This window comes from Pseudobutyrivibrio sp. OR37, from assembly GCF_900113655.1.
Taxonomy (GTDB): domain Bacteria; phylum Bacillota; class Clostridia; order Lachnospirales; family Lachnospiraceae; genus Pseudobutyrivibrio.
The window spans coordinates 1-115,343 of the sequence record NZ_FOQF01000004.1 but is presented as its reverse complement, the minus strand read 5'-3'; the positions used below and the strand labels follow the sequence as shown (position 1 = coordinate 115,343).

107 protein-coding genes and 1 pseudogene (1 of these 108 running past the window's edge) are annotated in these 115,343 nt (G+C 38.7%); 97 read left to right on the top strand and 11 right to left on the bottom strand.

All coding sequences use genetic code 11. The features are described from left to right. A protein-coding gene (locus tag BM097_RS03380) for a GGDEF domain-containing protein (protein ID WP_090545917.1) crosses the window boundary here: on the top strand, window positions 1-791 show its 3' end. Its footprint begins 805 nt before the window's first position; 791 of the gene's 1,596 nt are visible here — the last part of the coding sequence; its start codon lies off the left edge, out of view; it ends in the stop codon at window positions 789-791. Here the strand turns inward: BM097_RS03380 and BM097_RS03375 are convergent. Beyond that, window positions 788-1,048 carry a hypothetical protein gene (locus tag BM097_RS03375; protein WP_090545915.1) on the bottom strand — a complete coding sequence of 87 codons (261 nt, stop codon included), beginning with the start codon at window positions 1,046-1,048 and terminating at the stop codon, window positions 788-790. The genes BM097_RS03380 and BM097_RS03375 overlap by 4 nt on opposite strands. A gap of 97 nt (window positions 1,049-1,145) precedes the next feature. Here BM097_RS03375 and BM097_RS03370 point away from each other — a divergent pair, with 97 nt between their 5' ends. The 6 genes from BM097_RS03370 to BM097_RS03345 all read left to right on the top strand — a co-directional run bounded on the left by BM097_RS03370 (window position 1,146) and on the right by BM097_RS03345 (window position 8,591). After that, on the top strand, window positions 1,146-2,162 hold the full coding sequence (locus tag BM097_RS03370) for a phosphatidylinositol-specific phospholipase C domain-containing protein (protein ID WP_177197352.1): 1,017 nt from the start codon (window positions 1,146-1,148) through the stop codon (window positions 2,160-2,162). A gap of 29 nt (window positions 2,163-2,191) precedes the next feature. Continuing rightward, on the top strand, window positions 2,192-2,440 hold the full coding sequence (locus BM097_RS03365; protein ID WP_090545912.1) for a hypothetical protein: 249 nt from the start codon (window positions 2,192-2,194) through the stop codon (window positions 2,438-2,440). Window positions 2,441-2,602: 162 nt separating this feature from the next. Beyond that, window positions 2,603-4,627, top strand: coding sequence for a methyl-accepting chemotaxis protein (locus tag BM097_RS03360; RefSeq protein ID WP_242944649.1), 2,025 nt, complete (start codon window positions 2,603-2,605; stop codon window positions 4,625-4,627). Continuing rightward, window positions 4,617-5,618: a substrate-binding domain-containing protein gene (locus BM097_RS03355; protein ID WP_090545907.1), complete on the top strand. Its 1,002-nt coding sequence runs from the start codon at window positions 4,617-4,619 to the stop codon at window positions 5,616-5,618. Before BM097_RS03360 ends, BM097_RS03355 begins: the two co-directional genes overlap by 11 nt. 316 nt (window positions 5,619-5,934) lie before the next feature. Further along, window positions 5,935-6,834 (top strand): nucleoside/nucleotide kinase family protein, encoded by a 900-nt coding sequence (locus BM097_RS03350; RefSeq protein ID WP_090545905.1) that lies wholly within the window; start codon window positions 5,935-5,937, stop codon window positions 6,832-6,834. 116 nt (window positions 6,835-6,950) lie between these two features. Further along, window positions 6,951-8,591, top strand: coding sequence for an alpha-amylase family protein (locus BM097_RS03345; protein ID WP_090545902.1), 1,641 nt, complete (start codon window positions 6,951-6,953; stop codon window positions 8,589-8,591). Window positions 8,592-8,717: 126 nt separating this feature from the next. Here BM097_RS03345 and BM097_RS03340 read toward each other — a convergent pair whose 3' ends face one another. After that, window positions 8,718-9,167 (bottom strand): CYTH domain-containing protein, encoded by a 450-nt coding sequence (locus BM097_RS03340; RefSeq protein WP_090545900.1) that lies wholly within the window; start codon window positions 9,165-9,167, stop codon window positions 8,718-8,720. A gap of 148 nt (window positions 9,168-9,315) precedes the next feature. Here BM097_RS03340 and BM097_RS03335 point away from each other — a divergent pair, with 148 nt between their 5' ends. The 3 genes from BM097_RS03335 (at window position 9,316) to BM097_RS03325 (ending at window position 13,160) form a co-directional block, all read left to right on the top strand. Further along, window positions 9,316-12,258 (top strand): P-loop NTPase fold protein, encoded by a 2,943-nt coding sequence (locus tag BM097_RS03335; RefSeq protein ID WP_090545898.1) that lies wholly within the window; start codon window positions 9,316-9,318, stop codon window positions 12,256-12,258. 113 nt (window positions 12,259-12,371) lie between these two features. After that, on the top strand, window positions 12,372-12,929 hold the full coding sequence (gene efp / locus BM097_RS03330) for an elongation factor P (RefSeq protein ID WP_028235667.1): 558 nt from the start codon (window positions 12,372-12,374) through the stop codon (window positions 12,927-12,929). Window positions 12,930-12,959: 30 nt separating this feature from the next. Further along, complete coding sequence (locus BM097_RS03325) at window positions 12,960-13,160, top strand: hypothetical protein (RefSeq protein ID WP_090545896.1); 201 nt, start codon at window positions 12,960-12,962, stop codon at window positions 13,158-13,160. Window positions 13,161-13,290: 130 nt separating this feature from the next. Here BM097_RS03325 and bioB read toward each other — a convergent pair whose 3' ends face one another. Continuing rightward, complete coding sequence (bioB, locus tag BM097_RS03320) at window positions 13,291-14,247, bottom strand: biotin synthase BioB (protein ID WP_090545894.1); 957 nt, start codon at window positions 14,245-14,247, stop codon at window positions 13,291-13,293. A 151-nt stretch (window positions 14,248-14,398) separates the two neighbouring features. Between bioB and BM097_RS03315 the strand changes: the two genes are divergently transcribed. The 3 genes from BM097_RS03315 (at window position 14,399) to BM097_RS03305 (ending at window position 17,315) form a co-directional block, all read left to right on the top strand. Continuing rightward, a complete protein-coding gene (locus BM097_RS03315) occupies window positions 14,399-14,962 on the top strand; it encodes a biotin transporter BioY (RefSeq protein WP_090545892.1) in 564 nt (187 codons plus the stop codon). A gap of 151 nt (window positions 14,963-15,113) precedes the next feature. Further along, on the top strand, window positions 15,114-16,271 hold the full coding sequence (locus BM097_RS03310) for an FprA family A-type flavoprotein (protein ID WP_090545890.1): 1,158 nt from the start codon (window positions 15,114-15,116) through the stop codon (window positions 16,269-16,271). 84 nt (window positions 16,272-16,355) lie between these two features. Further along, on the top strand, window positions 16,356-17,315 hold the full coding sequence (locus BM097_RS03305; RefSeq protein WP_090545888.1) for an L-lactate dehydrogenase: 960 nt from the start codon (window positions 16,356-16,358) through the stop codon (window positions 17,313-17,315). A gap of 82 nt (window positions 17,316-17,397) precedes the next feature. Here BM097_RS03305 and BM097_RS03300 read toward each other — a convergent pair whose 3' ends face one another. Beyond that, entirely contained in the window at window positions 17,398-18,708 is a 1,311-nt protein-coding gene (locus BM097_RS03300; protein ID WP_090545886.1) for an HD-GYP domain-containing protein, read from the bottom strand. 289 nt (window positions 18,709-18,997) lie between these two features. Here BM097_RS03300 and BM097_RS03295 point away from each other — a divergent pair, with 289 nt between their 5' ends. From BM097_RS03295 to BM097_RS03235, 13 genes are all read left to right on the top strand, one after another. Then, window positions 18,998-19,222, top strand: coding sequence for an acyl carrier protein (locus BM097_RS03295; RefSeq protein ID WP_090545884.1), 225 nt, complete (start codon window positions 18,998-19,000; stop codon window positions 19,220-19,222). Window positions 19,223-19,224: 2 nt separating this feature from the next. Further along, window positions 19,225-19,686: an acetyl-CoA carboxylase biotin carboxyl carrier protein gene (gene accB / locus BM097_RS03290; RefSeq protein ID WP_090545882.1), complete on the top strand. Its 462-nt coding sequence runs from the start codon at window positions 19,225-19,227 to the stop codon at window positions 19,684-19,686. Window positions 19,687-19,688: 2 nt separating this feature from the next. Further along, window positions 19,689-21,071 carry an acetyl-CoA carboxylase biotin carboxylase subunit gene (accC, locus tag BM097_RS03285; protein WP_090545880.1) on the top strand — a complete coding sequence of 461 codons (1,383 nt, stop codon included), beginning with the start codon at window positions 19,689-19,691 and terminating at the stop codon, window positions 21,069-21,071. Then, window positions 21,071-21,859, top strand: coding sequence for an acetyl-CoA carboxylase carboxyltransferase subunit beta (locus BM097_RS03280; RefSeq protein ID WP_090545878.1), 789 nt, complete (start codon window positions 21,071-21,073; stop codon window positions 21,857-21,859). Before accC ends, BM097_RS03280 begins: the two co-directional genes overlap by 1 nt. Before the next feature lie 2 nt (window positions 21,860-21,861). After that, window positions 21,862-22,665 carry an acetyl-CoA carboxylase carboxyl transferase subunit alpha gene (gene accA, locus BM097_RS03275; RefSeq protein ID WP_090545875.1) on the top strand — a complete coding sequence of 268 codons (804 nt, stop codon included), beginning with the start codon at window positions 21,862-21,864 and terminating at the stop codon, window positions 22,663-22,665. Beyond that, window positions 22,666-23,595, top strand: a complete 930-nt coding sequence (locus tag BM097_RS03270) for a beta-ketoacyl-ACP synthase III (RefSeq protein WP_090545873.1) — start codon at window positions 22,666-22,668, stop codon at window positions 23,593-23,595. It abuts the gene before it with no gap. 13 nt (window positions 23,596-23,608) lie between these two features. Beyond that, window positions 23,609-24,544, top strand: a complete 936-nt coding sequence (locus tag BM097_RS03265; protein WP_090545871.1) for a nitronate monooxygenase — start codon at window positions 23,609-23,611, stop codon at window positions 24,542-24,544. Window positions 24,545-24,621: 77 nt separating this feature from the next. After that, window positions 24,622-25,575, top strand: a complete 954-nt coding sequence (gene fabD, locus BM097_RS03260) for an ACP S-malonyltransferase (RefSeq protein WP_330389541.1) — start codon at window positions 24,622-24,624, stop codon at window positions 25,573-25,575. Then, on the top strand, window positions 25,572-26,297 hold the full coding sequence (fabG, locus tag BM097_RS03255) for a 3-oxoacyl-[acyl-carrier-protein] reductase (protein WP_090545867.1): 726 nt from the start codon (window positions 25,572-25,574) through the stop codon (window positions 26,295-26,297). The genes fabD and fabG overlap by 4 nt, the downstream gene beginning before the upstream one ends. A 1-nt stretch (window position 26,298) precedes the next feature. Then, window positions 26,299-27,549, top strand: coding sequence for a beta-ketoacyl-ACP synthase II (fabF, locus tag BM097_RS03250; RefSeq protein WP_090545865.1), 1,251 nt, complete (start codon window positions 26,299-26,301; stop codon window positions 27,547-27,549). After that, the gene (gene fabZ / locus BM097_RS03245; protein WP_090545863.1) at window positions 27,540-27,968 is read left to right on the top strand and encodes a 3-hydroxyacyl-ACP dehydratase FabZ; all 429 of its coding nucleotides are present in this window, start codon (window positions 27,540-27,542) and stop codon (window positions 27,966-27,968) included. The genes fabF and fabZ overlap by 10 nt, the downstream gene beginning before the upstream one ends. Before the next feature lie 53 nt (window positions 27,969-28,021). Next, entirely contained in the window at window positions 28,022-28,483 is a 462-nt protein-coding gene (locus tag BM097_RS03240; protein WP_090545861.1) for a MarR family winged helix-turn-helix transcriptional regulator, read from the top strand. Window positions 28,484-28,557: 74 nt separating this feature from the next. Next, complete coding sequence (locus tag BM097_RS03235) at window positions 28,558-29,319, top strand: hypothetical protein (RefSeq protein WP_090545859.1); 762 nt, start codon at window positions 28,558-28,560, stop codon at window positions 29,317-29,319. Window positions 29,320-29,559: 240 nt separating this feature from the next. Here the strand turns inward: BM097_RS03235 and BM097_RS03230 are convergent, their stop codons facing one another. Next, window positions 29,560-30,783, bottom strand: a complete 1,224-nt coding sequence (locus tag BM097_RS03230) for a DUF4317 domain-containing protein (RefSeq protein WP_090545857.1) — start codon at window positions 30,781-30,783, stop codon at window positions 29,560-29,562. Between the two features lie 706 nt (window positions 30,784-31,489). On the opposite strand from BM097_RS03230, the gene asnS reads away from it, so the two are divergent. The 9 genes from asnS to BM097_RS16870 all read left to right on the top strand — a co-directional run bounded on the left by asnS (window position 31,490) and on the right by BM097_RS16870 (window position 41,584). Further along, window positions 31,490-32,890: an asparagine--tRNA ligase gene (gene asnS, locus BM097_RS03225; RefSeq protein ID WP_028242696.1), complete on the top strand. Its 1,401-nt coding sequence runs from the start codon at window positions 31,490-31,492 to the stop codon at window positions 32,888-32,890. A gap of 406 nt (window positions 32,891-33,296) precedes the next feature. Continuing rightward, the gene (gene asnA, locus BM097_RS03220) at window positions 33,297-34,307 is read left to right on the top strand and encodes an aspartate--ammonia ligase (RefSeq protein WP_090545855.1); all 1,011 of its coding nucleotides are present in this window, start codon (window positions 33,297-33,299) and stop codon (window positions 34,305-34,307) included. A 222-nt stretch (window positions 34,308-34,529) separates the two neighbouring features. Next, window positions 34,530-34,817, top strand: coding sequence for a YerC/YecD family TrpR-related protein (locus BM097_RS03215; protein ID WP_090545852.1), 288 nt, complete (start codon window positions 34,530-34,532; stop codon window positions 34,815-34,817). A 113-nt stretch (window positions 34,818-34,930) separates the two neighbouring features. Beyond that, window positions 34,931-35,560, top strand: coding sequence for a DUF1836 domain-containing protein (locus BM097_RS03210; protein ID WP_090545850.1), 630 nt, complete (start codon window positions 34,931-34,933; stop codon window positions 35,558-35,560). 75 nt (window positions 35,561-35,635) lie between these two features. After that, window positions 35,636-37,957 (top strand): ATP-dependent helicase, encoded by a 2,322-nt coding sequence (locus BM097_RS03205; protein ID WP_090545847.1) that lies wholly within the window; start codon window positions 35,636-35,638, stop codon window positions 37,955-37,957. Between the two features lie 110 nt (window positions 37,958-38,067). After that, the gene (gene rlmD / locus BM097_RS03200; RefSeq protein ID WP_090545845.1) at window positions 38,068-39,738 is read left to right on the top strand and encodes a 23S rRNA (uracil(1939)-C(5))-methyltransferase RlmD; all 1,671 of its coding nucleotides are present in this window, start codon (window positions 38,068-38,070) and stop codon (window positions 39,736-39,738) included. A gap of 221 nt (window positions 39,739-39,959) precedes the next feature. Beyond that, window positions 39,960-40,250: a CD3324 family protein gene (locus BM097_RS03195; protein ID WP_090528405.1), complete on the top strand. Its 291-nt coding sequence runs from the start codon at window positions 39,960-39,962 to the stop codon at window positions 40,248-40,250. After that, window positions 40,234-40,542, top strand: a complete 309-nt coding sequence (locus BM097_RS17020) for a DUF1062 domain-containing protein (protein ID WP_090528408.1) — start codon at window positions 40,234-40,236, stop codon at window positions 40,540-40,542. Before BM097_RS03195 ends, BM097_RS17020 begins: the two co-directional genes overlap by 17 nt. A gap of 46 nt (window positions 40,543-40,588) precedes the next feature. Beyond that, window positions 40,589-41,584 (top strand): GNAT family N-acetyltransferase, encoded by a 996-nt coding sequence (locus tag BM097_RS16870; RefSeq protein WP_090545843.1) that lies wholly within the window; start codon window positions 40,589-40,591, stop codon window positions 41,582-41,584. A 121-nt stretch (window positions 41,585-41,705) separates the two neighbouring features. On the opposite strand, the gene BM097_RS03180 is transcribed toward BM097_RS16870, so the two are convergent. Further along, window positions 41,706-42,518 carry a helix-turn-helix domain-containing protein gene (locus tag BM097_RS03180; RefSeq protein ID WP_090545841.1) on the bottom strand — a complete coding sequence of 271 codons (813 nt, stop codon included), beginning with the start codon at window positions 42,516-42,518 and terminating at the stop codon, window positions 41,706-41,708. 213 nt (window positions 42,519-42,731) lie between these two features. On the opposite strand from BM097_RS03180, the gene BM097_RS03175 reads away from it, so the two are divergent. The 29 genes and pseudogenes from BM097_RS03175 (at window position 42,732) to BM097_RS03040 (ending at window position 68,994) form a co-directional block, all read left to right on the top strand. Beyond that, window positions 42,732-43,082 carry a plasmid mobilization protein gene (locus BM097_RS03175; protein ID WP_026528705.1) on the top strand — a complete coding sequence of 117 codons (351 nt, stop codon included), beginning with the start codon at window positions 42,732-42,734 and terminating at the stop codon, window positions 43,080-43,082. A 164-nt stretch (window positions 43,083-43,246) separates the two neighbouring features. Continuing rightward, entirely contained in the window at window positions 43,247-43,441 is a 195-nt protein-coding gene (locus BM097_RS03170; protein ID WP_090545839.1) for a hypothetical protein, read from the top strand. Between the two features lie 86 nt (window positions 43,442-43,527). Next, window positions 43,528-43,890 (top strand): helix-turn-helix domain-containing protein, encoded by a 363-nt coding sequence (locus BM097_RS03165; RefSeq protein ID WP_090545836.1) that lies wholly within the window; start codon window positions 43,528-43,530, stop codon window positions 43,888-43,890. A 57-nt stretch (window positions 43,891-43,947) separates the two neighbouring features. Continuing rightward, a complete protein-coding gene (locus BM097_RS03160) occupies window positions 43,948-44,979 on the top strand; it encodes a virulence RhuM family protein (protein WP_207646235.1) in 1,032 nt (343 codons plus the stop codon). Continuing rightward, window positions 44,966-46,645 (top strand): recombinase family protein, encoded by a 1,680-nt coding sequence (locus BM097_RS03155; RefSeq protein WP_090545834.1) that lies wholly within the window; start codon window positions 44,966-44,968, stop codon window positions 46,643-46,645. The genes BM097_RS03160 and BM097_RS03155 overlap by 14 nt, the downstream gene beginning before the upstream one ends. Before the next feature lie 121 nt (window positions 46,646-46,766). Then, window positions 46,767-46,877, top strand: a pseudogene (locus BM097_RS17015) (helix-turn-helix domain-containing protein); the annotation flags it as partial. Further along, window positions 46,878-47,093: a hypothetical protein gene (locus BM097_RS03150; protein WP_242944648.1), complete on the top strand. Its 216-nt coding sequence runs from the start codon at window positions 46,878-46,880 to the stop codon at window positions 47,091-47,093. It begins immediately after the preceding pseudogene. A gap of 38 nt (window positions 47,094-47,131) precedes the next feature. Continuing rightward, window positions 47,132-47,422, top strand: coding sequence for a hypothetical protein (locus tag BM097_RS03145; protein ID WP_177197351.1), 291 nt, complete (start codon window positions 47,132-47,134; stop codon window positions 47,420-47,422). A 108-nt stretch (window positions 47,423-47,530) separates the two neighbouring features. Beyond that, on the top strand, window positions 47,531-47,884 hold the full coding sequence (locus tag BM097_RS03140; RefSeq protein ID WP_242944647.1) for a GNAT family N-acetyltransferase: 354 nt from the start codon (window positions 47,531-47,533) through the stop codon (window positions 47,882-47,884). A 384-nt stretch (window positions 47,885-48,268) separates the two neighbouring features. Then, on the top strand, window positions 48,269-49,525 hold the full coding sequence (locus BM097_RS03135) for a Glu/Leu/Phe/Val family dehydrogenase (RefSeq protein WP_090545829.1): 1,257 nt from the start codon (window positions 48,269-48,271) through the stop codon (window positions 49,523-49,525). A 103-nt stretch (window positions 49,526-49,628) separates the two neighbouring features. Further along, entirely contained in the window at window positions 49,629-50,096 is a 468-nt protein-coding gene (locus BM097_RS03130; RefSeq protein WP_090545827.1) for an Lrp/AsnC family transcriptional regulator, read from the top strand. A gap of 138 nt (window positions 50,097-50,234) precedes the next feature. Beyond that, the gene (gene prdC / locus BM097_RS03125; protein ID WP_090545825.1) at window positions 50,235-51,533 is read left to right on the top strand and encodes a proline reductase-associated electron transfer protein PrdC; all 1,299 of its coding nucleotides are present in this window, start codon (window positions 50,235-50,237) and stop codon (window positions 51,531-51,533) included. 13 nt (window positions 51,534-51,546) lie between these two features. Then, entirely contained in the window at window positions 51,547-53,325 is a 1,779-nt protein-coding gene (gene prdA / locus BM097_RS03120; protein ID WP_090545824.1) for a D-proline reductase (dithiol) proprotein PrdA, read from the top strand. Beyond that, window positions 53,325-53,768, top strand: a complete 444-nt coding sequence (locus BM097_RS03115; protein ID WP_090545822.1) for a CBO2463/CBO2479 domain-containing protein — start codon at window positions 53,325-53,327, stop codon at window positions 53,766-53,768. Before prdA ends, BM097_RS03115 begins: the two co-directional genes overlap by 1 nt. A 14-nt stretch (window positions 53,769-53,782) precedes the next feature. Beyond that, the gene (prdB, locus tag BM097_RS03110) at window positions 53,783-54,505 is read left to right on the top strand and encodes a D-proline reductase (dithiol) protein PrdB (protein ID WP_090545820.1); all 723 of its coding nucleotides are present in this window, start codon (window positions 53,783-53,785) and stop codon (window positions 54,503-54,505) included. Between the two features lie 130 nt (window positions 54,506-54,635). Further along, window positions 54,636-56,291: a peptide ABC transporter substrate-binding protein gene (locus BM097_RS03105; protein WP_090545818.1), complete on the top strand. Its 1,656-nt coding sequence runs from the start codon at window positions 54,636-54,638 to the stop codon at window positions 56,289-56,291. An 11-nt stretch (window positions 56,292-56,302) separates the two neighbouring features. Continuing rightward, on the top strand, window positions 56,303-57,223 hold the full coding sequence (locus BM097_RS03100; protein WP_090545816.1) for an ABC transporter permease: 921 nt from the start codon (window positions 56,303-56,305) through the stop codon (window positions 57,221-57,223). 9 nt (window positions 57,224-57,232) lie between these two features. After that, a complete protein-coding gene (locus tag BM097_RS03095) occupies window positions 57,233-58,165 on the top strand; it encodes an ABC transporter permease (RefSeq protein ID WP_090545813.1) in 933 nt (310 codons plus the stop codon). 11 nt (window positions 58,166-58,176) lie between these two features. Beyond that, window positions 58,177-59,190, top strand: a complete 1,014-nt coding sequence (locus BM097_RS03090) for an ABC transporter ATP-binding protein (protein ID WP_090545811.1) — start codon at window positions 58,177-58,179, stop codon at window positions 59,188-59,190. 2 nt (window positions 59,191-59,192) lie between these two features. Then, window positions 59,193-60,164 (top strand): ABC transporter ATP-binding protein, encoded by a 972-nt coding sequence (locus BM097_RS03085; RefSeq protein WP_090545809.1) that lies wholly within the window; start codon window positions 59,193-59,195, stop codon window positions 60,162-60,164. Window positions 60,165-60,173: 9 nt separating this feature from the next. Next, window positions 60,174-61,253: a M24 family metallopeptidase gene (locus tag BM097_RS03080; RefSeq protein WP_090545807.1), complete on the top strand. Its 1,080-nt coding sequence runs from the start codon at window positions 60,174-60,176 to the stop codon at window positions 61,251-61,253. 14 nt (window positions 61,254-61,267) lie between these two features. Further along, window positions 61,268-62,359: a M24 family metallopeptidase gene (locus tag BM097_RS03075; RefSeq protein ID WP_090545805.1), complete on the top strand. Its 1,092-nt coding sequence runs from the start codon at window positions 61,268-61,270 to the stop codon at window positions 62,357-62,359. Then, window positions 62,356-63,180 (top strand): glycyl-radical enzyme activating protein, encoded by an 825-nt coding sequence (locus BM097_RS03070; protein ID WP_090545803.1) that lies wholly within the window; start codon window positions 62,356-62,358, stop codon window positions 63,178-63,180. The genes BM097_RS03075 and BM097_RS03070 overlap by 4 nt, the downstream gene beginning before the upstream one ends. A gap of 13 nt (window positions 63,181-63,193) precedes the next feature. Continuing rightward, the gene (hypD, locus tag BM097_RS03065; protein WP_090545801.1) at window positions 63,194-65,569 is read left to right on the top strand and encodes a trans-4-hydroxy-L-proline dehydratase; all 2,376 of its coding nucleotides are present in this window, start codon (window positions 63,194-63,196) and stop codon (window positions 65,567-65,569) included. Window positions 65,570-65,597: 28 nt separating this feature from the next. Then, complete coding sequence (ppnP, locus tag BM097_RS03060; RefSeq protein WP_090545799.1) at window positions 65,598-65,909, top strand: pyrimidine/purine nucleoside phosphorylase; 312 nt, start codon at window positions 65,598-65,600, stop codon at window positions 65,907-65,909. 149 nt (window positions 65,910-66,058) lie between these two features. Continuing rightward, a complete protein-coding gene (locus tag BM097_RS03055; protein WP_090545797.1) occupies window positions 66,059-66,706 on the top strand; it encodes an amino acid ABC transporter permease in 648 nt (215 codons plus the stop codon). 4 nt (window positions 66,707-66,710) lie between these two features. Beyond that, window positions 66,711-67,451 carry an amino acid ABC transporter ATP-binding protein gene (locus BM097_RS03050; RefSeq protein WP_330389539.1) on the top strand — a complete coding sequence of 247 codons (741 nt, stop codon included), beginning with the start codon at window positions 66,711-66,713 and terminating at the stop codon, window positions 67,449-67,451. 18 nt (window positions 67,452-67,469) lie between these two features. Next, a complete protein-coding gene (locus BM097_RS03045; RefSeq protein WP_090545795.1) occupies window positions 67,470-68,066 on the top strand; it encodes a cytidylate kinase-like family protein in 597 nt (198 codons plus the stop codon). Window positions 68,067-68,118: 52 nt separating this feature from the next. After that, window positions 68,119-68,994 (top strand): ABC transporter substrate-binding protein, encoded by an 876-nt coding sequence (locus BM097_RS03040; RefSeq protein WP_090545792.1) that lies wholly within the window; start codon window positions 68,119-68,121, stop codon window positions 68,992-68,994. 91 nt (window positions 68,995-69,085) lie between these two features. Here BM097_RS03040 and BM097_RS03035 read toward each other — a convergent pair whose 3' ends face one another. Further along, window positions 69,086-69,955, bottom strand: a complete 870-nt coding sequence (locus BM097_RS03035; RefSeq protein ID WP_090545790.1) for a LysR family transcriptional regulator — start codon at window positions 69,953-69,955, stop codon at window positions 69,086-69,088. A 251-nt stretch (window positions 69,956-70,206) separates the two neighbouring features. Here BM097_RS03035 and BM097_RS17010 point away from each other — a divergent pair, with 251 nt between their 5' ends. The 16 genes from BM097_RS17010 (at window position 70,207) to BM097_RS02955 (ending at window position 89,941) form a co-directional block, all read left to right on the top strand. Beyond that, complete coding sequence (locus BM097_RS17010; RefSeq protein WP_090545788.1) at window positions 70,207-71,826, top strand: proline racemase family protein; 1,620 nt, start codon at window positions 70,207-70,209, stop codon at window positions 71,824-71,826. A gap of 14 nt (window positions 71,827-71,840) precedes the next feature. Then, window positions 71,841-72,635, top strand: coding sequence for a pyrroline-5-carboxylate reductase (gene proC, locus BM097_RS03025; RefSeq protein WP_090545786.1), 795 nt, complete (start codon window positions 71,841-71,843; stop codon window positions 72,633-72,635). Window positions 72,636-72,664: 29 nt separating this feature from the next. Then, entirely contained in the window at window positions 72,665-73,882 is a 1,218-nt protein-coding gene (locus BM097_RS03020; RefSeq protein ID WP_090545784.1) for an aspartate aminotransferase family protein, read from the top strand. 13 nt (window positions 73,883-73,895) lie between these two features. Beyond that, window positions 73,896-75,044: an iron-containing alcohol dehydrogenase gene (locus BM097_RS03015; RefSeq protein WP_090545782.1), complete on the top strand. Its 1,149-nt coding sequence runs from the start codon at window positions 73,896-73,898 to the stop codon at window positions 75,042-75,044. A gap of 113 nt (window positions 75,045-75,157) precedes the next feature. Next, a complete protein-coding gene (locus BM097_RS03010) occupies window positions 75,158-77,728 on the top strand; it encodes a PEP/pyruvate-binding domain-containing protein (protein WP_090545780.1) in 2,571 nt (856 codons plus the stop codon). Window positions 77,729-77,956: 228 nt separating this feature from the next. Further along, window positions 77,957-78,667, top strand: coding sequence for a lantibiotic protection ABC transporter ATP-binding protein (locus BM097_RS03005; protein WP_090545777.1), 711 nt, complete (start codon window positions 77,957-77,959; stop codon window positions 78,665-78,667). 50 nt (window positions 78,668-78,717) lie between these two features. Then, entirely contained in the window at window positions 78,718-79,449 is a 732-nt protein-coding gene (locus BM097_RS03000; RefSeq protein WP_090545775.1) for a lantibiotic immunity ABC transporter MutE/EpiE family permease subunit, read from the top strand. A 2-nt stretch (window positions 79,450-79,451) separates the two neighbouring features. Then, window positions 79,452-80,195 (top strand): lantibiotic immunity ABC transporter MutG family permease subunit, encoded by a 744-nt coding sequence (locus BM097_RS02995; RefSeq protein ID WP_090545773.1) that lies wholly within the window; start codon window positions 79,452-79,454, stop codon window positions 80,193-80,195. Between the two features lie 37 nt (window positions 80,196-80,232). After that, entirely contained in the window at window positions 80,233-80,895 is a 663-nt protein-coding gene (locus tag BM097_RS02990; RefSeq protein ID WP_090545771.1) for a response regulator transcription factor, read from the top strand. Beyond that, window positions 80,883-82,289, top strand: a complete 1,407-nt coding sequence (locus BM097_RS02985) for a HAMP domain-containing sensor histidine kinase (RefSeq protein WP_090545769.1) — start codon at window positions 80,883-80,885, stop codon at window positions 82,287-82,289. Before BM097_RS02990 ends, BM097_RS02985 begins: the two co-directional genes overlap by 13 nt. 88 nt (window positions 82,290-82,377) lie before the next feature. Further along, complete coding sequence (locus BM097_RS02980; RefSeq protein WP_177197350.1) at window positions 82,378-83,508, top strand: aldo/keto reductase; 1,131 nt, start codon at window positions 82,378-82,380, stop codon at window positions 83,506-83,508. Window positions 83,509-83,880: 372 nt separating this feature from the next. Beyond that, window positions 83,881-85,098, top strand: coding sequence for an ROK family transcriptional regulator (locus tag BM097_RS02975; protein WP_090545767.1), 1,218 nt, complete (start codon window positions 83,881-83,883; stop codon window positions 85,096-85,098). A gap of 31 nt (window positions 85,099-85,129) precedes the next feature. Continuing rightward, window positions 85,130-86,665, top strand: a complete 1,536-nt coding sequence (gene mmsA / locus BM097_RS02970) for a multiple monosaccharide ABC transporter ATP-binding protein (protein WP_090545765.1) — start codon at window positions 85,130-85,132, stop codon at window positions 86,663-86,665. Between the two features lie 29 nt (window positions 86,666-86,694). Further along, the gene (locus BM097_RS02965; protein WP_090545764.1) at window positions 86,695-87,897 is read left to right on the top strand and encodes a sugar ABC transporter permease; all 1,203 of its coding nucleotides are present in this window, start codon (window positions 86,695-86,697) and stop codon (window positions 87,895-87,897) included. Between the two features lie 22 nt (window positions 87,898-87,919). Then, window positions 87,920-89,062, top strand: coding sequence for a substrate-binding domain-containing protein (locus tag BM097_RS02960; RefSeq protein WP_090545762.1), 1,143 nt, complete (start codon window positions 87,920-87,922; stop codon window positions 89,060-89,062). Between the two features lie 78 nt (window positions 89,063-89,140). Then, window positions 89,141-89,941: an HAD family hydrolase gene (locus BM097_RS02955; protein WP_090545760.1), complete on the top strand. Its 801-nt coding sequence runs from the start codon at window positions 89,141-89,143 to the stop codon at window positions 89,939-89,941. Between the two features lie 32 nt (window positions 89,942-89,973). Here the strand turns inward: BM097_RS02955 and BM097_RS02950 are convergent, their stop codons facing one another. Then, window positions 89,974-92,610, bottom strand: coding sequence for an ATP-binding protein (locus tag BM097_RS02950; RefSeq protein WP_177197349.1), 2,637 nt, complete (start codon window positions 92,608-92,610; stop codon window positions 89,974-89,976). A 96-nt stretch (window positions 92,611-92,706) separates the two neighbouring features. On the opposite strand from BM097_RS02950, the gene BM097_RS02945 reads away from it, so the two are divergent. From BM097_RS02945 to BM097_RS02935, 3 genes are all read left to right on the top strand, one after another. Beyond that, window positions 92,707-93,420, top strand: a complete 714-nt coding sequence (locus tag BM097_RS02945; RefSeq protein WP_090545756.1) for a LytR/AlgR family response regulator transcription factor — start codon at window positions 92,707-92,709, stop codon at window positions 93,418-93,420. Between the two features lie 126 nt (window positions 93,421-93,546). Continuing rightward, the gene (locus tag BM097_RS02940) at window positions 93,547-95,928 is read left to right on the top strand and encodes a hypothetical protein (RefSeq protein ID WP_090545754.1); all 2,382 of its coding nucleotides are present in this window, start codon (window positions 93,547-93,549) and stop codon (window positions 95,926-95,928) included. A gap of 246 nt (window positions 95,929-96,174) precedes the next feature. After that, the gene (locus BM097_RS02935) at window positions 96,175-98,115 is read left to right on the top strand and encodes a hypothetical protein (RefSeq protein WP_090545752.1); all 1,941 of its coding nucleotides are present in this window, start codon (window positions 96,175-96,177) and stop codon (window positions 98,113-98,115) included. Window positions 98,116-98,322: 207 nt separating this feature from the next. Here the strand turns inward: BM097_RS02935 and mscL are convergent, their stop codons facing one another. Beyond that, entirely contained in the window at window positions 98,323-98,766 is a 444-nt protein-coding gene (gene mscL / locus BM097_RS02930; protein WP_090545751.1) for a large conductance mechanosensitive channel protein MscL, read from the bottom strand. Window positions 98,767-98,900: 134 nt separating this feature from the next. On the opposite strand from mscL, the gene BM097_RS02925 reads away from it, so the two are divergent. From BM097_RS02925 to BM097_RS02860, 14 genes are all read left to right on the top strand, one after another. Then, a complete protein-coding gene (locus BM097_RS02925; protein ID WP_090545749.1) occupies window positions 98,901-100,184 on the top strand; it encodes an SseB family protein in 1,284 nt (427 codons plus the stop codon). Between the two features lie 34 nt (window positions 100,185-100,218). After that, window positions 100,219-101,550: an MFS transporter gene (locus BM097_RS02920; protein ID WP_090545747.1), complete on the top strand. Its 1,332-nt coding sequence runs from the start codon at window positions 100,219-100,221 to the stop codon at window positions 101,548-101,550. 95 nt (window positions 101,551-101,645) lie between these two features. Then, window positions 101,646-102,386 carry a glycerophosphodiester phosphodiesterase gene (locus tag BM097_RS02915; protein ID WP_090545745.1) on the top strand — a complete coding sequence of 247 codons (741 nt, stop codon included), beginning with the start codon at window positions 101,646-101,648 and terminating at the stop codon, window positions 102,384-102,386. A gap of 2 nt (window positions 102,387-102,388) precedes the next feature. Continuing rightward, entirely contained in the window at window positions 102,389-103,363 is a 975-nt protein-coding gene (locus BM097_RS02910; protein WP_090545743.1) for an alpha/beta fold hydrolase, read from the top strand. Window positions 103,364-103,372: 9 nt separating this feature from the next. After that, window positions 103,373-104,875, top strand: coding sequence for an ATP-dependent Clp protease ATP-binding subunit ClpX (gene clpX, locus BM097_RS02905; RefSeq protein WP_090545740.1), 1,503 nt, complete (start codon window positions 103,373-103,375; stop codon window positions 104,873-104,875). A gap of 171 nt (window positions 104,876-105,046) precedes the next feature. Then, window positions 105,047-105,250: a cold-shock protein gene (locus BM097_RS02900; protein ID WP_028235478.1), complete on the top strand. Its 204-nt coding sequence runs from the start codon at window positions 105,047-105,049 to the stop codon at window positions 105,248-105,250. A 165-nt stretch (window positions 105,251-105,415) separates the two neighbouring features. Continuing rightward, a complete protein-coding gene (locus BM097_RS02895; protein WP_090545738.1) occupies window positions 105,416-106,579 on the top strand; it encodes a transglutaminase domain-containing protein in 1,164 nt (387 codons plus the stop codon). A 123-nt stretch (window positions 106,580-106,702) separates the two neighbouring features. Beyond that, window positions 106,703-107,539: a DegV family protein gene (locus BM097_RS02890; protein ID WP_090545736.1), complete on the top strand. Its 837-nt coding sequence runs from the start codon at window positions 106,703-106,705 to the stop codon at window positions 107,537-107,539. Between the two features lie 9 nt (window positions 107,540-107,548). Next, the gene (locus BM097_RS02885) at window positions 107,549-108,751 is read left to right on the top strand and encodes a bifunctional folylpolyglutamate synthase/dihydrofolate synthase (protein ID WP_090545734.1); all 1,203 of its coding nucleotides are present in this window, start codon (window positions 107,549-107,551) and stop codon (window positions 108,749-108,751) included. Further along, window positions 108,748-109,218, top strand: a complete 471-nt coding sequence (locus tag BM097_RS02880) for a J domain-containing protein (RefSeq protein WP_090545731.1) — start codon at window positions 108,748-108,750, stop codon at window positions 109,216-109,218. Before BM097_RS02885 ends, BM097_RS02880 begins: the two co-directional genes overlap by 4 nt. Beyond that, the gene (locus tag BM097_RS02875; RefSeq protein ID WP_177197348.1) at window positions 109,202-110,524 is read left to right on the top strand and encodes an MATE family efflux transporter; all 1,323 of its coding nucleotides are present in this window, start codon (window positions 109,202-109,204) and stop codon (window positions 110,522-110,524) included. Before BM097_RS02880 ends, BM097_RS02875 begins: the two co-directional genes overlap by 17 nt. Before the next feature lie 102 nt (window positions 110,525-110,626). Beyond that, window positions 110,627-110,989 carry a hypothetical protein gene (locus BM097_RS02870; protein ID WP_090545726.1) on the top strand — a complete coding sequence of 121 codons (363 nt, stop codon included), beginning with the start codon at window positions 110,627-110,629 and terminating at the stop codon, window positions 110,987-110,989. A gap of 119 nt (window positions 110,990-111,108) precedes the next feature. Further along, window positions 111,109-112,458, top strand: coding sequence for an MATE family efflux transporter (locus BM097_RS02865; RefSeq protein WP_090545723.1), 1,350 nt, complete (start codon window positions 111,109-111,111; stop codon window positions 112,456-112,458). Between the two features lie 25 nt (window positions 112,459-112,483). Further along, a complete protein-coding gene (locus BM097_RS02860; protein WP_090545721.1) occupies window positions 112,484-112,879 on the top strand; it encodes a DUF3237 family protein in 396 nt (131 codons plus the stop codon). 11 nt (window positions 112,880-112,890) lie between these two features. Here the strand turns inward: BM097_RS02860 and BM097_RS02855 are convergent, their stop codons facing one another. Both BM097_RS02855 and BM097_RS02850 read right to left on the bottom strand, forming a co-directional pair. Beyond that, window positions 112,891-113,541 (bottom strand): potassium channel family protein, encoded by a 651-nt coding sequence (locus tag BM097_RS02855; protein ID WP_090545719.1) that lies wholly within the window; start codon window positions 113,539-113,541, stop codon window positions 112,891-112,893. Between the two features lie 11 nt (window positions 113,542-113,552). After that, window positions 113,553-114,917 (bottom strand): TrkH family potassium uptake protein, encoded by a 1,365-nt coding sequence (locus BM097_RS02850; protein ID WP_090545717.1) that lies wholly within the window; start codon window positions 114,915-114,917, stop codon window positions 113,553-113,555. Between the last annotated feature and the right edge of the window lie 426 nt (window positions 114,918-115,343).

Genomic DNA, 115,343 nt, shown 5'->3' with positions numbered 1-115,343 from the left:
ATTTCCTTAAGATTAGGGAATACAGGCAGACACTTGTGTTTGTCCAGATTTTGCTATTTGTTTCTGGTCTCTATCTGGTTGTTGGAATGATTTTCCAGATTATCAGAAATCAAAAAACAAAGCAGAATGAAATATGCGTTGTGGGCTTGTCCTTATTCCTATTAGCATGCATTGTAGATTTTAAAGAATACTATACACATTTAGGAGATGCAGATAAAATCGGACGTTACGTCTTCTTTATATTTGTATTTATTCTTGGAAGAGATTTGATCAATGATGCCAATGTCATTATTGAAAAAGGACGCAGAGCAAAACAGTTAGAGGCCTTTGCCCTTACTGATAGTATGACAGGTCTTTTTAATCGAAATGCTTTCGAAAGTCATGCAAAGGTGGGCAGCACTTTAGATGGCCTAGTTGCTGTAGTGGCAGATGCAAATGGTTTAAAGAAATGTAATGATACCTACGGCCATGAAGCTGGAGATGAATACATTACCACAGTTGCACAAATCTTTGGTGATGTTTATGGCGAATACGGAAATTGCTATAGAACAGGTGGAGATGAGTTCTGCTGTATTATTCCAGCAGGAGAGCATATAAATCTTGAACGCTTGAAAAAGCAGTTTGATGCTAAAATCCTTAAAGCAAATATGGATTACAGATATGAATACGATATAGGTGTGGCACTTGGATATGCCTGCTATGACGCCGATAAGGATACAGATTTTAAAGCATTAGTAAAGCGCGCCGATTCATATATGTATGAAAACAAACGCGCTTCAAAATCCTCTTAGAGCTCTGTAGCGTTCATCCAGTCCACCAGCTGCTGAAGTCCTTCTTCAGTAAATGGCGCAGTGTTTGAAATCTTTTGCTCCTCAGGAGTGTTTTCCGAGCTGTAAGGGCCTGGCCACATTGTGGCTTTAAAAACAGGCTCTTCGGCCCCTTCTTCAACAAACTTTTCAATTTTATAACATTTGTTTTTATCGCTCCCTGTAAATGAGGGAGCTTTTTTATAATATCCTATTGATAATAATCTTTTTCGTTCAATCATAATCTATATTTTAAAGAAACTAAAAGACTTTGTCACTAAAGAATGCTAAAATAATAATAAATAATCGAGAATAATTTTAAGAAATGGGGGCATGCATATGGAGAAGGGACGGATTTTTAGAATAACCTGCGGAGCAATGATTGCAATCATAATAGTAATTTTGATTGCCTTGTTTGTCAGTGATGATAATACTGAAGCTGATTTTGCGATTGATATGGATGCACCATATTCCGATACATCTAACTGGATGCAGTATATAGATGATGAGGTATATCTATCACAGATCACAATACCAGGCACCCATGATTCTGCCGCCTCAAATGTAATGCTAGGATACGTTATGAGATGTCAGGATAATGATATAATTACTCAGCTGGAAGACGGCTATAGATACCTGGATTTAAGAGTTGCAATAGACGATATAAAAAGCGATGGAAAGCTAAAGCTGGTTCATAATTTTGCCAACTGCCACAAGGATGGCAATCTATTTTCAGATTATCTTTATTTCGATGATGTAACTAAGGATTTATACACATTCTTACAGCAACATCCAACAGAAACAGTAATAGTTAATATTAAGATAGAAGACAATAATCATTCTGTCAGTGATATCCAAAAGCTTCTACAAAAGGAACTCAAATCTAACAAAGACTACTGGTACACCCAAGATGAAATTCCAACACTTGCAGAGGCAAGAGGACGAGCTGTTCTAATGACCAGGTTTGAGGATGAAATGGGTACTGGCATTACCGGTCTTAACATGAGCTGGGCTGAGCAGAATAATAGAGTACCTTCTGACATCCCTTACGAGCTATATGTGTACGACAATTGCAGACTATGGGTTCAGGACCGATACAAATATTCTGTGGAGGATAAATACAACGCTGTTGTAGATGGCTTAGAAAATTGCGAAGCTGATGAAAATACTTGGTTTTTTAATTTTACAAGTACCAGCGGTGATGGTAAAATAGGTCATCCAAGGGGTTACGCCAAGACACTAAATGAATTACTAATGGAATATAAACTTAAGCCAGAAACCAGCTATGGAATAATAATCGTAGATTTTGGTAATGCCAATCTGGCAAGACATATTTATTACACAAATTATCGCTAGAATATAAAAAAACAAGGAGGACAGCATATATGGAGAGACAAGAAGAGCAGGAGATTAATCCAATCCTTTTAGAGTTTTTAGACACCGACTCCTTTGAGGAAAAATACAAAATTCTGGTGGCAACACCTGTAATGGATTTTGATAATCTATTAATTGACAATATGGCTTCATCCATCGATGTGGTAATTGAAGACGGAGACATTGATACAAGAGTACAGGATTTAAAGGTTTGTGTCAGAACAAGAGCTAAATACGAAACCACACGTTTCCGCAGATAGTATTGAAACCTATCAAGCAGTCTAGTTTATCTAGGCTGCTTTTTTGTTAAAAAATGAGACAAAAATTAACGAAGGGGTGAATTGTAACACTTAATACACAAATTAGTGTTAAAATTCAGACAATGCATGGTGTACGTGCTATATATTGCGATGGAGGATGCTATGGCAAAACAAGTAAAAGAGAAAAAGGAAAAAGTAATGAAGATTAAGGACAAGCTTCTATTACTAATCATTCCAGCTGTTATTGTTATGATAATCGTGCTGGTAGTGATATCTTCGATTCTGTCTAAAAATAGGATGCAGGAGATGGCACAGGCAAACCTGGAAAGTTCTATTGGAAATCAGGCAGATAACATTAGTTCGTGGCTAAGTGAAAATTTAGAGAATTTTGCCGCAGTCAAAAAGGGAATAGAAGGTATGCAGCCTGATGACGAAGTTTTGGTACAGTACCTGACTTCTTATGTGGGTTCTAATACTAATTCTCCTAATGGTGTATATGTGGCTTCTAATACTGGGGCGGTTTTCTGTGGAAATGGCGCAGATATTTCTATATCTAATCCAACAGAGCAGCAATGGTTTAAGGAAGGCCTGTCACGTGTAAATATGGCCTATGGTAGACCATATAAAAATGCTGATGGTCAGTATGTAATTTCTGCATCGGGAATTATTAAAAGCAATGGTGATGATATAAGGGTTGCAGCAGCAGATGTTACATTGGATCAGATTACTATCATCGTTAATTCTGGTGTAAAGATGAAAAATGCCAGCTCATTTTTGGTGGATACAGATGATATGATGATTCTTGCCCACAGAGATGATAGCCTGGTATCAACCACAATTAGTGATAGCAGTAATGATCCTATTATCAAGGGTGCATATAAGAAGATTTCAGCAGGTGATTATGCAACCGGGGAAATCAGCGGATATACAGTAGCTTTTAGTGAAATATCAGGAACAAACTGGGTGCTTGTTTCTTATATTGCTGATAGCATTATTCTTGCGGATATACAAAAGCTTGGTCTTATTCTTTTTGGTGTTGGTGCCATTGCAGTTGTATTGATTACTATTATGATTAGCGTAATCATCGGACGTGTTGTAAGACCAATCGCATCTATTACCCAGAATATTTCAGCAATGAGCGATGGTGATTTTACTATCGAGGTTGCTAAGGAATCTAACGATGAAATCGGTGTTATGGGTGAACAGGTTGGCAGGTTCGTTGTGCTTATGCGTAAGATGCTTTCAAGCATCAGTGATGAGTCTGATAAGCTAAAGCAGGAATCTGATAACAGTGATAGAGTAAGTAAGGATATGTTTGATGCTTCTCAGTCACAGGAAAATGCAATGGTTAATCTGAAGAATACAGTTGATGAGCTAGCCCTTGCAGTTAATGAGATTGCAGAAAATGCTACTACTCTTGCTATGGTTGTTTCTGATACAAGAGAGAATTCTAATCAGGCTAACGAAAGCATGAAGGAAACTGTTGAAATCAGTAAGCAGGGACGTGCTGATATGGAGCAGCTTTCAATTGCCATGGAAGGAATCAAAAACAGCAACGATGCCTTGGTTGATTCTATTAACCAGGTTGGTAAGGCATCTGAAGAGATTACAAAGATTGTTGGACTTATTGCAGAGATTGCCGATGAGACAAATCTTCTTTCACTTAATGCATCTATTGAGGCAGCCCGTGCTGGTGAGGCAGGAAAGGGCTTTGCGGTAGTTGCTACAGAGATTGGTAAGCTGGCTCAGACATCAGCAGATAGTGCCGATAATATTGCAAGTCTTATCAATGATGTAGGCAAGGCCATTGATTCTGTTGTTGCCCAGGCAGAAAACAGTGCAAGAAACATTGAAGCTAATAGCGAATTAATTGGTACGGCAGTTGAAACATTTGATAAGATTTATAAGAATATTGAAAAGTCAAATGAGCTTCTTGATCTGATGATTCAGGATGTACAGAAGGTTGATGAGGTATCTACTAACGTAGCTGCTATTTCTGAGGAGCAGGCGGCTAGTGCAGATGAAATCCTTGAGACCTCTAAGCACATGGTAGAACAGGCTCAGTCCATTACCTCAAGCAGTCAGGATGTGGCGGACAATTCTCACGAGCTGGCAAATACATCCCAGACTCTTACAGATTATGTACAGCAGTTTAAGATTGTGAAGGAGGACGATTATGAGAGCTAATAACAAAATGAAAAAGCTGGTAGTGCTTCTTTTGACAATCGTTATGGCAACAGGCCTGATGCTAACAGGCTGCGGTAGCAGCAGTGGCGGCGGTTCTGGTTCTGGCAAGGGTGTTAAGGTATTCTATACAGCACCACCAGATGATGATTTTAAGCTTTTGTTAAAAGAATCTCTTCAGGAGAATGCAGCAACAGAGGGTGTTACATTTGATATTGGAGAGGGCTGCAATACAGTTAATGACCAGGTAAATCAGATAAAGGACGCTGTAAGTAGCGGATATAATGCAATTATTTGTCTGCCAGTTGATAGAAGTACTGCACTTCAGCTTGAGGTTGCAGCAGGCGATGTTCCTATTATCTATGTAAATGGTGCACCTGATAAGGAGTTCCTGGAGAAGGATAAATATATGGTAGTCAGCAGCTACGAGCAGGATGCAGGCACCTATCAGGCTGAATATGTTTGGAACGCTCTTGGTAAACCAAGCAGCATAAATGTCGTAATGCTCCGTGGTCCACTGACACATAACGCTGCTATTGCACGTTCCGTATCAGTGTACAAATACTTTAAAGAAAACGGAGTTCAGGTGAATACTGTATTTGATGATAGTGCGGAATGGGATGAAAATAAAGCAAAGGATATGATGGCAATCGTTGAAAAGACAAAGCAGCCATTTGATGCAGTGTTCTGTAACAATGATTCCATGGCAGTTGGCGCAGCAGATTACTTGGCAAGCCACGGCTACGACCTAAGCAAGATCCCTGTAGTAGGTGTTGATGCCACAGTAGGCGGTTGCCAGTCAATTGTCGATGGCAAAATGCAGTTTACAGTATACCAGTCAGCCTCAGGCCAAGGCGCTATGGCTATCAAATGCGTAAAAGCCCTTGTAACCAAAGGCACCGCTGCCGGCCTTGAAGGACTCACTGATGACGGTATCTACATCTGGGTTCCATTCGAAAAGGTTGACGCATCTAACGCTAAGGATTATATGTAAGTCATAGATGAGCTTTGTGGTTAACAAGCTAGAAATAGTTGGCGAGCGCGAGCAGGAGGGCCCCATGTAGTTAAGGAGGGACCCTTTAGGGAGGTTCCCTTGACTGCAATGGGAGGTGGCCTGCGGGAGCATGAAACACTAGGATGCTTGTTAACAAACAAAGCGGACTAAATTACTAATATGTTTTGTATAATTGGACAGTTTTTTCGGTAATTTACATAAAAAAAAGAAATTGCATTTTGTAATTTCTTTTTTTTATGTATAATTATTTGCGTGTTGTTTATGTTTATCTATAGTGATTAGGAGGATTATTATTATGGCTATTGATCTTAAACAATACAGAGACATTCCACATGGCGATATGCCAGGTGACAAGGTAGAAATAGGAGAGGAACACGTAAAGAAGGCACTTGTAATCATGGATTCACTTATGGATCAGCTTGATGCAGTCCTTGACAAGGATGGCAGAGCAGTCATCACAGTTTGTGGCGGTTCGGGAGTAGGTAAGTCTGAGACCGCATCTCTTATCAGTTACATGCTGAATGAGCAGGGCATTGGTGCTTACACCATGTCTGGCGACAACTATCCTAGACGTATTCCAATGTACAACGATGCAGAGCGACTTCGCATTTTCCGCACTGAAGGTGTGAAAGGCTTAGTTAAAGCAGGCGAAGGCAGCATGGAGCACTTCGATATCTTGCGTAAATGGCAGGATGAGGAGACAGATGCTGACAAGGCTCATGTAGCTGAATGCCCATGGGCAGCAGCTTATATTGAAGCTGGTCGCAAAGGATTAGAAGGATACCTTGGCACAAAGAATGAAATTGATTTCGATGAAGTGTCTAGTATTGTAAAGGCTTTCAAGTCAGGCCAGAATAAAATCTACCTTAAGAGAATGGGAAGAACCAGTTCTGAACTTTGGTATGAACAGATTGATTTTACAAACATTCAAGTTCTAGTAATTGAATGGACACATGGTAACAGCGACAACTATGATGGAGTGGATATTCCAATCCTTCTTAACAGTACACCAGAGGAGACTTTGGCTCATCGTAAGGCTAGAAACCGCGATGGCAAGACTGATAGCGCATTCACCATGCTTGTACTTGAGCTTGAACAAAACCTTTTAAAGTCACAGGCCCACAAAGCAAAAATTATTCTTTCTAAAGCAGGTGAACTCCTTTCGTACGCCCAGTACGAGGAGCTTATGAAGTAAGTTAAAATATTTAGATGAGCCTGGTATACAGCAAACTGTCATTGTGTTGGCAAGCGCTAGCATGTAATACTTGGAGCAGTTTGCTGAATAGCAGGCGGATTTTATGGAGGAATAAAATGAACGGACCTATGTTGAATGCTTACCCAGATTCAATGGGCGGCACATTAGATGATATTGTAAAGGTTTTGAGCAAGGAGGATTTAAAGGACGTATTCGAGTCTTTTTACATCTTACCTAGCATTTTTAATACAGATTTAGATAGAGGATTCTCGGTAATTGACTACGGCATTAATGAAGAATTAGGTAGCCGTCAGGCAATCGAAGATATCAAGTCTATGGACATTGATCTTAAGCTTGATTTCATCCTTAATCATGCATCTGTATTATCTAAAGAGTTTCAGGACATTATTAAGAATGGAGAGAATTCTAAGTATAAGGATTTCTTCATCAACTGGAACAAATTCTGGGAAGGCTGCGGCGAGATGACCGAAAATGGTTACATCCAGCCAGATGAAAAATATATCAAAGATATGTTCTTCAGAAAGCCAGGCCTACCAATTCTTATGGTACGTTTCCCAGATGGAAGAAATGTCCCATATTGGAATACTTTCTATCAGGAGGTTCGCTACAAGACAATTGAAGCGGAAGATCTTATGGAAAAGATGGACATCCAGTATGTGGCAGCAACTAGATTAGCTGATGTTGTTAATGCTCAGATTAAAGAGGGCAAGGCAGTAGCTGATTTAGAGCTTGGTAAATATGAAAGCTACCGTGATGCTGTAGTGGATTTACTTGAGAGCAATCGCAGATATTTAGGTCAGATGGACTTAAATATTAAGTCACCACTTGTTTGGGAATTCTACGAGAACACTCTTAAGACATTATCATCATACGGTGCTAAAATCGTTAGATTGGATGCATTTGCTTATGCACCAAAGGAGCCAGGCGAGAAAAACTTTTTGAACGACCCAGGAACATGGGATTTACTTCAGAAGGTTAGAGAGCTTGCAGATAAAAATGGAGTTACATTACTTCCAGAGATTCACGCAAGCTACGGCGAGAAGATTTATGAGCTTGTAGCAAGTAAGGGTTACATGACCTACGATTTCTTCCTGCCAGGCTTACTAATTCATGCAATCGAAAACCATGATAGCTCACTTCTTGTTAATTGGGCTAAGGAATTGGTGGAAAAGGATATTAAAGTGGTTAACATGCTTGGTTGCCACGATGGTATTCCTCTTTTGGATTTGAAGGGACTATTGCCTGAGTCTGAAATTCAAAAGCTCATCGATACCTTAGTTGCGCGTGGTGGATTCGTTAAGGATCTACACGGAGCAAAGAACATGTACTATCAGGTAAATGCTACATACTATAGTGCACTTGGTGAGGATGATAAGAAGATGCTCTTTGCTAGAGCAATTCAGATGTTCATGCCAGGTAAGCCACAGGTATGGTACCTTGATTTGTTTGCAGGAAAGAATGACCACGAAGCTGTAGCACGTGCTGGAGCAGGTGGACATAAGGAAATCAATAGAACAAATCTTTCTCTAGAACAAATCGACGAAGGTCTTAATAAGGACGTTGTAAAGAAGCAGCTTGAGTTGCTTCGCCTTAGAAAGACACATCCTGCATTTGGATTTGACAGTGAGCTTTCTATCAATACCGAAGGTTCAGTTACAACCTTTACATGGAGTAAGGGAGCTGACACCATCACTCTTAAGGCTGATTTTGCAAGCCTTGAATACGAGATTATTTAATACTAAGTAGAGCCACTAGTTACGCTCTCAAGCCTTGGATATTGCTACGCTACGCATGGAAAGCTTAGCTTTAGCAACACCAAGAGCTTGATAGCTACTAGTGGCTCTTATTATACTTAGATATTTTTATTTCAACGGGTTGCCAAATATCATTTCAGAGTTGTGGTAGCGACGGTCGTCTGTTACATCCTCACCAAACCATTCAGGTGGTGTGAAGCTATTGGCCTCTTCTACAGATGGAAATTCTACTTCCGCCATAATCAGCCCATCCATATGCCCAGCAAATACATCTAATTCGATAGTATATGGGGCAAGAGGAATCAGGTATCGGCGCTTGGTAATAAGATAGCCATCAATCTTTTCAGCCAGATGGTTGTAAGCCTCTTCTGTAAGAGCAGCTTCTATTTCTTCATGGGCAAGTAGACCGCTTCCCTTGTAAGTAAGGATGTACTTGTCATTCTTTTTTCGGATTCTAACAACAGGGTGAGTGCAAAGGTATCCCTGTTCAATTTCTACATAATCATATTTCCCCAAATCGGGTAATTCTTTTATTAAAAATTTTCTTTCGATTTCCATAGCTTTACCTCATAAAATATAAATATATAGCAATTATATGTTTTTTATTATGTTACGGCAATAAAAGATATGATACATTATTTATACAGGTGTTGAATAAACAACTACTACATGCAGATAGAAAAAAGATTAAAAAGGGAGAAAAAATATGGATTTTACAAAGTTTGCATACTTAAAAGAGCCAATTTATTTGGCGGTACTTATTGCATTTGTGTGCTTGGAGCAGAGTATAGTGTTTTTTGCTACTACTGTTAGCATTGGTAAATGTGAATTCGATTGCCCTAAAGAAAAATTGCTAAAAAAAATAATAGACTTTATACCTGTGATGGGAGGCGCTGCCCTTACAATCTTTGGAGTATGTAAGTATTGCGAGATTCATACTAAAGCTATTATTAAAGGTGATGTTTCAGATTATTTATGGGTAATGGTTATAGTAGCAATACTATTTGGATATTTTATATGTTTGGGATTATTCAAATATAAAACAAATAGATTAGTTTTGGAGAAAATAGCAGGTAAATCTCTAATAGTGATTTCAATTGCCTGGTTTTCATTTTGCATTATTGGGAGAAAATCTTTTGCGAAGAAATGGGATTGGGTCTTCTATATAATTCTGTTTATGGCGTTGATTTTAAGATTCTTGATAAATCAGTTAAAGTATATTTCTGTCTACGAAGACAATGAAATTGGGGAATCTGATTTGCCTGTGGAAGAATATGAGGATTTGATTAAATCAAGGCAATTTTTGGTAGATAATATATTGGCAGATATAGCTTCAAGAAAAGGAGACGAGCCATTTGCCTTATTGTTAGATGGTCCATGGGGATCAGGTAAGACTTCTGTTGTAAGAAGCATGGCAAAAAAAGCTCAGAAGGAATCTAATAAGGATGATAGAGGAAAGCTAAAATTTGTGTATATAAATGTGGGGTATGGATTAAAACCAAAGACTGCATTCGAAGATGTTTCTAATCAGATAAATAAAGTATTTGAAGAAGAAGGCTTCTGTAATTTAAACAATACAAGTATAGAAAAATATTTCGAAAAGATGTGTAAATTTTCATCAATAATCAAAGATGAGAAAATAGGGGAAATATATGAATTATTTAAGCGCGAAGATAAATCAAAAGAAGAATTGAAGGACGAACTAAATGATTTGCTAGATACCTTTAGAAGTGAAACAAATTCAAAGATTGTAATAGTTATCGATGATTTGGAGAGATGTCCAAAGGATAATGTTATGGGGGTATTAGCCCTTTTGCATGAAACGTTTTCACTTCATAACTGTATTACATTGCTTGTTTGTGCTTATGATAAATTGTATGAAACTATTGGTAAAGATAGTGCAATATTGGATAAGTATATAGATTTAACATATAAAATGCCTCTAGTAACGGATAGGGATATTTATGAGAAGATAATTCTAAAAATTGATGCTAAAGCGGAAGGCAAGTGGGATTTTATAAATACATTTGAAGGTAATTTGATTAACGATAATTTATCAGACCCAGTAGATTATATAGAATCTAAATTGAGAATATATATAAATAGCTTGACTAATCCAAGGACAGCAAAACGCTTATGGAAAAATGGTATTATGGTCGGGGAAAAAATCCTAACAATAACAAACAATAAAAATTATGAATTTGACGGTATTCGTGAGGATAGAGTCAGCGCTGCATATGGGTTGATAAAAACTATTTTTCAGGAAATATATAATGGAATATTTGAAAATGGGCTGGATATTTATAAATCAAGGTATGAAGGTGTTAGTGAAGATGAAAATAAAGCGGTTTTAGATGCATTATTTAAAGAATTAAATAAAACAGAGTGCGAAGCTTTAGACTGGATGATATCATTAGATGAAAATTTAGATCTTGGGGAAAATGTAGATTATGCAAAAAATGCAAAAGGTAAATGGGAAGGAGAAAGAAGTCTAAATAATATCGATGAGTACATCAACTACCTCCCTTCTGACAATAAGATATTAGACGAATTAGTAGAATGGATTAAAGATAATATAGAACTACTTACCGAAGGAAGATTTACAAGATTACGACAGACATATTTTCGATTAATTGATTATTCAGAGGATTGGGGTAAAGTCACTGAGACAATGCTTGATTTGGCAGATGAAAAAATATCTGTTTTGGAAAGTAAAAAAAGCGAGAGTAATAATCCGAAAGTGCTTGAGGAGCTAAATGATTGGAAACAAAAAAGAGACGAATTTATTAATGCGGTAGGTAGAAAATGTTTAGCACAACTTGCTGATTATCTTTGGTTATTGTTTAAAGCATATGGGAATAGTATTCCGATAGAAGCAAACTTAACAAGTATTAATAGTTTAGATTCTTTTGCACAATTCTTATTAAAAATAGATTTATTAAAATTGGATGAACTGAAGAAATATTTAGATGAAAAAAAGAAAGATGACAAAAATTTTATAGGGAAAATGATGTTGAATAATCCAACCTATTTAAATATTGCTATATATTCTGGTGTTATAGTAGATTTCTTTGAAGAAAAAATAAAAAATGAACAAAGAAAAGAAATCAGTAAGGAGTTATTTTCGATTTACATCGGTTCTAATATAATTGTTGGGATAATAGCAACGCTGGACTCTTCAAAACGCAATTCAACACAGAAATTAGAAGAAAAATATACATTAATGGATAGATTACGATATGGAAGTATAAAACACAGTCAGGAAGTAAGTGTTGAAGATTTGTATAATTTTGGGAAATACATAAAAGATAATGGAGAGGAGGATATTACTCCATATTGTTCTACACTATTAAAGATTATTAGTGATAAAATTTCATTGATAGAACAAAATATTAAAAATCCTAAAATTTCCCGAGATGATTTCTTACTATTTATTGTAGCTGCAAAAAGAATTTATAAAAAGTGCAAAGATATTAATACAGAAAATCAAAATAAGATTAAAAGATTTTATGAATATTGTGACATCCCGATAAGATTAGAATATTTACACAGGAACATTGATAAAATATATCCAAAAATCGAGGAATCTGAAGCTATACAAAGCACGGAACCAGACCAGGAAGAAACTGATAATAGTAAAACAAGTTAATAAAACCTTGATAATTTGTCAAGACTAATGTAAAATACTGTATACAAGTGTGGCAATTTGCCAAATGATTTAGGTTAGAAGGCTCAGAGGAGTCATTAAAGGAGGATTTTATAATGATTACAGCCGGTGATTTTAGAAACGGTATGACAATCGAGATGGACAATCAGGTTTATCAGGTTATCGAATTCCAGCACGTAAAGCCAGGTAAGGGTGCAGCTTTCGTTCGTACAAAGCTTAAGAACATCAAGAACGGTGGTGTTACAGAAACATCTTTCCGTCCTACAGAGAAGTTCCCAGCAGCTCGTATCGATCGTAAGGATATGCAGTACCTCTACAATGATGGTGAGCTTTACAACTTCATGGATGTTGAGACATACGATCAGGTAGCTCTTACAGCTGATCAGATTGGTGATGCTCTTAAGTTTGTTAAGGAGAACGAAATCGTTAAGATGCTTTCACACAACGGTTCTATCTTCTCTGTTGAGCCACCTATGTTCGTAGAGCTTCAGATTACAGATACAGAGCCAGGTTTCAAGGGTGATACAGCTACAGGTGCTACAAAGCCAGCTACAGTTGAAACAGGCGCAGTTGTTTACGTTCCACTTTTCGTTGAGAACGGCGAAACAATCAAGATTGATACAAGAACAGGAGAGTACTTATCACGTGTTTAATCTTTTAGATTAAAACTGATAATATTTGATATGGATTACAGAGAATACCCGCTTTCAGAGCTTTTAAAAAACAGAAAAATATTTGCTGTATTTGATGAAGAGTTTCAAAAAGGCACTTGGCTTGATGCTACAGCCTTACTCGGAAGCGAAAGCACAATCAATCAGCTTTATCGTGATGGCACAGTACCTCGCGAAACGCTTGATAAGATTGTAGAAAGACTCTCTAGATAATTGTACATAAAAAGAGTGGCAAACAATTTGTTGCCACTCTTTCTTTATATCTTTGTATTAATCTTTAATGTCCATCCATTAAGCTGAGTGTCTGAATCAGCACAGATATTGATATTTGCATTGTATCTTATTACGCTAATTTGTATCCTAAATTTCTGATATTTTTTAAATCCTCTTCCATAGAAACACCTTTGACTGTAAGCATGTTTCCGGTGATAGTGGCGTTGCAGCCGCCGGTGAAGCATTTCATGCCGGAATCTTCTAATACGTCACGTCCAGCGGCGAATCTGATAAATGATTTTGGGAGAATGAATTTAAAGATTGCGATTATTCGGCGAAGCTCATCCTCATCAAGCATTTCACGGCCTTCCATAGGTGTACCCTTGATTGGCTTAAGCATGTTGATAGGGATGGATTCAGGCTGGATTTCTGTTAGAGCAAATGCCATGTCGATTCTATCTTCCCAGCTTTCGCCTACGCCGAAGACGCCACCACTGCATAGCTCTAAGCCAGCCTCGTGTACCATTTTCATTAATTTGATTTTGTCATCTGTAGTGTGAGTACTACAGAGATTTTTAAAGAATTCAGGACTGCTTTCTATGTTGTTGTGGACACGCTTAAGGCCTGCCTCTTTTAGTAATTCCAAATCCTCTTTATCGATAAGACCGAGTGAAACGCATGGCTTAAGATTTGTGTCCTTTACAATGCGTCGGATATTTTCTGCAATCTGGTTGATTTCAGCCTTAGTAAGGCGTCTGCCAGAGGATACCTGGCAGTATCTGGCTACACCCAGGCCATCATATCTTTTTGCATCGGCAGATACATAGTCAGCATCTCTTACGGCAAAGGTTTCTATGTTGGCAGATGAACAGCTAGACTGAGCGCAGAATTTGCAGTTTTCGGAACAGCGACCTCCCTTTACGCTAAGGATTGCGCACATATCAAATTCGTCACCATTGAAGTGCTTTCGAAGTCTATCAGCTTCAGCACAAAGCTCTTCAAGGGGAGCATCAACAAGAGATAGTGCTTCTTCTTTAGTGATACATTCCCCGCCTATAATTTTGTTTGTTAGTTCTTTGATTTCCATAGTATTATTCTCCATTTACAAAAGATTGTTTCTTATATAATCTTAATCGAAATGGAAATTATGTCAACCTAAATTAGTAATAAGGTTGACAATCTGAAAACGATTTATTATTCTATATATGCTAAAAATTTAATGCACAGGAGAAAATATAATGGATAACACTTTTAATCAAACAAATTCAAAGCAGTTGCTTTCTACAAAGCGTATGGTAATTTGCGCATTGTTTGCAGCCATTCTTTGCGTATCTGCTTATTTAAGCATCCCAACACCACTTCCAATGGCTCCAAAGATTACACTTATGAACTTCGTAGTTTTCTTGATTGCGTTGCTGTTTCCAGTGACAGAGTCTTTCTTAATTGGTTTAGTGTGGTTTTTACTTGGTGCCGTGGGGCTTCCAGTATTCATCGGTGGTGGTAGTGGAATAGGATATCTTATCGCTCCATATGGTGCATACACATGGGCATTTGTAGTAGTATTTATTGTCCTTCCTCTTATTCGTGGTAGGAAGTACAACAGAATATGGTACACAATTTGTGCTATAATCGGCGTGCTTATTATAGATGTAATTGGAATGTTATACCTACAGCATTCAATGAGCTACGATTTTAAAACAGCATTTTTAACAGGATTCATACCATTCATTCCACTTGATTTAGTTAAGGCAGTGGTTGCTGCACAAATCATACCAGCCTTCAAAAAGATTATGGAAGTTTAGTTTTTAGAATGTAATTTAGACCAGCAAATGTGCTGGCTGACAGATTGAAAAGCCTTGGCAATTGCGCCAGGGCTTTTTCACAAATTTTTAATAGTGTATACATGCAGTATTTGGTAAGATAGAGATAGAGTGAGTAAGGAGGATATGTTTAATGGAAATTATGATTTCTGATTCAGTTAGATATATAGGTTGTAATGACAAGAACATAGATTTGTTTGAGAGTCAGTATCCCGTACCAAATGGGGTTTCCTATAATTCTTATGTAATCATTGATGAAAAGATAGCTGTTATGGATACAGCGGATCCAAGGGTTACCGACCAATGGCTTGAGAATCTTGAGGCAGAGCTTAAAGGACGTACTCCAGATTATTTGGTGGTATCTCATATGGAGCCAGACCATGCAGGCTCCATCAGAACTTTCTTGGAAAAGTATCCTAAGACAATAGTTGTTGGAAATGCTAAAACCTTTCCTATGATGGCGCAATTCATGGATGCTGGTCTTTTCGAAAATAGAAAGCATGTTGTGGCTGAGGGCGATACATTAGCTTTAGGTGAGCATGAGCTTACTTTTATTATGGCACCAATGGTTCATTGGCCAGAGGTTATGGTTGAATATGAATCGACAGAGAAGATTCTATTTTCAGCTGATGGCTTTGGAAAGTTTGGCACACTTGATGTGGACGAACCATGGATAGATGAAGCCCGTAGATATTATCTTAACATTGTTGGTAAGTATGGCGCTTCAGTTCAGGCATTGTTGAAAAAAGCTGCCACACTTGATATAGAAAAAATTTGTCCATTGCACGGACCAATTTTGACAGAGAATTTAGGTTATTATATTAATCTTTATGATACATGGAGCAGCTATAAGCCAGAGGAGGAAGGAGTACTTATCGTATCAGCATCAATCCATGGCAATACAAAAAGAGCAGCATTAAGGCTCAATGAAAAGCTGCAGCAGGCAGGTGTAAAAACACATTTTATCGATATTACAAGGGATAGCATGTCTGAGGCTGTTGCACAGGCATTCTATTGGGATAAGATGGTATGCCTTGCAGCTACCTATGATGGCGGTTTATTCCCACCAATGCAGGATTTCCTACATCATCTAACAGCAAAGGCATACCAAAATCGTAAGGTAGCCTTCGTAGAAAATGGCACATGGGCACCACAAGCTGCAAAATGTATGAAGGCAATTTTAGAGCCAATGAAGAATTTGGAGTTCGTCGAGCCAGTGGTAACTATCAAATCCACATTAAGTGCTGAAAACGATTCCCAATTAGACACCTTAGTTGACGCAATAAAATAAAATTTTTATTGAAATATATTAATTTAGCAAGTATAGTATTATGATGAGCGAGTTTTTTCAACTTGCAGGCCAAGGAGGTGTAATATGGCAGTAGAAGTAAATCCAAGAAAAGTAGCGATAATCGGTGCAGGTTTTGTAGGTTCTGCAACTGCATTCGCATTATCACAAAGTAGTATGTTTTCAGAAATGGTTCTTATTGATGCAGACCATGAGAAAGCAGAGGGTGAGGCAATGGACATTAGCCATGGTACCCCATTTACAAAGCCAATCAAAATCTATGCAGGCGACTACGACGACATTGCAGATGCAGCAATCGTTGTAGTAACAGCAGGTGCTGGTCAAAAGCCAGGTGAAACAAGATTAGACCTAGTTCATAAGAACGTAGGTATCTTTAAATCAATCATTCCAGAGATTGCAAAACGAGATTTCGGAGGAATTCTTCTTATCGTTGCAAACCCTGTTGATATTCTTACACTTACAGCACTTAAGCTTTCAGGACTTCCAGAAAATCGCGTTATCGGTTCTGGTACAGTACTTGATTCAGCTAGACTTAAGACAGAGCTTGGAGAGCATTTAGGAATCGATAGCCGTTCAGTTCATGCGTTTATTATTGGTGAGCATGGCGATAGCGAAATCGCAGCATTCTCAAGTGCTAACGTATCAGGTATCCCAGTAAATGATTTCTGCGAGATGAGAGGTCATTTCAATCATGATGAATCAGAGAAGCGTATTGCAGATCGTGTAAAGAATGCAGCCTATGAAATTATTAAGAGAAAGCATGCCACATACTATGGTGTTGCTGTTGCTGTAAAACGTATATGCGAAGTAATCGTCCGTGATGAAAGATCAATCCTTTCAGTTTCATCAATGATGCATGGCGAGTATGGCATCGATGGCATCTGCCTTTCAATGCCAGCAATTGTAGGTGCTTATGGTCTTGAAACAAAGGTTCCAATTTCCCTTGATGATGACGAAATCAAGGCTCTTCAGGAATCAGCAAGAACACTTAAAGAGGTAATCGATACAATCGACTTTACAGTATAATAAAATCATAATTAAAAGGGCTTTCAAATACACTCAAAGTGTAGAGAAAGCCCTTTTTGTATTTTGAATTTTAAAATGTAAATTAGTCCAAATAGATATTTTTAATTTCTTTAATTTCATCGAAGCATCTAATGAAGGCATCAACAACAGTAGGAGAGAATTGCTTGCCGCGCTGGTTGAGGATTTCAGTTCTTGCAGCCTCTAAGGACCATGCTTCTTTATAAGATCTTGTACTGGTAAGTGCATCAAATACATCCGCCACAGAAACAATCTGAGCATAAATAGATATATTTCCGCCCTTTAATCCCTGAGGATAACCAGTTCCATCCCATTTTTCATGATGCTCAAGGGCTATAATTCTGGCCATTTCCATAATCTCGCCATCTGAATTCGACATGATATCCCATCCATACTGAGCATGCTGTTGCATAATCTTGTATTCTTCATCCGTAAGCTTTTCTGTCTTTTCGATGATGTCAGAGCTAATCAAAAGCTTGCCCAAATCATGCATCATTGCAGCAATTTTTATGGTTTCCACCTCTTTATAGGAAAGATTTAAGGACTGGGCAATCAATCTACTGTATTCTGCAACTCTGCGAACATGCTGGCCTGTCTCTCCAGATTTCGCCTCGGAAATTTCTGTCAGCTTAACAATTATATTTTCCTGACTGGTTTGCAGCTTTTTAAAGTAAAGTATTTTACTGTCATATTCTTTAGCTACGGCAATGGCTATTCGCTCGTAGCCAAGAGCAAATAGACTGCTAATGATAGCTACAGAATAAAGCCAAAATACGGATTGCATATTAAGCACTTCAGTTCCTAGTTCTGGGAAAAGGAAATACGAAGCATACAGTAAATCTAGTACATAAAAAAGTCCTACCAGGTAAATAAAGACATTCTTCCAATTGACTGCATCAGTCTTGTAAAGAAACGGCATATCTTTCCTGAGACTTAAGAAGACGATGGCCTGAAGAATAAAGAAAACGATTACATAGCCTGCGTATGAAACGGAAACAATTAAGGCTAATCTTTCGATGCAAACAAACTGCATGTAAATAGTGGCACCTAAATACTGATCCATACCTGTACAATAGGTGAAAATCATGCCACCAATGAAGATAAATAGGGCATCAAAAGTAATGTTTAATACTATAAAAATAAGACTATTTTTGTCGTTGAATTTTAAGGTGAGGATTAGATATTGATAAATTCGGATAACAATTTGCTCACCAATAATAGAAACAAAGGAGGGAGAAATAAAAATGCCTGAAACAAACCGTTCAAGAAGATATTTTTTCTGCCCACCATAATAAGCCATAAATATTAAGTTTAGAATAACAAACCAAGCCCCGGAAATCAGTTTAGGCCAGTATAGTGTTAAAAGCTCTGTCATAAAAAAATCCTTTTAGTTCGCCCACATTATAACTCTATAATACTGTTTACCACGAAATTATGTCTAAATTATTATGAATGTGTTCAAATTTTATAAAAATATTAAGAACAGTAATGAAATCGATGGTTTTTCGGATTTTTTCAGAAAATTAAAACTATAATTGAGAAAATTTATCTAAAAATATTTATCAAGAATATTGACATTATAAAAATAATGTTTATTATATTAGATTGTTAGATAAAAGTATTTAGCTAACTAGATTTAGATAAAAAGACAAAGGAGATTAATCATGTTTGAAATTGTAAAAGAAGTAATCATCGACACACTTAGCTGTGCAGCAGAAAAGGTAACTATGGAGGCAAATCTTTTTGATGATTTGGGTGCTGATTCTTTAGATGCAGTGGAGCTTTCCCTTGCAGTTGAGGAAAAGACAGGTATCACAATCGAAGAAGAGGCAATGGAAAATATTAAAACAGTTGCAGACATTGTAAATTATCTTGAGGCACATAAATAATCATGGAATTAAAAGAAATTAAAGAGCTTTTTAAAGCTTTTGATGAAAGCGGAAGCTCATATTTCGCACTAGAACAGGATGGTGTGAAAATAAAATTAAAAAAGCCATCAGACACATCGGTTGTAACCCAGACTGTGGCAGCTCCTGTAGTAACACCTTCAGTAGCACCAGTTGAATCAGCTTCAGCAAATACAGCTTCTGAACAAAAGCCACAGGAGGAGCTTGAAGGCACACAGGTGCTTGCTCCTTTAGTAGGTGTTTTTTATGCAGCACCAACACCTGAAGCAAGTGCTTACGTCCAGGTGGGAGATAGTGTAAAGGAAGGTCAGATTCTTTGTCTGATTGAGGCCATGAAGATGATGAGTGAAATCACTGCTCCAAAGGATGGCGTAATCAAAAAAATCTATGTAAAGAATCAGGATGTAGTAGGATTTGAAGATCCACTGTTTCTCATAGGAGATTAGTAATGTTTAAGAGAATATTGATAGCTAATCGTGGTGAGATAGCAGTTAGAATCATCAGAGCCTGCATGGAAATGAATATTGAAGCAGTCGCTATCTATTCTACGGCAGATAAGGATTCTCTACATGTAAAGCTCGCCACAAAAAGCATTTGTATCGGACCAGCCAGGGCAGCAGATAGTTATCTGAATATGGATGCCATCATTACAGCTGCTCAGGTCACTGGCTGCGACGCACTTCATCCCGGCTTTGGATTCCTTTCGGAAAATTCGGATTTTGTAAGAAAGTGTAGGGAAGCTGGAATAGTTTTTATAGGTCCTACACCGGAGGCCATGGATGCACTGGGAAATAAAGCCGCTGCAAGAAAAATGATGATGAAAGCCGGCGTGCCAGTGGTTCCAGGTTCAGATGGTCCCGTGAAGGATTATAAGGAGCTTGAGAAAATCGCCAAAAAGATTGGTTACCCTGTACTTATCAAGGCTTCTGCTGGCGGTGGTGGAAGAGGAATGCGCCGTGTCTATCAGAAGGAGGATTTGAAAAAATTATACGAGGAGGCCAAGGCCGAAACTATGGCCTGCTTCAACGATGATGAGATGTACGTTGAAAAGCTGGTTCTCAATCCTAGACATATCGAATTTCAAATTCTGGCAGACGAGCATGGCAATGTGATTCATTTAGGAGAGCGCGATTGTTCAATTCAGAGAAAGAATCAAAAGCTGATAGAAGAAAGTCCTTGTATGTTTATAAAGGATGACCTTAGAAAGGCTATGGGAAAGGCTGCTGTTGCAGCAGCAAAGGCAGCAGGCTACACCAATGCAGGAACAGTTGAGTTTGTTCTGGATGAAAAAAATCATTACTATTTCATCGAAATGAACACCCGAATCCAGGTGGAGCATGGTGTAACAGAAGCTGTTACAGGAATCGATTTGATTAAGCAGCAGATTAGAATAGCCTTCCATGAGCCCCTGAAGCTGAAGCAAAAGGATGTAAGCCTAAGAGGGCATGCCATGGAGTGTCGAATCAATGCAGAGGACCCAGCCAAGGGTTTTATGGCAAATACAGGTAAGATTTCATTTTTGAATATTCCTGGTGGCCCTGGTGTGAGGGTAGACACACTTTTGTATAACGGATATGAAACCAGTCCATTTTATGACTCCATGATGGCAAAAATCATCGTACACGCCCCTACCAGATTAGAGGCAATTCGTAGAATGCGAAGGGCACTTCTGGAGCTGGTTACAGAAGGAATCACCACTAATGGAGATTTTGATTATCTGCTATTGCATCATCCAGATTTCGTAAAGGGAAATTATAACGTCAGCTTTATCGAAAATCATTTGGAAGAGCTTCTATCCTGGGATAAGGCAGTAGCTGATGAGGAAGAATAATGACAAATGTAGTCGACAAAAGAAAGAATAAATTTAATAGATATAAGGACCTGCGAGAAAATCCAGGGGAGTTGCTTTCACCTGCTATAAAGCCTGTAAAGGAATATGATGCCTTGGACAGAATAGCTGATATAGCAGATGAAGGCACCTTTACACCTTTCCAGTTTGATTTTCCAGAGACAAACCCACTGGACTTTGAGGGATATGTGGAAAAGAAGGAAGAATTGCGAAAGGAATGTGGAAGTCACGATGCTATTATCGCAGGTGAGTGCAAGATTGATGGATGGCCTTGTGTAATGGCAGTGATGAACAAAAAGTTTATGATGGCTTCAATGGGAATGGAGCTTGGCGAAATTTTTTGCAGAGCCTGCGAATATGCTGGTGAGAAGCATCTTCCTTTTATCGTTTTCACAGCCAGTGGAGGAGCTAGAATGCAGGAAGGAATATTAAGCCTTATGCAGATGGCAAAGACCAGCGCCGTGGTAAAACGGTTTAAGGATGAAGGGGGCCTGTACATCACCGTACTTACTCATCCTACAACAGGCGGCGTCAGTGCAAGCTTTGCTACATTAGGAGATATCACCTTGGCAGAGCCAAAGGCTTTGATTGGATTTGCAGGGCCACGTGTTATTGAGCAAACAATCGGTCAGAAGCTACCAGAAGGCTTCCAGCGAGCAGAATTTTTGCAGGAGCATGGCTTCGTGGATGAGATTGTGAGACGAGAAAACATGAAAGAGGAACTAGGCAAGCTTTTGCGTTTGCATAGCAATATATATTTACGGAGGTGAATATGAGTGCTATAGAAAAAGTCCTGATTGCAAGAGATAAGGACAGACCAAAGATAAATGATTATATAGATGCTCTTTTTACCGATTTCTTTGAACAAAAGGGCGATTTTCTAGGCAAAGAGGATGGAAGCATTTACGGCGGAATCGCTTTATTCCACGGACGACCAGTGACAGTGCTTGGTCATAGAAAAGGCAGAACCGTAGAGGAAAACATGGCGTGCAATTTCGGAATGCCAGGGCCGGAGGGCTATAGAAAAGCACTTCGAATCATGAAGCAGGCTGAAAAATTTAGAAGACCGATTATTACATTTGTAGATACCCCAGGGGCTTATCCGGGACTGGAGGCAGAAATGTACGGTCAGGCTCAGGCAATTGCAGCAAATCTAGCAGAAATGAGCGCTCTAAAGGTGCCAGTGATTTCGATTGTGACAGGTGAAGGCTCAAGCGGTGGCGCCCTTGGAATTGCCGTGGCTAATAAGGTATTTATGTTGGAAAACGCTATATATTCAGTGCTATCTCCTGAAGGCTTTGCCTCTATTCTATGGCATGACAGCACAAGACGTGACGAGGCGGCTCAGGTGATGAAGCTTACAGCCCAGGATTTGTATGAATTTGGGGTAATCGACGGAATCATCAGTGAAAAGGCGGATTTGATGTCAGCAATCGATAGAAAGCTAAAAAGTGCTTTAAAGGAGCTTGATATGCTATCAGCCGATGAGCTTGCTGTTAATAGATACGAGAAATTTAGATACTTCGACGAGGCAAGATTAAATGCTTCGTCTGCAAAGGAAATGGAAGTAGTATAAATGACAGGATTAAGAATACTTGCAACGGGAAAGGCCGTGCCGGTGAAGAAAGTTACAAATGATGATATGGCGCGGATTGTTGATACAAGTGATGAATGGATTAAGCAAAGAACAGGCATGAGCGTAAGGCATCATGTAAGTGGCGAGGAGAATCACACAGGGCTGGCAGAGCAGGCTGCAAGAAAAGCCATAGAAAAATCAGGTATTGATAAGGCAGAAATTGATGCTGTGGTGGTTTGCACAGTTTCCTCAGATTACTATTCCCCATCAACAGCCTGTCTAATCCAGGGGAGATTGGGATTAAGGAAAGACATCATAGCTTTTGATTTAGGTGCAGGCTGTTCAGGATTTGTATTTGGCTTAGAAACCATCCGTGCTCTTATGATGGCAAGAAATGCTAAGTATGGATTAATAATAGGTGCCGAGGTTTTATCGAAAAAAATGGATATGACCGATAGAAGCACCTGTGTATTGTTTGGAGATGGGGCAGCTGCAGCAGTGGTGGAGCTTGCGGATAACCAGTTTACATCGGTAATCGGTGTGGATGGTGATGAAGAAATGATTAACATCAAAACACCAAACGGATACATCCACATGGATGGACAGGGTACCTATAAATTTGCAGTAGCAACAGTACCAAAGGTGATTGAGGAAGTGGTAGCAAAATCAGGCTTTAGCTATGACGAAATTGATCATTATGTGCTGCACCAGGCCAATCTTCGAATAATCGAATCCATAGCTAAAAAGATAAAGCAGCCTATGGATAAATTCGTTGTAAACATCGAAAAATACGGCAACACCTCAGCTGCCAGCGTAGGCTTGGCTTTGGACGAGGCTCTAGAAGAAGGACGAATACACCCAGGCGACAAAGTACTTCTATGTGCCTTCGGTGCAGGCCGCACCTGGGGCGCCGTGGTGCTGGAAATGTAAAGTAGAGGTATATATGAAACTTAGAGATTTGACAGGAACTAAATATAGTGTGATCCAGGGGGGAATGGCGAACATAGCTACAGGTGAATTCGCCGCAGCCTGTTCTAATGCAGGCGCCCTTGGCTTAGTGGCAAGCGGAGGTATGGATGCCGAAAGCTTGCGAGAACAAATAAGAATATGTAAGAGCAAGACTGATAAGCCTTTTGGTGTGAATCTGATGCTTATGAATCCTGATGTGGATAATATTGCCAGAATGCTTGTAGAGGAAAAGGTTCAGTTTATTACAACAGGTGCCGGCAACCCAGGCAAATACATGAAGGCTTGGAAGGAAATGGGAGCCAAGGTGTTTCCAGTGGTTGCATCAGTTGCTTTAGCAAAAATTATGGTAAGAGCCGGTGCCGATGCTGTCATTGCAGAAGGTGGAGAATCAGGCGGTCATGTAGGAGATATGACAACAATGACATTGCTTCCACAGGTGGTAGCTGCCGTAGATGTACCTGTTATTGCAGCAGGTGGTATTGCCAGTGGCGAGCAGATGGCAGCAGCTATGATGTTAGGTGCCTGCGGAGTTCAGGTGGGAACCAGCCTGCTGGTGTCTGAAGAATGTCCAATCCATGAAAACTACAAGCAGACTCTTATCAAATCAAAGGATAACGCCACTACAGTAACAGGCCGTTCCCAAGGTGCACCAGTACGTATCATAAAAAATGAAATGGCACGTGAATATCTAAAGCTGGAGGCAGAGGGAGCAGATAGAGAGCAACTGGAAAAAATCACATTAGGTGGGTTGCGCCGTGCAGTATGTGATGGCGACATGATCCGCGGCTCAGTTATGTCCGGCCAAGTATGCGGCCAGCTCACCGCCATCCGTCCCGTAGCAGAAATCCTGGAGAAAATGGTAGCAGGCGCTAAGACGTGTCTATCTAAAGCCGCGTCGATTGAACTGTAGTGTCTAAATAGCAGCATAATGCATAGACAATATATAGGCTATGGATTATGCTGCGAGAGAAAAACTAGGAGAATATTATGTTAGGAATTGTATACGCTGGCCAGGGTACACAGCGAGTTGGAATGGGCCAGGATTTTTATGAGAAATATGAAAGCTTTAGGCAGACCATAGATAATGCCACAGGGATAGTAAGTAAAGTGACAGACATGGATGTTGCAAAGCTGTGCTTTGAAGGTCCAGCGGAGGTGCTGTCTCAGACAAAGTATACTCAGCCTGCTATGGTAGCCTTCGCAATCGGAGTAACAAAGCTGTTGAGGGAAGCAGGAATTAATGCAGATTATACCTGTGGACTTAGCCTTGGGGAATATTCGGCTCTTTTTGAGGCAGGCACATTGGATGAAAAAGCAGTTTTAGAGCTTATCGCAAAAAGAGGTAAGTACATGACAGAAGCTTCCGAGGGCTTGGATGTAAAAATGGCTGCTGTAATGGGAGCAGATAGAGAGACAGTTTTTGAGTGCTGCGATAAGGCTAATGCAGAGCTTAAGGGAGAGAAGATTGTTCAGGCAGCAAACTTCAATTGTCCAGGTCAGATAGTAATATCTGGTGATGCTTTGGCGGTAGATAAGGCAAGTGCATATCTGAAGGAGGCAGGAGCAAAAAGGATTGTTCCACTTAAGGTAAGCGGTCCTTTCCATACATCTCTTATGAAGCCAGCAGGCGATAAGCTGGCAGAGGAATTTAAAAACATTTCCTTTAAGGAGGAGAAGTCTAAGGTTGTTTTCAATTGCGTAGGTAGAGAAAAGAAGGAAGAGGAATCTATCTCAAAGCTTTTGGAAAAGCAGGTGCAGTCATCTGTTTATTTAGAGGATTCCATTAAATACATGGTAAATGCAGGGGTGGATACTATTATAGAAATCGGCCCAGGAAAAGCAATCAGCAAGTTTATAAATAAGACTGTAAACGATGTGAAGGTGTACTCAATCGATTCGGTTGAAGACTTCGAAAATACGATAAAGGAGTTAGGGGCATGAGCGTAGCACTAGTTACAGGCGGAAGCCGAGGGATTGGAAGAGTAATAGCCGAAAAGCTTGCAGAGGCTGGTTTCAATATCGCTATCTGCTATTCAGGAAATGAAGCTGCAGCAGAAGAAACAGTAAAGCTTTGTAAGAGCCATGGTGGAGATGCAATCTGCATTAAATGCGATGTTAGTAATGAAGCTGAAGTAGCCCAAATGTTTGCAGCAGTAAAAGAAAAACTAGGCCCAGTAGAGGTGCTTGTTAATAATGCAGGTGTTACAAAGGATGGCTTGCTCATTAGAATGAGCGAGCAGGATTTTGATAAGGTTATTGATATTAATCTTAAGGGAACCTTTCTTTGCACTAAGGCAGCCATAAAGGATATGATGAAAAATCGTCATGGAAGCATTATCAACATCACATCAATTGTAGGTGTTAATGGTAACGCTGGACAGGCTAATTATGCAGCAAGCAAAGCAGGAATTATCGGATTTACAAAGTCAGTTTCAAGAGAATATGGCAGCAAGGGAATTATCGTAAATGCGATAGCACCTGGCTTCATTCAAACAGCCATGACAGATGAACTTCCAGAAAATGTTAAGAGTGAGTATCTTAAGAAAATTCCTCTAAACCGATTTGGACAGCCAGAGGATGTGGCAAATGTTGTGGAGTTTTTGGCATCTGAAAAAGCCTCTTATATCACTGGTCAGGTGATTGAGGTAACCGGAGGAATGTAAGATGAAAAGAAGAGTAGTAATCACAGGAATGGGCACTGTTAATCCACTTGGAAACAGTGTGGAGGATACATGGAAGGCAGTACAGGCTGGCAAATGTGGAATAGGTCCCATTACCCATTTTGACACTAGTGATTTAAAGGTAAAGCTGGCAGGCGAGGTAAAGGGCTTTGATGCAGCAGAAGCGTTAGGCCCAAAGGAGGCCAGAAGGATGGATGTGTATACTCAGTATGCATGTGCAGCAGCCAAGGAGGCCTTTGCGGATTCTGCGCTTGATATGGAAAAGGAAGATGCAGATAGAGTAGGCTGTATTGTTTCGTCGGGAATCGGTGGACTTTCGACTATCGCTGAAGAGCATGGCAAGGGAGAGGAAAAGGGCTATGGAAAGATTTCCCCTTACTTTATCCCAATGTCTATTAGCAATATGGCAGCAGGGCAGATTGCCATTATGTATGGCCTGAAGGGAATGTGCACTTGCGTGGTGACAGCCTGCGCAAGCTCAAATAATGCTATCGGAGATGCCTTCCATAGAATCAGAGATGGCTATGAGGATGTAATGGTGTGCGGTGGAGCAGAGGGAGTAGTTATGCCTCTTGCCATTGGTGGCTTTCAGTCTATGAAGGCGCTGTGCACCAGCGAAGATCCTAACAGAGCTTCTATTCCATTTGATAAGGAAAGACATGGCTTTGTAATGGGTGAAGGTGCAGGCATTCTTATAATAGAAGAATTGGAACACGCCAAAGCACGTGGTGCAAAGATTTATGCAGAGGTTGTAGGCTATGGCTCAAACTGTGATGCTTACCACATCACTGCACCAAATCCAGAAGGCGAAGGTGGTGCTAAATGTATGGCACTTGCAGTAAAGGATGCTGGCCTTGAGATGAAGGATGTAGATTACATCAATGCTCATGGAACATCAACAAGCCTTAATGATGCCGGTGAAACTCTTGCAATCAAAAAGGCTTTTGGGGACCATGCTTATCAGCTTATGGTAAGCTCTACCAAATCTATGACAGGACATTTGCTTGGTGCAGCAGGAGCAGTAGAGGGAATTATCACATCCCTTGCACTTCGAGATGGCTTCGTGCCAGCCACTATCAACTACAAGGAAAAGGACGAGGCCTGTGACCTAGACATCGTCCCAAACACGGGCCGTAAGGCTGATATCAAGGTGGCACTTTCCAATGCCCTCGGCTTCGGCGGCCACAACGCATCAATCGTACTTCGTAAATATGAGGAGACTATATGCAGTTAAGTAATTCAGAGATTCAAGAGATTTTGCCACATCGCTATCCTTTTCTATTAGTAGATAAGATAGTGGAATGTGAGCCAGGAAAATATGCCAAGGGCATCAAATGCGTCAGCGCAAACGAAATGCATTTTATGGGACACTTCCCAGGTCATCCTGTTATGCCAGGTGTACTTATAATAGAAGCATTAGCTCAGGTGGGAGCAGTTGCTCTATTGACAGAGGAGGAGAATAAAGGTAAGCTTGCGTTCTTTGGCGGAATTAAAAATGCGAGGTTTAAAAGACAAGTCGAACCGGGCGATGTTTTAAACCTCGAATGCACTCTAACAGCAAGGAAGGGGCCGGTAGGCTTTGGTGAGGCTATTGCCACAATTGATGAAAAAATTGTCGCTAAAGCCGAAATTTCCTTTGCCATTGGGGAATAAATTGAGTATGATATTCTGTAGGAAATAAAGTTAAAGAAAGTTAGGAGTTAAAAATGTTAGAAAAAAATCTTACAGAGGTTTATACCAAGTTTAAAATTCACTTTTATCAAGAGATGTTTAACAAGCTACACTCTAGAGAAACATCACTTACTATAGTTGAATTATTCTGCGTAGAAATTATCTACTGCTTAAATAATCCTACTGTTAAAGAGTTTGCAGATTTTATTGGTATTTCATCACCAAACGCAGCTTACAAGGTTGCATGTTTGATTGAAAAGGGATATATCCAGAAGGTACAGTCTCAGACAGATAGAAGAGAGTTCCACTTACATGTAACAGATAAATATCTTGATTACCTAAATCTTTCAACAGGCTATGTTAGCACAGTTGCTGAACGTGCGCAGGAACACTTTTCAGAAGAAGAGGTTGCAACACTTAATCATATCTTAGAGGATATGTCAAATGAGCTTATGAATGAGGTAGCTATTCCTCACCTTGATGAGTTAGATAAATAATTAAGTAATAATTGATAATTCGGCACCATGCATTGTGATGATGTATGGTGCTTTTTAGTGTGAGGACTTAGTAAATGAGACATAATAAAGTTAAAATAGTATGGAGTATAGTTTCAATTCTTCTATTAGTATTGGTAGCTAGTTTAGTATATATAAGCATTAGTGATACTATGGAGCAAAAACAAATTGTGGAAGATGGAGAAGCGTTAGGCTTTGATTTTGAAGCTCATGAGGATAAACCTCATGAATCCACAAAAGAATTTGAAAAGGCAGTTGATGAGCAGGATGCATTAAATAATGATGATTCAAAGAATGCAGATGAAATAGAGGATGCTCAATCAGAGAATGTTATAGAAAATAAATCTGACGCTTATTATGATAGCTCACAAACAAATGCTAAAAGTGAATCTGAGGTTTCTTATGTAAATTCAGAAATAAATAAGGAAAGTGGCGCAAGTGATTCATTTGGTCCTATAACCAAGGAAGAATATGACACTTTCAAGAAAACTTGTAATGATACAATAGATACAAATAAGATGCAGAACATAAAAGAACTCATGACCAAGGACTATACAGGAACTTGGTATGATCCAGAAAATGGAGAGGCTATTAGATTGTCATCGGAAGGTGCTTATGTATATATTCCTTATTTAGATTATTATGGGGATACCTTGTATCAATGGGAATTAATAGACCGTTCAGCACAGGGGGCTTGCCCAATGCTACAAATCTACTTGTGGGGTCCAGATACACCAGGGTTAGCCTATTATGTAGCAGGCTATAATGAGAAATATTTCTATGGTAAGCTCCAGGGCTATATATTTTACAAGCAATAAAATAGGGATATAATATCATTTTTGGCATATAAGTGGAAAAAATGATATTTTGAAATCCACTTAGCTTTTTTTCGAGAGTGATAAGTGGATTTTATAAATAAGAAAATAACACTTAAAAATAGTGCTATTAATGAGTAATAATACATTATCTTAGAAGAATAAGCTTTCCCGCGCTGAATAAAGTAAAAGGCTAGGTGCACTCAGATGCACTTAGCCTTTTACTTTATTCAATATTGCTTTTTATATCTGCTCTCCATTAAGCACAAATGTCTCATCTGGCTCAATTGGAACACATACACACTTCTTGCCATCTACGTAAGCGGTAGTAACATTAGCGGCCTTGCTTTCTGAAACCTTAACAACGATGTCAGGAACCTTGCCGTCAGCTGTTTCGCCAGTAGCTTCTTTAAGTTGCTTTGTAAGGTCTACTACACGTTCCTTAAGAACATTTTTTTCAACTCTTATTTCATTATTTTTAAGAGCCTTCTCATCTAAGATTTCCTCAGCAAGTGGAAGCTGCTCTTCAAAATAGTTTTCGAAATTAGCCTGAATCTTTTCAACCTTCATATCTGAAAGTCCAGAATCAGTAAGGATATTTGCAACATCCTGTGGCTCAAGAATGATTGGTTCCTCAGGTCCTAAGCGCTCTGCCTCTACAGTGATGAAATCTGAAAGGTTCTGCTGAATATCAAGCTTTGTCTCAAGAGTTTCTTCTGTCTCTTCGCCAAGTGCCTGGTTAAGCATGTTGTTGAAGGCGTTCTTCTTTTGAGTGGTTGTCTTTCTAGTGCCGCAGCCAATGCAGTTTTCCCAGAATTCTACATGAGGCTCCTTGGTGTTTTTAGTGTATGCCAGGCATGCATGTAAATCAGTAGAACGCTCTGTAAATGCAGGGAAGGTAAATGCAGTGTCAACAGGTCCTACCACCCAATCTCTATCTCTTGCACCAATACGGTTTTCCTGCTCACGATAACCAAGTGCTGCCTTTGAAAGCTGAACAGGGCAGATGGCACAGATGATGTATTCATATACCTCCTCTGATTCATCTAAGGCTAAATTATCGCTGGTTTTCATAGGAACATCGTAGGTATCATGGAAAAGCACGATAAGATAGTTTCCTACATAATCATATGATTCGATAATACGGTTGTAATATTCTATAAGAAGCTTTTCGTCTTTAAGACCTGTTTCGCGAAGCTGCATCAACAAATCATGACCACTGCCTTCTATTTCAGATTCAGGATCAAATGGAAGCTCTAGTAAGTTGTTGCCGATTGTTCCAGATAATGCCTTATTTGCAATCTCCAGATATTTGTGGAATTCCTCGTCCTCAAGATTAAGGAAAGTCTCCTTGAATGTGAGCACGATTTCCTTGTTGGCATCTACATAGCAGCCAACCATCTTGTCAAAATTCACGGAATCCTTTTTAAAACGTCGTTTTATCTCGTTTACTTCTTTTTTATTCATGTTAATATGTCACCCCTAATTTTTTCTTACCTATTTAATTATACAAATGCTAAAAATCTTCGCAAGGGAATTTCACTATGGAGTTTTGGATGGAGTTAAGTGTCAGAAGATGATTTGAAAATAAACTTAACAGAAATTGTCCAAGAAGTTAAGTGTATATACCATAATAGATTTTTCACTTAAAAATGCAAAATGCTGTTAAGTGAATCTAGAAAAAAATTTTAAAAACTTAACAGAGTTAAGTGTGAAATAGCAAAAAATCATTTTCACTTATATAAATCTGAGGAGTCGGGAGAATTTGTTAAGTGAAGAAATGAAAATCTCCAAATAAACTTAAGAATACCTAAAAATATTTACTCTAACTTAAGTTTATTTTGAAAAATTTTTCTCACACTTAACCCCATTTCCGATTTTTAAGTGAGAATATGAGAATGCAGAAAAAACTTAACTATTGCCATGAAACGCTTGACATTAAAAACGTAAATAACTATACTTTACTCAAATAAAGAAAAGGAGACAATCATGGCATTCACATCTATGCTTAATAATCTCAATAACAATAATAATAATTCCGTGAATAATAATCAGGGGATTTAATTTTATTGCGTTGATGAGATTTGATGGTTGTTTCAAATAAGTTAGAATTAGAGAGCCTCATCAAGCACTGCTTGGTGGGGCTTTTTTTATGAATGAAAAGGAGAAAATTATGAGCGTTAAAACAACAGACATAAGAACTCTTTCTAGAAACTTCAAGGAATACGGTGACAAGGAAGTTACAGTTTCTGGTTGGGTTCGCAACATGCGTGATTCAAAGACATTCGGTTTCTTAGTACTTGCAGATGGTACATTTTTCAACCCAGTGCAGGTAGTTTTCAACCAGGATAAGATTGATAACTTCGACGAAGTTCGTCACTTAAACGTAGGTGCAGCAGTATACGTAACAGGTACTGTAGTGCTTACACCAGAGGCAAAGCAGCCATTCGAAATCCAGGCTACAAAGGTTGTAGTTGAAGGAAAGTCTACACCAGATTATCCAATCCAGCCTAAGAGACACACAATGGAATACCTTCGTACACAGACACATCTTCGTGCACGTACAAACACATTCCAGGCTGTATTTAGAGTTCGTTCTCTTTGTGCATACGCTATTCACAAGTTCTTCCAGGAGCGTGATTTCGTATACGTACACACTCCACTTATCACAGGAAGTGACTGCGAGGGTGCAGGTGAGATGTTCCAGGTTACAACAATGGACCTTAACAACATCCCTAAGACAGAGGATGGCAAGGTTGATTTCTCACAGGATTTCTTCGGACATGCTACAAACCTTACAGTATCAGGTCAGTTAAACGGTGAGACATACGCTCAGGCCTTCAAGAACATTTACACATTCGGTCCTACATTCCGCGCAGAGAACTCTAACACAACTCGTCATGCAGCAGAGTTCTGGATGATCGAGCCAGAGATTTCTTTCGCTGATCTTGAGGATGATATGGAACTTGCTGAAGACATGATTAAGTTCGTTATCAACTACGTTCTTGAGCATGCTCCAGAGGAGATGGAATTCTTCAACAACTTCATCGACAAGGGACTTCTTGATAGATTACATCACGTTGCTACTTCTGATTTCGGACGAATCACATACACAGATGCTGTTGCAGAGCTCGAGAAGCACAACGATGAATTTGATTACAAGGTATCTTGGGGCTGTGATCTTCAGACAGAGCACGAAAGATACTTAACAGAAAAGATTTTTGGTAAGCCTGTATTCGTTACAGACTATCCAAAGGAAATCAAGGCTTTCTATATGAAGCTTAACGATGACGGCAAGACAGTAGCTGCTATGGATTGCCTCGTTCCTGGTATCGGAGAAATCATCGGTGGCTCACAGCGTGAGGATGACTACGATGTACTTCTCAAGAGAATGCAGGAATGCGGCCTCAAGGAAGAGGACTACCAGTTCTACCTTGACCTTCGTAAATACGGTAGCAGCCGCCACGCAGGCTTTGGACTCGGCTTCGAACGCTGCGTAATGTACCTCACAGGAATGGGTAACATCCGCGACGTAATCCCATTCCCACGTACCGTAGGTAACTGCGACTTGTAATCAAATTCGCATGTAGTATGTAAATAATACGGCGACTGCCTGGTGTTCCGTGCTCCCGCAGGCCATCTCCCATTGGAGTCAAGGGAACCTCCCTAAAGGGTCCCTCCTTAACTCCATGGGGGTCTTCGTTCCACTTCGGTCGTTGCTAACCAAAGGTCCACTGGACCTTTAGCAACCTCCTGCTCGCGCTTGCCTAGGTTATGTAGTCGCCTCGTTTCTTTAGATGAGTAATCTGCGGCAAAATCTATACATGTCTTTTTAGAGACCTTAAAGTGCCGTCCCTACTTAGATGGTGCGTTAGCAGCATCTTACGTAGGGCAACGAGCACGACATGAGCGAAAGCGTGTCTCGAAAAGATATGTAGAGATTTTGCCGCAGATTACGGATTAAGACGTAGGAGGAGAATATGAGCAAGATATACATTCCAGAGGGTTACAAATCTGCTTTGGATTTGAAGGAGACCCAGATTGCGATTAAGAAGGTGAAGGATTTCTTTCAGGCACAGCTTACAGCGGAGCTTAATCTTCATCGTGTAACTGCACCACTTTTTGTAGAGCCAAGTTCAGGTCTTAATGACAATTTGAATGGTGTTGAGCGTCCAGTTGCTTTCGGTGTAAAGGAGCAGGGCGATAAAGAAGTAGAAGTTGTTCATTCACTTGCTAAATGGAAGAGAATGGCCCTAGGCAGATATCACTTCAATGTAGGCGAAGGTCTTTACACTGATATGAACGCAATCCGCCGTGACGAGGATACTGATAATATCCATTCCATTTATGTTGATCAGTGGGACTGGGAATGTATTATCAACAAGGCTGATAGAAATGAAGAGACTCTTAAGAAGTATGTAAAGAGCGTTTATGCGGCTCTTCGTGTAACAGAAAAATACATAGCAAATGCTTATGATTATGTGCAGTGCATTTTACCAGAGGAGATTCATTTTATCACTTCTCAGGAATTAGAGGATAGATGGCCAGACCTTGATGCACATCAGCGTGAGTACGAGGCTGCTAAAGAATTCGGCGCAATCTTTCTTATGAAGATTGGTGATTTGCTTAAGTCTGGTGAGAGACATGATGGTCGCGCTCCAGATTATGATGACTGGCAGTTAAATGGTGATATCATCGTTTACTATCCAGTGGATGATATTTCACTTGAGCTTTCATCTATGGGAATCAGAGTAGATGAGGATAGTCTTGCAGCTCAGCTTAAGAAGGCAGGCTGTGAGGACAGGGCAGCCCTTCCATTCCAGAAGGCAATCCTTGAAAAGAAGCTTCCATATACTATTGGCGGTGGTATTGGACAGAGCAGAATCTGTATGTTCTTCCTTCGTAAGTGCCATATCGGAGAGGTTCAGTGTTCATTCTGGCCTGAGGAAGATATAGCTTATGCCAGTGAAAAAGGCGTGACAATACTATAAAATTTTTCACTTTACTTTTCTAATACTTTAGCGTAAACTAGTCGATGGCCCTTTTTGAGGGCCATTTTCTTGTGTGTTTTTTTGTTATGGTTCTTTACTTTAAAACTTTAATGTGCTAAACTGAATTTAAGAAGAGCAAAGGTTGTATAATTCTGCGATTCTTTAGATTATAAAGATCCATTAGTTATCGTATAAATGAGGAATTAATAGGAGTATTTGATAATGAATAAGAAACTTGAAACAGCAGAAATGGATGAGCTTTTAAGAGCTATTCTTAGCCTCGAAACCGTAGAAGAGGCCTATGAATTTTTTGAGGATTTGTGTACCGTTAATGAGATGGTAGCAATGAAGCAGCGCTTTGAAGTTGCTAAGATGCTCCGAGAAGAGCGCACATACCAGGATATTGCTGATGAAACAGGGGCTAGCTCTGCAACCATCAGTCGTGTTAACCGCGCCCTCAATTACGGTAATGATGGTTATGACATGGTGCTTAAAAGAATCAATCAATAACTATTTATTTAATTCGTATGATATGTGTGATAAAATGTAAGATGTGGTTTTTGAGACTACATCTTATTTTTTTGAGTAATTTAACATTCTAAATTAGGTAAAAGGAGAGAACTATGGACACCAGGAAACGATTAAAGGATATATTACATCAGCTTGCAGAAATAGATTATGTTCATCCCGATGATATTCCTAATATAGATTTATATATGGACCAGGTCCTTACATTTCTTGACCAGGAGCTTGGAACAGTTCGCGAAGCCACTGAAGACAAGGCTATGACAAAGACCATGATTAACAACTATACAAAAAATCAGATTTTGCCATCACCGGAGAAAAAGAAGTATTCAAGGGACCACATGCTTAATCTGATATTTATTTATTATCTTAAAAATTTCCTTTCAATGAAGGATATCAAGAGCATTTTGGATCCTATTAATGAAAGATATTTTGGGGCTGGTGAAGGCTTAGGCTTCTATGACATCTATTCAGCTATGGTCGGCTACGAAAGCAAGGTAGCAAATGATGTAACAAAGGATATCATCAGAAAATACAATCTCAGTAGAGAAGCTTTCATGGACCAGGATGTGGAATCTAGAGCAGAGCTGCAGGAGTTTACATTTATCTGCGAGCTTGCCTTCGATGTTTTTGTTAAGAAGATGATGATTGAACAGTTTTTGGCAGGCAGAGAGGTAAAGCCAGAGGACGAAAATAGTACTAAAGAAAAACCAAAGGAAAGCAAGTGATTGTATAGATAGAATTGCTTTTATATGATAGAATATTTTAGAACAAACTTTCGTTTTAGATAGGAATTAATAGTTATGGATTTAAGTATGTTAAACGATAGGCAGCGCGAGGGAGTTGTCACTACGGAAGGTCCAGTTCTCATACTGGCAGGTGCCGGCTCCGGTAAGACAAGAGTACTTACCCACCGCGTTGCTTATTTAATTGAGCAGGGTGTTATGCCATACAACATCATGGCTATCACCTTCACTAATAAAGCAGCCCGCGAAATGCGCGAGCGTATAGATAATATCGTAGGTTTTGGTTCTGACGGTGTTTGGGTTGCCACCTTCCATGCATCATGTGTTAGAATCTTACGCAGATTTTGCGAAAGACTTGGGCAGGGCTACAGCACCAATTTCACCATCTACGATACAGACGATTGCAAGACTCTCATGAAGGAAGTTTGCAAATATCTTCAGATAGATACTAAGCAGTTTAAGGAACGCACATTTTTGAATGTCATTTCCGATGCTAAGAATAAACTAATCGGTCCAGAGGAATTCACTAATCGTGCCATGGGCGATTACAATATGTCTCGCCAGGCATCTGTTTACAGGGAATACCAGGCCAGACTTCGTCAGAACAATGCATTTGATTTTGACGATCTGATTATGAAGACGGTAGAGCTTCTTCGTCTGGATGGAGAGGTCCGCGCATACTATAATGACAAGTTTAAATACATCATGGTGGACGAGTATCAGGATACTAATGCAGCTCAGTTTGAGCTTGTTCGTTTGCTTATTGGTGGCGCTCAGAATCTTTGTGTAGTAGGTGATGATGACCAGTCCATCTACAAGTTCCGTGGAGCAGATATTTACAACATTCTTAATTTTGAACAGCATTTCCCAGCTGCTCACGTTATAAAGCTGGAGCAGAACTACCGAAGCACAGCCAATATTTTGGATGCTGCTAATGCAGTCATTGCAAATAACGAGGGACGTAAGGAAAAGGCTCTTTGGACTGAAGAAGAAGCTGGAGACAAAATCCACTTCCAGCAGTTTGACAGTGCTTACGAAGAAGCCAGCTACATCGCTAGCAATATTGCCAGCTTTGTACGCAAAGGGGAGGCGGATTACAGAGATTGCGCCATCCTTTATCGTACCAACGCCCAGTCCCGTCTTATAGAAGAAAAAATGATATACGAAGGCATCCCTTACAAAATCGTAGGCGGTGTTAATTTCTATAGCCGCAAGGAAATTAAGGATGTCATTGCATATCTTAAAACAGTAGATAACGGCGCAGACGATATCGCAGTTCAGCGTATTATAAATATTCCAAAGCGAGGCATTGGTGCCACATCCATTGCAAAGGTATCAGATTACGCCAGAGAACACGGCCTTAATTTCTACGAGGCTTTAGTTCATGCAAACGATATTCCATCCATTGGAAAGGCAGCAGTTAAGATTAAGGGCTTCACAGATTTAATCGAAAAGCTCAGAAAGATTGCTGCAGAGGAATCAGTATCAGCTCTTGTAGAGGAAATCTTAGACCAGACAGATTACGTGGCAGAGCTTAGAGCAGAAGGTACAGATGAGGCCAAAGCGCGTATCGAAAATATCGACGAGCTTCTTACAAAGGCCGTAGCCTACGAAAAGGATGCCAGAGACGACGATGAAGAGCCTACACTTTCAGGCTTCCTGGAGGATGTAGCACTTGTGGCAGATATAGACAGCTACGAAGAAAGCGATAACTATGTTGTGCTCATGACTCTTCATGGCGCCAAGGGTCTTGAATTCCCACGTGTCTACATGGCCGGCATGGAGGATGGATTATTCCCAGGACAGGGAGCTATCTTTGACGGTGGCGGAGCCGATTCCGAATTAGAAGAGGAGCGCCGTCTTGCATACGTTGGAATCACACGTGCCAGACAGCATCTTACCATGACAGCAGCAAGAATGCGTATGATTCGTGGTGAGACTCAGTTCCACAAGATTTCCCGCTTCGTAAAGGAAATCCCTGAGAGCTTAATCAGCGGCAATCTTTGGGAGCCAAAGCCTATGGACGATTATTCCAGCACTCCAATAGGAGAATATTCCGTATATCAGAAGCCTACTGGCAGAGGCCCAGCCCTTGCCACAAGCTATGGCGATAATAAGCGTTCAGTTCGCGATACATTTAAGACTAACGTATATACGGTAGGAAGTTCCACTACCGCAGTTGCTAACAAAAACGGAACTAAGATAGAAAAAGGTGAATTGGAATATGGCATCGGCGACAGAGTCAGCCATATCAAATTTAAGGAAGGCACAGTAAAGGACATCATCGACGAAGGCCGTGACTACGAAGTCACCGTAGACTTCGACGGCGTCGGCGTGAAGAAAATGTTTGCGTCCTTCGCAAAATTAAAGAAAGTATAAGAAAGAGGCTTCCCCTTGAGGTTGCTAGGCTCCAGTGGAGCCTGTTCAGCAACGACCGAGCCGGGAGGCGAGAAAGCTGTCAGCGATAGCTGACTGATGAGGTGTAAAATATGAAACGCGGTGAAGTTGTACAAGGAAAAGTTATAAAAGTAAACTTCCCTAACAAAGGTATTATAGAAACAGCCGAGGGCGACAAGCTCCGTGTAAAGGGCGTGTTGCCAGGTCAGACTGTTTCTGTAAGAGTTAAAAAGAGTTCTAAGGAAAAGGCCCAGGGAAATCTTCTTTCCCTAGATGTTCCATCTCCTATGGAAATGGAGCAGCCTTATTGTGTGCATTATGGTAAATGCGGTGGCTGTACATATCAGTCGCTTCCTTACGAGGAGCAGCTAAAGCTGAAAGAGGGCATGATTCATGATTTAATGGCTCCTGTCATCAGCGAAGAAGTATGGAATGCCACATACGAAGGCATCAAAGCCAGCCCAAAGCAGTTTGGCTATCGTAATAAAATGGAGTTCTCATTCGGAGATGAGATAAAGGACGGCCCACTTACACTTGGTATGCACAAGAAGGGCAGCTTCTATGATGTTGTTACAGTAGATGGTTGTCAGATCATCGATGCGGATATGCGTCGTGTTCTTACAATCACTTTAGATTACTTCGCAAATGCGAAGCAGCCATATTACCGCAAGAATACACATGAAGGATACTTGCGCCATCTGCTTGTTCGTAAGGCAACAAAGACAGGTGAAATTTTAGTTGATTTGGTTACTAGCACACAGATTTCATCAATCTACGAGCTTGCACTTTTAGAGGGTTGGAAGCAGGCACTTTTGAAATGTCAGGATTGGGAAGGAAAGCTTACTGGTATTCTTCATACTAAAAATGATAGAGAGGCTGATGTGGTAGCAGACGAAGGCACAGAGGTGCTTTACGGCCAAAGCTGGTTTAAGGAAGAGCTTCTTGGTCTTTCATTTACTATCAGCCCATTTTCATTCTTCCAGACTAATTCTTTGGGAGCAGAAGTCCTTTACAGCACAGCTCGTGATTTCATTGCTACTGGTGCTGATGGAGCAGAGGTATACGACCTTTATTCAGGTACAGGCACCATCGCTCAGGTTATCGCACCTGCAGCAAAGCATGTAACTGGTGTAGAAATAATTGAGGAAGCTGTTGAGGCTGCAAAGGAAAACGCCAAGCTTAACGGTCTTGATAATTGCGATTTCATCGCAGGTGATGTTCTCAAGGTTCTTGATGACATTACAGAAAAGCCTGATTACATCATCCTTGATCCACCTAGAGACGGCATCCATCCAAAGGCATTAGACAAGATTATCGATTACGGTGTAGATTCACTTGTCTACATCTCATGCAAGCCTACCAGCCTTGCCCGCGACCTGGAGGTATTCCTCGCCCGCGGCTACAAGGTCACACGCCTTGCCTGTGTGGATATGTTCCCAGGCACTTACCATGTAGAGACGGTATGCTTATTGTCCAAACTTCATGAGGCGAAGCATCATGTCAATGTTAAGTTAGATATGGATGAACTTGATCTTACAAGTGCGGAGGCTAAGGCAACATATAAAGAGATTGAAGAATGGGTGCAGGAGCACTACGGATTCCATGTGACAAACCTGAATATAGCTCAGGCAAAGCAGAAGCATGGGATTATAGAGCGTGAAAACTATAATAAGCCAAAATCAGAGAACAGCAGACAACCGGGATGTCCGGAGGAAAAAGTGAAGGCGATAGAGGAAGCATTGAGATATTTTCAAATGATATAAGGACATATTTTGTTGCGCAAGTTTTTTTATAATTATTCTTGAGGTTGAATCATAAGATATGTTCACGTACAATTAACGAGGATTATACTTTATGTGATTAGGAAAGGAGCATGATTATATGACCATCAGAGTTGTTATCGCTCAGTAGTCTGAGCTTAAATAATAAATGAATCGTAAGCTCAGATGAATCCTAAAAGAAATATCAATTTAGGAGGAGCATTATGAGCTATATTAAGGCAGAGAACGTGCTGCCGCAGGAATTAATAGAAACGATTCAGCAATATGTAGACGGAAAAATGATCTATATTCCCTGCAAGGAAAAACAGGAGTGGGGAACCACGACTTCTGCCAAGGTCTTCTTTCGTGAAAGAAATGAAGAAATATACGAAAACTACATAGGCGGAATAGGAATACACGAACTTGCACACAGGTTTTCCCTGTCGGAGAAAAGCATTCAGAGAATCCTCAGGAATCAGAGGCTGGCCTTAAGCAAAGGTGCCCCTTCTGTCTGATCATACCAAAATAAGAGTGTTCTTTAGATGTGGAGGTTGTGGGAAGAAACAGGAGTTTATCAATTCCTATAGATTTAGAGTAAATGCTAACGGTAAGAGTGTTGATGTATGGCTGATATATCGATGTAAGAAATGTAAGCATTCCAAGAACCTCACAATTTATGAAAGGACTCGTCCAGGAAAGATACCTGAAGAATTGTTTGAGAGCTTTATGAATAACGATATGGAAACTGCCATGAAGTATGGTAGCGATATAGACTTTTTAAAAAGAAACAATGCTGAATTAAAATGAATTTCGGCCGGGCTATGTGTCCGGCCATTTCAATAGGGAGAATGTAATGGAAGAACAATATTTTTTTCATGTAATATCCGACATTCCCAAGAAGGTCGGTGAACATATCATTCTGGATGACAAGCATCCAAACGGTGTCCACAAGCGTGTTTATGAGGAACTCGAAACAGTAAATGATATATATAACAATCCAGAAAAATATAAGGATACAGAACTGACGCACAAGGTGGATGTAGCGCTTCGTGAGTTTGCGTTGGAAAAAGTTAGAAAAGAAAAGTATTCGGAGTACCCTTCGAGAATGGCTTCGCTATATGTGTCTAAGTCATACGAGGAAGCTGAGAGGTGGGGAGACTATTTTGCTAAGTTAGGAAGACCTACTTTCGGAATTGCAAAGATAAAAGTGACTGGAAGAGTTTTTGAAGGAGATGCCTACAAGTGTTTTGATGGAGTAACAGACGAACAAGAGAATCTTAGGATGGCTGAAATCTATTGGCAGAATGGAGCTAATGAGGATGGACATGAATCAATCGTGGAGATTCTTGCTGACGGAGATATAGAGATTGTTGAGATGGTAAAAGATATTAATGCGAATACGGAATACAAATATTTTGAGTTGAGAGAAAAACCCGACTTAAAAGATATGGCTGCAGATTGGTTTCACAAAAAGTGGGGAGTCCCCAAGGATGCTTATCTTGAATGTATGACAGCGTATCTTAATAAAGAGACCGAAAATGGTTGGTACCTATGCATGTTAGGAGATCAAATTGTCGGGGGGTTAGGTGTAATCGATAATGATTTTCATGACAGGAAGGACTTAAGCCCCAATGTTTGCGCTGTATATACTGAAGAGGCTCATCGTGGACAGGGAATAGCAGGAAATCTTCTTAATCTTGTTGTGGAGAACATGAATAAAAAAGGAATTTCACCGCTCTATCTTGTTACAGATCATACTGGTTTTTATGAGCGTTATGGATGGGAGTTTTACTGTATGGCTCAAGGGGATGATGAACCGGAGCAGACGAGATTGTACATTCATCGATGATGCATTTGAAATAAACAACTAGGAAAAGACGCACTCTATACTTACTAATGGCAGGTATGAGTGCGCCTTTTTCTTGAAAAAAGAAAATGTAATAGATTTCGGAAAAGCATTTGACATTGGTTTATTTTTTCTTCTTGCCGCGTCCGGTTCCTTTTACAGGTTTACAAAGATCTGAATATCTCTGGAGGATATCGGTAAAGGTTTTAAACTCATAAGGGTCCATCTTAGTGAAGTTGATTTTAAAGAGTTTGCTGTACATTATCATCTGAGCTTGTGTTGCATTATCGGCAGTCTTTAGTTCTTCAAATGAGTCAAGGATATCATCAACAGGTGTAGTTGCATCACCAGTTTCTGCATCTTTGCTATGAGCATCTCTTAAATCTTTTGCAATTTTTACGATATCATTTCCGAGAAGGTTGTTAAAGTAATTATCTTCGGAAATAGAAGCTGTCGCCAATGTTTTCATATAATGATCTTCATCAGATATGCCTTTGTTTTGAAGACGGACTCTTGTCTGTTCAATCATTTTGTTGAGGTTTCTAAATTGCATTCCGGCAAGATTGTCAATGTAGATTTCCATGTCAGTGAGAAAATTTTTAAACTCTGGATGCTTTATCATTTCGCATATTAGGCGAGCATTCAGCTTGCCACTTTTCAATATTTCAACAGTTTCATCATCTAACCCTAAGTCATCAACAGGGAATCTGTGCTGTTCACGATTCTCGGTAAGTCCTAATAAATAATCGGAAGTTACTCCATAAAAATTTGCAAGGGAGACAATAGCCTTGTGAGTAATTTCTTTGTAATCATCAGTTTCATAATTTCCTAGAGATGCTCTGGATATTCCGGTCTGTTCTGCCAGTTCTTGCAGTGACAGACCTTTTTCTATTCTCAAATCTTTCAATTTTTCCTGAATCGATAATTTACATTTCATGAAACCAATCCCCTTTAACAAAGTTTATATAAATGGCACATCTACATTATAACAGAACACACGTTTGTGGGATACAGCTAAATCTAAAAACGTGGAATTTTTAATTCTTTTAAAAATATTCCTACCTCTTGGATATACGGATTGGACCGTATGTTTCTTGGATAATGTGTTCATAAACAATGATTTCCAGTCTGGAGAGGAGGTGAAAAGCAAATGTTGTTAAATCAGGGATACGTTCCATGTAACAAACAGATTCATATCAAGATTCCTGAAAATGAATTGCAGATGATTCATGACAGGATGGAGAAGATAGGAGTCAAAAACATGAGCGCCTATATTAGGAAGATGGCAATCGATGGATATTACATTCACATAGACTTCAGTGAGTTATTAGAAATCATCAAACTTCTAAAAATTGACAGCAACAATATCAACCAGATTGCAAAAGTTGCCAATTCATGTGGCACTGTAGATGGCAAAACAATTTCAGATATGAAGGAGAATCATGAACGAGTTTTGAAGAAGGTGGAAAAGACTTTTAACAAATATTTGGACATTTATTGACTTCGTTTTTAGCCTGCTTTGCAGGCGTAGCTTGTCGATGAAAATCGGCAATCAGGGGGATTGGGGCACACTCCCCAACAAGCAAAATCGCATCAGGTGTACACCGATGCACTGCTTGCCAATTTGTGAAAGGCCAAAAATCTCATTTAAGGAAGGGGATAGCTGTGAAGAATAAAGTGATAGTAAAAGACAAAGATGAATGGAGTTCTCTTGCAAACTTTATCGGAAATATGATAGCAAAATACGCGGATGAAATTGATTTTGATTCTTTACCTGATCCGGATGTATATCTTCAAAAAAGGTATATATATGAATCTTATAAGGCGTATATGAAATTTCGTAATAAGAAAATGAAGTAGATCATTGAAGGACATCAGTGGGTGTGATAAAATAAATTCACCAATATGAATGTTATATAAGTGAATAATAAAGAGAGGTATCACTCATGATTATCAGTGAAAGAATTATAAAGGTTTTGAAAGAACGCAATATGACTCAGGCGGAGTTTGCAAAGCAGGTAGGTATTTCGACCAGTACCATAAGCGAATGGAAAAAGAGAAAGACCAATCCTACTGTAGAAAAGATAATGGACATCTGTAATGTTTTGCAAATTACTCCGGAGCAACTTCTTACCGGTAAAGGAATTGAGGATGAAGAGGAAATTGCTGCAGCAAGTCCAGAAAGTAAATTCACTCCAGGCGATGTTCAGATGATTGAAGATTATCATAATCTTAAGGAAGAACAGCAGAAGAGGCTTATGGCATATATGGATGCACTGAAGAAGATAGGGAGTCTTGAAGATATGTAGTCTCAAAGAGCCAATATAATTAGACTTAAAAATTGTAAAAAACGGAGGAATAGTTTTATGGATAGTTTTGATAAACAGATGGAAATGGTTCTTTATCATTCTGCTGAAGGGGATGTTTCTGTAGATGCTTATATTGTAGATGAGAGCCTTTGGATTACGCAAAAATCCATGGCAAAACTTTTTGGGATTGATAAATCAGGTATAAGCAGACATTTAAATAAAATATTTAAGAGTGGTGAACTGAAAAAGGAAGTGGTTGTTGCAAAATTTGCAACAACCAATCCTCATGGTGCTATAGAAGGTAAAACTCAAGAAAATGATAGCATGTATTATAATTTGGACGCTATTATCTCCGTTGGATACAGAGTGAATTCAATTAAAGCAACCCATTTTCGTATCTGGGCTACAAAAGTCTTAAAAGAATATATGACCAAAGGATTTGTTCTGGATGATGATAGATTGAAACAAGGAAAAACTGCTTTTGGGAAAGATTATTTTCACGAATTATTGGAACGAGTTCGTTCTATCCGTGCTAGCGAAAGGCGTATATGGCAACAGATTACTGATATCTTTGCGGAATGCAGCATTGACTATACTAAGGATTCAGAAGTGGCATATCATTTCTATGCCACTATACAAAACAAGTTTCATTACGCAATTACTAATAATACAGCGGCTGAGATTGTGTACAAATCAGCAGACCATAATAAAGAACATATGGGACTCACTACATGGAAAAATGCACCGGATGGACGAATTTTAAAATCTGATGTATCTGTCGCAAAAAACTATTTGGAAGAGAAACAGATTCGACAATTAGAGCGTGCAGTTACAGGTTACTTTGATTATATTGAGGATCTTATTGAACGAGAGAATGTATTTACCATGGAAGAATTTGAAAAAAGCGTTAATGCGTTTCTTGAGTTTAGACAGTACAAAATACTGAAGGACAACGGAAGAATAACCCACAAGCAGGCGATAGATAAAGCTTATAAAGAATATGATACGTTTAATAAGACCCAACCTATTGAGTCAGATTTTGACAAAGCAGTTAAAAAAATGATAGGTGAATCAAATGGAAAAGAATAAAAAGATTAAGGTCTATTTATATACCCGTGTTTCTACATCTATGCAGATAGATGGCTATTCTTTGGATGCACAGAAATCCAGAATGAAAGCTTTCTGCGAATTTAATGATTATGAAATCGCCGGAGAATATGAAGATGCTGGAAAGTCTGGTAAATCGATTGAGGGGCGTGTTGCCTTCAACAATATGATGGAAGACATCAAATCCGGGAAAGATGATGTATCTTTTGTTTTGGTATTTAAACTTTCCAGATTTGGTAGAAATGCTGCTGATGTTCTCAATTCACTTCAGATTATGCAGGATTTTGGAGTTAATCTCATTTGTGTAGAGGATGGAATTGATTCATCTAAGGAAGCCGGAAGACTCATGATTTCTGTATTGTCAGCAGTTGCTGAGATAGAGCGTGAAAACATTCGTGTCCAGACTATGGAAGGTCGCATGCAAAAAGCAAGAGAAGGAAGATGGAACGGTGGGTTTGCTCCATATGGATATGCGCTTGTTGATGGTAAGCTTGAAATAAATGAAGAGGAAGCTGTAGCTATCAGAACAATCTTTGATCAGTATGTTAATACAGATATGGGATCAAACGGAATTGCAAAATATTTAGAAAATCATGGGATTCATAAGATTGCAAGGCAAAATGGTAAGAATCCTTTGTTTGATGCATCCTTAATACGAAGAATAATTCAGAATCCGGTATATTGCGGTAAAATTGCTTATGGCAGGAGAAGAACAGAAAAGGTTCACGGAACAAGAAATGATTATCGCCAAGTCTATAAGGATGATTACCTGCTTGTAGATGGGCTTCATGAGGCTTTAGTATCAGAAGAAGTATGGGAACAGGCACAAATCAAAGCCGTGGCACAGGCTAAAAAATATGAAAAAGTAAATTCTCCTAAAGGTGAGAAAATTCATCTTTTATCAGGGATTTTAAGGTGTCCTGTCTGTGGTGCAGGCATGTATGGGAATAAAAGTATTAAGCATAGAAAAGATGGCACGAAGTACAGTGATTATTTCTACTATGGTTGTAAGCATCGCAACATGACCAGAGGTCACAAATGCGATTATAGGAAGCAAGTTTCGGAGACAAAACTGGATGGAGCAGTAATTGAGGTGCTAAGGAAACTTGTGAGCAATAAGAAATTTGCCGGGATGATGCGTGAGAAAATCAATATGGAAGTTGATACCACAGCGCTTGATCAGGAAATATCTGCTCAGGAAAAGACGCTACGCCAAAGTTACTTGAACAAGGATGCCATTCTTACAGATTTGGACAATTTGGATTATGAAGATAAGCATTACAAGAGAAGGAAAGCAGATTTAGAGGACCGCCTCAGTAAGACTTATGATAAAATCGAAGAGACAGAAAACACTTTAGTAGAAGCTAAAGCTAAGAAGAGGTCAATACTTGCTGAAAAAGTTTGTGGAGATAATATCTATAAAGCTCTAATCTTTTTTGACAAAATGTATGAGCCGATGAATGAAGCGGAACGCAGAGAGTTCCTGACACAATTCATTGAAAAAGTTGAGATTTACGAAGAAGAACAAGAGAACGGCCAATGGCTTAAGTCCATTGAATTCAAGCTTCCTATCATTTCAAAGGATATGAAGATAAGTTTGGACAATGGTTCGCAAATCGAGACGATTGCGAAAATTGAGAGGATATAGGAACTAAATACGGTATAGACTCAGCTTCCAAACATGAATAGTTTGGGAGCTTTTTTTTGCAGGACATAAGAGAGTTTATTAAGCTTTCGGCAGAGAAACGTAAGGAAAAAGATTTTTTCTTATAAAAGAACGTGGGTTAAGTCAGAATGCATTTGGCAAAGCTGCTGGAATAGCACCTAGCACAATCAGTGATTGGAAGAGAAAAGGGCATAATCCTTCCGCTGATAAGATTATGGATATCTGTAGAGTCCTTGATGTGACACCAGAGCAGCTTCTTACTGGGAACGGTATAGATGAAGATTATGTAGAGCCCACTGTTGATTATGTAGCTAAGAAGCAGGATGAGGAGCTTCTTATTGAGATTCATTGTCTTAAAAAGGAACAGGTCAAGAGGTTGAAGGCTTACTTGAAGGCGCTGAGGCAGCTTGAGGAGTTGGAGGATATCTAAAAAGTGTAACTTGAAATGCCAATTTGGAATTTCAAGTTATGAGTAAAGAGAATAAAGAGGATAAGCATTATAGAAATGCAAAATATGGATGGTATAGATACGATTCAAGATTTGCATTACCAGTACTGAATGAGAAAGACGAAGTTGAACGATATAATGTATTTCATGCGTCTTTGATTGTACGACATTCAGAGGATAAAAAGTTGTATCTATACGATATTTTGGACATAAAAAAAGAAACGAGCAACCCGCTTGAGCACTTGGCTGTACACGACAAAAACCCATTTCTTGATTATTATATTAAAACCAGAATTGGGATGTGTCAATAGGTTAAGCAGAGATATTTTGAAAAGGGGATATTATGACAAAGGAGAAGACAAAAGTATATATTTACACTCGTGTTTCTACCACAATGCAAATTGAGAAAGGACAATTGTTTGAAGGTAATTAACGAGGAAAAATTTGTAGATGCATTTAATCTCAAGTTAGCTAAAGGTCAAGAGGAGTATGTTTCACATCCGGTACGAAGTCTAGCGCAGGCTTATGTATATAGGAATCAATGCCAACCCTTTGGGATATATGCTGATGAAAAGATGGTTGGTTATGTTATGGTGATATATGATTATGATGTACCTGAGTATGATATTTGGCATATGATGATTGATGAATCTTTGCAAGGTAAAGGTTATGGTAGAGCTGCGCTTAACCAAATTATTGAATATATAAAAGCAAAAACATTCGGTGATTCTAGCAGAATTGCATTAACCTGCAATAAAAAATTACATCGCTAAAGCGCTATATGAAAGTATTGGTTTTTCCGCTACGGGAGTTGAGGATGAAGATGAAATTGAACTTGTTATGAATGCATAATAATCAGTAGAAAATTTGTGTGCGCTCGTACTTTACATAAATAGTAGGTACGAGTGCACTTTTACTATGCGAAAAGAGATTTCTTTGTAATCATCCGTTTCACAATTTCCAAGTGATGCTCTGGATATTCTAAAGTATTAATCACTAAAACAATTATTTTATCAAGTGAATAGCTTGATTTTTACAACCAAAAAAGGATTATAGAATTATGTATTGCTATCTCACATGACAAGTAATATACTCCGTGGCGTTGAAAACAATACTCCAGCGCTGGATGTTTTAATCAAACATCAGGAGGAAAAAAGATGGCAACAACATATAATCCATATGAGAATGTTTTAAAGGTAATGGATGAAGCTGTGGAATTAGGTGGACTATCTACTGACACCTATGAAATGATTAGAAATCCACAAAGAGAGCTTAAGGTATACTTACCAATTAGAATGGATGATGGAACTATTAAGGTTTTTGAGGGTTATAGAGTACAGCACTCAAATATCAGAGGTCCATTCAAAGGAGGAATCAGATTTCACCAGAATACTGACCTTAATGAGGTAAAGGCTCTTGCAACTTGGATGTCGTTAAAATGCGCAGTTGTCAACATTCCATATGGCGGTGCTAAGGGTGGAATTACTGTTGATCCTACAAAGCTTTCTAAGAATGAACTCATGCGACTAACTAGAAGATATACATTTGCGATTGAATCCATTATTGGCCCAGATAAAGATATTCCAGCACCGGATGTAAACACAAATGCTCAAACAATGGCTTGGGTATTAGATACATATAGCATGCTTAATGGCAAACCTTGTCCTGGTGTATGTACAGGAAAGCCGTTGGAATTAGGTGGTTCAAAAGGCAGACCATCAGCAACAGGTAGAGGTGTAGTTATCAGTACAAAGCTTATTCTGGCAGAACATGGAAAAACACTTTCTGGAAGCAGAATAGCTATTCAGGGATTCGGAAATGTAGGTGCTAATACAGCTCGAATTGCATACCATAGAGGTGCTGTTATTGTAGCTCTTTCTGATGTATCAGGTGCCATCAGATGTGAGGATGGATTAGATGCAGATGCAATTTCAAAATTCGTAGAAGAAGGACATTTATTGGCTGATTACAATGAGTCAGGAGTAGAGCATATTTCAAATGAAGAGCTATTGCTTACTGATTGTGATGTCCTTGTTCCGGCCGCTCTTGAAAATCAAATCACTATAGAAAATGCCAGCAAGCTTAAATGCAAATTTATTGTAGAGGCGGCAAATGGCCCTACAACAGCCGAAGCAGATGCAATTCTTAAGGAAAGAGGTATTGTGTTAATTCCAGATATTTTTGCGAATAGTGGCGGTGTTGTTGTTTCTTATTTCGAATGGGTGCAGAATATCCAGACTCTCACATGGAGTAGAGAACAGATAAACGATATGCTGGAGGATATCCTTACAAAGGCCTTTGCTGAGATAAAAGAGGTTGTCCATAAGAAGAATTGTTCATGGAGAATGGCAGCTTACATAGTTGCACTTAGTAGACTTATAACAGCAAATGAAGTAAAAGGATTATTCCCATAAAATATTGAAATCTAACACATTCTCTTGTACTATTTAGAACGTACAAAGAGGTACTACCAAAAGGTGGTGCCTCTTTTTTATTTGGAAAAATGGAGGTGAAAAAATGACTATTCCAAAAAACTATGCTGATGAATTAGATGATATTGATTTAAAAATTATTGAATTACTACAAGAGAATGCAAGAATATCTGCTAAGGAAATAGCGCAAAATGTATACCTATCATCTACATCTGTGGCAACGCGTATTGATAATCTTATGAAAAAAGGAATTATAACAGGATTTAGAGCACAGATGAATCCATTAGCACTGGGGTTTTATACAAAGGCATTTATTAGCGTTGAGGTTGAACCAAATCAAAAAAAGGATTTTTATCCATATGTAGAAAACATTCCTAATATAGTTCAGTGCAATTGTGTAACAGGAGATTTTTCTATGCTTTTGGAGGTGATGTTTCACAATACTATCGAGCTAGATCAGTTTATTGGAGAGCTTCAAAGATTTGGAAAAACAAAGACGTTAATAGTATTTTCAACCTCTGTTGAGCATAGAGAAACTTACTGGAAAATGTGACATAACAAATTGTTATGTAATGGATAAGAAACTGTCCTTTTACTAATGATACTGGGATGTATATACTAGCACTAACTTAAACGGAACCAGATAATCCGTTAATAAAAAAAACGTATATGCGTTAGAAAGTGTGAAGGGATGGGTAATGTTTTTGAATTTCCACTGAAACAGCATATCGGAAATAAGGCTGCCGCTTGTGTCGTCAAAGGAGACGTAATTCACAGGGGGCAGCTTCTTGCATTACAGGGAGATGGACTTGGATGCAATATATTTTCCAGTGTTTCAGGAAAGGTATTAGAAATAACAGATGAATCAGTATCTGTAGAGGCTGATGAAAAACAGACAACAGATTACATTCCATTAAAAAGTGAAGAACCACTAGATTTAATCAAAGAGGCAGGTTTGGTTGGTTTAGGTGGCGCAGGATTTCCTACATATGCTAAATTTGCGAAACCCTTTGAAAAGGGTGGGAATGTAATTATCAATGCAGCAGAATGTGAGCCTATCTTGGGGCATAACATAAAAAGGATAGAAGACAATCCTAAACAGTTAATCAGAGGCCTTGAAATTGCTATGGATATATCTAATGCAAAACATGGATATATTGCCATAAAGGAATGTCACAAGGCTGCAATAGAAGCTTTAAAAAACGTAAATACGAATTCGAAAATTATAATCAAATCTCTTGAGGATATATATCCAATGGGAGAAGAAAGAGCAGTAATCAGAGAAGTGCTGGAAAAGCTTTTGCCAGTAACGGCCTTACCCTTAGAGGCAGAGGCCATTGTGATTAATGCAGAAACAGCATGTCGAATTCAAGAGGCGGTGGATTTAAAGAAACCACTTATAGATAAAGATTTGACAGTGGCTGGAAAAATAAAGGGCTGTGAAGCTAAAGTTAAAATTCAAACATTTCTAGATATACCTCTTGGCAAAAAGGTATCGGATGTTTTTGAGATGGCCGGTGGTCTAAGCAAAGAATATGGAGAGTTAATAATGGGAGGTCCCTTCACAGGAAAAAGGACTAACCTAGAGAAGCCAATTATAAAAACTACTGGAGGATTGATTGCTTCGGAGTGTTTTATGAAAGGGCCAGAAAAAATTGGCTTACTAGTATGTGCTTGCGGGGCAAATAAAGAGAGAATGGAGCAATTAGCTAAATCTCTAGGCTCAGAAGTGGTTGGAGTAGAGTATTGCAAACAGGCTATGGAAGTAAATGGGACAAGAAAATGTGAAAACCCAGGAAAATGTCCAGGACAGGTAGCCAAGGTAATGTCACTAAAGAAAGCAGGAGCCCAGGGCTTATTAATTAGCAATTGCACAGATTGTTCGAACACAGTAATGTCTTGCGCACCGCAGTTAGGCTTACCAGTTTATCATTGTACGGATCAGGCATTGAGAGCCGTTAATCATAAATTAATAAGAAAAATTAAATAAGGAGGAAGAATATATGTCTATTACAAAAGAAACATTGGAGCAGCATTTGAAGGATCCAGCAATCTTTTGCTGTAGAAGAGAAAAAGGATTGGTAATTAGTGCGGCGGATTTAGAGGACCCATCATTATTTGATGATATGGTTGATGCTGGTCTATTAACTCTAAGTCCAAATGGATTAAAGATTGAACAGGTGCTGGGAAGCACATTACTTACTGATGTAGAAGCACTAACACCTATTACTGCAGAGGTATTAGATAAGGTTAATGAGACTGATTCTTCCGCTGAAAAAGAATCAGTGACGAATGAGTCAAAACCAATAATTACTACAAAGATTGGAGGAGAAGGTATGTTACATATAGAAATAGCTAAGGCAGATCATATTGAAGGCCTAAAATTAGATTTGCCAATTGGAGGTGCAGCAGCACCAGCAGCAGAGACTTTTGTACCTGCTCCAGGAGTAGCAGCACCAACAGGCGAAAAAAAGGTAATTAGAACATTAAAGAAAAAACATATGAAAATCTCCAAGGTAGAGTTAGGTGATAAAACTTCTATTATCGATGGAGTGCTTACAATTGACAAAAATGTAGTAGATAAAGCGGTTCTAGAAGATCCACTTTGTAAGAGTCTTGCGCTTGATATTATTTATCCAAATGAAAGACATCAGTACACAGAAACAATTATGGATGTGTGCCCTATCGCAACAAAGGTGGAAGGTGAGCTTGGAGAAGGTATCACAAAAGTAGCTGACGGTGTTGTATTTATGCTTACTGGCGTTGATGAGGATGGAGTTCAGGTACATGAATTTGGCTCATCAGAAGGTTATCTTGATGAGAAAATGTATTTTGGTCATCCTGGATGTGCAGACGAGAATGACATTATTATCAGATGCCATGCTGTTATTGAAAGATTAACTGGTATGACAAGACCAGGTCCATTCGCAGCTCATAAGTGTCAAGATTATGTGATTCAGACTATTAGAGATGAGCTTAAAAAATACGAAGGTGAAGTTATCCGAGAAGAGATTTGTGAAGATGTCAGAAGAGCTGGAAATCCAAGAGTTGTTTTAGTAAAGGAAATTATGGGACAGGGTGCAATGCATGATAATGTCATTTGCCCAACAGAGCCTTGCGGAATACTTGGTGGCCAAAAGAATGTGGATTGCGGTAACGTACCTATCGTTCTCACTCCTAATCAGGTTCGAGATGGTTCTATTCATGCCCTTACATGCATTGGACCAGCCACAAAGGAAATGACTCGTCATTATATTCGTGAGCCACTTGTAGAAGGACTTGCAGCAGATACTGAGCTTGATCTTATTGGTGTAATATTTATTGGCTCTCCTCAGGTAAATGATGAAAAACTTTGGGTGTCAGAAAGATTAGGTTCATTACTTGAATCTCTTGATTGTGATGGATGCATTATCACAACTGAAGGATTTGGAAATAACCATATCGATTTCATTCAGCATATTGGTCAGGCTGGAAAGAGAGGCATTCCAGTTGTTGGTGTATCCTTCTGTGCATATCAAGGTCAGTTAGTTGTTGGTAATGAATATGCTACAGCCATGGTTGAGGAAAATATGGATAAGGGCGGATTTGAAAATAATGTGGCAGGCTGCTCATGTGTAACAAAGGAAGTTGCTACCCGTGCAATTCAGATGTTGAAGAATAAGATGGCAGGTGTTGAAATTAAGCCAGCACCAAAGAAGTGGAATAACGATGTAATTAATGCAAATAACAAGCTTCTTGGACTTCCTGAGACAGTATTACTTGATAATGGAACTTTGCATTAATGTTAGATTACATGATTAATCCAATTAAAATGGGAGGTCTTGTAAAAGAGGTAAGTGATAGTCAAATAAAAGTCCATCTGCACGGGAGATTAGGCGTCATTACTGTCCCAAAGAAATTGGTAACAACAAAAGAAAAGATAGAACCAGGTCATGAGATGGAATTTTACTTTAGTTATATCAAAGTAGTTGAGAATCCATATGATTATGACAGTTCAGATATGGTAACTGACCATGAAATTACTCCATGTTTGCTTGGAGGAAAGATAACAGAAGTGAATGATACCGCTGCTAAGGTAGAGATTATGGATAAGCTTGGTACGGTGGCAGTTCCAAGACGCTGGTATTTTACAGATATTCCGCTTAAAGAAGGTTCGGACGCAGAGTTTTATTTCAGTTGTATGAACCTGGTTGGAAAAAGAGATATACCGGTAGAATCGATATAAAGGAGGCAAATGATATGTTAACAACAAAAGAAGGAATGCAGTCAGAAATATTTGTACCTGTTACACCAAAGCCTGTATTTTCAGAATTGAAGAAACCACTTAGTGAATGTAAGGTGGCATTCATTACAGCCGGAGGTATTCATAAGAAAAGCCAGACACCATTCAATACATCGGGAGATTTTTCATATAGAACAATAGAGTTTTCTACCCCATCTTCAGAGCTAATGGTTACCCATGGTGGCTTTGATAATTCGGATATCAATAAGGATGTAAATGCAATGTTTCCTATTGATAGATTACATGAGCTAGTAGAAGAAGGCTTTATTGGTTCTCTTGCTACAGAAACATATACCTTTATGGGAGGTGGTGGAAATGTGGAAAAGTTTAAGAACGAAACAGGACCAGAAATTGCTAGAAAGCTTAAGGACCAGGGTGTGGATATTGTCCTTTGCACAGGTGGTTGTGGTACGTGTCATAGATCTGCCACAATCGTAACAAGATGCTGTGAAGAACTTGGTATGAGTTGCGTTGTTATTGCAGCTCTTCCTCCAATTGCACGTCAGCAGGGGGCACCAAGAATCACTGCACCACATGTACCTATTGGTTCAAACGCAGGTGAGCCAAACAATATTCCACAGCAGACAGCTATTGTTAAGGAGTCTCTTGAGTGGGTTCGTGATTGCCCAAGTTACAATCAGATGAAGGTGCTCCCATATGAGTACAGACATAATGTGTAGACATCAGAATACGGACTTGAATGAGGTTAAGGGATTATTCCCATAAATATTTTAAAAGTCAACAAAGAGGTTGCGTATAGGATGGTACTGTGCGCAACTTTTTAATATAAGAAAAAAGGAGGAATGTACTATGAAAAAGAGGTTATTAAGTTTACTTGTTGCAGTTTCCATGTCCATAGGAGCCATGGCTTGTGGTGCTTATGAGACAGAGGATACTGCGGCTGATGCCTCAACTGCGGATACAGGCTCAGGATCAGAATCATCTGAAAAAGTATTTCGATATTCCGATACAGTAGAACCAACAACTATTGATCCAAGCAAAGCCAACAGTATTGTTGACAATGAATTGATTCATGCTTGTCAGGAATCACTAGTTAGAGGAACTGGAGGTAAAGTTGAACCTGGTATTGCTGAATCATGGGAGTTGTCAGAAGACGGTCTTACTTACACTTTCCATCTTAGAGATACAAATTGGTCAGATGGCCAGCCAGTTACAGCTGATGACTTTGTATATGGATTACAGAGATTACTTGACCCTGCCACAGCTAGTGAGTATGCGTTTATTGGTGAATACGTCAAAAACGGATATGAGGTAGAAACTGGTGAAATGGAAGTAAGTGAATTAGGAGTCCGTGCAGAAGATGATAAAACATTAGTGCTTGAGCTTGAAACCCCATGTGCATATTTCTTGAGCATGGTTGGTACTGCATCACAGTACGTTCCAATTAGAAAAGATATAGTTGAAAGCTATGGCGCTGATTTTGCTGCAACAGCAGACAAGAATGTATATAGTGGTCCATTTAAGCTGGTAAGTACTGATAACATGATGTATGTGTTTGAAAAAAATGATCAGTACTGGAATAAAGATGCAATTAATCTTGATAGAGTAGAGTTTAGTGTTATTTCAGAACCAAACACAGCTGTAGCAATGTATGAGAATGGTGAGCTTGATTTTGTAAAATTACCAACAGATTCAGTTGCACAGTATGATGATATCGATTCTGAGTTTATGAATGGTAATGAAGATTACCTTTACATTAACGAGGAGAGTACAAACAAAATAGTTTCAAACAAGAACTTTAGAAAGGCTCTTAACTACGGTCTTAACAGAAATGACTATATAGCTCTTGCTACGAATAATGTTTATTCACCTAGCAATACTTTAGTAATGCCTCTAGTAGGGGGTGTGTCTAAATCTTATGGCGAGGAATATACATTAGATTCATATCCATTAGATGGTGATATTGATGTGGCAAAGGAATACTTAGAGAAAGCCATGAGTGAGGAAGGATATTCTGATCCTTCAGAAATTGAAATTGAACTTACTACAACAGACCTTGAGGCATCTAAGAAAATTGCAGAAGTACTTCAGGAGTTATGGCAGAACGCTCTTGGAATTACAGTAACTATTAGACAGGTAACATATGCTGACATTTATGGTTCTGTTCTTCCAAATGGTGATTATCAGATTGCTTATGGTGGATGGGGACCAGATTACTCAGATCCATACACATATCTTGAATTATTCAAGTCCGATTGTTCTTATAACTACAGCAATTATAAGAACGATGAATTTGATAAGTTACTTGAAGATTCAAAAACAGAAACAGATGTTAAGGCCCGTATGGACATGTTAAATGAAGCAGAAAAAATCATTCTTGAGGATGCAGCATTTGTACCACTTCAGTGTAGACAGCAGCATTACTTGTTGAATGATAAGTTTACAGGTGTTGAATTCTATTTCTGCAGTATCAATATAGATTGGGTATATGCTGACGTAGAATAAGAGGACAGTTTATGGCGAAGTATATTATCAAGCGTGTAATAGCAGCAATAATAACCCTATTTGTTCTTATAACCGTAGTTTTTTTCTTAGTAAGACTTATGCCGGGAGAACCTTTTACTAGTGCAAAGCTCACTGAAGAAGTTGCATTAAACATGGAAAAATACTATGGCTTCGATAAACCACTTTACATGCAGTATTTTCAATATATTGGGAATTTACTTCATGGGAATTTTGGATATTCCATGTTTTATACCAATAAAACAGTGAATTACATAATAGGTCAGGGATTTCCTTTTTCTGCTGATGTAGGTATCAGGGCATTGATGCTTGCCATATCATTTGGAATTGTATTTGGCATCCTTGCAGCAAAAAATAGGGGTACAAAAATAGATTTCTTTTGTGTAATCGTTGCAATATTAGGTACAAGTATTCCGGATTTTATTATGGGTGCGTTGCTCCAATATTTCTTTGGAATTAAATGGGGATTACTACCAGTGGCAAAATACAGAGGATTCGAATATACGATACTGCCAGCCTGTGCATTGGCATTTTACACATTGGCATCTGTTTCAAGAATAATGAGAGCCAGTATGCTTGAGGTTGTGCAGCAGGATTACATAAAAACTGCAAAGGCAAAGGGGTTATCTAATTTCAGAATAACCGTTAAGCATCAGATTAGAAATGCGATTATGCCTGTAATAACAATGCTTGGTCCAACTGTTGCATCAGTACTTACAGGAACCTTTGTAATTGAATCAATATTTGCTATTCCTGGAATGGGTAAATATTACGTTGAAAGCGTAACTCAAAATGATTATTCAATGATTTTGGGCATGACTGTTTTTTATGGAATGTTTCTTGTGGTTTGTAATTTAATCGTAGATATTCTTTATGGCATTGTAGATCCTAGAGTTCGAATCGGTGGAAAGTAGGTGATGCACATGGAGGAAAACAAAAAGCTTACAAAAGAAATGTTTGTTGTCATGGGAAAAAACGCCGATGACATGGAATTAATAATTCGCCCAACATTGTCATTCTGGCAGGATGCATGGAGACGTCTTAAGAAAAACAAAGCTGCTATTATCGGTTTGATAATCATCGTTTGTTATGGACTGTTGGCAATATTCGCACCTTTTCTATCTCAGTATGAATATTCAACGATGGATACCTCAGCTATTGATGCCTCACCATCACTTGTACATTGGCTGGGATGCGATTCTACAGGAAGAGATTTATGGGTGAGAATATGGATGGGAGCTAGAGTCTCACTAACAATTGGATTATTGTCGGCGACAATAAATATGTGTGTTGGTGCAGTAATCGGAGGCTTATGTGGCTTTTATGGTGGAAAGCTTGACATGGTAATGATGAGAATTGTTGATATTCTCTATGGTATCCCATCCCTTATAATTACTATTCTTGTGATGGTAGTTATAGGAAAGGGTGTTATGACCTTGATTATTGCCATGTGTATAGTGGGCTGGATAGGAACCTGCCGATTCGTAAGAGGTGAGGTGTATAGATTAAAGGGGCAGGATTTCATTAGCGCAGCAAAAATATTAGGTGTTCCTGATATTGTAATAATTGTTCAGCAAATAATTCCAAATGTATTGGGATTACTAGTTACAAATTTATGTATGGCAATACCAGGAGCCATATTCCAGGAAGCATTTTTAAGCTACATTGGTCTTGGCATATCACCTCCTAACTGTAGTTGGGGTGTATTGGCAAAAGAAGGTATTAAGATGCTTCGAGTAGCACCTCATGAAGTGGCAGCACCTGCATTTTTCATTTGTACGACAATGTTGGCTCTTAATCTTCTAGGCGATGGTTTAAGAGATGCCGTTGATCCTAAATTAAGAGGAACTGATTAAGGAGAATAATCATGAGTGAAAAAATACTTGAATTAAATAATGTGGTTTTCTCTTTTAAGACATATGCTGGACTTGTACATGCAGTTAGAGGTGTTAGCTTTGAAGTTAGAAAGGGAGAAATCCTTGGAATTGTTGGAGAATCAGGATGCGGCAAAAGCGTAACAGCACAAAGTATATTAAGGTTGAATCCTGAACCACCTGGCTTTTTTGAAGGTGGTGAAATCCTTTTTAAGGGTCAGGATATTATAAAAATGAATAACAAGCAGTTAAGGAATATAAGAGGTAAGGACATAGGATTTATTTTTCAGGATCCTATGACTTCTCTTAATCCCACAATGCGTGTTGGAGAACAAATTGAAGAAGTATTTATTGGAACCGGTACGCCAAAAGCTGAGGTTAGAATAAAAGCTTTAAATATAATGAGACTTGTTGGAATAAATGATCCCGAGCGTCGATTTATGCAGTATCCACATGAGTTGTCAGGCGGAATGAAACAGAGAATTATGATTGCCATTGCTTTGGTTAGTAGACCAAGCTTAATTATCTGCGATGAACCAACAACGTCTTTAGATGTAACGATTGAGGCCCAGATACTTGATTTACTCCTTGAGCTGAGAGAAAAACTTGGAACCTCTATAATAATGATTACTCACGATTTGGGAGTAATCGCAAGACTATGTGACAGAGTTGTTGTTATGTATGGTGGAAAAGTGGCAGAGCAGGGAACAAGCGAAGATATTTTCTTTGATACAGCACATCCATATACTAGTGGTTTACTAAAATCTATAGCAAGATTGGATATGGAGAGAAATCAGGTTTTAACACCAATTGAGGGAACTCCTCCAGATTTGTTTGCACCGCCTAAGGGGTGTCCATTTGCAGCAAGATGTGAATATGCAATGAGTGTTTGTTATGAATACGAGCCATCAAAAACAACCCTTACAGAAGAACATTCTACCTACTGTTGGCTTCAACATGATTTAGCACCAGAGGTTGACTTAATTGTCGAAAAAAGGGAGGCATAAAAATGAGTGAGAATAATGTAATGGCCGAGCCTTTTATTAAAGTAGAAAATCTTAGTAAGTATTTTGAGCTAAATAGAAAGCAAACTCTAAAGGCGGTAAATGATATATCTTTTGAGATTTATAAAGGTGAGACAGTAGGATTAGTTGGAGAGTCTGGATGTGGAAAATCTACAACAGGTAGATGTCTAGTTAATCTATATGAGCCAACAAGTGGAAAAATATATTATAAGGGTAAGGATACTTCTCAGTTCACAAAACAGGAAAAGCAGGCTTTTACAGGTGATGTCCAAATGATTTTTCAAAATCCCTATTCATCCTTAAATCCCCGAATGACTGTTAAAGAAATAGTTGCCCAGGGAATGAAATATCATGGTAACTATTCAAAAACAGAAATCGATTGTCGAATAGAACAACTACTTGAAAAAGTAGGCTTGGGTGCGGAGCATATGTCTAGATTTGCACATGAATTTTCAGGTGGACAAAGACAGCGTATTGGAATAGCAAGAGCACTTTCTGTAAATCCTGAGTTTATTGTTTGTGATGAACCAATATCCGCTCTTGATGTTTCTATTCAGGCACAGGTTATAAATATGTTGAAAAAACTTCAACATGATATGGGATTAACCTATCTGTTTATAGCTCATGATTTATCAGTCGTTAAATATATATCTGATAGAGTAATTGTTATGTATTTAGGAACTATTGTTGAGGAAGCTCCTGTTGAAGAGCTATACAAAAATCCTACCCATCCTTACACAAAGGTTTTGCTTTCGGCAATACCAGTTGCCAATCCAATTAAGGCAAAAGCTAATAAAAGGATAAAGGTGAGTGGAGAAATCCCTAGTCCAATTAATTCAAAGCCTGGATGTCAGTTTGCTGAAAGATGTCCATATGCAGTGGACCATTGTTTTAATGAAGCTCCGCCTAGAAAAGAAATATCAAAAGATCATTTTGTAGCATGTCACGTTTATTAAGGGAGAATTATGAGTAAGATAGCTGAAGAAAAGGTAATTAAATATCTTGAGGAGAACAAGTTAGATGGTTTGTTCATAAGCAATCATACAAATGTTAAGTATGTTAGTTCATACACTGGAGATGACTCTTTCCTATTTATAACAAAATCAAACAAGTATTTTATTACTGATCCAAGATATACAGAGCAGGTAGGATATGAGTGTCCTTCTTATGAAATTGTTGAATGGAGAAAGGATTACGGTTCTGTTCCAGCTGTAGTTGCAGGAATAGCAAAAAAAGATGATCTTAAAAATATAGCATTTGAATCAGAGGATTTAAAGACATCTGATTATTTCACACTTAAAGAAAAGTCTGTTGGATTAGAGCTTGTTCCTATAGCTGGGGTTATCGAAGAATTCCGGTCACATAAAACGGAACAGGAAATAGAATATTTAAGAGCATCCTGTGATATAGCATCCCGTTGTTACGAGAAAATTATTAAGGATATACGAGTTGGTGTAACGGAAAAGGAATTAGCTGCTAATTTATCAAGATATATGGTTTTAGAAGGTTCAGATAGCATGCCATATGGAAATATTCTTATTTCAGGAGCAAGGACATCGCTCTTACATGGAATCCCATCAGCTAAAGCAGTTGAGTATGGGGATTTTGTACTGATGGATTATGGTTGTCAGTTTAATGGTTATATGTCTGATATGACTAGAACTTTAGTGGTTGGTAAAGCTTCTCCCAAGCAAAAAGAAGTGTATGAAATTGAGTATAAAATGAACTGTGATGCTGAAAATGCACTTAAAATTGGGGCATCATCAAAAGATGTATTTCAGGCTTCAAAGAAAGCTGTGGAAGGTACAGAATACGAAAAATATATCTATACCGGGATTGGTCATGGAGTTGGTTTATTTGTTCATGAAATACCATTTCTTGGTCCTACACATGAATATATAATTCATGAAAATACGGTAATGACAGTAGAGCCTGGCATATACATTCCTAAATGGGGCGGTGTCAGAATTGAAGACCAACTGCTTGTTACTTCAAATGGCACTGAGAACCTTACTTGGGCTACAAAGGAACTCATTGAATTATAAAAGGTGTTGTTCTAATGAATGATTTATATCTAAATAAACTAATTGAAAAACTAAAGGAATCAGACTTTGATGCAGTTTTATTATCTCCAGGGGAAGAGCTGACATTTTTGATTGATTATAAAATTATGCTATGTGAAAGATTCCAGGGGCTGTTTGTAAAAGCAGATGGTGGAATGTTTTATATATGTAATCTTTTGTATAAGGATGAATTAGATGCTGTATTAAAAAATGACATTAGGGTTTATACCTGGTTTGATGGGGATGTTATGACAGATGTTGTGGCAGAGGTCTTTAAACAAGAGGGTCTACTTGGAAAAACTATAGGAGTAAATACTACAGCTCAATCAGTAAACATACTAGAAATAATGGATAAGACTGATGTTATTTTTAAGAATGGAAAACCTCTACTGGAAGAAATGAGAATAATCAAGACGCCAGAGGAGTTGAACAATTTAAGAAAGTCATCTGAACTGGTAGATAAGGTTTTTGAAGAAGTCCTTTCAATTATTAAGCCTGGTGTGACAGAAAAAGAAATAGGTACATTTTTGTTAGATAAAATGGCTGAGCTAGGGGGAGAGAATCCTGAGTGTATTGTGGCATTTGGGCCTAATGCAAGTTATCCACATTACATAGGAGATTCCGCAGTGGCCAAAGAACATGAAATAGTGCTTATGGATTATGGCTGTACTGTAGGAGGAATGTATTCGGATACAACCAGAACTGTATTTATCGGTGAGCCAACAAAACGAGAACGAGAATACTATGAATTGGTAAAAAGGGCAAACCTAGAGGCAGAGAAGCTTGTTTGTGAAAATGCTTATATTCCAGAAATAGATAAAAAGGCTAGAGAGATTCTCGACGAAAAAGGACTAGCTTGGACATTGGTAAATAGATTGGGACATGGTGTGGGTTACACCATCCATGAGGCTCCGGATATAAAGCAATCAAATCCTATGTATCTAAAGAAAGGGATGGCCTTTAGCATTGAACCTGGCATTTATTTAGGAGGAGACATAGGAATTAGGATAGAAGATGTTGTAATTGTAAATGAACAGGGCGAATGCGAAGTCCTTAACAAAACTACAAAGGAAATAGTTGTTTTATGATAACTAATATTCAAAAATATTCTATTCATGATGGAGAAGGAATTCGTACAACCATTTTTTTTAAGGGGTGTCCTCTTAAATGTAGTTGGTGTCATAATCCTGAAACACAAAGCTTTGAAACAGAATTTTTTCATTACGACCAAAGATGCGTAGGTTGTGGTAAGTGTGGAGGGAAATATTATGAGGACTGTGTAAATAATGCTTGGGAAATATGTGGTCGGGAAATCACCGCTAAAGAATTATGTAATGAAGTCCAAAAAGATCAGGCTTTTTATGAAACCTCAGGAGGAGGAGTAACTTTATCCGGAGGAGAGGTGTTGGCACAGGATATAAGTTTTATTGTTGGATTGCTTCAAAATCTGAAAATTAGAGGAATTGAAGTAAATATTGATACCTGTGGATACGTGGATTTTTCAAGGTTTGAAGCAGTTTTACCATACACTAAATCTTTCTTGTATGACTTAAAGCTAATGGATGCTGATAAACATAAAAAATATACGGGAGTGGATAATAATCTTATACTTGAGAATTTGAAAAAGCTTTCGGAAAATAAAGCATCTATTTGGGTAAGGATACCTGTAATTGGTGGGGTAAACGACACCAATAAAAACATGGTCGAAACAGCTGAATTCATAAAGTCAAATGACATAAATCCAGAACACATTCATTTGCTGCCATATCACAATACAGGTTGTTCTAAATATCAACAGTTAGGTAAAAAATATGATGGTTCATTCACTACTCCAAGCAAGGAAAAACTTGAAGAATATAGAAGAATCTTTGAATCACATGGGTTAACAAACATATACATAGGCGGTTAGCCAGGGAGGCACTATGGAAGAACGTGGAATGAATACAAGGATACAAAAGCTTAGAAAAAGTAGTCTTGAGGCAGTTGCCAGCATTGACATGGAACGTGCCAAATATTTTACAGAGACCTATAAAAAGTACGAAGGCTCCGTCAGTATTCCAGAGCTTAGGGCAATGGCTTTAAAAAACTATTTTTCCAAAAAGACTCTGTATATCGGAGAAGGAGAGTTAATTGTTGGTGAAAAAGGATGCAAGCCACAAGCCGCACCAACCTTTCCTGATTTATGCTGTCATACCGTGGATGATTTACATGTAATGAATGATAGGGAACTGATTAGTTTTAAGGTGGCTGATGAAGATTATTCTTTTCAGGAAAATGAGATAATTCCATACTGGGAGAATCGTTCTATACGTCAGATTATTTTAAAGCACATGACTCCTGAGTGGAAAAAGGTTTATGAGGCAGGAATATTTACAGAGTTTATGGAGCAGAGAGGACCAGGACACACTGTTGGGTCAGAAAATATATATAATAAAGGTTTTTTGGAGTATAAGTCTGATATAGAAAAGACGCTTGAAAATCTTGATTACATTAATGATATGGAGGCTCTAGAAAAGGAACACCAGCTGAAGGCTATGATGATTGCCTGTGATGCCATTATTATTCTTGCAACAAGGTATGCTGACTATGCTCAAAAACTAGCTGCTGAAGAAAATGATGAAAAGAGGAAGAAGGAGCTTATTGCCATAGCAGAAAACTGCAGAGTTGTGCCAGCCAATAAGCCAAAAAACTATTGGCAGGCAATACAGATGTATTGGTTCTGTCATTTGGGAGTTACTTCCGAGCTAAATCCATGGGATGCTTATAGCCCTGGTCGATTAGATCAACATTTAATTCGTTTTTACGATAATGATATTTCTGAAGGAATACTCACAAGAGACGAAGCTAAAGAACTGTTAGAGTGCCTTTGGGTGAAATTTAATAACCAGCCGGCTCCACCAAAAGTAGGTATTACTTTAAAAGAAAGCTCTACCTACACGGATTTTGCCAATATAAACACTGGTGGAATAACTCCTGAAGGCAAGGATGGAGTAAATGACGTTAGCTATCTTATCCTAGAGTGCATGGATGAAATGAAGCTTTTGCAGCCAAGTAGTAATGTTCAGATAAGTAAAAAAACACCTCAGACATTTTTGAAAAAAGCCTGTGAGATTTCACGTAAAGGCTGGGGCCAGCCTGCATTTTATAATACAGAGGCTATTGTCCAGGAATTATTAAATGCTGGAAAGACTATCGCTGATGCAAGAAAAGGTGGTACAAGTGGATGTGTGGAAACAGGTGCTTTTGGCAATGAAGCCTACATTCTGACTGGATATTTTAATATACCAAAAATCTTTGAGTTGACTTTATTTGATGGTTACGACAATATGTCAAAACAGCAGCTTGGACCACATACTGGAAAAGCAGAAGATTTTAAATCCTACGGCGAACTTTGGGATGCATTTACAAAACAGATCGATTACTTCCTCGATTTGAAGATTAGAGGAAATCTTGTAATAGAAAAAATATATGCTACCCAGATGCCAGTACCATTTCTTTCAATTCTAACCAACGACTGCATTGGAAGAGGTAAGGATTACAATGCTGGCGGTGCTAGATACAACACAAGCTATATTCAGGGTGTAGGTATTGGAACTATTACAGATTGTCTTGCAGCAATTAAATACAATGTTTTTGATCAAAAAAAATTTAACATGAGTGAGTTGTTAGATGCATTGAAAGCCAATTTTGAGGGATACGAAAAAATTTATAATCTGGTTTCAAATAAGACTCCTAAGTATGGAAACGATGACGATTATGCAGACGATATTATGAAATCCGTATTTACGATGTACAGAGATAAAGTTACCGGAAGAAAAAATATTAGAGGTGGAGAATTTAGAATAAATATGCTTCCAACCACATGTCATGTGTATTTTGGAGATGTAATGATTGCATCAGCAAATGGTAGACTTGCCCATAAGCCAGTATCAGAGGGAATATCACCTGAAAAGGGCGCAGATGTAAATGGTCCTACAGCTGTTGTTAAGTCATGTTCAAAAATGGATCACTTAAGCACTGGTGGTACTTTGCTTAATCAGAAATTTACACCTTCGGTTGTAGCTGGTGAAGAAGGTCTTGCACAGATGGCTAATTTGATTCGTACCTACTTTAATTTGGATGGACATCACATTCAGTTTAACGTAATTGATAGGGAAACTCTGATTAAAGCTCAGCAAAACCCAGAAGAGTACAAGGACTTAATAGTTCGTGTTGCAGGTTATAGTGATCATTTCAGAAATTTGAGTAAGGCGCTTCAGGACGAAATTATAGAAAGAACTGAACAAAGCTTTGCTTAAGAAATAATTAAAAAAGGAGAATAAGATTATGACTTTTGAAAACGTAAAATTAGAGGCAGCGGCAAATGTATATTTTGATGGAAAAGTTTCAAGCAGAACTTTTTATACTTCAGATGGGGAAAGAAAGACTTTAGGTTTTATGCTTCCAGGAGATTATGAATTTGGAACTGCCGCAGCTGAAAAGATGGAAGTGTTGTCTGGAGAAATTGAGGCCACATTACCAGGGGAAGATTCACCTAAGGTATATGGCCCAGGTGAAGCTTTTGAGATTCCAGCAAACAGCAAGTATAGAGCAGTAGTGAGCTTCTTTGCAGATTATCTTTGTTCTTACATTGATTAGTTTTATTAATGTAGACCATAAGAAACTATTATTAGACAATTACCATTCAGAATGATATATTATGACAAAACTTGAACAAAGGCGTTCGTGTCGATGCGATGCATCAGCGCGAGCGCTTTTTTTGTTCATTATCTTGGGAGGACAATCGTATGGATTTAGGATTTTTAGCCAAACTGCTACCGATGCTTTTTACAGGACTTAAAGTGACAATATTGATAGCTATAGTTGGTATTCTGTTTGGATTTTTGTTAGGTACATTAGCAGGTTTTGCTCTTGAAAGTAAAATTAAGTTTTTTAAAGGGATAGCTAATGTATACATATGGGTAATTAGAGGAACTCCTTTGATTGTTCAAGCTTTATATATCTACTATGTAATCCCAAAACTATTTGGAATGGATTTATCTAGTAACTTTTCAGGTATTCTTGTTATTTCGTTGAACTCCGGAGCTTTTATAGCAGAGATAGTCAGAGGTGCATTGAATGGAATAGACCCAGGTCAAAGAGAAGCTGGATTATCACTTGGACTTACCCAGAGTCAGACAACATGGCATATCATTGTTCCACCTGCTTTTAGGTCCATATTACCAGCGCTCTTTAATCAATTTATTATTTCCGTTAAAGACACAGCTCTTTTATCTGTAATTGTTGTAAATGAGATAACTCATCAGGCACAAAATTATGCGTCACTAAGCTATAAGACAATTCCAACATACACAACGCTTGCAGTGTTCTACTTGGTACTGATTTCAATTTTAATTGTTGCACAGAAAACGGTAGAGAGAAAGATAACGAGGTAAGCATATGGGCACATTGTTAAAGATTAGAAACATAATGAAAAATTTTGGAGATTTGGAAGTACTAAAAGACATCAGTATGGATGTTCAGGAAGGAGAGGTAATCGTTATTATCGGTCCATCCGGATCCGGCAAAAGTACATTTTTAAGATGTATCAATCAGCTGGAGACACCTACTAGTGGGGAGATTTGGTACAGGGATAAAAATGTGATGGATCCAAAACAGACACATCTTAGAGACTTTAGAGAAGAGGTGGGAATGGTATTCCAGAGATTTAATTTATTTCCAATGAAGACAGTTTTACAAAATGTAATGCTAGCTCCCGTGTTGACGAAAAAGAAAGACAAGGTGGCTGCCAGAGCAAAAGCAATGGAGCTTTTAGAGAAGGTGGGACTTGCAGACAAGGCAAATGCAAAACCTTCAACTTTATCTGGTGGACAACAACAGAGAGTCGCTATTGCAAGAGCGCTGGCAATGGAGCCAGCAGCATTACTTTTTGATGAACCGACATCTGCGCTGGATCCTGAGTTGGTTGGTGATGTTTTGAATGTAATGAAGAATTTGGCAAGAGAAGGAATGACAATGATTGTTGTTACTCATGAAATGGGATTCGCCAGAGATGTTGCTGACAGAGTTATTTTCATGGCCGATGGTTACATAGTTGAAGAAGGTAAGCCTGAAGAAATTTTCTCACACCCAAAGAACGATAGAACTAAGACATTCTTATCAAGAGTACTTGAAGCTTAAAAGGGAGGATAAAGAATTATGGCTAAGTATTACGTTACTATTGCTAGACAGTTTGGAAGTCTTGGAAGACCTATTGCCAGAGAGCTTTCAGAAATGTTAGGTATTGAATATTACGACAGAGATATTGTTGAAGCTGCTTCACAGGAATTAAAATTGCCTGTTTCGGTTATCCATTCTGAAGAGGAAAAAAGCGTAAAGAGTAATTTTTTAAATATGCTTTTTCCTTTAGGTACCGACAGCATAGACAAGCAGGATAAGATTTTCGAAGCTCAGAAAAAAATCATTAGAGATTTTGCTGAAAAGGATTCTGCAATCTTCGTTGGTAGATGTGCGGATTATATTCTTCGTGATTATCCTAATGTTTTAAATATATACATTTATGCTCCTGAAAACGAAAGATACTTAAACTGCGTAAACGCATTAAAGATGTCTCCTAAGGAGGCTAAAAAAATGATGGAAGAAGTTGATCGTGCAAGAGAACAGTATTGGCACAGATATGCGGGTCATTCTCCAGCAGATTTCGAATCAACACATTTAATGATTAATTCTAGTCTATTTGGAATTCATGATACAGCAAAAATTCTTGCTGATATTGCAAAGGATAGGTTTCTATAGGAAGTCATTATTTTTTATATAGATGACATTTTTTTAATAAGGAGGACATATTATGAAAAACACATTACTCAGGAAAATGGTGGCAGTAGGTACATCTATTGCTATGATGGGCACATTAGTGGCATGTGGAAGTAGCTCTTCTGAATTAGAATCTACAACAGCAGTAGCAGACGAGCCAGCTGCTACTTCAGCAGATGGTTCAGTAAAAGGTGCTTTAGAGGGAGTGACTCTTTCATTTGGAACTTCAGGGCTGTTTGCTCCTTTTTCATATTATGATGAAAGCGGTGCTCTTATTGGATTTGATATTGATTTTTGCAACGCATTAAAAGATTATCTTGGCTTCGAGATCGACGGTGAAATGCAGGCAATGGATTATTCGGCTCTTGCAACTTCTTTAGCAGAAGGAAAACTCGATTTTGGTATGGCAGCTCTTTGTGCTACAGACGAGAGAAAAGAGGTTATGAACTTTACAAATACATATTGTGACTCAGGACAGTCAATTGCTGTAAATAAGGAAACATCACCAGAAGAATTAACATCTGTAGATATGCTTACAAGTGGTGATTATAAGGTTGCAGTTGAAAAGGGAACAGCTTCTCATATGTATGCCATGAATATTGGAATTCCAGAAGATGCACTTGAGGTTCATGATGAGATTACAACAGCTTATGAGTCTCTTGAGCAGGGAAAGGTTGATGCTATTATTCAGGATACACCAGGTCTTGCATATTATATTAACACTGCAGCTGATACAAAAATTGAAATCAAGGGTGAGCCTTTTAACCAGGGCCAAGCACCATATGCTATAGCTATTTCATTTGACTGTGAGAAGGCAAATCCTGGTATTGTTGAAACATTTAACAAGGCTGTAGAAGAACTTATTGCAGATGGTACATTTGATGAATTATCAGCTAAGTGGCTTGAATAATCTCAATAAGCTTAACAAAATATTAAAGGGCACGGTAAAGACCGTGTCCTTAATAGTTTGTAACATCTCAGTGAACTGTGCGTAGAAATGATTAGGCGCAAATCATTTCCTGAAGTATTTCTATAAAATGCTTTGCAGCAGGTGATAAAGAATTGTCTGCTCTATATGCAATTCCCAATTCTCTCTTGTAAGGCGGATCAAGAGGAAGAGATTTGAATTTAAAATCATTGCCCATAACAACCAGTTCTGGAAGGATTGATAGGCCTAAATTATTAGCGACCATGGATACAATTGCGCTGTCATCCTTTGATGAGAATCTTTCGTCAGGAACTACTCCTGAATCTTCTAAGGCAAAGTGCACATCATAGTCAGTTCCTTCTGCTGGAATAATAAATGGTTGGTTATGCATGTTGGAAATAGGAAAGATTTCATCATCGTCATCAACAAAGCCCTCTGGTAAAACTGCCACAAGGGGATCGTCAGCAATTTTTATCCATTCCAAATTTTCCGTGTGTCTTCTGCTGACAAGACCAAAATCGGCATAATTATTGTTTATCCATCCCACAATATCGTCGGTACCACCTTCCAAAAGTTCAATCTCAATTCCAGGATATGTTCGCTGAAATTTATTGATTACCTTTGGTAACCAAATTCTAGAGGTGCTTGCAAAGGATGCAATAGTTAGATGACCAATTTCTAAACCATTTAATGACGCTATAGTTTGCTCTAATTGTTCATTTATAGAGAGCATCCGTCTAACAATAGGAAGTATAACCTCCGCGTTAGGAGTAAGCTCTATACCTTGACGTGTCCTTATAAAAAGTGGGAAACCGATTTCATTTTCCATAGATTTAAGGATATGACTAACACCAGGTTGAGTATATCCCATATTGTCCCCAGATCTCGTAAAGTTTTTTGTTTCTGCTACATCCGCAAATAGTAAATACTTGGTAATCTCCATATTTGTAAAAACCTTTCTTGTGGTGCTGGTTAATATACTCCTAATAATGAAAAAGAGGGCACCCCGCGACGGGATGCCCTCATTGGCCTTGTCATTATTGAACGTTATTATAGAGGGTTTTGTCATAACTGTCTAGCATGATTTGAAAATTTTATCATTACATTTTCTTATGACCTCAATGAAAATGAGTACTTTTACAAATCATCAGGTATGTGGTTAATATTGAGAAAATTAATTTCGGGGGAAAACCTATGAAACAGAATCCACATGTAAGGAAATATGCATATCATTTAAAAACTATCGACTCTCATACAGAAGGAGAATGTACAAGAATTTGTTATGATGGTTTTCCTGATTTGCCAGGTGAAACTATGATGGCAAAGAAGAATTATCTTGTTTCAAATTACGATTATCTAAGAACGGCATTAATGCTTGAGCCACGTGGCCATAGAGACATGTTTGGTGCCTTGCTCACGGAGCCGGTTAACAAAGAAGCTGATTTCGGAGTGATTTTTATGGATAGCGGTTCATGTTTAAACATGTGTGGTCATGGAAGTATAGGAACAGCTTCTATGCTTGTGGAAACAGGAATGGTTGAGGTTACTGAACCATATACTGATGTGGTTTTAGATGCACCTAGTGGAATAATAAGAACTCGGGTCCACGTTGTTGATGGTGAAGCAGTTGATGTAAGCATTCTCAATGTTCCATCTTTTCTCTATAAAGAAAGTCAGCACATAGAGATTCCCGGGTATGGAGATATTGAATTCGATATTTCTTTTGGTGGTTCTTTTTTCGCTATCGTAAATGCGAAGCAAATTGGTTTAGAACTTGAAATAGAAAACATAGAAGAAATTACAGAACTTGGAATGCATTTACTTTCTAGAATTAATGATGAGATTGATATAAAGCATCCATATCTTGATATAACAACGGTTGATTTAGTGGAGTTTTATGGACCTACCTCAAACTCTAAAGCACACATGAAAAATTGTGTAATATTTGGAGATGCACAAGCCGACAGGTCACCTTGCGGCACAGGAACTTCAGCTAAACTGGCGACTTTATATACTAAGGGCGAGCTAAAACTAAACGAAAAATTCGTTTATGAAAGTATAACAGGCTCACTTTTTATAGGAGAAGCTATTAAAGAAGTTGAGATTGCAGGCATGAAGGCAATCATTCCTCAGATAACTGGAAGTGCTTGGATTACAGGATTTAACGAATGGATAATCGATGAACAGGATCCACATAGATTTGGATTCCTACTTGGAACAACTAAGCAGGAAGAGGAAAGCATTAGAGGAAAAATTGTTGAGGCTGCATGGACACTGTTTGCAGATAAAGGATATGAAAATACTTCCATAGAAGATGTGATAAACATTGCAAATATTTCAGAAGCGGAATTCTATGACATCTTCTCATCCAAGGATGAGTTAGAGCATACGTTAGGGGATTTATTTGATGAAAAGTATACACAGTTGATGATATCTATAAATCCTAAGATTTCCCAATATGAGAAGCTTGTTTATCTCAATAGGGAAATGTTTGAACTAATAGAAAAGAAAGTGCCATTTGACTTGATTTCTCATATCTATGTTGGCACCCCGGCTGAAAGACAAAATGTTTTAAATGACAATCGTTTTTATTATCACTTGATACCAAAAATTATAGAAGAGGGCCAAGCCAATGGAGAGTTTAGTTGCGAAGAAGATGCCCAATCTTTGGCTGAATCATATTTTTCTATTGAGAGAGGTCTTATATATGATTGGTGCATAAAAGGTGGTACAGATTCACTGGTTTTGAATAGTAGTAAGATATTGCCAGTTTATCTTGAGCATATGCTCAATAGAAAAGAAAAAGCTATATGAAAGGAGAATATGATATGAAAATTGGATTTATAGGTTGTGGCAACATGGGTGGCGCAATGATGACGGGGATGCTTGATGCAGGCAAATGCAAAAGTGAGGATTTGATTATATCAGATAAATCTGAGGCTCTATTGCAAATGTACAAAGATAAATATGGAGTAAATACAACTCTTGATAATAAAGAAGTTGTAGAGTTTTCAGATGTCCTTTATTTAGCTATAAAACCTCAGTTTTACAAAGGAGTATTAGAGGAGATTAAAGATGTTGTAACACCTGCTCAAATCATTGTAACAATAGCTCCTGGAAAAAAATTAGAGTGGATGGCTGAAAAGTTAGGAGACGGCTTAAAAATAATTAGAACTATGCCCAACACCCCTGCAATGGTAAAGGAAGGAATGATGGGTTTGTGCCCAAATGAAAATGTAACTGAAGAGGAAGTTGCATTGGTTAGAGATATATGTGAGGGATTTTCAGCTACAGAGGTTATTTCAGAACACTTAATGGACGTGGTTACTGCAGTAAGTGGAAGTTCTCCAGCATATGTATTTATGTTCATTGAAGCCATGGCAGACGCGGCAGTGGCAGGTGGAATGCCAAGGGCGCAGGCGTATAAATTTGCAGCACAGGCTGTTAAAGGTAGTGCAACAATGGTGCTAGAGACAGGTAAGCATCCAGGTGAGTTGAAAGATATGGTGTGTTCACCAGCAGGAACAACAATTCAAGCTGTAAGAGTTCTAGAAGAAAAAGGAATGAGAAGTGCAGTGTTTGAGTGTATGGAAAAATGCTTAGAAATATCAAGAAGCATGTAATAATAATTTTTACTTAGGAGGAAAGAATAATGAGATTGAAAGACACAGGTTTAACAGCACAGGACATCAAGGACAAAGTAAGTAAATATATGATTGAAACTTACGAGAGATTTGACTTTATTGCCGAGACAGCAAAAGATCAGTATATATATGATGAAAAGGGTGAGGCATACTTAGATTTTTATGCAGGTATCGCAGTTAACTCTGCTGGTAACTGTAATGAGAAAGTAGTTGCTGCTGTAAAGGATCAGGTATCTGATATTATGCATACCTTTAACTATCCATACACAATTCCTCAGGCATTGCTTGCAGAAAAGGTTTGTACAACTATTGGTATGGATAAGATTTTTTATCAGAACTCTGGTACAGAGGCAAATGAAGCCATGATTAAAATGGCAAGAAAGTATGGTATTGAAAAGTACGGTCCTAACAAATATCACATTGTAACAGCAAAAATGGGATTCCACGGTAGAACGTTTGGTGCTATGTCCGCTACAGGCCAGCCTGGTAATGGATGTCAGATTGGATTTGGTCCTATGACTTACGGTTTCTCGTATGCACCTTATAATGATCTTCAGGCATTCAAAGATGCTTGCACTGAAAACACAATTGCTATTATGGTTGAGCCAGTTCAGGGCGAAGGTGGAGTTCATCCTGCTACTAAAGAATTTTTGTGTGGACTTAGAGAATTTTGTGATGAAAATGGAATGCTTTTACTTATTGATGAAGTTCAGACAGGCTGGTGTAGAACAGGTGCTCCTATGTGCTTCATGAATTATGGTATCAAGCCTGATATTGTTTCTATGGCAAAAGCACTTGGTGGTGGAATGCCTATCGGTGCTATTTGTGCCACTGAAGAAGTTGCTAAAGCATTTTCGATGGGTTCACATGGAACAACATTTGGTGGACATCCCGTTTCTTGTGCCGCAGCATTGGCAGAAGTAAATGAGTTGCTAGACAGAGATCTTGCTGGTAATGCAAAGAAAATGGGTGACTATTTCATGAAGAAATTAGCATCAGAGTTACCTCACGTGAAAGAGGTCAGAGGAATGGGACTTCTCGTTGGTGTAGAATTTGATGATTCTATTTCAGGTGTTGAAGTTAAGCATGAGTGCTTGCACAGACATTTACTAATTACAGCTATTGGTGCGCATATGATTCGTATGATTCCACCACTTATTATAACAGAGGAAGATTGTGATAAAGCTGTTTCTATCATAAAGGAATCTGTTGAGGCTTTATTATAATTGGAGGCACCGCATGAAAGAATTTACATTTTCCATTCCACAAAAGATTATTGTTGGAAAAGGAGCATTAGAAAAGGTTGGACAGATTTCAGTTGATTTAGATGGTAAGCATGCATTCATAATTTCTGGGCCTAATTTGGAAAAAATGGGAATCGTGTCAAAGGTAGAAGGACTTCTTAATGAAGTTTCAATAGATGCTGATTCCTATACAAATATCGAAGCAAATCCATCTGTAACAACAGTGGAAAAGGCAGCCAAGGCATTTATAGAATCAAAAGCAGATTATATTGTTGCTCTTGGTGGGGGTTCGCCATTGGATGTGGCTAAGGCAGTGGCTGTAGTTGCAAAGTATGGGGGATCAATCACTGATTACGAAGGAGCTCATAAAGTTCCAGGAAAAGTTATACCTATGATTGCAATCCCTACAACTGCTGGAACGGGTTCTGAGGTAACAGCTTTTTCAGTAATAACAGATCATATAAGGGATTATAAGCTTACAGTTTTTAGCTATGAGTTAATTCCAAATTATGCGATTTTAGATCAAAATTTAATCATGACAACACCGGCATCTGTTGCAGCAGCATGTGGGATAGATGCGTTTATTCACGCAGAGGAATCGTATATTTCAAGAGATGCGTCCCCATTTACTGAAGCTATGTCTGAGAAGGCAATGGAATTAATTGGTAGAAGCATAAGAGCCTTTGTTGCTGACCGGGAAAACCAGAAGGCGGCAGAAGATATGCTTGTAGGTTCATTGTTTGCAGGAATTGCTTTTTCTTGGGCAAGATTGGGAAATGTTCATGCTATGAGCCATCCGGTGAGTGCATATTTTGATGTGCCACATGGTGTAGCTAATGGAATTTTACTTCCAACGATTGTGAATTATAATTCTTCCGTAGATGAAGGAAAGTATCTAAAAATATATAATTACATATCTGAAGAGCCGGTTACAAAAGAACAGTTTCAGCCAAAGATGCTTACAGAGGCCATTAGAAATCTAAATGCTGAACTGGGAATTCCAGATGGCCTAGCAGCTGTAGGAGTCAAGGAGGAGTATATAAAGGCTATGGCTAAAGATGCGATGAAAAGTGGAAATATCATGGCAAATCCAAGAAAAACTGAATATGAGGATATTATAGAATTATATAAAGAGGCAATGTGATATTGATTTATTGTAATCATCTGCCATATCGTGATAAAATAATACATAAGCAGACAATGTAGTCTCACATGGGACTAACTGTCTGCTTTTTTATTTATTTTGGGGAGGTTTTTATGGCAGCTTTTGAAAGAGTAAACTCAGGAATTCCACAGATGGATGAAGCTCTTGATAACATTAGGCTTGGGGATAATGTTGTTTTTCGAGTATCAAACTTAGAGGAATTTAAACTATTTTTAAATCCATACATTGAGCAGGCAAAGCATGATAAGAGAAATATAATATATTTCAGATTTGCAAGTCATGAGCCATTGGTGGAAGACTGCCCAGAAGTAAAGCGCGTGGATATTCCATTGTCTCATAGATTTGAAACCTTTACTGTGGATATCCACAATGTTATCGCTGATGAGGGATTGGATGCCTTTTATGTTTTTGATTGCTTGTCAGAACTTCAAGCTGCTTGGGCTACAGATTTGATGATGGGGAATTTTTTTAGGGTAACTTGCCCATTTCTCTTTACATTAGATACAGTGGCCTATTTTCCTGTGCTTAGGGGTATGCATTCAACCTATGCCATAAATAAAATAAAAAATACCGCGCAAGTGTTTATCGATGTTTATTCAGATGATAAAAACATATATGTCCGATCAGAAAAAGTTTGGAATAGACATAATGAAAAAATGCTTATGCCACATATTTATGACAAGGATACAGGCGATTTCTATCCAATTCTTGATGGTGTGAAATCTAGCCGTTTTTATCAGATTCTTGGAAAGCTACAGCGTTCTCAAAAAGAACAGCATTCAGATTTTTGGGATAGATTTTTTAATAAAGCAAAAGATTTATTCGAAAACGGCGAGGATGTAAAAGAGTACGCAGATAAAATGTGCAATATCATGATGACTCGGGATGAAAAGATGCGTCTTATGGTAAAGGAGAATTTTACGCCAGAGGATTATTTTGAAGTTCGAGAGCATATGATTGGTACCGGCATGATAGGTGGAAAATCTTGCGGCATGTTGCTTTCGAGGGCAATCGTGAGAAATAAATTGCCGGAGATATATGAGAATATCGAGCCGCATGATTCATTTTATGTGGGCTCAGATGTTTATTACACATATATTGTTGATAATGATTTTTGGGATTTGCGGGTTAAGCAAAGGAGTGACGAGGGATTCTTTGCCCTAGCTGAGCAGTTTTCTCAGAAGCTACTTAACGGTGCTTTTGATGATGCTATTGAAGAGCAATTTAGGGATATAATTGAATACTATGGGCAAGACCCATATATCATCCGCTCAAGCAGTATTTTGGAGGATGGCTTTGGAAATGCCTTTGCTGGAAAATACGAATCAGTATTTTGTGCTAATCAAGGTACAGATGAAGAGCGGTTGGCAGAATTTGAAAATGCAGTTCGCACGGTGTACGCCAGCACCATGAATCCTTCTGCCTTGGATTATAGAAAAAGAAGAGGCCTAGAAAAACGCGATGAACAAATGGCTTTATTAATTCAAAGGGTTTCCGGTTCCTATTATGGAAATAACTTTATGCCTTGTGCAGCGGGAGTAGGATATTCTTATAGTCCCTACAAATTTATTAAAGAGATTGACCAAAGCAAGGGCATGCTTCGTCTAGTAATGGGACTTGGCACATCTGCGGTAGATAGAACTCAGGGTTCCTATCCACGCCTTGTTAGCTTAGGTGCTCCAGAGAAAAACGTATATACGAATACAGCAGATATGCATAAGTACTCTCAAAGAAAAATAGAAGTAGTGGATACAATAAACAGGTGCTTAAAACAACTTGAGGTAAAGGACCTGCTTCCAAATATTTCTTTCTATCATAAAACAATGCTCCTTGATCATGATTATGATGCAGAAACTCGCCTCCGTGAGGTTGGTCGAAAAGATGAGGTGATGTTTGTCTCCTGCAGAGGGTTGGTAAAACGAGGGGAAATAATGGATGCCCTTAAAGATATAATGGCCTGTATACAAGCAGAATATCAACAGCCGGTGGATATAGAGTATGCCATCAATCTATCGGAAAACGATGATTATATGATTAATCTTTTGCAGTGTAGACCTCTTCAGGTATTTAATGATTTGGGAGAGGTTCAAATTCCAAATGATATTGCAGAGGACAGAATTATATTGGAAAGTTACGGGGATTCAATGGGGCTTTCTCGAATATCAAAACTGGATATTATAGTCTATGTTGACCCAATAGCTTATTACAATATGCCGCATTATGAGAAAGTAAATGTAGCTCATTTAATTAGTAGGATAAATGGCTTTATTTCGGAGAATGACAAACATGGTTTTCTCATGTGTCCCGGTAGAATAGGAACATCATCACCGGAGCTTGGTGTGCAAACTAACTTTGCTGATATAAGTGGTTTTGAGGCTATATGCGAAATGGAAGAACGAAAAGCTGGATACAATCCAGAGTTATCTTATGGAAGCCATATGTTCCAAGATTTAGTGGAACAGGATATTTTGTATACAGCAGTTTTTTCTGGAAAAGAAGACACGATTTTTAATCCAGAGTTGTTTAAAGGATATGATAATATTAACGAGAAATTTAAGGGTGGCACGGAATTAAAAGACATCGTACAGGTCTATAATGTCAGTGATAAGAATGTTCAAATATTTAATGATTTAAAAACAGAGCACTTTTTACTGACTTGCTAAAGCTTAGGTTCTTGTGGGCTTTTTCCTTAAGTAGCCCACAAGAAGTCATAATGAGTGCCTAGCCATTCAATAATCCATGGAAATTGCAGGGGCTTCAGAATACAAATATGAAAACTTTTCTAATAATCTTCATCAAATCTTTATTTTTTCTTCGTATTCTTTTTTCAGGTTGAAAAACACCTGTGATAACAAAAACCAAATTTATATTTTGAAAAAGAGGAAAATACAATGGAAATGATGCTTAAAACTAACGAACTTTGTAAGACATTTAAAGATCAGAAAGCTGTAAATAAAGTATCTCTGAATATACCGAAGTGCTGTGTGTACGGTCTTCTTGGACCGAACGGTGCAGGAAAGTCAACAACTCTTAAAATGATAACGGGAATCATGAAGCCCACAGCCGGTGAAATCATCTATGATGGAAAGCCTTGGAGCAGAGAAGTACTTGAAGAAATTGGAGCATTGATCGAAAATCCTCCAATCTATGAAAATCTTACAGCAAGAGAAAATCTTGAAGTAAGAGCAATACTTCTTGGAGCTCCAAAGAGCCGAATTGATGAAGTTTTAAAAACAGTTTCACTTTCAAACACAGGAAAAAAGAAGGCTGGTCAGTTTTCATTAGGAATGAAGCAAAGACTCGGTATAGCACTTGCTCTTCTTGCTAATCCCAATCTTCTTATTTTGGATGAGCCTACAAATGGACTTGACCCAATCGGAATAGAAGAGCTTAGAGAACTCATAAGATCTTTTCCAAAGCAGGGAATCACCGTAGTCCTGTCAAGCCACATCCTTTCAGAGGTTCAGATGTGTGCTGACTACATCGGAATAATCTCAGACGGTGTGCTCGGATATGAGGGGGAGCTTTTACCGGGACAGAATCTTGAAGAGCTTTTCATGGATGTTGTTAAGAAAAATCGTAATCTTAGTAATGTCGCATAAATAGAGTAAACTTCCAACCACTTAATAAATTAACTGAAAGGACGACATCGATGACTAACATAATAAAAGCAGAGTTTTTAAAACAAAAAAGAACCATCAGCAGTAAACTCATATTTGTATTCCCTATAATCACACTTGTTATGGCGTTTGTGCTTACATCAGGAATGACAAATGCATATGCAGAGAGTGTATGGAACTGGTGGTATGTGCTTCTCCTTCCGGGGATGATTGCTATTGTAAGTTATCTTTCCATAATGAGAGAAAAGAAAAACGGATACTACAATATCAAGACCCTTTCTATAGAGAAAAGAACGCTGATGCTTGGGAAAATAGCCTATCTTGGAATCCTTGTACTTGTATCAAATGCAGTGCTCTTTGCGGGAGCAGCCTTGGGTGGAGCCTTTTTAACAACTAGTGTTCCGGTAATTGGAGCAGCTATGACGGTTGTTGTTCTTACTATCACAGAGCTTTGGCAGATACCGCTGTTCTTATTCCTCAGTGAAAAATTCGGAATGGTAGTTGAACTCATAGTCTGCCTGTTCATAGCCATTCTTGGAGTAAGTTTGGCACCTTCAGGAAAATGGTTTTTATTTGTATCAGCAATATCCAATAGAATTGTTACTCCGCTTCTTCATATACTTCCGAATGGCATGAGAGCACAGGCTGGAGATCCGCTTCTTAGTACTTCTGTAATCTTTCCCGGCATTCTCATCGCACTCGCTCACTTTGTGATTTTAACTTATCTTTATCTTAACTGGTTTGAAAAAAGAGAGGAGCGATAAAAATGTTTACTAGATGTATTCGCGCGGATTTTTATAAAATGAAAAGAAGTCCTGTGGCAATAGCCCATATCATTATCCCAATTGTAGTAAGCGCAGTGTTTCTTGGTTATTATGCCACTTCAGGATGGAATGAGACTGATAAGATAACTGCATTTTATGAGACTCTTGGATTTACATTTCCTGTATTGATTGGAATATTTATTGCTAGTACAATGGAGCAGGAGCAAAATGCAGGAACGTTCCAAAATCTTCTTACATTAAGAAGTAAGACTGCACCGCTCTTTTCTAAGGCAGTGACATTACTTTTATTTAGTCTATTTGCCTTGTTATTCACAGCAGTTTTATTCGGATTTGGTTTTAATCTGCTTCACGGCTATAGCAACGTTTCAATTGGCTTGTTTGTTATGGCGGCCCTTGTGATGTGGATTTCTGCGATTCCACTTTATCTGTTATTTGAGATTATTGCCTTTGCTTTTGGCAAAGCTCTTACGATAGGCGCAGGTTTAATTTCAGGACTCATCAGTGCACTATTTCTTACAGATATGGGAATGTATATTTGGAAGATTGTACCATTTTCATGGACAGTCAAAATGCCTGATGTATTTCTTGAATACGTGCTTGTAGATAGGGGAGCACTTTCTGAGATTAAGTCACAGGCACTGATTTACCTGATAGTTGTCTGTGTATGCATAGCCGGATATTATGTTTTCAGTGCATACTATGATGGCAATAAGATATCTGAATAATCTGCTCAAGATTTAATAAAAAAGAGGATGAAATAATATGGCAAACATACTTGCAGTTGATGACGAAAAAGCCATTTTAAACATGATTGAAAATGTCCTTGTTAAGGATTCTCACACAGTTACAAAAATAGATGATCCCGCGAAAATTGAGATGGATAAGCTCTCACGCTTTGACCTAATACTACTTGACGTGATGATGCCAGGAATTGATGGCTTTGAGGTCTGCTCGAATATAAGGAATTTAGTTGATTGTCCGATCCTATTTATCACTGCGAAGACGGATGAGGGAAGTCTTGTAAATGGACTTGCCCTTGGCGCAGATGATTATATCTGCAAGCCTTTCGGAGTAATGGAGCTTCGTGCCAGAATCGGAGCGCATCTTCGAAGAGAAAAACGTGAGCATGTGGCAAGACTTGCCCTCGGCAGAATCTGCTTTATGCTTGAATCACGAAAGATGATGATTGATGAGAAGGAAATAAACCTCACAAAGGCTGAGTACGATATATGCGAGTTTTTGGCAAAGAACCGCGGCCAGATTTTTTCAAAAGAACAGATACTAGAAAAGGTGTTAGGCTACGATAGTGAGAGCAGCGATAGCACAATCATTACGCATATCAAAAATATAAGGACAAAACTCTCGAACTATGAGTATATGCCAATTAAGACAGTTTGGGGGATTGGATATAAATGGGAAGAGTAAAGAGTAAGGATAGAAGTAATAAGCGGGGAACGCTGGGGCTTGGAAGCATGTTTGAGGCCTATACTTTTTTAATGGGGTTTGCACTCATTATATGGGCTGCCGTAGTTTATTTTGCATTTGATATGCTTATGAATATCGGTGTTATCTACCCGGCTAACTACGCGGAATATAGAATAGATGAAGTTTGTGAACAGATTGAAACAGCAACTGAAGTGACAGCTGATCTGATTCCTGACGTATGCCATTATGTGGTTTTTTCAGAGGATGGAGAGGTTCTCGCAGGTGATCTTGGTGAAAAAGATGTAGAAACTGCATGGAAGGTATTATCGAATAAGAATTATAGTGACGGTAAATTCTATAGAGTTATTCTCCGTACTGATGAATATGTTGTCTTGCAGTACAGCCTTATGTCTCAGTATAGATTCATGTGGATGAATGAACATCTGCCAAAATCCGAAAATCTTATGATATTTTTCATTCTTTTTGGCTGTATTGGAATCATGCAGATTTTTGCAAAGAGATTCGGATACAGGATTAGAAAGAAGATGGCGCCTATGAGGGAAGCCTTAGAGCAGATTGGTGACAGGAACCTAGATTTTAAGGTTAATTATTCAGGTGTCAGGGAGATTGATGAATGCCTGGTGGTTCTTGATGACATGCGATATGCACTCAAGACTTCGCTTCAGAGACAGTGGGAGACTGAGCAGGAAAAGAGCAGGCAGATGTCAGCTCTTGCCCACGACATTAAGACTCCTCTTACAGTAGTTCGCGGCAATTCCGAGCTTTTATTTGAAACAGAACTGACGGATGAGCAGAAGAACTATGCGGACTATATTTCAGAAAGTGCACTTCAGATTCAGAACTATGTGCAGACCCTTATAGAAGTTACGAAGTCTCAGGAGGGTATCGAGCAGGAACCTGTTAATGTGAAGGTTGTTGATGTTCTGGCTGATATCAAAAGGCAGACCATGGGACTTTCAGAAGTTTATCAGCTTCAGATAAACTGGAGGGAAGATTTAGAAAATGGCGAGGCTGTTATTAGTGTCGTGTATGACCACCTTGTAAGGGCTGTCATGAATATTGTGAGGAATGCTTCTGAGTACACACCTAAGGGCGGCGTAATAAATATTACTGCTACTTACAGCGGTGAAGAACTTATTTTTACCGTTGAGGATTCCGGAAGCGGCTTCACGCCAGAAGCTCTTGCCCATGGCACAGAGCAGTTTTTCATGGATGATTCTAGCAGAACCGGTAGTTCTCATTATGGTATAGGATTGTTCTTTGCAAAAAAAGTCGCCAAGGAGCACGGCGGCAAGATTATTCTTGCCAATTCTAAGGAGACTGGTGGAGCCAAAGTCCAGATAAGTTTTATGCCTGTGGGTATTAGAATTTAAGTTCTGATACCTACAGGCTTTTTGCATTAAGGACTATATCCATGTTATTATATTTCGGTAAAAGGATTGTAATAACGGGAGGTATACGATGGTAGAAAATAAATTTTTTCCAGAGATTCATGGTAACTTTGGGTTTGGATGTATGAGACTTCCAATGCAGGACAAGGAAGTTGATCATGAACAGTTCATTAAGATGATTGATGCCTTTATAGCATCTGGTCTTAACTATTTCGACACTGCTCATGGATATATAGATGGCAAGTCTGAGACAGCCATTGCAAAATGCTTATCAGCGAGATATGACAGAAGCCAATTCTTGCTTACAAACAAGCTTACAGATCCATACTTTAACAAGCAGGAGGATATTCGTCCATTCTTCGAAAATCAGTTAAAGTGGTGTGGAGTAGAGTATTTTGATTTTTATCTTATGCATGCTCAGAATAAGGACAATTACAAAAAGTTCCAGGCATGTAAGGCATACGAGACAGCCTTTGAGCTTAAGAAGGAAGGCAAGATTAAGCATGTAGGTCTTTCTTTCCATGATAAGGCAGAGGTCCTTGATATGATTCTTGCAGATCATCCAGAGGTTGAAATTGTTCAGATTCAGTTCAACTACGTAGATTATGAGGACGCTTCTGTAGAAAGCCGTAAGGTATACGAAGTATGCGAGAAGCATAATAAGCCAGTTATTGTTATGGAGCCAGTTAAGGGAGGTAGTCTTGTAAATCTTCCTGAAGAGGCTGATAAAGTATTCAGAGATTTAGGTGACAAGAGCAATGCTAGCTACGCAATTAGATTTGCAGCCAGCTTCCCAAGCATGGCTATGGTTCTTTCAGGAATGAGCAACATGGAGCAGATGGAAGACAACCTTAGCTTCATGAAGGATTTTGAACCATTAACAGATGAGGAAATGGGAGCAGTTGCTCGTGTTACAGGTATCTTTAAGAACCTTAATCTTATTCCATGTACAAGCTGCAGATACTGCATCGAGGAAAATCATTGTCCAAAGAATATTCGCATTCCAGATATGTTCTCAGCAATGAATGCTCACGAGGCATTCCATGATTGGAACTCTGGTATGTACTATGATTTAGTAAGTGGAAGTGACAATGGAAAGGCTTCTGACTGTATTAAGTGTGGCAAGTGTGAAAAGGTTTGCCCACAGCATCTGCCAATCAGAGATTTACTTGATAAGGTAGCAGGAACTTTTGACAAGTAATTATAATCAGCTAAATATATAAAACAGTTAAGGAGCTGTGTACCTAAAAAGTGCACAGTTCCTTTTTTATTTTTTGTAGAAATAGCTGATTTTTATGATTAAGTTAGTGATTACTTTTTTTAAAATAATCATTAATTTTGACGATTTTACCTCAAATACCGTGAAATAGTGATTATTTGGGTGATTATTTGCATCAAAATAAGGCGCAATTAAGGTATTTGTGAGATATTTATAAAATTATAATGAGCTAATTCACAATCATTCACAAAGATGATTGAATTATCCGAAAACATATTGACCGGATTATAAAAAGCATTTAATGTATTAACAGTGTTAATCAATTAACACCCGAAACTAATCTCGAGGTAGAAAATGAAAAAGATAAATGAGGTAGCAGGAAACAATACAACAGATTTAACAGAGATGAATCGTTCCGCTATAGTGCGAATCCTTCAGCAAAAGGATAAATGCACCAGAGCAGAGATTGCAAAGCTCATGGGATTAACCCAGGCATCTATCACAAAGCTTGTTGCTTATCTGATTGATATGGGAATTGTCTCAGAGGTGGGCAGTGTAAAGGGCAAAGGTAATCGCCGTTCCATAGGACTTAGATTAAACGCCGAAAAAAATCTGGTTATAGGAGTAAAGTTTTCAAGACATGTATATGCTATAGGCGTGTTTGATATTTCAGGAAAGCTTTATGAGCAAAGTGAGACAGAGTACAGCTTAGAGGAAAAAGCAGGCAAGGTTCTGTCAGACATGAAAGCTCAGATAAAAGCCCTGTTAAAAAAATACGAAAAAGTAGTAGCCATCGGCTTGGCTCTTCCTGGTCCTTATCTTAGAAAAGAAGGACATATAGCAATGGTTACAAGGATGCCTAGCTGGCACAATGTAAACTTTATAGAAGAGTTCAAGGAGGAGTTTGACAAGCCGGTTTTCATCGAGCAGGATGCCAATGCAGGAGCTTTGGCAGAGTGGTGGTTTGGCAATCACGGCAGACCTCTTACATCCTTAACATATTTCCTGGTTGGTGAAGGTGTTGGTTCGGGAGTGGTTGATCACGATAGCCTGCTTCTTGGAAATCAGGGTATAGCCAGTGAGGTTGGTCACATCAGTATTGATTACAATGGTCCTACTTGCGAGTGTGGCAACAGAGGCTGCTTAGAGCTTTATTGTTCTACAATGGCATTTTTGAAGGAAGCCGAAGAAAAGCTTCCAGAGCTTTTTAAAGAGAGCTACAAAAACAGAGCCCAAGCATGTGAAAGAGTTTTTGAAACAGCAAGAAAGGGCAATGAAACAGCAAAGACGCTAGTTGAAAAAATAGCTGAATATATAGGTTACGGTTGTGTGACATTGATAAATGCATACGATCCGGAAATCATAGTAATAGGTGATAGCATTTCAAAGGGGAACGAATTGCTGTTGCCAACAATCAAAAGGGTGGTAAAGGAAAGAACCCTACCAGAAATAGGGGAAAGAGTAAGGATAGAAATATCAAATCTAAGCATTGACCCAACATTATATGGTGCAGCGGCCATAGCTACAGACAGGGTGCTTAGAAAACCTAGTGAATACTTAGTTACTAACTAAATTCATGCATAATAAAGGGAGGTAATAGAATATGGAGAAGGATTCTTTAATCCTTGAGATGCGAGGAATCACAAAAGAATTCCCAGGCGTCAAAGCTCTAGATGATGTTAACCTTTCAGTGAGAGAAGGCACGATTCATGCTATATGCGGGGAAAATGGTGCAGGAAAATCTACACTGATGAAAGTGTTATCTGGTGTTTACCCATACGGTACTTATGATGGCAAAATCATTTATATGGGGAAAGAGATGAAGTTTAAAAACATCAAAGAGTCTGAGAGTGCTGGAATTGCAATCATACATCAGGAATTGACCATGATTCCAGAGCTATCCATAACAGAAAATATTTTTATGGGTAACGAGATTGCAAGCAGGGGACTTATTGATTGGGCTGAAGAAAAACGTCGCACCTATGAAATACTGAAAAAGGTAGGATTATCGATTAATCCAGACATACTGATTAAGCATCTTGGCGTTGGTCAACAACAGCTTGTAGAAATTGCAAAAGCACTTTCGAAGAATGTAAAGCTTTTGATTTTGGATGAACCTACATCAGCCTTGAACGAGGCGGATTCAGAAAACCTGCTGAATCTGATGGTGGAGCTTAAGAATAAAGGAATCACTTGTATTATGATTTCTCACAAGCTAAATGAAATTGCAGCAGTTTCAGATGATGTAACTGTAATCAGAGACGGACACACTGTGGAAAGCTATGAGGTGGAGGCTGGCAAGGTGGATGAGGACAGAATCATCAAGGCCATGGTTGGACGCTCTATCGAAAACCGTTATCCAGAGCATGAATCACATCCTGGTGAAATCATTTTCGAGGTAAAGGATTGGTGTGTAGAAGATCCTGATGTTGAAGGAAGAATGCTTTGCAAAAATGCCAGCTTCAATGTAAGAGCTGGAGAAATTGTGGGATTTGCAGGGCTTATGGGTGCAGGAAGAACAGAATTAATGCGCTCACTATTTGGAAGAAATTATGGAATATATAGAGGTGGCACAGTAAAGATAAAGGGACGTGAGGTAAAGCTCACATCCGTGGAAGCTGCAATAAAGCAGGGCTTGGCATATGTGCCAGAGGATAGAAAAAACTTAGGGCTGAATCTTCTGGATTCAATCAGAAAAACAATCGTATCTGCCGATTTGGATAAGATTACAAAAAATGGGCTTCTAGATTTGAATGATGAGAAAAAATCAGCGGAGGAATATCGTAAGTCACTTAAGATAAAAACCTCAGATGTGGAAGCAGGAGTTACTACTCTTTCAGGCGGTAACCAGCAAAAAGTAGTTTTATCAAAATGGATGTTTACAGAGCCAGATATTTTAATTCTTGATGAGCCTACAAGAGGTATCGATGTTGGAGCTAAATATGAAATTTACAAGCTCATTCATCAATTAGCGGATGAAGGAAAAGCGGTAATACTTGTTTCGAGCGAACTCCCAGAGCTTCTTGGAATGGCTGATAGGATTTATACAATCTTTGAAGGTGCTATCACAGGAGAGCTGGCAAGCAGCGAGGCAAATCAGGAAGGCCTGATGAAGAAGATGACAATCACATCTAACTAATATGTGGATACGAAAGGACGGAATAATTTATGAAATACATTAAACAGGTGTTAGGCGGAGACCTTCGCCAATACACAATGGTACTTGCTTTAGGTTTGTTAATAATTATTTTTAATATTATTTCTGGTGGGAGAATGCTTACATCTTCAAACTTCCAGAATTTGATTTCAGGAAACGCATACGTACTTGTACTTGCTCTTGGAATGCTGATGGTAATTGTAATTGGTCAGATTGATTTGTCAGTAGGCTCTGTTGCAGGTTTTTCTGGAATGGTGATGGCGCTTGTTGCTAAAAACTACAATATCCCTTGGTGGTGCGCAGTGCTTATTGCAATAGCTATCGGTCTTTTGGCTGGTGCATGGCATGGCTTCTTTTTGGCTCAGCTTGGAATTCCTGGATTCATCACAACACTTGGAGGTATGATGATTTTCCGTGGAGGAGTTATTTGGATTTCTCATTCAATCTCAGTTCCAGCTCCAGAACAGCTTAAATGGTTTGGCGCAGGATATCTACCAGAATGGGGTCCAGCATTTACAGGCATGAACAACTCAACGCTTTTGCTTGGAATCATTGGAATTGTTTGCTATATCGTAGCCCAGCTGAAGAAGTACAAGCACTCTGGCGATGGCACAGGTGCAAAGGATCCGATTTGGGCAGTAATTGTAAGAATAGCCCTTATGACAGTTCTAATTGGATATTTCACATGGCTTTTTGGTTCAGGACGTGTTGGTACATCTTTCCCAGTACCAGGACTTATACTGCTTTTACTTACAATCATTTATCACATTATCACACAGCGTACAAAGTTTGGTCGTCACGTATATGCGGTAGGTGGAAACAAGGCTGCAGCAGCTCTTTCTGGTGTAAATGTAAAGAAAACATATTTCCTTACAATGATGAATATGTCATTTCTTGCAGCAGTAGCGGGCATACTTTTTGTAGGACGATCAACAGCAGCCGGCCCTGCAGATGGAACATCTTGGGAGATGGATGCAATCGCATCAGTATTTATCGGTGGTGCAGCAGTATCTGGTGGTGTTGGAACAATACTTGCAACAATCGTCGGTGGACTTGTAATGGCGGTACTTAACAATGGTCTTATGCTTATGGGTGTAGGCGCTGATAAGACACAGGTTATCAAAGGCTTTGTACTTTTAGCAGCAGTAGCCTTTGATGTATATAACAAAAAGAGTGGAAAGAGTTCTATCATCGGTAGAATTTTTTCAAAATAAAAAAACAATAGGAGGATGGATAATGAAAAAAAGAACACTTTTATCAATGGCAATGGTGGCAACTATGATGGTTGCAACATTTGCTGGCTGTGGGGGCAGTAGAGAGGGAGCTACTGATACAGCAGAACAGCCTGCAGCAGAAACAACAGAGGCTGCAGCTGAAGAAACAACTACAGCAGATATGCCAGGTTTTGATGCGGGGGCAACAATCGGTGTATCTCTTCCATGGCTTGGAACTCAGAACTGGAAGGAAGCTGAGGATATGTTTACAGAGCAGCTTGCAGAGGCTGGCTACAATCCAATCGTTCAGGCTGCAGACCAGAAGGTTACTCAGCAGCAACAGCAGATTGAATCTATGATTGAAAATGGCGCAAAAGTAATCGTAGTTGGACCTGTTGATGGTTCACAGCTTGGCTCTGTACTTGAGCAGGCCAAGGAAGCTGGAGTATACGTAATCGGTTACGACCGTCTCCTTGAGAATACTACAGGTGTTGATGGCGTTGTACAGTTTGGTTCTGTAAAGACTGGTGAGCTTCAGGCTCAGGCTTTACTTCAGGGATTAGAGGAAAAGAAGGGTGAAGGCCCTTACAACATCGAGCTTTTTGGTGGTGGTCCAGCAGATCCTAACGCACCAAACTTCTTCACAGGTGCTATGTCAGTGCTTCAGCCAAAGATTGATGATGGTACAGTAGTAGTAGTTTCTGGTCAGACAGATTTTACACAGTGCGCAACAGTTGATTGGGACAATGCAAAGGCTCAGTCTAGAATGGATTCACTTCTTTCAGGCTTCTATTCAGACAAAGATATTCATGGTGTCCTTTGCCCTAACGATGGTATCGCAAGAGCATGTATCACAGCTTGCGAGAATGCTGGTCAGGAGATTCCTGTAGTATCTGGTCTTGATGCTGAAAACGAATCTGTTGAATGGGTATGGCAGGGACGTCAGTATTCAACAGTTGCAAAGCCAACAGATGATTTGGTTAAGGAAACAATCGAAATTATCAACTCACTTCAGGCAGGAAATGGAATGCCTTCAACATCAGTAACAGCAGACAATGGTGTTATCGAAGTTCCTATTTACGAGCTTCCTCCTGTAGTAGTAACAAAAGACAATGCCAAGGAAGTATTTGCAAATGATCCTTCAAGATTAGATCTTTTAAAGTAATTTCTTCTTCATAACTCTTTTAAAAGAGGGCAGTGTAACCACACTGCCCTTATATATTAGCTTGCGGAGGCGGATTGATTGAATAAGATAGTTTTTTGCGATATAGATGGAACTTTACTGGATAATAATCATAGGATGCTAAAAAGCTCCTATGAAGCTATAAAGAAGCTGAAAGATCAGGATATTCCTTTTGTAATTGTTACCGCGAGAGGACCAACAGGGGTTTATCCTATTTTTGAAAGATATAAGTTTATCTGCCCTATAGTTTGCTATAGTGGGGCACTTATAATCGATGTTGATGGTGAGATTCTGTATTCTAATGGATTTTCAAAGGATACAGCTGTGGCAATTATCAACTACCTGGAGCAGGAAAAGCTGGATTGTACGTGGAATATTTATTCCATGGATTCCTGGATTGTTAATAACAGAGCCGATGAGAGGGTAGCCAGGGAAGAAGCTATTGTTGAGGTGGATGCCACAGAAGGAACTGTTGATATGCTCTCAGATGGAGCCCCTGTTGGCAAGCTTCTTTGTATGTGCAATCCTAATCTTACAGATGAAATTGAAACAAAGCTTAAAACAAAGTTTCCGCATTTATCAATCGTTCGTTCTTCTGATATTCTTGTAGAGGTTATGAATAAGGGGATAACTAAAGGTAAAAGCGTGCAGATTATTTGTGAGAAATGGGACATCGATTTGAATAACGCAGTAGCCTTTGGTGACCATTACAATGATTTGGATATGCTTGAAGCTGTGGGAAATCCTTTCTTGATGGGAAATGCCCCAGCTGAATTAAAGGAGCGAATCAGGAATGTTACTAAAAGCAATGAAGAGGATGGAATTTATTACGGCCTAAAAAAAATAGGATGGATTGATTAGATAAGATAAAGAAAATGCCTAAGCGGTATCGCTTAGGCATTTTCCATTGCATCCTTTAGTTTATTCAATAAATCACCATATTCCATTAGGACTTCATAGTGGTGCTCGTTGATGTAATCAAGACGGTTTTCCTTTACAGCAAATTCCAAGGACTTTGCCATTTCTGACAGTTTAGGAGCACCAATTGTAAGTGATGTTCCCTTCAAAGAATGAACTGTAATTTGATAATTGCTCCAATCCTTTTCATGGAAGTATTTTTCCATCATAGGACGTTTATCTTCAATCATATAGGTGTTAAGAATCTGTTTATAGAAATCTTCATCATTGGCTGCAAACTCAAGACCAGCCTTTACATCTAAGAAGCTTAGGGCGGATTTCAGCTTGTTTTCTAATCCGACCATCTCCACCACATTATCCTCTGGTTCATCCTCTGGCGCCATACAAACAAGCTGAGGAGGCAGGTGCTTTATAAGCATTTGTTCAAGTTCAATCGGACGTATTGGCTTTGAAAGGTAATCGTCAAAACCAATCTTTAAATAGTTTTTATCAGCTCCAATCATTGCATTGGCAGTAAGCATAATTACAGGAGTGGTATTGTTTATGCAAGTCATATTTGCCCTCAAGCTGTTCAGCACTTCTACGCCGTCAATTTCAGGCATCATGTGATCTAAAAGAATCAAATCGTATTTTGTTTCATCAAGCTTTTTTAACGCTTCTGCACCGCTTAAAACAGAATCGATTTGAATCTTGGTTTTCTTTAAAAGACCAACGACTACATCCAGATTCATCTGCACATCATCTACGCTAAGGATTCTTGCATCAGGTGCAGTGAAAATTGATTTATGCATTGTCTTCGGATTATTGTATTCGTCCATAATATTACCGATTGGAGTATAATCGACGGCAATTTGAGGAATTTCCACAGTAAAGGTGGAGCCCTTTCCATACTCACTTTCTACCTTTATATAACCGTTTAGTAATGATACCAGGTTTTTAGTGATAGAAAGTCCCAGTCCTGAACCTTGGATTGAGCGGTTGCGGGAAAGCTCAAAGCGCTGGAAGTTTTCAAAAATATGTGGTAAATCCTCTTCCTTAATACCTATACCATTATCTACTACAGATATTACAAGAATGAGTGTGTCCTCAGAGGCTTTTTTGTAGCCTACATTTACAACAATATCCCCACCATCAGGAGTGTATTTAACAGCGTTTGACAGCAGGTTTGAAAGAATTTGCTTAAGTCGAACCTCATCACCCTCAAGCTTTCTAGGAATATGAGTATCGCACTTTATAGACAGGGTTTGATTCTTGGAGGCTGCAAGATTAATGAACATGTTGTAGCAGTCGTTAATGACTGTTTTCAGTTGATATTCATTAGAAATAATCTCAAGCTTTCCAGATTCTATCTTTGAAAAATCTAATATATCGTTGATTAGCGATGCCAGATTTTTAGAGGCGATATTAATATTTTCAGCATATTTTAAAATGGTTTTATCAGTGCACTCTCTGCAAATAAGCTCGTCCATACCGGTGATGATGTTGATAGGAGTTCGTATTTCATGGGAGATATTACTAATAAATTGAGATTTGGCCTCGTTAGCAGCCTGTGCCTCCTGTACCAGTCTGTTTTCTTCTGTAAGATCCGTGGCTACCAGGATGTAACACATTGGCTCGTTGTTCTTATCCATTTTGCAGGAGAAATTAACAAGTACTACTTTTTTTGTAACCTCAGAGGTCAATCTATAATCAATAGCAAAGCCTTCCGTAGCTTTTTCAAACATCTTCAGTGGCTCACCGCTTTTTAAAGTGAAGATTTCCTTTAGACGGATTCGCTGAGGCTCTTTATCCAGACCAAGCAGCTTATTGGCGTATTCGTTGGAAAGATTCAGGTGGTAATTAGTGTCAAAGACTAATAGTCCTGCGGCCAGAGTTGAAAAAATATCTTTACTGATACTATTTACAGTGATATAGAATGCCATATAGCTGTTTGCAGCAGTGTAAAATACCATAAAGGCAATACATATTCCACAGCAATAAAAAATATGAGCAAAGGAAATATCTACATATATTTTTATCAAATCTGGAATGGTGGAAAGGGCTAGAATGGTATTGGAAACAAAAGTATAGAATATCAGCCTTTTCTCACGACGATATTTGGAATTTAGCGCCCAAACAATGCTGATAATTATCAAGCAGAAGGTTAGGATTATTAAATATGTGTAGTGGAAAATATGTCTGTAAGGATCTGAGCGGACATAGCTTGTGAAATCGTTATATCTGATAAAATGATCGGTCTCAGGATGTCCATAGATTAAAATATCGAAGAATGCTGCGATAAATGCAATGGTGACAATGGAGTACTCTGCAATCTTACTGAATTTTAGGCAGCTGGTTATCAGCATTATTTCTGCAACCAGATAAATATCTATGCCAATTAAGCCTATAACTCTAAAGATATAGGCCAGATGAAGGCTGGGGCTGATGGACATAATGGAATACCCAGTAAGGCAAAGCCCATTTCCGAAAGCAAGAAGGAAAACTGAGTATTTGAAAAAACCATGGGTGTGTTTTTCTCGTTTCAAAAAAACAACACCAAGCTGGATTGAAACAGCTCCCGACATAAGTAAAATGATATTAATATATAGGATATGGTCTAAAAATATTTTCATACACATATTATATAAAATAATTTTCTGATTTTCATTATCAATATACTTAAATTGTGGTATTATTTAAAAAAGGTCGTTTTACTAAGGGGAGCGAGTATGAGAGTAGCAGTTATTGATGATGAAAGTATGTTTCGCATGCAGCTTAAGGTTATGGTTGAAAAGCTTGCGAAAAATAAGGAAATTCAGATAGTTGTGGAAGAGTTTTCTGGTGGTCAGGAATTTATAGATGCACTATCAGAAAAAAGGTATGATATCGTATTCATGGATATCTATATGCCTGGCATGGACGGGATTGAAACGGCAAAGACCTTGAGACGTAGGACAGAAAGAACCTTCTTGATTTTTCTAACAGCATCGGACGGCCATTATCCAGATGCATTCTCATTGCATGCTTTCGATTATGTAACAAAGCCATTTACAATGGAAAGAATAAATCAGGTGTTTACTGAGATACTCGAGCACACACCACTTGATACAGCCTTTATTAAAGTCTCAAATGCAGGCAGGGACGAACGCGTAATGCTGAAAAACATTATAGCGATTACAACAGATGGCCATTATTTGGAGATAAAAAAGGAAGAAGGCACATTGATCAGAGCCCGCTTGACATCAGGCGAATTTTTGGAGATGACTGGGGCAGATAAGAGATTTATCATCATAAATAGAGGAATCATTATAAATATGGATTTCATCGATTATATCGAGGGAAATGAGGTATTTATGACAGATAAGAGTGCCTACCCGATATCCACAAGAAAGATGAACGAGCTTATCCAAACCATTGATGAATATAAATACAATAACCAATAAATACCAGAGCCAGACGCAATAGTTTTTGCCAGATTTTAGACAATCTTGCCAAAACTATTGCGTCTGGCTTTTTTTCTGTTAATCTATTATGAGAGTAGTAGGTAAATTATGAAAGGGTAATAGGTTATGAAGTACAGTTCGGCTAGAGTCATAGCATGTGGCTTGTCGACAATTTCATTAACTGGCATGGTAGCAGTTCCAGTGCAGGCTGAGGCTTCAGATGAATCTGAAAGCCTTTTTGGCGTCTCCTCAAATGCCCCTGTCGAAGAAATCATTTATGATGACGAAGCTGCTGTTTCTGAAGATGCCAATGCTCTTTCTGAATCTATAGAAGAAACAATCCCAGATAATGTAAATAATACAGATATCCCTGAAGCTACTGAAGCACAGGAAGATATAAAGGACGCAGCAGAAGCTGTATCAAATATCGATAAATCAAAGCAGGCTATGGATGGGGCAGTAGGACAGCAGGAAGGCATTATCTCAGATGCTGATGAAAAGTCCGAAACTATAGATAATAGTGCTAAAGAGGCTTACGAGGAAGCCAACAAAGCAGCTGAAGCAGTTGTGGATAAAAATACCTCAAAGAATGACGCCGAGACACTTATAGCTGATGCTGAAAAGACTGTTGAACAGGCATCAAATGATTTCGAGGATGCTGAAGCATCTTATAATAAAGCTCTTAACGATTTCGTTGCGGCAAAGGAAGACTATCAAACAGCCGTAGCCGCTTACAATTCCAATAAAGAAAAGGCACTTAATGATTTAGGTGAAGCTGAAGCTTCCCTATCAGAGGCCGAAGCAAAATTACAAAAGATGCAGGCAGAATTAGAGGCTGCCAGACAGGGACTTGTGGATGCAGGTGCCGAGGCACTCATTGCTGCCGAGGATAATCACGCCGATGTTACTGCCTATGTTGAGACTGTAGTCAAATACTACTACATCCCTAATAAAGAGCTAAAAGACGGCCAGCAGATTTCCCAGTTCCAGGTATTGGCTTCAAATGATAAATTTGTTTCTATTTCTTACGATGTTGTGGATGAAAATGGCAATATCCTGCGAACAGTCACAGCAGATTATGGATATGATGTGGATAAAGCTACTGGCGAAATCAGCCTGTACGATAACAAGCTTTATTATGAATATACAGATGCCAATGGACAGGTTGTGCGCATCACAAAAGATCAGGCCTCTGAATTAGAAAACAATCGAATCGAAATAGGAAAGTATTGGACTGCTACAGGCTTCTATATTCCTAGATACAAGCAGGAAGCCAGTTATTATGGAACTATTTCATATATTAATTATTCTGATGCCAAAGCAATAGCTCAGGGTAAGGCTGCAGTGGCAGAAAATTACGTTGATAATCCATTCTACTACAATACAGATATCCAATATAAAGAAGGCACAAAGACACCACTGTTAGTTCATTATGCATTGAATCTTAAATACAATATCTTTTACGACCAGGTTGAAGTTTATTATCCGGTTATGACTAAAGAAAGCTATCAGTCTTTGGTTAATAGATTAGCAGGTTCAGGCAAGCGTGTTATCAGCACAGCTGCTGAATATAGAATGGGCATTGTACGATATGTGAGAGAATATGCTCTTTCTGAGGCTGCCTCAAGCAAGGAATATTCTTCCTATGCAGATGCTATAGCAGCAGTTACAAAAGAGGCTGCAGCAAAAAGAGGAGCCGCTGGAATAGATTACGAAAACAGCAGCAATCTTTCTATCAAGGAATATTCAAAATATGCCCAGCTTTTCGAAAGACACATTAATGAAGGCAAGGCACTTTTTGAAAGTAATGAAAAGGCATACGTTGCCCATATAGCTTCAGTTAGAACACAGCTTTCTGATTATGCAAGATTATTGTCAGAGGTTAGCAAGGCAAGAGCAGATTACGCTGATGCCAAGTCAAGGGTAATCAGCCTTCAGAATAGTGTGGCGGCTCTTAATGGAGCTGATGATATAGCTACGGCAGCTAAGCAGGCAGCCCTTGAGGCCAAGCTTGAAAAAGCCAAGCTTAAAATGGATTCCGCAAAGGAAAACTTGATTCAAGCAAAAGAATTACTTAATCAAGCAAAGGTTTCATACAATAATAGATTTACAGCTATACCTATAGTTCCAGCTATTAATCAGCCTATTCAGGAAATCGTCAATCTCATCCCGGATGAGGTGCTTGATGAAGAATTGGAAGAAGAGCTTGAAAAGGAAGACGTTGTAAATCCTATTATAAACAACAATAGCTCGGCAGATGGCGGCTTCGGCGCAGGCGATGATGCAGCAGCGCTTGAGGAGGATGCTCCAGAGATAGCCGAAGAATTACCTCAGGTAGTCACTATCCCAGAGGAGGAAACACCTACAGGTATTACAGTCGCTGGGCTTTTGGCCAGAGGAAAGTGGTTTGTAGGGCTTGCTGGAGTTTCCACAGCAGGTATTGGCGTAGCAGTCCTTGAGGCAAAACACAGGGCAGCTATCAAACTTCTTGATAAATTAAATTCATAGATTCTTGCTGACAATTTCATTGTTTGGTCAGGAAGAGGTCATAATTACTTAAAATTACTAGGGTTGACGATTAGTCAACCCTATTTTTTGTATGGTGTGCGAATTATAATCTGTAACACTTCTTGCCAGATTTTTGACGTTCTTGCCAAATTCTTGTATCTGAGTATAGAAAATGTTAAATTGATAGTTGGAGAATTCAAATATTTTATATATTATTTTTAATCATTTTGTAGAAAGGGAATAGAGATGAAAAATAAGGTTGTTAAATCGATGACACTTGGTCTTTCAGCAGTAACTCTTGCAAGTTCGATGAATATGACTGCACTTGCAGCAGAGCCTTCTCAAGAGCCTGTTACACAAGCTGAAGGGGCTCAGGAGCTAGTAGATGTTGCCCAGAATAATGGAGCTAATATCGATAATTCAATGGTCGCTGAGAATGAAAATACTGATGAAGCTGGAAGCAGTGAAAACAATGCTCTTTTAGCAAGTGCTCCTTCTACAATGCCATCTATACCAACATCTAGGGATATTCCTAATGTTGATGAAGCAATTGCTAAAGGCATGGTGTCTGAAAAAGAGCTTGAGCTTTATGATGAGCTAGTAAATGAGATGAACGATGCCCAGAATGATATTGCGGGCATGGTAGATCCTCTTCTTAATCCAACAGAAAAGACTGTTATTAACGCAGGTGATTCTGATGAAAACATCAAGAATATTATAAAGTCTAATCTTGGTGTAGAGGACATCAAAGTTGAAAGAATGGATAGTGATTCCGTAAGAGTATCATATACAGATGCAGACGGAAATCAGATAGTTGGACACTATTGCTACAAGATTGATCCTATAACTTCAGCAGTTACAATTTCTACTGAAGAGGCTCGATATGATTTTAATGATTCTGATGTTAAGATTATTACTGGTGAATCTGAAGATACAATAAATGAAGAGCCAACTAAGGTCGCTGGGTTAGATGAAGAAATGGAAAAGCTTATTGCAAGTGGCAAGGCTGTTAGACGTTACTATGTTAACGGACAGTATTACCTTGAGGATGCATTCAAGAGAATTGAGCCTACACTTACAGAAGAGCAGAAGAAAAAAGTATCAACTTCATGTATTATTCTAATGGATGAGGATACATTGAAGAAAGATTATAATACTGTAAATCAGCCATCAAAAACATTTGTTGATAAAAATGGCGTAGAGAGCCCAACAGTAGAGAACTTAATTGCTGAAGGTGATGCTACAGTTGTTTCATACTTTGATAAGGATGGAAAGTTCATTCAGAATGTAATCAACATTACAACAAAGGTTAAATACCAGTACGTAAATGGAGTACTTTCTGATGTAGATATAGAATCAAGAGAATCACAGCTAGCTGCTTACAGAAAAGAATTTTTTGAAAAGACTCTTAGACTTGCACAGGAGAATACTTCAGGTTTAGCACTTGCTTTAGCATTCAATGATCCTTCAAGACAGCTTGAAAATGAGGAAATCAGTCCAATACAAGAGGGCTATGCAGCTTTAGGATTTACGCATGAAGTAAAGGATGAAACATATTTATCTACTGCAGTAGGAAGATATTATACAAAAGCTTATGCTAATGTAAATCATTTGGAACTGCCAACAGAATACACAACACATTCATATACATTCCATATTAATATTGTTGGCACAACATACAATTTTATGCAGAAGGTTTATGAGTGGACACCAACACCTGGTCCTACACCTGGTCCAACACCAGACCCTAGACCAAACCCAAATCCTAATCCAAACCCAAATCCAAACCCAGGACCAAATCCTGCACCAACACCTGGTCCATCAAACATAGTTCCAGTTAACTATGACCCAACCACAATACCAGAGGTAACACCAGTTCCTTTGGCAGGTCCAGAACAGCCAGCCAGAAGATCAAGAAGAACAGTTACACCTGTTACTATTGATGATGAAGATACACCATTAGCAGTAGAGCCAAGCACACCTAGTGCTTCAAAGTCTACTGAAAAGGTTGAGGAACAGGAAGAAATCAAGGTTGAAGATCCTAAGGTTCCTGAGTCAGGCGAGGTTAAGAAGAACTTCTTCCAGCGCTCTTGGTGGTGGTGGCTTCTTGTAATCATTGCTGTAGTAAGTGGTACTATCGCATACGAAAAGAAGAAGTCTAATTCTGGCGACAAAGATATCAAATAATATATTTGATTGATAGCGAATAGAATTCGCCGGGGTATAAGAGGATAATGATTATGAAGGTATTTATATTAAAGGTAAAATTGTTTAAGACGATGTTCGAAAACTATAAGCTTAGAAAACAGCTGAAGAAAGTCGAAGTTGACAAGAACAAATAGCCTAAAAAATAGCTTGCTACCAAATGGTAGCAAGCTATTTCTGATTTAAAGATTAAAGCTGTGAAGTGCAATGAGGGCAACGAGTTGCATTTATGTTTATCTTGCTGTAGCAGTATGGACAATCCTTTTCAGTAGGTGCAGCAGCCTCGGCCTCTTCCTTGTTGCGCTTAACTAAGGCAGCAGCTCTTTCACTGGCACGGTTTATACCTTTGATAATGCAGAAAATAACAAGTGCTGTAATTAAGAAATTAATAATAGCAGTAATGAAATTTCCATAATAAAGTGTAGGTGCTAATTCACCGCTACCAAGTGTAACCTTAAGCTCTGAAAAATCGGTGCCACCGAAGATTCCAAGGATAGGTGTTAGGATATCTTCGTTAAGAGATGTTACGATTGCAGTAAAAGCACCACCGACGATAACACCGACAGCCATGTCCATAACGTTTCCACGCATGATAAATTCTTTAAACTCTGAAATGAATCCTTTTTTACTCATAAATACCTCCCTTGTTGAATTAGTTTTCATTGTTATTTTAGCTATTTCTTGTGCATTTAGCAATAAATAGATTATAATAATACATGTGTCTATGTATAAAATTATGGCACGAATGATATTAAGGAGAATTTGTTATGGGTTTATTTGACAAAAAGAAAAAAGCACAAAACACTGCAGAAGCAGCTGCAGAAAATATTAATTTAGAGGATGCAGACGTTACTGAATCTGTTGATACAGGTAGACGTTTTTCAGTTATTGTAGATGGTGTTACTACAATGCTTGATGGTAATGGAAGCATTGTATCTGGTAACTTATACGGAAAAATCAAAAAGGGAGATAAGGTATTCGTTTACATGGCAGGTACTCCTGCTGTAGCCTGCGAGGTTCAGGCAATCGAAGCAAAAAATGAAGAAAGAACATCTATCGTTGATGAAGCTGAGGATACTGCGGTTTCTTTACAGCTTACATTACCAGATGAAGTTCAATTAAAGAAATATTCTGTTATTACAAATATTGAGCCACAGGATAAGGTTGATCCTAAGGTATCTATCGAAAATCCTGCATTAGCAGGAATCATCAATGGCATGACTACATACAGCCAGGATAATGGCTTCCATGCAACTGTTGCATATCATGTAAGTCACGGTCATTTCCTTACCCCAATCAAAATGGATGCAGAGCCAGAGGTTAACGAAAATGGCGTAGCTGTAATCAAAAAGGATACAAGAATCGGCTTCTACATGCTTAAGTCTCAGATTAAGCTTGCAGGCACACCAGAGGATAGAGACAGTATGGTATTGCCATTATTTACAGATTGGCAGTCATTACGTAAATGGGAAGGCTTAACAAAGGATGGACAGAAGGTTCACACACAGATTCTTTCTTTCCAGGATGTGTACGCTTTACTTAAGAGAGGAGATGCATACGCAGGTATAGCAATCAATCCTTTCAACAAGATTCCATGCACACTTCCAATCCCTTACCTTGATACTATTACTGGAACACCAGGTTATCAGGCAGAATTTGGACCTAAGAATGAAGGTGAAGGTCATGTTAAGGAAGAAAAGGTTCCTGCTGGCAAAAAGATTCTTTTAGGAGTTCCAAAGGATGGTGAAGAGACTTCAGCAATCCGTGCAAAGCTTTTAGAATACGGTAAGTCTCATGAAGATATTTATTCAATCAGCTTCCTTACAAAGGTTGAAGAGGACACAAAGGTAGTACGTCATTTAGTAGTGCTTGAGTTCCCTGTTGAATATACACCTGAAAACATGAAGCCACATATGGAGGCTATCTATCAGGAGCTTGCACCTATCGCAAAGGAAATCAATCAGATTGAATATGCTATCAAGGGCCGCATCCCAGCTATTGATGATGTGGTTGCTCAGCATGCACTTCAGATGGTGGTTTATACAAAATAATCTAAAAATATAGGGGTTGTATTGGGGGAGTATAATGAAACTAAATATTAAAAGAACTATACAAATGGGGTTTGGGTTCTTGAGTATATGCGCATTTTGGCAGATGTATAATGCCTTAATTCCGCTTATACTTACTGGAACCTTCAAGTTAAATGAGACAATTACCGGTGTAATAATGGCGATGGATAATGTCCTTGCGCTGTTTTTGCTTCCACTGTTTGGCACAGTTTCAGACAGATGTAAGCACGTTATGGGAAGACGTAAGCCATTTATATTGTACGGCACCATAGCAGCAGTGATTTTGATGCTCATGCTTCCAATTGTGGATAACAGCTACTACGCTAATCCTACAGTGGGCAAGGAAGCATTGTTTATTGGTATTTTAGGAGCTCTTTTAGTAGCAATGGGAACTTATCGCAGTCCCGCAGTTGCACTTATGGTGGATTGTACTATTAAGCCACTTCGCTCTAGAGCCAATGCCATAATCAATCTCATGGGCGCAGTAGGCGGCATCATTTATCTTGGTGTAGCAGCAGCACTATATCCTGCATCTCGCACCAAGGGGCTTGAACACATCAATTACCTGCCGGTATTTTTGATAGTAGCAGGAATAATGTTGATATCTCTTGTGATTTTAATGATTTTTGTGGATGAAATCGCATTTAACAGAGAGGTGGAAAATTATGAGCTGCTTCATCCAGAGGAGAATCTTGCAGTAGAAACAGAAAACGGAGATGAGGTTTTACCAAAAGAGGTTAAGCGCTCTTTGATATTCTTACTAATATCAGTTTCGCTGTGGTTCATTGCATATAATGGAATGGAGACATGGTTCACTACATACGCTGTAAAGATGTGGGAAATGTCTGTTGGTGCAGCATCATTTTGTTTATTAGTTGCAACAGGTGGCGCAATAATCTTTTTCATTCCATCTGGTATGGTTGCTTCAAAAATAGGTAGAAAAAAGACAATACTTCTTGGAGTGGCGATACTTGCCATTAGCTTTTGCGGTGGCTTCGTATTTACGTTAGTTCATCCAAGCTTCTCACCATTTTTATATGTATTGTTTGCATGTGTTGGTATGGGCTGGGCCTTCATAAATGTCAATTCAATGCCAATGGTTGTGGAAATGTGCAAGGGCTCAGATGTAGGTAAATTCACAGGCTACTATTACACATTTTCTATGGCAGCCCAGATTGTAACACCTATTGTGGCAGGTTATTTACTTAAGCATGTGGGATACATCACTTTGTTCCCTTATGCAACAATCTTTGCAATACTTGCATTTGTTACAATGCTCTTAGTAAAGCACGGAGATGGAAATGTTGAGTTAAAGAAAGGCTTAGAGGCCTTCGAAGATATGGACTAATGAAACAGAGATTTTATAGAACCAGATTGCTACTTAAACATATAAGAGCTAAATATTACAACCTTAAGGGGATAAGGAAAAGAGGTAATGATTCAATGAATAGACCTTTAGTTTGGGGACACAGAGGTGCAAGCGGTTACTTGCCAGAAAATACCCTTCCTGCTTTTGAAAAAGCTATCGAGATGGGTGCAGATGGAATTGAGCTGGATATCCACAAGACAAAGGATGGCCAGCTGGTAGTTATCCACGATGAGAAAATAGACAGAACTTCTAATGGTAAAGGCTATGTTAAGGATTACACCTTAGAGGAGCTTCGCAAGTACAATTACAATGCTACACATCCAGAATGTAAGCACGCTGATATACCTACAATGAGAGAGGTTTTTGAGCTTATCAAGCCTACAGATTTAACAATCAATATCGAGCTTAAAACAGGTATTGTTTTTTATGAGGGAATAGAAGCTGATATCCTTGCAATGACAAAGGAATTTGGTATGGAGGACAGGGTAATTTATTCTTCTTTTAATCACTATAGCATTATGAAGATTAAGGAGCTTGACCCTAAGGCTCACACTGGCTTCCTCTATATGGATGGCACCTTAAACATGCCAGAATATGGCAAGGAGCACGGGGTGGAGGCACTTCATCCTGCACTTTATAATGTTCAGTATCCTAATTTCGTTGAAAGATGTCATGAGCTTGGCCTCAAGATTAATACCTGGACAGTCAACTCAAAGCAATATTTGCACATGGCTTGTGAAATGGGACTGGACGGTATTATTACCAATTATCCTGATGTTGCACTAGAAATCGTTAAAGGGTATAAGTGGGATTGATTATGAAAAAAATAGAAGATATGTTTATAAGAGAGCAGGATTTTGCTGAGGTTATGGCCAGCAGAGTCCTTCCTTTTCTTAAGGATAAAACTAAAGACGGATATTTTAATAATAGACAGGGTATGAAGCTTCACTATCGTACCTTGATTAATCCAGAGGAAAAAGCAGCAATTGTTATTTCACACGGATATTGTGAATTCACAACAAAGTACGCTGAAACAATGTATTATTTCTATCAGATGGGCTATTCGGTGTTTATCGTAGAGCACAGAGGCCACGGTATGTCTGATAGGGAAGTGGAAGGCTTTTCAAAGGTTCATGTAAATCATTTTGAAGATTATGTTTCAGACTTCAATGAATTTATAGAAAAGATAGTTGTTCCAGAATGCCTTACAGATAGATTGATACTGTTTGCGCATTCCATGGGCGGAGCTATCGGTGCCTGTTATTTGGAGGAGCATCCTACAGTTTTTGAAAGGGCTATCCTAACTTCACCAATGATACAGATAGCCACAGGAGATGCCAGCAAATTTATGGTAAAGATGATGGTACTTGTGTCACATTTACCATTCTTTAATAAAAAATATTTAAAGGGTCATCATGATTATGACCACACCTATAAATACCCTAGATGCTCGTCACTTTCCAAGGCCAGATACAACTACCAATTTGAGGAAAGAGAGCATGAGGTCCATTATCAGACCAACGGCTGTACCTTCGGATGGAGCCGAGAGGCTGTTAATGTTTCTAAAAAAATTCTTAAAAACGCCGATTTAGTGGAAATTCCTGTTATAATAATGCAAGCATCTAAGGATACACTTGTAATGCCAGAAGGGCAAAACGAGTTTTCTAAGCTTGCACCTAACTGTAAGCTCTATCGTTTTGAAGGAAGTAAGCATGAGATATTCAACGCTACTGACGATATCATTCTGGATTATTACAACATTGTTTTTAATTTTTGCGAAGGCAGTAGATAGGAGCGTAATATGTCAGATCAGGATTTTAGAGAGTTTGACCCAAATGAGACAGTCGCAGACATCTCTGATGAGGTTATAGAAGAGGTAACAGGAAATAAAGATTCATCTACAGATGAAAAGAAGGATGATAAGCCAACAGAGTTTTGCTACATCTGCCATAGACCAGACAATATCACAGGCCCATTAATCAAAATGGCACCTGGAATGAGTGTGTGCACAGATTGTATGCAACGCACCTTTGATTCAATGGGAAGCTTTGGTTTTGGCGGTGGAGACAATTCCAAGAGCAATGTGGATATGTCAAAAATGCCAAATATCAGCTTTTTAAACCTTGGCAGCCTTTTCGGCGAAGGACCAAAGGTTAAAAATGCTCACGGTGCAGCAGGAGCAGAAAAGAAAGAAGACAGACCAGCACCTGCTATCGATATTAACAACATTATTCCACCACACAAGATTAAGGAAAAGCTTGATGAATATGTGGTTGGTCAGGATTATGCAAAAAAGGTTATGTCTGTAGCAGTTTACAATCACTATAAGCGTGTAGCCACAGGCACCATGGACGATATTGAAATCGAAAAATCTAATATGCTTATGCTTGGACCTACAGGTTCTGGTAAAACATATTTAGTTCGTACCCTTGCAAGACTTCTTGACGTACCTCTTGCAATTACAGATGCTACATCACTTACTGAAGCTGGATATATTGGTGATGATATCGAATCAGTTGTCAGCAAGCTTCTTGCAGCAGCTGGAAATGATGTTGAAAGATGTCAGCAGGGTATTATTTTCATCGATGAAATTGATAAGCTTGCTAAAAAGAAAAACACTAATCAGCGTGATGTTAGTGGTGAGTCTGTGCAGCAGGGTATGCTTAAGCTTTTAGAGGGTGCAGATGTTGAGGTACCAATTGGTGCATCCAGCAAAAACGCTATGGTTCCTACCACTACTATTAATACTAGAAATATTCTGTTTATCTGTGGTGGCGCATTCCCAGCAATGGACGAAATCATCAAGGCCCGCCTGAATAAACATTCATCAATGGGCTTCATGGCTGATTTAAAGGATAAATATGACGAGGATAAAAACATCCTTCAGAAGGTAACTGTTGAGGATCTTAGAGAATTTGGTATGATTCCAGAGTTTATCGGACGTCTTCCAATTGTCTTTGCAACAGAAATGCTTGATGAGGACATGCTGGTTCGAATTCTTAAGGAGCCAAAGAATGCTATCATCAAACAGTACCAGAAGCTTCTTGAGCTTGATGAGGTTAAGCTTGAATTTGATGAGGGCGCACTTCACGCCATTGCTAAAAAGGCTCTTGATAAAAAGCTTGGAGCAAGAGGTCTTCGTTCTATAATCGAGGAATTCATGCTTGATATCATGTATGAGATTCCTAAGGATGAGAACATTGGTCAGGTTATTATTACAGAAGATTATATAGAGAAAAAGGGTGGTCCAAGGATTCTTTTAAGAACCACTGGACTAATTCCAGAAAAGGCTGCTGCTAACTAGTCTAAAGTGTTATGTATCCTCTTTCTGATTTGACTTTGCTGGTCTTAAAGTAACGATTTTAAAAATTTGTACAAAATATTCGGACAAATTCTTTACTTTAGGAAAGTGTTCTGTTAAACTAATACTAGTCGAGCAGGAGCTTGGCAAGTAATATATTGGAGGTACTTTAGCATGAGCAAAGGTACAGTTAAGTGGTTCAACAATTCAAAGGGCTACGGATTTATCTCAGACGAAGCTGGAAACGATGTATTCGTACATTTCAGCGGCATCAATTCAGAGGGCTTCAAGACTCTCGAGGAAGGTGCTACAGTTGAGTATGAAGTAACTGATGGAGCAAAGGGACCACAGGCTGTTAACGTAACAGTAGTACGTTAATCAAATTTACATTAATCTTATTTTTCGGATACCTTTGGTTGTGTTATGAAAAACAAGCTATAGGCAATACAAAAAAGGATTAAGGGGAGAGGCAGCGTAGTTAATTTCTACGCTGCTTTTTTTGCCCATTTACATTTAATACTATAAACATTACAAGGAGTTTGCTTGAAAAAACTATTACATTTATTACTAAACATATTGGCAACTGGAATGATTGCATTCGGCATATTTATCGGAATATGTCTTGTTCTTTATGCCAAGAAGAACAATATCTGGAAAGATACCCGGGCTACTATAAAGCAGTCAATGGTGGGGGATGCAATAATAGTTGAGAGCGTCTCATATGATCGCTATGCATATCAGCAACTGGATGAGGAAGGCCAGAAAACTTACGATCAAGTGTATGATTGTATTATTAATTTCAAAAGTAGAATTACATTATCTACAAAAGACAAGGATAAATTAGCCAAGGCCTATGAGGCTGTAATGGCTGATTACGGAAATCTGTTTTGGGTAAACGGATATCAATACAATACCTATACAAGCAATAGCAAAGTGATTGGCTTGGAATTTGAGCCAAAATATTCCATGAGCAAGGATCAAAGGGATGTTTATCAGGCCACCATTGATGCTGTTTGTGAGGAATGGCTTTCGGGAATAAGCCCTGAGGCCAGTGATTACGATAAAGCCTTGTATGTATTTGAAACATTAATTAACAAGGTTGATTACAACAATGAAAGTATAGAAAATCAAAATATTCTTAGTGTATTTATATATAAGTCAACAGTATGTCAGGGCTATGCTGATGCAGCCTGGTACATGTTGGACAAGCTTGGCATTAGAAGCACCATAATCACTGGAACTGCTAATAATGAAAGTCATGCCTGGAACCTGGTATATCTGGACGATGCTTATTACTACATGGATGTTACCTGGGGGAATAGCAAGTATCTAGACAGCAATAACGATACCACCGGCAGAATAAACTATGCATATTTTGCCATGACAACAGAGGAAATCAGTCAGAATCATGTTATAACCTCATCCTTTGAGGTGCCAGAATGCTTATCTAATGCAGACAATTATTTTGTCCACGAAGGCTTGTACTATGACTGGTTTGGTGTAGATTCAATTGGAGACAAAATCAAAACCTCTTATGACGCAGGCGAAGATGAGATTTCCTTAAAATTCAGTAACACGGATTTATATGTGAGAGTCATAACATATTTCTTTGATGAAAAGCATATATCGGATTATTGTCCTGATTTATCATCTGTGTACTATTTACTGGATGAAGATTCAAATGTTGTAACAATCAAGTGGAATTGATAAATATTGCATGTGGTTTTAAAAACTACATGATGGATTAATAAAAACTATTTACGTGGAGAGTAGTGGGTGCTATAATACATGTATCAAATAACCCAAACGTTTGGGAGGAATGAGGATATTATGTATAAAATCATTATAGATAGTTGTGGCGAGCTCACAGAGGAAATGAAAAATGATGGTCATTTTGTTAATGTCCCTCTTACGCTTGAGATTGATGATGCTCAGATAGTTGATGATGAAACCTTCGATCAGGCCAGCTTCATTAAAGCAGTCGCAGCTAGCCCTAATGCACCTAAATCTGCATGCCCATCACCTAATGCTTACATGGTTGAAATGGAATGTGATGCAGATAATATTTATTTAGTTACATTGTCATCACAGCTTTCTGGTTCATATAATAGTGCATGTCTTGCAAAGGATTTATTTGAAGAAGATGATGAATCAAAGAACATCCACGTATTTGATTCTAAATCTGCTTCTATAGGCGAAACACTTATAGCTATGAAGATTGCAGAATGTGAAGAGGCAGGTATGTCCTTTGAACAGGTAATTGAGACTGTTGATGCTTATATTGAGGGACAGCACACATTCTTTGTACTTGAAACACTTGAGACATTTAGAAAGTCTGGAAGATTATCAGGCCTTAAGGCTGCCATCGCCGAAACTCTTAACATTAAGCCTGTTATGGGTTCTACAGAAATCGGTTATATTCAGCAGCTTGCCAAGGGCCGTGGCATGAATCAGGCTATAGATAAAATGACAAAGTGCGTTATGGATGTCACTACCAATTGTGAGAATAAAATTGTTGCAATTTCTCATTGCAACTGTCCTGAACGTGCTCTATCATTAAAGAAAAAAATGGAGTCGTTGGCCACATTTAAGGATATCTTCATTGTGGATATGAGGGGCGTCAGCACCATGTATGCTAATGATGGTGGAGTTATTCTTGTGGTCTAAATAACAATAATGACATACGAACAGGTAGTTAATACAATCGATAATAAGCGCCGTTTTGGTAAGGCATGTGGAAGGGATGTTACAGTGGAATTCCTAGAAAAGCTGGGACATCCTGAAATGGATATGAATATCCTCCACATAGCTGGTACCAATGGCAAAGGGTCAGTAGCAGCTTTTGTAAGTAGTATCTTGCAGGCTGCTTCTTTTGCGTCTAAAGAGCCATTTAAGGTAGGACTTTTTACATCGCCACATCTTATTGATTACACGGAAAGAATCGTGGTAGATGGGAAGCAGATTAGCAGGGAGGATGTAGCTCGTCTTGGCTCATATCTGCTGGACATTCAGCTGGATTTAGAGCCAACCATGTTTGATTACTGGCTGGTTATGGCTTTGCTATATTTCAAGGAGCAGGGCGTTAAATACATAGTTTTAGAGACAGGTCTGGGTGGTGCCAAGGATTCAACTAATGGGCTGGCTCAGGCGCCTAGGGTTTGCGCTATCACCTCTATTGGATTGGAGCACACTCAGTATCTTGGAAACACTGTAGAGGCCATAGCAGGAGAAAAGGCAGGTATCATAAAGCCAGGGGTTCCTGTAGTGATTGGGCGAATGCCACAGGAAGCCCAGCAGGTAATCGTGGATAAATGCAATCAGCTAGGCTGCGATTATGTAGTGGCAGGACAGGTTTCAGAGGATAAAAAATTGGGCCTATTTGGAAAATATCAAAAGCGAAATGCTGCTGTTGCCGAAGAGATTATTCACTTCTTAAATGAGGGCATAAGCCAGGATATTATCAACAAGGGCTTGGCGCAGGCTGTTTGGCCAGGGCGTATGCAAATCCTTTCAAAGGAGCCATTTGTTATGGTGGATGGCGCTCACAATCCTTCTGGTGTGCAGGCATTATATGATAGTCTGGATGCCGAATTTTCAAATGAGCATTTTTCATTTATAATGGCAGTAATGGCAGATAAGGATTATTTGGAAATGGCAAGAATCATTGCCCCAAAGGCAGCTCGTATTTTTACCGTAACAGTAGATTCTGCCAGAGCTTTACAGGCTAGGGAACTGGCTTCAAGCATTGCATCCCTAGGATGTGAGGCAAAGGCCTGCAGCTCCTTTGATGAGGCTTTAGAACAGGCTAAGGGGTATAAAGAAAAGATAATAGCTTTCGGTTCATTGTATTTTGTTGGAGAAGTATTGAGGGAGTTATGATTAAAACAAGGCATGAAGCGCTGATGGCTCTTGGGTTAGGCCCAAATGCCAGTCAAGTGCAGATAAAGAATGCTTATAAGGATTTGGTAAAGAAATGCCATCCTGATGTGACAGGAAATGCAGATGCCACCATTTACAATCGTATCACAGAGGCATATCAGTTTTTGTGCAAGGATAATGGTGGTGCGGTTCTTACTCACAGTCGTGTTGTAGGAAAAACAAGCAAGCGTAACACCGCGTCCAACGCAGATTATGCAGCCTTTCAGAAAAAGGCCAAGGAGGCTAAGGAACGCCGCAAGCAGGAGTTTGAACAGAAGCAAAAGGATTTTTCTGCCATGTATGAAAAGCAGGAGGCAGATTATAAACGTGCCATGGAGGCTATAGATGCCATAAGGGTTGCAAGGGCAATCCAGTCCATGGTTTGGGCTAATGGAATGGAAAAGGATTGGGATGATAACAAGGAGTAACATTAAAAATAACAGTGTATTTTGGAGCGTAGTTGTTGTAGCTGTACCTACTATGCTGGAACAGATTTTGTCGGTTTTGATGCAATACGTGGATACTGCTATGGTAGGCCGCCTTGGAGCTGATGCTACAGCCGCGGTATCGACATCTACCACTATCACATGGTTGATTGGCAGCATGCCTTATGCTTTTGGTGTTGCCGCCATGACACTTATTGCCCAGGCTATCGGCTCTGGAGAGGATGGCCAGATAAAACAGGTGGCAAAGCAAAGTCTTATTTTTGCCCTTGGGGTAGGTGCAGTGCTTGAAGTTATTTGTCTTGCCCTTTCGCCATTTGTCGCAACCTGGATGGGCGCAGAAGAGGCAATCAGGCCAGCAGCAACCAGATATTTCTTCTGGATATCGGTTCCAATTATCTTAAAAAGTGTACAGTATATTCTGGCATCTGCAATCCGTGCCACTAAGGATACTAAAACCCCAATGGTTATTAGCATCGTTATTAATGCTGTAAATATATTGCTTGATTATATCTTTATTTACATCTTTGGTCTTGGGGTAGATGGTGCAGCCTATGCTACATGTATTTCAGCTGCATTAGGTGGAATTCTTACCTTAATGGTATTCTTCAAAAATCCTTATTTGGGATTTAAGGATAGCATTTTTAAGACAGATAAGGATATCACAAAAAAAATGTGGAAGCTATCTTTACCAGTACTTTTGATTAATATAGCCTCTACTTCAGGATATGTTGTTTTTGCAGGGCTTGTGTCACATATGGGAACTATTATCTTTGCAGCCCACAGTATAGCTGTTGGCGCTGAAGAGCTTTTCTATATCGGTGGCTATGGTTTTAAATCTGCTGCTAACACCATGGTAGGAATCGCTTACGGTGAGCAGAATCACGAGAAATATCATTCTGTATGTGTAAGCAGTGTTATTTGCACACTTGCTGTTATGACTCTCAGTGGAATACTTTTATTCCTGTTTGCAACACCACTTATGGGCTTCTTTACTTCTGATCCAGAGGTTATTACTCTTGGGGCGAAGGTACTGAAAATGGTAGCCTTCTCCGAGCCTTTCTTTGGAATGTATATTATTTCAGAGGGTATTTATTATGGACTAGGCAAGACCAGGTATCCATTTGTAGTTGAGTTTGTGGGAATGTGGCTGGTTAGAATTCTTGCTACCTACGTAGGCATCCATTTCTTTAATCAGGGCTTGGTGTATGTGTGGACATGCATGATTGCAGATAATGTGCTTAAGGCTATCTTTTTAACAGCACCATTAGGCAGACTGTGGAGAAAATAGTTACAAAAATGTGAAATAATCAAATTAAGTGTTGACATATAACTAATCGCGTGATAAAGTGCAATTGGTTTTATGGTAATTGGTTTTAATATGAGGTGAAGAATGGAACTTACAACACTTAATAAAGAGTACAGATTATTAAGAGAAGAATGTGATGAGAAATTTGTGAAAATGAGCCAGATCGAACCAAATATTAATGTTGTTGAAGAATATTGGATTACATCTGACCATACACTTGGAAATTCACGTTGCTATTTTGATTCTTATCAAATGGGAATCGAGTATGCACTTGATAGAGTTGATTATAGAATGACATTAAATGCTGATGGACAAAAGCCTTTTATTATTCTTGTAAATGGCAAGGCTATCAATACAAAGGGGCAGCTTCAGGCATTCCTTAATGGCGAATTTGAAATCAAGGCAGATGATGTTGTTGAGAGCAACGTTAAGAGATTATATTCTTAATTATTTATTTCGATTTGAGGTCCTAGCGATTAGATATTTCTAGTCGTTAGGGCTTTTTTATTTGCTATTGTAATGATATGATTTTTAATGGTTATATTATGAAAAAATGAGGAATATACATGGGAAAATTATTTGAAGATAAGGCCTTTTTAAAACGATTAGTTAATCTGACATTGCCATTGGCTTTTCAAGCACTGATGCTCGCTCTTGTAGCAGCCAGTGACGCCGTTATGCTAGGTAGGGTAGAACAGAATTCTATGGCAGCAGTATCCCTAGCCACACAGATTCAGTTTATACAAAACATGATGCTTTGCGCTGTAACAGGCTCAATAGCAATATTAGGTGCTCAGTATTGGGGCAAAGGGGACAAGCAGGCCATTCATAAGATATTTGGTATGAGCCTTAGAATTGCCTCTGTTATATCTTTATTTGTGTGCGTTCTTTGCGTAGGCTTTTCTAATCAGCTGATGCTGATTTTTGCCAGCGATTCAGAGCTTATCAGAATTGGGGCAGGCTATTTAAGAATTGCAGGCTGGTCATATCTACTTACAGGCTTTTCCCAGTGCTTCTTAGGCATGATGCGTGTTACTGACCATGCAGATAGATGTGCTTTCATTAGCTCTGGTGCTGTAATCATAAATATTATTTTAAATGCTATATTCATATTTGGATTTTTGGGCCTTCCTGCAATGGGGGCAAATGGTGCAGCTCTTGCAACATTGCTTGCTAGAATTATAGAGCTGGGTTGGGCAGTTATATCTTCTTATCAGAAGGACTTCATCCACCCATCCTTAGGCGATTTGTTGGCAAGAGATAGACTGCTTGCCAAGGACTATATTAAATGTGGTATGCCACTTGCTGGAGCTGCTATGTTCTGGGGTGTGGGCTTTACTTCATATACAGCTATCATGGGCCATCTGGGGACAGATGCAGCTGCGGCCAATTCTGTAGCGGCAGTAGTGCGAGATTTGATGTGCTGCCTATGTGATGGTATCAGCGCCGCAGGAGGTATTATTGTTGGAAATGAGCTAGGCTCAGGCGACTTGGCAAAGGGCAAGCTATATGGCGGTAGAATAGCCAGATTATCCGTGTATGTAGGCTTGTTTTCTACAGCTGTGATTTTACTGGTTACTCCACTTGTTACCAGCTTTATGATACTTACACCGCCTGCTAAGAGATACCTGATTGGTATGATGGTAATAATGTCCTTTTACATGATTGGTCGTGCTATCAATACAGTAATTATCAATGGTGTATTTGCATCTGGTGGAGACACACTTTTTGATGTGTATAGCCTTGCTGTTAGTATGTGGTGTATCGCAGTGCCACTTGCACTTTTGGGAGCATTTGTATTTAAATGGCCGGTGCTTGCAGTATATGCCTGCACCTGCGTTGACGAGGTGGGCAAGCTGCCTTGGGTATTTTTCCACTATAAGAGATATAAGTGGGTAAAGGATTTGACTAGATAAAATTAACTAGATAGGAGAGGGAATAATGGCAACAGAGGTTTTTACAGTACAGGTTCGAATTAAGGAAGCTTTAGAGGTAAAGGGTGGCATTAACGGTGCTACCATGATTTTGTTTGATGGTGAATGTGAGTGCGATAATTTCAAAGGCAAAATCCTTCCTGGCGGGGTAGATACACAGCGCTTGGGGGAGGATGGTCTTGTAAAGCTTTCTGCCAGATACATCATGGAAGGTGTGGATTACACAGGCAAGAGCTGCCGTATTTTCATTGAAAATAATGGGGAAATTCAATCAGATGGCCAGATGGTCACTAGTCCATGCATACTTACCGATAGCGATGCCCTTAAGTATTTGGAAAAAGAAAAGCTTACTGGAACTGTAGAAGGGTCACCAGAAGGTGTCATCATACATATTTTCCAGTAAGCTTTGGAAGTTTATTTATTAATTCTGTGAAGCTGATCGCGCTCTAAAACAATCAAGAGCTCGTTTTCAGCTTCCAATGGTTCTGCTGGGTCAAGAATCTTCCAATGACCTGTTTCATGATTCATATAAGCGATTACGTTTATTTTATAGTTTTTACGAAGATTCAACTCAATCATATTTTTGCCAACCCATTTGGCCATTGGCAACATTTCTACCATACATAGATTATCATCTACCTTGAAATAATCTAAGAATGTATCAGAAGCAAGAATTCTAGCGGATTGTTCTCCGCCGTATTCCTCAGGCACGATAACTTTATTTGCACCAATCTTTTTAAGAATAGATGACATTCTGTCAGATGAGCTTTTTGCTACCACAAGAGGTACGCCAACTTCTTTAGCTACGGCAACAGACATAATACTTGCAGAAAGATTACCTGCCATAGCCACAGCTACGATATCCATGTTTTTAAGACCAAGCATTTCAACTTCATCTTCATTTGTTAAATCGGCACAAACAGCGGCTGTACAAAAGCCGTCCATATCCTTTAGCTTGTCTCTATCATTATCTACAACTAAAACATCAGCGCCCATTTCGTACATGCTTTTAGCAAGACTGATTCCATATTTACCTAAACCTAAAACTGCTATTGTCTTTTTCATCAATAAACTCCTTATCCTACGAAAAATTCGCCTTCTACATATCTACATTTTGACTTATGATGGCTTCTGCCAGCAAAGAAAATTGCAAGTGAGATAGGACCTATACGTCCCAGGTACATAGCAATAATTATTATAATCCGTCCTACGCTATTCAAGCTTGAAGTGAGGCCGCGAGACAATCCAACAGTAGCGGAAGCACTGATAACCTCGTATAGTCCGTCCTGAATGTTGATAGGGTTTGTAACGATTAATGCCAGTGTTAAAACTATGATTGTAAATGTAGCCACAGCAACAATTACAGTTGCTTTGCGCATGCTTTCATCTGTAACACGTTTATTAAAAATTACGCTTTGATCATCATCGTGGATGTAGGCAATAATATTTAATAAAGCAAGGAAAATAGTAATTGTTTTTACACCACCTGCCGTACCGATTGGAGAGCCACCGATGAACATCAGTGTATATGATATGACGCATGAAAAATCTGTCATATTCTCCTGTGGGATGGATGAAAATCCTGCAGTTCTTAAAGTGATTGATTCAAAAAAGCTGTTAATAACCTTATCAAAAAGCGAAAGGTTACCAAGTGTGCCAGGGTTGTTATATTCTGCAATAAAAAATGCCACAGCACCGGAAACAATCAGGAAAGTAGTTACTGTCACAACCAGTTTAGTATGCTCTGTAAATCTTTTAAAAATCTGCACAGGTGTAAAACCCTTAACGATGCCAGCTTTGATTTTTTCGGACATATCAAACCATACTACATAGCCTAATCCACCTAAAACAATTAAAAGCATGGTTGTAATCATAATCAATGGATTTGATTTATAATCCATCAGACTGTTGTTTCCAATAATATCTATACCTGCATTACAGAAGGCTGAAATGGAGTGGAAAATGGAGAACCATATTCCCTTTGCAATGCCATATTTTGGAATGAAATATATGGCATAAAGTGCTGCTCCCGTAAATTCAATTTTAGCAACATCCTTTGATATTCTAATCAAAATCTTTAGAACACCTACATCTGTTTTTAGATTCAGGGAATCCTGGAGCATCATCCTATCGCCCAAAGAAAACTTCTTTTGGGTGATGAGCATTACCATAGAAATAACTGTGATAATACCAAGACCACCTACCTGAATCATAAGCAGGATAATAATGTGACCAAATAGGCTGAAATAGCTATAGGTATCTACCACAACAAGACCCGTAACACAGGTAGAAGTGGTGGCAGTAAACAGCGCTACCAGCGGATTTGTCCACTGCCCTGTGGCAGAAGATATAGGAAGCATCAAAAGTAACGCACCTATAATGATTGCCCACAAGAAACTTAATGGTATCAATTGTACCGACGATATTTTTTTCTTTTTCATAAACATCTCCATATATCGAAGAGAATCGTGATTTTTTAGTATCACAAAAAGAAATAATAGTACAAGCATGTATAAATGTAAATAAAAAAATGAGGTCACCCATTTGGACAATGTCATTAAGTTAACATTGCGGTGGAGGCTACGATGAAGAAAACGAGATTGAAGTGATATGCTTCAATCTCGTTTTTTCCTTTTTTAGACATTAAAAGAAGACAGATTGTATATCTGCCTAAATAACATTTTTAACTTTTCATTTTTATGCTACTCTATATAAGAAACCTCTAAAGATTCTTGCTGACTGGTATCTTTCACGATGTCGGTCTGGTCTAATGGGTACAAGATTTCTTGATATGATGGTTTCTAAATCAGGTGGAGATGTAATACCGCGGTAAAACTTTTTGCACATGTGAGCTGCGACCGAAAAAT

What these genes read in the sequence shown, in the direction of transcription:
- BM097_RS03015 (WP_090545782.1), top strand. Translation starts at nt 73,896, where the DNA reads ATGAAAGAATTTACATTTTCCATTCCACAAAAGATTATTGTTGGAAAA.
- BM097_RS03370 (WP_177197352.1), top strand. Translation starts at nt 1,146, where the DNA reads ATGGAGAAGGGACGGATTTTTAGAATAACCTGCGGAGCAATGATTGCA.
- BM097_RS02975 (WP_090545767.1), top strand. Translation starts at nt 83,881, where the DNA reads ATGAAAAAGATAAATGAGGTAGCAGGAAACAATACAACAGATTTAACA.
- BM097_RS02965 (WP_090545764.1), top strand. Translation starts at nt 86,695, where the DNA reads ATGAAATACATTAAACAGGTGTTAGGCGGAGACCTTCGCCAATACACA.
- hypD (WP_090545801.1), top strand. Translation starts at nt 63,194, where the DNA reads ATGGAAGAACGTGGAATGAATACAAGGATACAAAAGCTTAGAAAAAGT.
- BM097_RS03365 (WP_090545912.1), top strand. Translation starts at nt 2,192, where the DNA reads ATGGAGAGACAAGAAGAGCAGGAGATTAATCCAATCCTTTTAGAGTTT.
- BM097_RS03230 (WP_090545857.1), bottom strand. Translation starts at nt 30,783, where the DNA reads ATGAATAAAAAAGAAGTAAACGAGATAAAACGACGTTTTAAAAAGGAT.
- accB (WP_090545882.1), top strand. Translation starts at nt 19,225, where the DNA reads ATGGAATTAAAAGAAATTAAAGAGCTTTTTAAAGCTTTTGATGAAAGC.
- BM097_RS03335 (WP_090545898.1), top strand. Translation starts at nt 9,316, where the DNA reads ATGGATTTTACAAAGTTTGCATACTTAAAAGAGCCAATTTATTTGGCG.
- BM097_RS03090 (WP_090545811.1), top strand. Translation starts at nt 58,177, where the DNA reads ATGAGTGAAAAAATACTTGAATTAAATAATGTGGTTTTCTCTTTTAAG.
- BM097_RS03345 (WP_090545902.1), top strand. Translation starts at nt 6,951, where the DNA reads ATGAACGGACCTATGTTGAATGCTTACCCAGATTCAATGGGCGGCACA.
- BM097_RS03210 (WP_090545850.1), top strand. Translation starts at nt 34,931, where the DNA reads ATGGACACCAGGAAACGATTAAAGGATATATTACATCAGCTTGCAGAA.
- BM097_RS02945 (WP_090545756.1), top strand. Translation starts at nt 92,707, where the DNA reads ATGAGAGTAGCAGTTATTGATGATGAAAGTATGTTTCGCATGCAGCTT.
- BM097_RS03295 (WP_090545884.1), top strand. Translation starts at nt 18,998, where the DNA reads ATGTTTGAAATTGTAAAAGAAGTAATCATCGACACACTTAGCTGTGCA.
- BM097_RS02855 (WP_090545719.1), bottom strand. Translation starts at nt 113,541, where the DNA reads ATGAAAAAGACAATAGCAGTTTTAGGTTTAGGTAAATATGGAATCAGT.
- BM097_RS02920 (WP_090545747.1), top strand. Translation starts at nt 100,219, where the DNA reads ATGAAACTAAATATTAAAAGAACTATACAAATGGGGTTTGGGTTCTTG.
- mmsA (WP_090545765.1), top strand. Translation starts at nt 85,130, where the DNA reads ATGGAGAAGGATTCTTTAATCCTTGAGATGCGAGGAATCACAAAAGAA.
- BM097_RS03010 (WP_090545780.1), top strand. Translation starts at nt 75,158, where the DNA reads ATGGCAGCTTTTGAAAGAGTAAACTCAGGAATTCCACAGATGGATGAA.
- BM097_RS03100 (WP_090545816.1), top strand. Translation starts at nt 56,303, where the DNA reads ATGGCGAAGTATATTATCAAGCGTGTAATAGCAGCAATAATAACCCTA.
- BM097_RS03135 (WP_090545829.1), top strand. Translation starts at nt 48,269, where the DNA reads ATGGCAACAACATATAATCCATATGAGAATGTTTTAAAGGTAATGGAT.
- BM097_RS03375 (WP_090545915.1), bottom strand. Translation starts at nt 1,048, where the DNA reads ATGATTGAACGAAAAAGATTATTATCAATAGGATATTATAAAAAAGCT.
- BM097_RS02990 (WP_090545771.1), top strand. Translation starts at nt 80,233, where the DNA reads ATGGCAAACATACTTGCAGTTGATGACGAAAAAGCCATTTTAAACATG.
- BM097_RS03080 (WP_090545807.1), top strand. Translation starts at nt 60,174, where the DNA reads ATGAGTAAGATAGCTGAAGAAAAGGTAATTAAATATCTTGAGGAGAAC.
- BM097_RS03115 (WP_090545822.1), top strand. Translation starts at nt 53,325, where the DNA reads ATGTTAGATTACATGATTAATCCAATTAAAATGGGAGGTCTTGTAAAA.
- rlmD (WP_090545845.1), top strand. Translation starts at nt 38,068, where the DNA reads ATGAAACGCGGTGAAGTTGTACAAGGAAAAGTTATAAAAGTAAACTTC.
- fabZ (WP_090545863.1), top strand. Translation starts at nt 27,540, where the DNA reads ATGCAGTTAAGTAATTCAGAGATTCAAGAGATTTTGCCACATCGCTAT.
- BM097_RS17010 (WP_090545788.1), top strand. Translation starts at nt 70,207, where the DNA reads ATGAAACAGAATCCACATGTAAGGAAATATGCATATCATTTAAAAACT.
- fabD (WP_330389541.1), top strand. Translation starts at nt 24,622, where the DNA reads ATGTTAGGAATTGTATACGCTGGCCAGGGTACACAGCGAGTTGGAATG.
- BM097_RS03070 (WP_090545803.1), top strand. Translation starts at nt 62,356, where the DNA reads ATGATAACTAATATTCAAAAATATTCTATTCATGATGGAGAAGGAATT.
- BM097_RS03325 (WP_090545896.1), top strand. Translation starts at nt 12,960, where the DNA reads ATGGATTACAGAGAATACCCGCTTTCAGAGCTTTTAAAAAACAGAAAA.
- BM097_RS03205 (WP_090545847.1), top strand. Translation starts at nt 35,636, where the DNA reads ATGGATTTAAGTATGTTAAACGATAGGCAGCGCGAGGGAGTTGTCACT.
- ppnP (WP_090545799.1), top strand. Translation starts at nt 65,598, where the DNA reads ATGACTTTTGAAAACGTAAAATTAGAGGCAGCGGCAAATGTATATTTT.
- prdA (WP_090545824.1), top strand. Translation starts at nt 51,547, where the DNA reads ATGTCTATTACAAAAGAAACATTGGAGCAGCATTTGAAGGATCCAGCA.
- BM097_RS03050 (WP_330389539.1), top strand. Translation starts at nt 66,711, where the DNA reads ATGGGCACATTGTTAAAGATTAGAAACATAATGAAAAATTTTGGAGAT.
- BM097_RS02960 (WP_090545762.1), top strand. Translation starts at nt 87,920, where the DNA reads ATGAAAAAAAGAACACTTTTATCAATGGCAATGGTGGCAACTATGATG.
- BM097_RS02890 (WP_090545736.1), top strand. Translation starts at nt 106,703, where the DNA reads ATGTATAAAATCATTATAGATAGTTGTGGCGAGCTCACAGAGGAAATG.
- BM097_RS03095 (WP_090545813.1), top strand. Translation starts at nt 57,233, where the DNA reads ATGGAGGAAAACAAAAAGCTTACAAAAGAAATGTTTGTTGTCATGGGA.
- BM097_RS02985 (WP_090545769.1), top strand. Translation starts at nt 80,883, where the DNA reads ATGGGAAGAGTAAAGAGTAAGGATAGAAGTAATAAGCGGGGAACGCTG.
- mscL (WP_090545751.1), bottom strand. Translation starts at nt 98,766, where the DNA reads ATGAGTAAAAAAGGATTCATTTCAGAGTTTAAAGAATTTATCATGCGT.
- BM097_RS03305 (WP_090545888.1), top strand. Translation starts at nt 16,356, where the DNA reads ATGGCAGTAGAAGTAAATCCAAGAAAAGTAGCGATAATCGGTGCAGGT.
- BM097_RS03000 (WP_090545775.1), top strand. Translation starts at nt 78,718, where the DNA reads ATGACTAACATAATAAAAGCAGAGTTTTTAAAACAAAAAAGAACCATC.
- BM097_RS03085 (WP_090545809.1), top strand. Translation starts at nt 59,193, where the DNA reads ATGAGTGAGAATAATGTAATGGCCGAGCCTTTTATTAAAGTAGAAAAT.
- BM097_RS03160 (WP_207646235.1), top strand. Translation starts at nt 43,948, where the DNA reads ATGGATAGTTTTGATAAACAGATGGAAATGGTTCTTTATCATTCTGCT.
- BM097_RS03040 (WP_090545792.1), top strand. Translation starts at nt 68,119, where the DNA reads ATGAAAAACACATTACTCAGGAAAATGGTGGCAGTAGGTACATCTATT.
- BM097_RS02910 (WP_090545743.1), top strand. Translation starts at nt 102,389, where the DNA reads ATGAAAAAAATAGAAGATATGTTTATAAGAGAGCAGGATTTTGCTGAG.
- BM097_RS03350 (WP_090545905.1), top strand. Translation starts at nt 5,935, where the DNA reads ATGGCTATTGATCTTAAACAATACAGAGACATTCCACATGGCGATATG.
- BM097_RS02925 (WP_090545749.1), top strand. Translation starts at nt 98,901, where the DNA reads ATGGGTTTATTTGACAAAAAGAAAAAAGCACAAAACACTGCAGAAGCA.
- BM097_RS02995 (WP_090545773.1), top strand. Translation starts at nt 79,452, where the DNA reads ATGTTTACTAGATGTATTCGCGCGGATTTTTATAAAATGAAAAGAAGT.
- bioB (WP_090545894.1), bottom strand. Translation starts at nt 14,247, where the DNA reads ATGGAAATCAAAGAACTAACAAACAAAATTATAGGCGGGGAATGTATC.
- prdB (WP_090545820.1), top strand. Translation starts at nt 53,783, where the DNA reads ATGTTAACAACAAAAGAAGGAATGCAGTCAGAAATATTTGTACCTGTT.
- fabF (WP_090545865.1), top strand. Translation starts at nt 26,299, where the DNA reads ATGAAAAGAAGAGTAGTAATCACAGGAATGGGCACTGTTAATCCACTT.
- BM097_RS16870 (WP_090545843.1), top strand. Translation starts at nt 40,589, where the DNA reads ATGGAAGAACAATATTTTTTTCATGTAATATCCGACATTCCCAAGAAG.
- asnS (WP_028242696.1), top strand. Translation starts at nt 31,490, where the DNA reads ATGAGCGTTAAAACAACAGACATAAGAACTCTTTCTAGAAACTTCAAG.
- BM097_RS03340 (WP_090545900.1), bottom strand. Translation starts at nt 9,167, where the DNA reads ATGGAAATCGAAAGAAAATTTTTAATAAAAGAATTACCCGATTTGGGG.
- accA (WP_090545875.1), top strand. Translation starts at nt 21,862, where the DNA reads ATGAGTGCTATAGAAAAAGTCCTGATTGCAAGAGATAAGGACAGACCA.
- BM097_RS02885 (WP_090545734.1), top strand. Translation starts at nt 107,549, where the DNA reads ATGACATACGAACAGGTAGTTAATACAATCGATAATAAGCGCCGTTTT.
- BM097_RS03195 (WP_090528405.1), top strand. Translation starts at nt 39,960, where the DNA reads ATGAGCTATATTAAGGCAGAGAACGTGCTGCCGCAGGAATTAATAGAA.
- BM097_RS03020 (WP_090545784.1), top strand. Translation starts at nt 72,665, where the DNA reads ATGAGATTGAAAGACACAGGTTTAACAGCACAGGACATCAAGGACAAA.
- BM097_RS02860 (WP_090545721.1), top strand. Translation starts at nt 112,484, where the DNA reads ATGGCAACAGAGGTTTTTACAGTACAGGTTCGAATTAAGGAAGCTTTA.
- proC (WP_090545786.1), top strand. Translation starts at nt 71,841, where the DNA reads ATGAAAATTGGATTTATAGGTTGTGGCAACATGGGTGGCGCAATGATG.
- BM097_RS03360 (WP_242944649.1), top strand. Translation starts at nt 2,603, where the DNA reads ATGGCAAAACAAGTAAAAGAGAAAAAGGAAAAAGTAATGAAGATTAAG.
- BM097_RS02980 (WP_177197350.1), top strand. Translation starts at nt 82,378, where the DNA reads ATGGTAGAAAATAAATTTTTTCCAGAGATTCATGGTAACTTTGGGTTT.
- BM097_RS03215 (WP_090545852.1), top strand. Translation starts at nt 34,530, where the DNA reads ATGAATAAGAAACTTGAAACAGCAGAAATGGATGAGCTTTTAAGAGCT.
- clpX (WP_090545740.1), top strand. Translation starts at nt 103,373, where the DNA reads ATGTCAGATCAGGATTTTAGAGAGTTTGACCCAAATGAGACAGTCGCA.
- BM097_RS03180 (WP_090545841.1), bottom strand. Translation starts at nt 42,518, where the DNA reads ATGAAATGTAAATTATCGATTCAGGAAAAATTGAAAGATTTGAGAATA.
- BM097_RS03175 (WP_026528705.1), top strand. Translation starts at nt 42,732, where the DNA reads ATGTTGTTAAATCAGGGATACGTTCCATGTAACAAACAGATTCATATC.
- BM097_RS02915 (WP_090545745.1), top strand. Translation starts at nt 101,646, where the DNA reads ATGAATAGACCTTTAGTTTGGGGACACAGAGGTGCAAGCGGTTACTTG.
- BM097_RS02875 (WP_177197348.1), top strand. Translation starts at nt 109,202, where the DNA reads ATGATAACAAGGAGTAACATTAAAAATAACAGTGTATTTTGGAGCGTA.
- BM097_RS03310 (WP_090545890.1), top strand. Translation starts at nt 15,114, where the DNA reads ATGGAAATTATGATTTCTGATTCAGTTAGATATATAGGTTGTAATGAC.
- asnA (WP_090545855.1), top strand. Translation starts at nt 33,297, where the DNA reads ATGAGCAAGATATACATTCCAGAGGGTTACAAATCTGCTTTGGATTTG.
- BM097_RS03240 (WP_090545861.1), top strand. Translation starts at nt 28,022, where the DNA reads ATGTTAGAAAAAAATCTTACAGAGGTTTATACCAAGTTTAAAATTCAC.
- efp (WP_028235667.1), top strand. Translation starts at nt 12,372, where the DNA reads ATGATTACAGCCGGTGATTTTAGAAACGGTATGACAATCGAGATGGAC.
- BM097_RS03130 (WP_090545827.1), top strand. Translation starts at nt 49,629, where the DNA reads ATGACTATTCCAAAAAACTATGCTGATGAATTAGATGATATTGATTTA.
- BM097_RS03145 (WP_177197351.1), top strand. Translation starts at nt 47,132, where the DNA reads ATGAGTAAAGAGAATAAAGAGGATAAGCATTATAGAAATGCAAAATAT.
- BM097_RS03045 (WP_090545795.1), top strand. Translation starts at nt 67,470, where the DNA reads ATGGCTAAGTATTACGTTACTATTGCTAGACAGTTTGGAAGTCTTGGA.
- BM097_RS03165 (WP_090545836.1), top strand. Translation starts at nt 43,528, where the DNA reads ATGATTATCAGTGAAAGAATTATAAAGGTTTTGAAAGAACGCAATATG.
- accC (WP_090545880.1), top strand. Translation starts at nt 19,689, where the DNA reads ATGTTTAAGAGAATATTGATAGCTAATCGTGGTGAGATAGCAGTTAGA.
- BM097_RS03105 (WP_090545818.1), top strand. Translation starts at nt 54,636, where the DNA reads ATGAAAAAGAGGTTATTAAGTTTACTTGTTGCAGTTTCCATGTCCATA.
- BM097_RS03315 (WP_090545892.1), top strand. Translation starts at nt 14,399, where the DNA reads ATGGATAACACTTTTAATCAAACAAATTCAAAGCAGTTGCTTTCTACA.
- BM097_RS02865 (WP_090545723.1), top strand. Translation starts at nt 111,109, where the DNA reads ATGGGAAAATTATTTGAAGATAAGGCCTTTTTAAAACGATTAGTTAAT.
- BM097_RS03265 (WP_090545871.1), top strand. Translation starts at nt 23,609, where the DNA reads ATGAAACTTAGAGATTTGACAGGAACTAAATATAGTGTGATCCAGGGG.
- fabG (WP_090545867.1), top strand. Translation starts at nt 25,572, where the DNA reads ATGAGCGTAGCACTAGTTACAGGCGGAAGCCGAGGGATTGGAAGAGTA.
- BM097_RS02850 (WP_090545717.1), bottom strand. Translation starts at nt 114,917, where the DNA reads ATGAAAAAGAAAAAAATATCGTCGGTACAATTGATACCATTAAGTTTC.
- BM097_RS03055 (WP_090545797.1), top strand. Translation starts at nt 66,059, where the DNA reads ATGGATTTAGGATTTTTAGCCAAACTGCTACCGATGCTTTTTACAGGA.
- BM097_RS02880 (WP_090545731.1), top strand. Translation starts at nt 108,748, where the DNA reads ATGATTAAAACAAGGCATGAAGCGCTGATGGCTCTTGGGTTAGGCCCA.
- BM097_RS02940 (WP_090545754.1), top strand. Translation starts at nt 93,547, where the DNA reads ATGAAGTACAGTTCGGCTAGAGTCATAGCATGTGGCTTGTCGACAATT.
- BM097_RS03270 (WP_090545873.1), top strand. Translation starts at nt 22,666, where the DNA reads ATGACAGGATTAAGAATACTTGCAACGGGAAAGGCCGTGCCGGTGAAG.
- BM097_RS03150 (WP_242944648.1), top strand. Translation starts at nt 46,878, where the DNA reads ATGGATATCTGTAGAGTCCTTGATGTGACACCAGAGCAGCTTCTTACT.
- BM097_RS03280 (WP_090545878.1), top strand. Translation starts at nt 21,071, where the DNA reads ATGACAAATGTAGTCGACAAAAGAAAGAATAAATTTAATAGATATAAG.
- BM097_RS02870 (WP_090545726.1), top strand. Translation starts at nt 110,627, where the DNA reads ATGGAACTTACAACACTTAATAAAGAGTACAGATTATTAAGAGAAGAA.
- BM097_RS02950 (WP_177197349.1), bottom strand. Translation starts at nt 92,610, where the DNA reads ATGAAAATATTTTTAGACCATATCCTATATATTAATATCATTTTACTT.
- BM097_RS03235 (WP_090545859.1), top strand. Translation starts at nt 28,558, where the DNA reads ATGAGACATAATAAAGTTAAAATAGTATGGAGTATAGTTTCAATTCTT.
- BM097_RS03155 (WP_090545834.1), top strand. Translation starts at nt 44,966, where the DNA reads ATGGAAAAGAATAAAAAGATTAAGGTCTATTTATATACCCGTGTTTCT.
- BM097_RS03075 (WP_090545805.1), top strand. Translation starts at nt 61,268, where the DNA reads ATGAATGATTTATATCTAAATAAACTAATTGAAAAACTAAAGGAATCA.
- BM097_RS02935 (WP_090545752.1), top strand. Translation starts at nt 96,175, where the DNA reads ATGAAAAATAAGGTTGTTAAATCGATGACACTTGGTCTTTCAGCAGTA.
- BM097_RS03300 (WP_090545886.1), bottom strand. Translation starts at nt 18,708, where the DNA reads ATGACAGAGCTTTTAACACTATACTGGCCTAAACTGATTTCCGGGGCT.
- BM097_RS03035 (WP_090545790.1), bottom strand. Translation starts at nt 69,955, where the DNA reads ATGGAGATTACCAAGTATTTACTATTTGCGGATGTAGCAGAAACAAAA.
- prdC (WP_090545825.1), top strand. Translation starts at nt 50,235, where the DNA reads ATGGGTAATGTTTTTGAATTTCCACTGAAACAGCATATCGGAAATAAG.
- BM097_RS03005 (WP_090545777.1), top strand. Translation starts at nt 77,957, where the DNA reads ATGGAAATGATGCTTAAAACTAACGAACTTTGTAAGACATTTAAAGAT.
- BM097_RS03355 (WP_090545907.1), top strand. Translation starts at nt 4,617, where the DNA reads ATGAGAGCTAATAACAAAATGAAAAAGCTGGTAGTGCTTCTTTTGACA.
- BM097_RS02900 (WP_028235478.1), top strand. Translation starts at nt 105,047, where the DNA reads ATGAGCAAAGGTACAGTTAAGTGGTTCAACAATTCAAAGGGCTACGGA.